General features: G+C 54.3%; 83 protein-coding genes (1 of these 83 running past the window's edge). 52 read left to right on the top strand and 31 right to left on the bottom strand.

Annotated elements, in window-relative coordinates:
* Window positions 1-362: 362 nt before the first annotated feature.
* Window positions 363-1,187, top strand: coding sequence for an SDR family oxidoreductase (locus GCD22_RS17855; protein ID WP_065974726.1), 825 nt, complete (start codon window positions 363-365; stop codon window positions 1,185-1,187).
* Between the two features lie 252 nt (window positions 1,188-1,439).
* Here the strand turns inward: GCD22_RS17855 and GCD22_RS17850 are convergent, their stop codons facing one another.
* Window positions 1,440-2,174 carry an Aq_1264-related membrane protein gene (locus GCD22_RS17850; protein ID WP_065974725.1) on the bottom strand — a complete coding sequence of 245 codons (735 nt, stop codon included), beginning with the start codon at window positions 2,172-2,174 and terminating at the stop codon, window positions 1,440-1,442.
* Between the two features lie 86 nt (window positions 2,175-2,260).
* On the opposite strand from GCD22_RS17850, the gene thiD reads away from it, so the two are divergent.
* The 5 genes from thiD to GCD22_RS18285 are packed head-to-tail and all read left to right on the top strand — an operon-like array spanning window position 2,261 to window position 5,728.
* The gene (gene thiD, locus GCD22_RS17845) at window positions 2,261-3,076 is read left to right on the top strand and encodes a bifunctional hydroxymethylpyrimidine kinase/phosphomethylpyrimidine kinase (RefSeq protein ID WP_139112165.1); all 816 of its coding nucleotides are present in this window, start codon (window positions 2,261-2,263) and stop codon (window positions 3,074-3,076) included.
* Between the two features lies 1 nt (window position 3,077).
* Window positions 3,078-3,746: a thiamine phosphate synthase gene (gene thiE, locus GCD22_RS17840; RefSeq protein WP_065974724.1), complete on the top strand. Its 669-nt coding sequence runs from the start codon at window positions 3,078-3,080 to the stop codon at window positions 3,744-3,746.
* A 2-nt stretch (window positions 3,747-3,748) separates the two neighbouring features.
* On the top strand, window positions 3,749-5,041 hold the full coding sequence (gene hemL / locus GCD22_RS17835) for a glutamate-1-semialdehyde 2,1-aminomutase (protein WP_065974723.1): 1,293 nt from the start codon (window positions 3,749-3,751) through the stop codon (window positions 5,039-5,041).
* The gene (locus tag GCD22_RS17830) at window positions 5,038-5,433 is read left to right on the top strand and encodes an HIT family protein (RefSeq protein ID WP_065974722.1); all 396 of its coding nucleotides are present in this window, start codon (window positions 5,038-5,040) and stop codon (window positions 5,431-5,433) included. Before hemL ends, GCD22_RS17830 begins: the two co-directional genes overlap by 4 nt.
* A 7-nt stretch (window positions 5,434-5,440) precedes the next feature.
* Window positions 5,441-5,728, top strand: coding sequence for a ComEA family DNA-binding protein (locus GCD22_RS18285; protein WP_077273628.1), 288 nt, complete (start codon window positions 5,441-5,443; stop codon window positions 5,726-5,728).
* A gap of 12 nt (window positions 5,729-5,740) precedes the next feature.
* Here GCD22_RS18285 and rng read toward each other — a convergent pair whose 3' ends face one another.
* From rng to nadD, 7 genes are read right to left on the bottom strand one after another with little or no spacing between them, the layout of a single operon-like run.
* Window positions 5,741-7,231 (bottom strand): ribonuclease G, encoded by a 1,491-nt coding sequence (rng, locus tag GCD22_RS17820; protein WP_010640463.1) that lies wholly within the window; start codon window positions 7,229-7,231, stop codon window positions 5,741-5,743.
* A complete protein-coding gene (locus GCD22_RS17815) occupies window positions 7,228-7,815 on the bottom strand; it encodes a Maf family protein (RefSeq protein WP_031572663.1) in 588 nt (195 codons plus the stop codon). The genes rng and GCD22_RS17815 overlap by 4 nt, the downstream gene beginning before the upstream one ends.
* The gene (locus GCD22_RS17810; protein WP_065974720.1) at window positions 7,812-8,717 is read right to left on the bottom strand and encodes a hypothetical protein; all 906 of its coding nucleotides are present in this window, start codon (window positions 8,715-8,717) and stop codon (window positions 7,812-7,814) included. The genes GCD22_RS17815 and GCD22_RS17810 overlap by 4 nt, the downstream gene beginning before the upstream one ends.
* On the bottom strand, window positions 8,717-9,145 hold the full coding sequence (locus tag GCD22_RS17805) for a hypothetical protein (protein WP_031572657.1): 429 nt from the start codon (window positions 9,143-9,145) through the stop codon (window positions 8,717-8,719). Before GCD22_RS17805 ends, GCD22_RS17810 begins: the two co-directional genes overlap by 1 nt.
* A 16-nt stretch (window positions 9,146-9,161) precedes the next feature.
* Window positions 9,162-9,635, bottom strand: coding sequence for a 23S rRNA (pseudouridine(1915)-N(3))-methyltransferase RlmH (rlmH, locus tag GCD22_RS17800; protein ID WP_010640471.1), 474 nt, complete (start codon window positions 9,633-9,635; stop codon window positions 9,162-9,164).
* Between the two features lie 6 nt (window positions 9,636-9,641).
* The gene (gene rsfS / locus GCD22_RS17795) at window positions 9,642-9,998 is read right to left on the bottom strand and encodes a ribosome silencing factor (RefSeq protein WP_010640473.1); all 357 of its coding nucleotides are present in this window, start codon (window positions 9,996-9,998) and stop codon (window positions 9,642-9,644) included.
* A gap of 23 nt (window positions 9,999-10,021) precedes the next feature.
* Complete coding sequence (gene nadD / locus GCD22_RS17790; protein WP_024894333.1) at window positions 10,022-10,678, bottom strand: nicotinate-nucleotide adenylyltransferase; 657 nt, start codon at window positions 10,676-10,678, stop codon at window positions 10,022-10,024.
* Window positions 10,679-10,777: 99 nt separating this feature from the next.
* On the opposite strand from nadD, the gene GCD22_RS17785 reads away from it, so the two are divergent.
* Together GCD22_RS17785 and GCD22_RS17780 are read left to right on the top strand one after the other, a co-directional pair.
* Window positions 10,778-11,701, top strand: coding sequence for a lysophospholipid acyltransferase family protein (locus GCD22_RS17785; RefSeq protein ID WP_241781507.1), 924 nt, complete (start codon window positions 10,778-10,780; stop codon window positions 11,699-11,701).
* A 108-nt stretch (window positions 11,702-11,809) separates the two neighbouring features.
* Window positions 11,810-12,262, top strand: coding sequence for an Hsp20/alpha crystallin family protein (locus tag GCD22_RS17780; RefSeq protein WP_024894331.1), 453 nt, complete (start codon window positions 11,810-11,812; stop codon window positions 12,260-12,262).
* Between the two features lie 73 nt (window positions 12,263-12,335).
* Here GCD22_RS17780 and mnmE read toward each other — a convergent pair whose 3' ends face one another.
* The 5 genes from mnmE to rpmH form a co-directional block, all read right to left on the bottom strand.
* Window positions 12,336-13,694: a tRNA uridine-5-carboxymethylaminomethyl(34) synthesis GTPase MnmE gene (mnmE, locus tag GCD22_RS17775; RefSeq protein WP_065974718.1), complete on the bottom strand. Its 1,359-nt coding sequence runs from the start codon at window positions 13,692-13,694 to the stop codon at window positions 12,336-12,338.
* A 65-nt stretch (window positions 13,695-13,759) separates the two neighbouring features.
* Window positions 13,760-15,367 (bottom strand): membrane protein insertase YidC, encoded by a 1,608-nt coding sequence (gene yidC, locus GCD22_RS17770; RefSeq protein ID WP_065974717.1) that lies wholly within the window; start codon window positions 15,365-15,367, stop codon window positions 13,760-13,762.
* A gap of 14 nt (window positions 15,368-15,381) precedes the next feature.
* Window positions 15,382-15,597, bottom strand: a complete 216-nt coding sequence (gene yidD, locus GCD22_RS17765; RefSeq protein ID WP_010640496.1) for a membrane protein insertion efficiency factor YidD — start codon at window positions 15,595-15,597, stop codon at window positions 15,382-15,384.
* A complete protein-coding gene (gene rnpA / locus GCD22_RS17760; protein WP_024894328.1) occupies window positions 15,594-15,944 on the bottom strand; it encodes a ribonuclease P protein component in 351 nt (116 codons plus the stop codon). Before rnpA ends, yidD begins: the two co-directional genes overlap by 4 nt.
* Window positions 15,945-15,948: 4 nt before the next feature.
* Complete coding sequence (gene rpmH, locus GCD22_RS17755) at window positions 15,949-16,083, bottom strand: 50S ribosomal protein L34 (protein ID WP_024894327.1); 135 nt, start codon at window positions 16,081-16,083, stop codon at window positions 15,949-15,951.
* A 217-nt stretch (window positions 16,084-16,300) separates the two neighbouring features.
* Between rpmH and GCD22_RS17750 the strand changes: the two genes are divergently transcribed.
* The 5 genes from GCD22_RS17750 to GCD22_RS17730 all read left to right on the top strand — a co-directional run bounded on the left by GCD22_RS17750 (window position 16,301) and on the right by GCD22_RS17730 (window position 23,992).
* On the top strand, window positions 16,301-19,081 hold the full coding sequence (locus GCD22_RS17750) for a type I restriction endonuclease subunit R (protein ID WP_065974716.1): 2,781 nt from the start codon (window positions 16,301-16,303) through the stop codon (window positions 19,079-19,081).
* Complete coding sequence (locus GCD22_RS17745; protein ID WP_077273627.1) at window positions 19,078-20,595, top strand: restriction endonuclease subunit S; 1,518 nt, start codon at window positions 19,078-19,080, stop codon at window positions 20,593-20,595. The genes GCD22_RS17750 and GCD22_RS17745 overlap by 4 nt, the downstream gene beginning before the upstream one ends.
* 64 nt (window positions 20,596-20,659) lie before the next feature.
* The gene (locus GCD22_RS17740) at window positions 20,660-21,847 is read left to right on the top strand and encodes an AAA family ATPase (protein WP_024894325.1); all 1,188 of its coding nucleotides are present in this window, start codon (window positions 20,660-20,662) and stop codon (window positions 21,845-21,847) included.
* Window positions 21,840-22,541, top strand: coding sequence for a hypothetical protein (locus GCD22_RS17735; RefSeq protein ID WP_065974715.1), 702 nt, complete (start codon window positions 21,840-21,842; stop codon window positions 22,539-22,541). Before GCD22_RS17740 ends, GCD22_RS17735 begins: the two co-directional genes overlap by 8 nt.
* Window positions 22,538-23,992, top strand: coding sequence for a class I SAM-dependent DNA methyltransferase (locus GCD22_RS17730; protein WP_065974714.1), 1,455 nt, complete (start codon window positions 22,538-22,540; stop codon window positions 23,990-23,992). The genes GCD22_RS17735 and GCD22_RS17730 overlap by 4 nt, the downstream gene beginning before the upstream one ends.
* 34 nt (window positions 23,993-24,026) lie before the next feature.
* On the opposite strand, the gene ettA is transcribed toward GCD22_RS17730, so the two are convergent.
* Entirely contained in the window at window positions 24,027-25,694 is a 1,668-nt protein-coding gene (gene ettA / locus GCD22_RS17725; protein WP_024894322.1) for an energy-dependent translational throttle protein EttA, read from the bottom strand.
* Window positions 25,695-25,942: 248 nt separating this feature from the next.
* Here ettA and GCD22_RS17720 point away from each other — a divergent pair, with 248 nt between their 5' ends.
* The 3 genes from GCD22_RS17720 to GCD22_RS17710 all read left to right on the top strand — a co-directional run bounded on the left by GCD22_RS17720 (window position 25,943) and on the right by GCD22_RS17710 (window position 29,823).
* The gene (locus tag GCD22_RS17720; RefSeq protein WP_024894321.1) at window positions 25,943-26,713 is read left to right on the top strand and encodes a PilZ domain-containing protein; all 771 of its coding nucleotides are present in this window, start codon (window positions 25,943-25,945) and stop codon (window positions 26,711-26,713) included.
* A gap of 214 nt (window positions 26,714-26,927) precedes the next feature.
* Window positions 26,928-27,158, top strand: a complete 231-nt coding sequence (locus GCD22_RS17715; protein ID WP_010640965.1) for a hypothetical protein — start codon at window positions 26,928-26,930, stop codon at window positions 27,156-27,158.
* Complete coding sequence (locus GCD22_RS17710) at window positions 27,151-29,823, top strand: EAL domain-containing protein (RefSeq protein WP_153940890.1); 2,673 nt, start codon at window positions 27,151-27,153, stop codon at window positions 29,821-29,823. The genes GCD22_RS17715 and GCD22_RS17710 overlap by 8 nt, the downstream gene beginning before the upstream one ends.
* Here the strand turns inward: GCD22_RS17710 and GCD22_RS17705 are convergent.
* Genes GCD22_RS17705 through glpD form a run of 6 tightly spaced genes read right to left on the bottom strand, consistent with a single transcriptional unit; the run spans window position 29,820 to window position 37,559 of the window.
* Window positions 29,820-32,159, bottom strand: a complete 2,340-nt coding sequence (locus GCD22_RS17705) for a phosphoenolpyruvate--protein phosphotransferase (protein ID WP_077273689.1) — start codon at window positions 32,157-32,159, stop codon at window positions 29,820-29,822. The genes GCD22_RS17710 and GCD22_RS17705 overlap by 4 nt on opposite strands.
* Window positions 32,160-32,165: 6 nt before the next feature.
* The gene (gene dhaL, locus GCD22_RS17700) at window positions 32,166-32,765 is read right to left on the bottom strand and encodes a dihydroxyacetone kinase subunit DhaL (protein WP_065975444.1); all 600 of its coding nucleotides are present in this window, start codon (window positions 32,763-32,765) and stop codon (window positions 32,166-32,168) included.
* Window positions 32,766-32,780: 15 nt separating this feature from the next.
* On the bottom strand, window positions 32,781-33,782 hold the full coding sequence (gene dhaK / locus GCD22_RS17695; protein WP_065975439.1) for a dihydroxyacetone kinase subunit DhaK: 1,002 nt from the start codon (window positions 33,780-33,782) through the stop codon (window positions 32,781-32,783).
* Between the two features lie 16 nt (window positions 33,783-33,798).
* Window positions 33,799-34,728 carry an MIP/aquaporin family protein gene (locus GCD22_RS17690; RefSeq protein WP_153940889.1) on the bottom strand — a complete coding sequence of 310 codons (930 nt, stop codon included), beginning with the start codon at window positions 34,726-34,728 and terminating at the stop codon, window positions 33,799-33,801.
* Complete coding sequence (gene glpK / locus GCD22_RS17685) at window positions 34,641-35,990, bottom strand: glycerol kinase GlpK (protein ID WP_244947545.1); 1,350 nt, start codon at window positions 35,988-35,990, stop codon at window positions 34,641-34,643. Before glpK ends, GCD22_RS17690 begins: the two co-directional genes overlap by 88 nt.
* A 39-nt stretch (window positions 35,991-36,029) precedes the next feature.
* On the bottom strand, window positions 36,030-37,559 hold the full coding sequence (gene glpD / locus GCD22_RS17680) for a glycerol-3-phosphate dehydrogenase (RefSeq protein ID WP_153940888.1): 1,530 nt from the start codon (window positions 37,557-37,559) through the stop codon (window positions 36,030-36,032).
* Between the two features lie 240 nt (window positions 37,560-37,799).
* On the opposite strand from glpD, the gene GCD22_RS17675 reads away from it, so the two are divergent.
* From GCD22_RS17675 to GCD22_RS17595, 18 genes are all read left to right on the top strand, one after another.
* Window positions 37,800-39,389 carry a MutS-related protein gene (locus tag GCD22_RS17675; protein ID WP_081577494.1) on the top strand — a complete coding sequence of 530 codons (1,590 nt, stop codon included), beginning with the start codon at window positions 37,800-37,802 and terminating at the stop codon, window positions 39,387-39,389.
* Window positions 39,382-40,197, top strand: a complete 816-nt coding sequence (locus tag GCD22_RS18090; RefSeq protein WP_170286762.1) for a hypothetical protein — start codon at window positions 39,382-39,384, stop codon at window positions 40,195-40,197. The genes GCD22_RS17675 and GCD22_RS18090 overlap by 8 nt, the downstream gene beginning before the upstream one ends.
* A gap of 2 nt (window positions 40,198-40,199) precedes the next feature.
* Window positions 40,200-40,883 carry a MutS-related protein gene (locus GCD22_RS17670; protein ID WP_211371675.1) on the top strand — a complete coding sequence of 228 codons (684 nt, stop codon included), beginning with the start codon at window positions 40,200-40,202 and terminating at the stop codon, window positions 40,881-40,883.
* A 284-nt stretch (window positions 40,884-41,167) separates the two neighbouring features.
* Entirely contained in the window at window positions 41,168-42,100 is a 933-nt protein-coding gene (locus tag GCD22_RS17665; protein ID WP_031572603.1) for a ribokinase, read from the top strand.
* A gap of 2 nt (window positions 42,101-42,102) precedes the next feature.
* On the top strand, window positions 42,103-43,020 hold the full coding sequence (locus GCD22_RS17660; RefSeq protein WP_010640986.1) for a substrate-binding domain-containing protein: 918 nt from the start codon (window positions 42,103-42,105) through the stop codon (window positions 43,018-43,020).
* On the top strand, window positions 43,017-43,802 hold the full coding sequence (locus GCD22_RS17655; protein WP_065975434.1) for an ATP-binding cassette domain-containing protein: 786 nt from the start codon (window positions 43,017-43,019) through the stop codon (window positions 43,800-43,802). Before GCD22_RS17660 ends, GCD22_RS17655 begins: the two co-directional genes overlap by 4 nt.
* Window positions 43,799-44,758, top strand: a complete 960-nt coding sequence (locus tag GCD22_RS17650; protein WP_065975433.1) for an ABC transporter permease — start codon at window positions 43,799-43,801, stop codon at window positions 44,756-44,758. The genes GCD22_RS17655 and GCD22_RS17650 overlap by 4 nt, the downstream gene beginning before the upstream one ends.
* Before the next feature lie 96 nt (window positions 44,759-44,854).
* Window positions 44,855-46,333 carry a hypothetical protein gene (locus GCD22_RS17645; RefSeq protein ID WP_226852404.1) on the top strand — a complete coding sequence of 493 codons (1,479 nt, stop codon included), beginning with the start codon at window positions 44,855-44,857 and terminating at the stop codon, window positions 46,331-46,333.
* A 10-nt stretch (window positions 46,334-46,343) separates the two neighbouring features.
* Complete coding sequence (locus GCD22_RS17640; RefSeq protein ID WP_051488049.1) at window positions 46,344-47,630, top strand: ABC transporter substrate-binding protein; 1,287 nt, start codon at window positions 46,344-46,346, stop codon at window positions 47,628-47,630.
* A 74-nt stretch (window positions 47,631-47,704) separates the two neighbouring features.
* Entirely contained in the window at window positions 47,705-48,592 is an 888-nt protein-coding gene (locus GCD22_RS17635) for a carbohydrate ABC transporter permease (protein WP_024893133.1), read from the top strand.
* Complete coding sequence (locus tag GCD22_RS17630) at window positions 48,592-49,458, top strand: carbohydrate ABC transporter permease (RefSeq protein WP_024893134.1); 867 nt, start codon at window positions 48,592-48,594, stop codon at window positions 49,456-49,458. The genes GCD22_RS17635 and GCD22_RS17630 overlap by 1 nt, the downstream gene beginning before the upstream one ends.
* Before the next feature lie 2 nt (window positions 49,459-49,460).
* Window positions 49,461-50,576: an ABC transporter ATP-binding protein gene (locus GCD22_RS17625; protein WP_031572593.1), complete on the top strand. Its 1,116-nt coding sequence runs from the start codon at window positions 49,461-49,463 to the stop codon at window positions 50,574-50,576.
* 28 nt (window positions 50,577-50,604) lie between these two features.
* The gene (locus GCD22_RS17620) at window positions 50,605-51,975 is read left to right on the top strand and encodes a sugar porter family MFS transporter (protein WP_065975431.1); all 1,371 of its coding nucleotides are present in this window, start codon (window positions 50,605-50,607) and stop codon (window positions 51,973-51,975) included.
* Window positions 51,976-52,195: 220 nt separating this feature from the next.
* Window positions 52,196-53,521, top strand: coding sequence for a putative porin (locus GCD22_RS17615; RefSeq protein ID WP_153940886.1), 1,326 nt, complete (start codon window positions 52,196-52,198; stop codon window positions 53,519-53,521).
* 22 nt (window positions 53,522-53,543) lie between these two features.
* On the top strand, window positions 53,544-54,062 hold the full coding sequence (locus GCD22_RS17610) for a DsrE family protein (RefSeq protein WP_010641007.1): 519 nt from the start codon (window positions 53,544-53,546) through the stop codon (window positions 54,060-54,062).
* 280 nt (window positions 54,063-54,342) lie between these two features.
* Window positions 54,343-55,836: a GspE/PulE/PilB domain-containing protein gene (locus GCD22_RS17605; RefSeq protein ID WP_241781538.1), complete on the top strand. Its 1,494-nt coding sequence runs from the start codon at window positions 54,343-54,345 to the stop codon at window positions 55,834-55,836.
* Entirely contained in the window at window positions 55,826-57,007 is a 1,182-nt protein-coding gene (locus GCD22_RS17600) for a GspE/PulE/PilB domain-containing protein (RefSeq protein WP_010641013.1), read from the top strand. The genes GCD22_RS17605 and GCD22_RS17600 overlap by 11 nt, the downstream gene beginning before the upstream one ends.
* A gap of 115 nt (window positions 57,008-57,122) precedes the next feature.
* Window positions 57,123-57,707, top strand: coding sequence for a Uma2 family endonuclease (locus GCD22_RS17595; RefSeq protein WP_065975423.1), 585 nt, complete (start codon window positions 57,123-57,125; stop codon window positions 57,705-57,707).
* A gap of 62 nt (window positions 57,708-57,769) precedes the next feature.
* Here the strand turns inward: GCD22_RS17595 and GCD22_RS17590 are convergent, their stop codons facing one another.
* A complete protein-coding gene (locus tag GCD22_RS17590; protein WP_024893139.1) occupies window positions 57,770-58,426 on the bottom strand; it encodes a MarC family protein in 657 nt (218 codons plus the stop codon).
* A 108-nt stretch (window positions 58,427-58,534) separates the two neighbouring features.
* On the opposite strand from GCD22_RS17590, the gene GCD22_RS17585 reads away from it, so the two are divergent.
* From GCD22_RS17585 to tolB, 14 genes are all read left to right on the top strand, one after another.
* Window positions 58,535-58,795 (top strand): FmdB family zinc ribbon protein, encoded by a 261-nt coding sequence (locus GCD22_RS17585; RefSeq protein ID WP_024893140.1) that lies wholly within the window; start codon window positions 58,535-58,537, stop codon window positions 58,793-58,795.
* 99 nt (window positions 58,796-58,894) lie between these two features.
* Window positions 58,895-60,685, top strand: coding sequence for an aspartate--tRNA ligase (aspS, locus tag GCD22_RS17580; RefSeq protein ID WP_010641029.1), 1,791 nt, complete (start codon window positions 58,895-58,897; stop codon window positions 60,683-60,685).
* Window positions 60,669-61,118 carry a dihydroneopterin triphosphate diphosphatase gene (gene nudB / locus GCD22_RS17575; RefSeq protein ID WP_010641030.1) on the top strand — a complete coding sequence of 150 codons (450 nt, stop codon included), beginning with the start codon at window positions 60,669-60,671 and terminating at the stop codon, window positions 61,116-61,118. Before aspS ends, nudB begins: the two co-directional genes overlap by 17 nt.
* 45 nt (window positions 61,119-61,163) lie before the next feature.
* Complete coding sequence (gene nadA / locus GCD22_RS17570; protein WP_065975421.1) at window positions 61,164-62,261, top strand: quinolinate synthase NadA; 1,098 nt, start codon at window positions 61,164-61,166, stop codon at window positions 62,259-62,261.
* Between the two features lie 8 nt (window positions 62,262-62,269).
* Window positions 62,270-62,884: a lysophospholipid acyltransferase family protein gene (locus GCD22_RS17565; RefSeq protein ID WP_010641033.1), complete on the top strand. Its 615-nt coding sequence runs from the start codon at window positions 62,270-62,272 to the stop codon at window positions 62,882-62,884.
* Window positions 62,885-62,960: 76 nt separating this feature from the next.
* Window positions 62,961-63,713, top strand: a complete 753-nt coding sequence (locus GCD22_RS17560; RefSeq protein ID WP_024893145.1) for a YebC/PmpR family DNA-binding transcriptional regulator — start codon at window positions 62,961-62,963, stop codon at window positions 63,711-63,713.
* A 26-nt stretch (window positions 63,714-63,739) separates the two neighbouring features.
* Window positions 63,740-64,240, top strand: coding sequence for a crossover junction endodeoxyribonuclease RuvC (ruvC, locus tag GCD22_RS17555; RefSeq protein WP_010641035.1), 501 nt, complete (start codon window positions 63,740-63,742; stop codon window positions 64,238-64,240).
* 21 nt (window positions 64,241-64,261) lie between these two features.
* Window positions 64,262-64,843 (top strand): Holliday junction branch migration protein RuvA, encoded by a 582-nt coding sequence (gene ruvA, locus GCD22_RS17550; RefSeq protein WP_010641038.1) that lies wholly within the window; start codon window positions 64,262-64,264, stop codon window positions 64,841-64,843.
* A 39-nt stretch (window positions 64,844-64,882) separates the two neighbouring features.
* Window positions 64,883-65,908 carry a Holliday junction branch migration DNA helicase RuvB gene (ruvB, locus tag GCD22_RS17545; RefSeq protein ID WP_024893146.1) on the top strand — a complete coding sequence of 342 codons (1,026 nt, stop codon included), beginning with the start codon at window positions 64,883-64,885 and terminating at the stop codon, window positions 65,906-65,908.
* Entirely contained in the window at window positions 65,898-66,320 is a 423-nt protein-coding gene (gene ybgC / locus GCD22_RS17540) for a tol-pal system-associated acyl-CoA thioesterase (protein ID WP_010641042.1), read from the top strand. Before ruvB ends, ybgC begins: the two co-directional genes overlap by 11 nt.
* Window positions 66,321-66,326: 6 nt before the next feature.
* Window positions 66,327-67,028 (top strand): protein TolQ, encoded by a 702-nt coding sequence (gene tolQ, locus GCD22_RS17535; protein ID WP_065975419.1) that lies wholly within the window; start codon window positions 66,327-66,329, stop codon window positions 67,026-67,028.
* On the top strand, window positions 67,025-67,435 hold the full coding sequence (gene tolR, locus GCD22_RS17530) for a protein TolR (RefSeq protein ID WP_024893147.1): 411 nt from the start codon (window positions 67,025-67,027) through the stop codon (window positions 67,433-67,435). Before tolQ ends, tolR begins: the two co-directional genes overlap by 4 nt.
* Window positions 67,432-68,481, top strand: a complete 1,050-nt coding sequence (gene tolA / locus GCD22_RS17525) for a cell envelope integrity protein TolA (RefSeq protein WP_065975417.1) — start codon at window positions 67,432-67,434, stop codon at window positions 68,479-68,481. Before tolR ends, tolA begins: the two co-directional genes overlap by 4 nt.
* Window positions 68,474-69,742: a Tol-Pal system beta propeller repeat protein TolB gene (gene tolB / locus GCD22_RS17520; RefSeq protein ID WP_065975416.1), complete on the top strand. Its 1,269-nt coding sequence runs from the start codon at window positions 68,474-68,476 to the stop codon at window positions 69,740-69,742. The genes tolA and tolB overlap by 8 nt, the downstream gene beginning before the upstream one ends.
* Before the next feature lie 306 nt (window positions 69,743-70,048).
* Here the strand turns inward: tolB and queC are convergent, their stop codons facing one another.
* Genes queC through pal form a run of 4 tightly spaced genes read right to left on the bottom strand, consistent with a single transcriptional unit; the run spans window position 70,049 to window position 72,819 of the window.
* A complete protein-coding gene (queC, locus tag GCD22_RS17515; RefSeq protein ID WP_065975415.1) occupies window positions 70,049-70,735 on the bottom strand; it encodes a 7-cyano-7-deazaguanine synthase QueC in 687 nt (228 codons plus the stop codon).
* 12 nt (window positions 70,736-70,747) lie between these two features.
* Window positions 70,748-71,392, bottom strand: coding sequence for a 7-carboxy-7-deazaguanine synthase QueE (queE, locus tag GCD22_RS17510; RefSeq protein ID WP_065975410.1), 645 nt, complete (start codon window positions 71,390-71,392; stop codon window positions 70,748-70,750).
* A 2-nt stretch (window positions 71,393-71,394) separates the two neighbouring features.
* Window positions 71,395-72,219, bottom strand: coding sequence for a tol-pal system protein YbgF (gene ybgF / locus GCD22_RS17505; protein ID WP_065975408.1), 825 nt, complete (start codon window positions 72,217-72,219; stop codon window positions 71,395-71,397).
* A 21-nt stretch (window positions 72,220-72,240) separates the two neighbouring features.
* Entirely contained in the window at window positions 72,241-72,819 is a 579-nt protein-coding gene (pal, locus tag GCD22_RS17500; RefSeq protein ID WP_024893153.1) for a peptidoglycan-associated lipoprotein Pal, read from the bottom strand.
* Between the two features lie 167 nt (window positions 72,820-72,986).
* Between pal and hemC the strand changes: the two genes are divergently transcribed.
* Genes hemC through GCD22_RS17480 form a run of 4 tightly spaced genes read left to right on the top strand, consistent with a single transcriptional unit; the run spans window position 72,987 to window position 76,378 of the window.
* Window positions 72,987-73,904, top strand: coding sequence for a hydroxymethylbilane synthase (gene hemC, locus GCD22_RS17495; protein WP_065975448.1), 918 nt, complete (start codon window positions 72,987-72,989; stop codon window positions 73,902-73,904).
* Window positions 73,901-74,698 carry a uroporphyrinogen-III synthase gene (locus GCD22_RS17490; protein ID WP_226852405.1) on the top strand — a complete coding sequence of 266 codons (798 nt, stop codon included), beginning with the start codon at window positions 73,901-73,903 and terminating at the stop codon, window positions 74,696-74,698. The genes hemC and GCD22_RS17490 overlap by 4 nt, the downstream gene beginning before the upstream one ends.
* The gene (hemB, locus tag GCD22_RS17485; RefSeq protein WP_065974769.1) at window positions 74,691-75,683 is read left to right on the top strand and encodes a porphobilinogen synthase; all 993 of its coding nucleotides are present in this window, start codon (window positions 74,691-74,693) and stop codon (window positions 75,681-75,683) included. Before GCD22_RS17490 ends, hemB begins: the two co-directional genes overlap by 8 nt.
* On the top strand, window positions 75,671-76,378 hold the full coding sequence (locus tag GCD22_RS17480) for an energy transducer TonB family protein (RefSeq protein WP_065974768.1): 708 nt from the start codon (window positions 75,671-75,673) through the stop codon (window positions 76,376-76,378). Before hemB ends, GCD22_RS17480 begins: the two co-directional genes overlap by 13 nt.
* Before the next feature lie 2 nt (window positions 76,379-76,380).
* On the opposite strand, the gene GCD22_RS17475 is transcribed toward GCD22_RS17480, so the two are convergent.
* The 6 genes in view from GCD22_RS17475 to GCD22_RS17450 are tightly spaced (at most 53 nt apart) and all read right to left on the bottom strand, a layout consistent with a single transcriptional unit that may run on beyond the window.
* Window positions 76,381-77,697 (bottom strand): MFS transporter, encoded by a 1,317-nt coding sequence (locus GCD22_RS17475; RefSeq protein ID WP_065974767.1) that lies wholly within the window; start codon window positions 77,695-77,697, stop codon window positions 76,381-76,383.
* Window positions 77,698-77,750: 53 nt separating this feature from the next.
* A complete protein-coding gene (gene fghA, locus GCD22_RS17470; RefSeq protein ID WP_065974766.1) occupies window positions 77,751-78,620 on the bottom strand; it encodes an S-formylglutathione hydrolase in 870 nt (289 codons plus the stop codon).
* An 8-nt stretch (window positions 78,621-78,628) separates the two neighbouring features.
* A complete protein-coding gene (locus GCD22_RS17465; RefSeq protein ID WP_010641071.1) occupies window positions 78,629-79,738 on the bottom strand; it encodes an S-(hydroxymethyl)glutathione dehydrogenase/class III alcohol dehydrogenase in 1,110 nt (369 codons plus the stop codon).
* Window positions 79,739-79,782: 44 nt separating this feature from the next.
* Window positions 79,783-80,628, bottom strand: a complete 846-nt coding sequence (gene fdhD, locus GCD22_RS17460; protein ID WP_065974765.1) for a formate dehydrogenase accessory sulfurtransferase FdhD — start codon at window positions 80,626-80,628, stop codon at window positions 79,783-79,785.
* Window positions 80,607-80,876 carry a hypothetical protein gene (locus GCD22_RS17455; protein WP_031573570.1) on the bottom strand — a complete coding sequence of 90 codons (270 nt, stop codon included), beginning with the start codon at window positions 80,874-80,876 and terminating at the stop codon, window positions 80,607-80,609. Before GCD22_RS17455 ends, fdhD begins: the two co-directional genes overlap by 22 nt.
* Window positions 80,866-81,882 carry the end of an FdhF/YdeP family oxidoreductase gene (locus tag GCD22_RS17450; protein ID WP_031573573.1) on the bottom strand. 1,251 nt of this gene lie beyond the right edge of the window, so the window shows 1,017 of its 2,268 coding nt (coding positions 1,252-2,268); the start codon falls outside the window, past its right edge; its stop codon occupies window positions 80,866-80,868. The genes GCD22_RS17455 and GCD22_RS17450 overlap by 11 nt, the downstream gene beginning before the upstream one ends.

Here is an 81,882-nt window from a genome sequence, read left to right as displayed (position 1 = left end):
CTGGTTGAGTGCTGGGCGGTAAAATCGTGATGTTTGGACACGACAATCAGTCGCTGCAGTATAGCCAAGTGACACGATCTGCGCCAGTATATAATCTGGCCAGCCTGGATTTGTTAACTGAACATTGCTAAAATTTTTTATCTATCCCTGTAAAGCTCAATATTAATAGTTTATCATTATGTTTTTTAAATGATTTATTTTTTTATTATGTTTCATATGATTTATAAAGATATAATTAATTAACAGCGATAAAAATAATTTTTTATGATATTTTTAATAATAATTCATGATTCGATTTACATATGAAACAGGATAAGTCATTAACTGTGGTATCTCGCTGATCTTACAAAGGAAGAATTTTTATGGCGAAGGGATCTGTCGTAATTACCGGAGCGGGCAGTGGGATCGGACAGGCCTTGGCACTGGCTTATGCGGAACCGGACCGGCCGCTGTTACTCCTGGGGCGCAGTCTGCAGAACCTCGAAGCTACGGCGACTCTGGCGCGGTCCCGAGGGGCTATTGTGCGGGTGCTGAAAGTTGATGTGGGTGATGTGACAACGCTGGATCTGGCCGCGCTAAATTTTTCGGATGAATTTGGTGAAATCAAGGTGTTGATTGCCAATGCAGGAATCAGTCATGGGACTCTGGCCAGAGAGCTGAATGATCGTCCGGTTTTTGCCGAAATCATCACCACCAATTTGCTCGGGATGGATAACACCTGTACGGCCTTTCTGCCTTATATGGCGCAGGGTGGGCGCATTGCCGGAATTGCCAGTGTCGCCGGGTTTCGCGGCCTGCCTGGAGCAGCTGCCTATTGTGCCTCCAAGGCGGGGGTGATTGCCTATCTGGAAAGTCTGCGACTGGAATTGAGGATTCAGGGTATCCGCGTCTGTTGTATCGCTCCAGGTTATATTGCCACCCCGATGACGGCAGCCAATCACTATCCCATGCCCTGGCTGATGGACCCTGACAAAGCGGCACAGCAAATGCGTAGAGCCATAGACCGTGGTCGAGCCTGGCTGGTGGTTCCCTGGCAGATGGGGGTAGTGGGAATGATTTTGCGGCACTTACCCATTGCGCTTTATGACCGGTTGTTTGCCCGGGTGGCAGGGAAGGCTCGGAAAAGTTCGGCCCAATACGATGCTGAAACCATTGCCAACGCACGAATATCTGGACGGGATGAATAAGTTTTCCACAAAGCGCTTATAAGGAACTTATGGCACCTTGTTCTGAACACACTTTCGGTATGTTATATAACACATTGTTTAAAATGAGTAAAACTTTTTACAAAATGAGTCCGGAGGGTGTTCAAGTTAAATTAACCTACGATAATCGGGGTTCCGCAGTTTATATCCACAAAGTTATCCACAGAAAATACAGCACAACCTGATGAAAAAGCCCCCATGCGGGGGCTGACCTTTCTGGGGGATGCAATTTGATCAGGCAGCTTGAAGTCGCGGCTTCACAAACCACATCTGGATCAGGCTCAGGAGCATTTCCAGCAAGGCAATTGGACAGGACAGTGCTCCACCAATCAGTACCAGCCAGACGAAAGCCGGATTCTGATGGGTCAGGAACCAGCCACTGAAATCCACGAGCATGGCAATAAAAGGAATTATAATTAATGGATATTTGATGCTGTTGGGGACGCGCGATTTGCTGAATATCCAGCCAGCCACCCAAAAAATTACGCCGAGCATGGTCAGGTGAATCATACCGTTCAGCAGCATGGTACTGAGGCTCATGCCCGTATCGACCTTGGCCACGGTTTTGACGTCACCGTAAGTAACCAAAGGCGGGTTATGGAGGACCTTGGTCATGGCAACACTGTGACACTTCAAACAGTTTCCGGCGATCAAGGGTTTGATGGCCTGATTGTAATCCGCCTCGGTTTCGCCCGAAGCAATCCAGTGATTGACGGCGGCAACCATTTTCGGTTTATCAGCTGCTGACATCCCTGCGTAACCCATCATGCGCGGCAGGACGGTTTGCAGCGTGCTGGAACTGCGATTGCCATAATAATGTTCGGCAACAGCATGTACTGTAAGGCCATTATTACCACCTACTGTAACGTACACATAGGCTTCTGCGACCAAAAGGCCCAACCCCACCAGGAAAATAAATCCCGTATGGACCAGTTTTTCTGCTAGACTCAACTCCGGCAATTGCCGCATGTGGTTTTCCTCCATGAATGATGTCGTTAGGATAGGATTTGCGTGGCAAGTGAAAGCAATTTTCCTGCCGGATTTGAGGTTTGTCCATGCACAATATGTTAATGCCCGAACGCGCTGAAATACCTCCCGTTGTGCTCAGTATTGCCGGTTCCGACCCCAGTGCTGGCGCAGGCATACAGGCTGATCTGTTAACTTGTGCCCGTCTTGGTGTCCACGCCTGCACCGCCATTACAGCACTGACCATTCAGGATTCAGTCAATGTTCAGCGCTTTAGTCTGGTGAACCCTGCGGAATGTCTGCAGCAGGCCCGGGTCATTCTGGATGATATTCCTGTACGGGTGATCAAGATCGGGATGTTGGGCTCCGCTGAGATGGTCAGAGCCTTGGCCGGACTCCTGGATGCTTACCCGCAGATTCCTGTGGTGCTGGACCCGATTCTGGCCGCTGGTGGAGGGACTTCCCTGGCGGGATCAGGATTGCTGGAGGCGATGCGCAGCGAACTTTTGCCAAAGGTCAGTATTATCACGCCCAACGGTCCTGAGGCGCTGGCTTTGACGGGTGCAGAAGACGTGCGGGCTGCCGCCGTCCTGCTCAATGCGCAGGGTGCCCAATGGGTTTTATTGTCCGGGGGGCATGGCGAAGGTCCGAAGCTGGAAAACCTGGTTTTTCAGGGGGGCATTCTGCGGCAGACTGTTATTCAGGAACGCCTCCCGCATCAATATCATGGTTCAGGCTGTACCCTGGCTTCAGCGGTTGCTGCGGGTCTGGCCAAGGGCCAGGCGGTGATGCAGGCAATAGAAGCGGCCCTGGCTTTCACCCATGACGCGCTGCTGCATGCCTATCCTCTGGGGAGTGGCCAGTTTTTCCCCAACCGTTTTTATCATCCTGAAAGCAGTTCATGAAATGCCTGTAAAAACACGCAAAGCCATTGCCGGTTTATACGCTATTACCGATTCGCACTGGATGCCGGAAGCGGTTTTCCTGGACAAAGCCGAAGCCGCTTTACGGGGTGGGGCAAGGATCCTGCAGTATCGGGATAAGGGCGACCCTTGGCAGGAACATGCGCGGCGACGGCGGCAGGCGGGTGCCTTGCGTGAACTTTGCACCCAGTATGGTGCGCTGTTTGTGGTGAATGATGACCCCGATCTGGTGAGAGCGGTTCAGGCTCCGGCTTTGCATGTCGGCGCGGAAGATGCGCCTTTGGCCGAGTTACGCCAGGCCTTTGGTCGTGATCTGTGCATTGGCGTATCCTGCTATGCTTCGCTGGATAAAGCCCGGGAAGCCGTGAAGGCAGGGGCGGATTATGTAGCTTTTGGTGCTTTTTTTGCCTCGCCGAGCAAGCCGCAGGCCCCTCGCGTAGATCTGCAGGTTTTGCGAAAGGCCCGAGCGGAACTGAATATTCCACTGGTCGCCATTGGCGGCATTACCGAGGATAATGGCGGAGCGCTGATTGCTGCAGGTGCGGATGCCCTGGCAGTGATTTCCGGGGTGTTTGCCTCGGAACAGGTAGAAGCGGCCGCCCGGCGCTTTGCGGTATTATTTGATCATCCCAGGAATATTCCCAAGGAGTAATGATGACCCAGACTTCTCACGATTTATTCAAGGCAGCCCGGCAGTGTATTCCCGGCGGTGTGAATTCTCCGGTACGGGCTTTTCGTGGTGTGGGCGGAGATCCCATCTTTATGGACCATTCCGAAGGCGCGTATTTTTGGGATGTGGAAGGCAAACGCTATATAGATTACGTAGGTTCGTGGGGGCCGATGATTCTCGGTCATAATCATCCTGAGGTCCGGGCCGCCGTTCATGCCCAGGTGGACAAGGGTTTGGGTTTTGGTGCTCCCACCGCTATTGAAGTGGACATGGCCGAAATGGTTTGCCGTCTGATTCCGGGTATTGAGTTGCTGCGCATGACCTCCAGTGGCACCGAAGCGGTGATGTCGGCTATTCGCCTCGCCCGGGGTTATACCGGCCGGGATAAAATCATCAAGTTTGAGGGGAATTACCACGGCCATAGTGACAGTTTGTTGGTCAAGGCCGGTTCCGGCGCCCTGACCTTGGGGCAGCCCTCCAGTGCCGGGATCCCCCGGGAAGTCAGTCAGGATACCCTGGTTCTGCCTTACAACGATTTGTCTGCTGTAGAGCAAATGATGCAGCAATATGGTTTTGATGTGGCCACCATCATCGTCGAGCCGGTAGCGGGCAACATGGGTTGTGTGCCACCAGAGCCAGGTTTTCTGGAAGGCTTACGAGCGCTTTGTGACCAGTATGAAACGATCCTGATATTTGATGAAGTCATGACCGGTTTCCGGGTGGCGTTGGGAGGTGCCCAGAGCCTTTATGGGGTGCGCCCGGATTTGACGACTTTCGGGAAAATCATCGGCGGCGGATTGCCGGTGGGAGCACTGGGCGGTCCCAGGGAAATCATGGAATATCTGGCCCCTAACGGCCCTGTTTATCAGGCGGGGACCCTGTCGGGGAATCCGGTGGCGATGGCGGCGGGCCTAAAGACTTTGCAGTTGCTGAGCGAGCCGGGATTTCATGACAAACTGGCCGTGCAAACCCGAAAATTGTGTGACGGACTGGCGGAGCGTGCCAAGGCTGCCTCTGTTCCGTTACAGATTAATCAGGTTCCGGCCATGTTTGGCTGGTTTTTCAGCGACGAACCTGTACGCGGGTTTGATGCGGTCATGCGTGCCGACAGCCAGCGCTATGCGCGTTTTTTTCATGGGCTTTTGGCGCAAGGCGTCTATCTGGCACCCAGTGCCTACGAAGCCGGGTTTGTTTCTGCGGCGCATGGTGATGCTGAAATAAAGGCCACCCTGGATGCTGCAGAATTGGTTTTGGCACAATTGAAGGAGGAAGCATGACCACTTTATTTACCCGTATTATCGCCGGCGAAATCCCTGCCCAGAAGCTGCTGGAAGACGAACATTATCTGGCTTTTCTGGATATCCGCCCAGTCCGTCCCGGACATACCCTGGTTATTCCCAAAAAGGAGCATGATTATATTTTCACCCTGGATGATCAGACCCTCGCCGGACTATTACCGTTTGCCAAACGCGTGGTTCCGGCGCTGGAAAAAGTCACCGGATGCAAGCGGGTCGGAATGATGGTTGCCGGACTGGAAGTTCCCCATACCCATGTCCATCTGATTCCCATGAACGCTATTCCGGACCTGAATTTTGCCCATGCTACGGATACGCCGGCAGCGGAGCTGGCTGCCATGGGAGATCAGATTCGGGCGGCCTTACAGGGCTGAGGCTAGCATGCCGTCGTTGTGGCGCTATGTTTTGGTGCTGCTCCTGACAACCTTGCTGGGTGTCAACATGGCCTGGGGTAAAGGTAAAAACTGTCCACCCCAAGTGAATATCAACCAGGCCGGTATCGAACAGTTGCGTTGTTTGAAAGGTGTAGGAGTAAAGCGTGCTGCGGCCATTATCGCTTTTCGCGAAGCACATGGTCCCTTTCCGGGACCGGCCGCCCTGGGTGCCGTATTAAGCCCGAAAATTGTTGCCCGCCTACGGCCACAGATTGTCACGCAAGGTCCAGATTGAATGGATCAGTATTCACATCAAAATGATGTCGTACTGCTCCTGGGTATAGGTGGCTTCTGCCTGTACCTTGATGGGGCGGCCGATGAATTCCTCAAGCGCCGCAAGGCTGGTGCTTTCTTCGTCGAGCAGTTTTTCCATAACCATGGGTGAAGCCAATACGACAAAGCGCTCGGCAGGATAAGCCCGGCTTTCCCGGACAATTTCCCGCAGGATTTCGTAGCAGATGGTTTCTGCCGTTTTCAGAAAACCACGACCATGACAATAAGAGCAGGGTTCGCACAGGGTCTGGCGGAGGCTTTCGCGGGTGCGCTTGCGGGTCATTTCCACCAGGCCCAAGGCTGAAATCTGGGTAATATTGCAGCGGGTGCGGTCATTCTGAATGGCTTTTTCCAGGGCGCGCTGCACCCGTCTTTTGTGTTCTTCATCATCCATGTCGATGAAATCAATGATGATCATGCCGCCAATATTGCGCAGACGCATTTGTCGGGCAATGGCAGCGGCAGCTTCCAGATTGGTTTTGAAAATGGTGTCTTCCTGATTGCGACGCCCGACAAATCCCCCGGTATTTACATCCACCGTTGTGAGTGCCTCGGTCTGGTCAATGATCAGGTAAGCGCCGGATTTGAGGGTGACCCGGCTTTGCAAGGCCCTTTCAATTTCATCTTCCACATTATAGAGATCAAAGAGGGGGCGCTCGCCGCTATAGTGCTCCATGCGGTCGGCGACCTCCGGAATGACGCGCTGGCAAAAACTCGCTGCCGCCTCATAAGTCTCGCGGGAATCAATGCGCACCCGTTCGATGTTGTCCGACATGACATCGCGCATCATGCGCATGGCGAGATTCAAATCACTGTGAATCTGGCAGGGGGCACTGCTGTTTTCCAACTGGCGGCGGATCGAACTCCACAGGCGGCGCAGAAAATCAATGTCTCCGACAAAGTCCTGATGTTCAACCCCTTCTGCCAGGGTACGGATGATGTAGCCACCGGCTTCATCAGCAGGAATGGCGGCTTTGAGTTCGTCCTTGAGCCGGGATCGTTCTTCCGGCGACTCAATGCGGGTGGAAACCCCGATACGGGGAACAAAGGGCATGTAGACAAGGTATCTTCCCGGCAAGGTAATCCGCGTTGTCAGCCGCGCGCCCTTACTGCCGACCGGATCCTTGATGACTTGGACCAGAACTTCCTGACCTTCGTGCAACAGGGTACAGACATTGCGGACTTCATGATGACCGGGGCGTGTTTCAATGTCGGTTTCGCCATTCAGTTCCTCGCTGTCATCCTGAATGTCGGCAGCATGCAAAAAGGCGGTGCGATCCAGTCCGACATCGACGAAGGCGGCCTGCATGCCGGGTAATACCCGGCGCACGACGCCTTTGTATATATTCCCGACCAGTCCGCGATGGCCGCTGCGTTCTACCTGCAGTTCCTGGAGTACGCCGTTATCTACCAGGGCGACGCGGATTTCCTGGGGAGTGACATTGATGAGAAGTTCTTCGCTCATGTGGATCCTGAAAATGCGGGTGGCGGAAAGCCGCACTGCGTTAAAAGCCGGGCCGTTTCAAAAAGGGGCAAGCCCATGACGCCACTGAACGAGCCCTGAAGATGTTCGACAAAAACCGCACCCAGGCCCTGTATGGCATAGGCCCCCGCCTTGTCTGCAGGTTCCCCGCTGGCCCAGTAATCCGCCATTTCCTGGGGGCTCATGTTGCGCAGGCGCACGGTGCTGCTGTGCAGGATTGCATCGACCTGTCCATCATGCAGCAGGGCAACTGCCGTATGTACCTGATGGTCTTTCCCGCCGAGTTTCGCGTACATGGCATAGGCGTCGGCAGCGTCGCGGGCCTTGCCAAATGCTTGTCCGGCCAGGGCAACCACCGTATCGGCGGCAAGGATCAGATTTTCTGGATGACTTCCGGCCAGGGCCGTGGCTTTGCTGCGCGCCAGGCGCTGCGCCAGATTTTCCGGGCGTTCACCGGCCTGTGCGGTTTCATCGACATCCGCAACCTGCACCTGCGGGTCATAGCCCAGTTGCCGGAGCAGGGCCAGTCGCCGGGGAGAAGCCGATGCCAGAATCAGCTTGCTCACGAAGTGGGGCTGGCATTCACCAGAAGCAGCTCGGCGGTTCCCGCTGCCAGGCCGGAACCCGTCGCCAGGGCCAGAGACTGGTCGGGGACGCCATTACGCCGCAGATTGCGCAAAATGGCTTCGGCGCGCTGGGTGGCCGCATTGGCTCCCAGCGGCTGGGGCGCTACCCGCACCAGAATTTCATGGGCATTACTTTGTTTGAGAATGCGGGAAATAGCCTGCAAACGTTGTTCACCATCACTACTGAGGCGGTTATCGCTGCCAAAAAGACTATCGGCAGGCATGGAGACATGCACCCCATCGCTGGCGGCCTGCACCCGGGCATATACGGTCAAAGCCTTGCCATAAGCAGGCAGGCTCATGGTGCTGGTAATGGCGGTACTGCTGGATAAGCCGTTTAGCGAATTTGGCGCTTGTTTTGCAAGGCTGGCGAGATGCTTTTCTTCAGCCTGTAGCATCTGTTTTTGTTGTTGAATTTCTTCCTGCAAATGTTGGGTTTGCGCGCCGGTCATGGTTTTGCTGGCCAATTGCTGGCGCAATTGCGCATATTCATTTTGCAGGGCCTGATGCTGCCTGGTCAGGGACTGCACCTGCTGGTGTAGCTTATTCAGGCTGGTCTGTTGATGAATAGATTGGCGCTGTTCCTGCAGGCCCGCCATCCGGGCGTCAAAAATGGCTTTGTCGACCTGAAAGATTGCCGGGTTGACCTGATCACGGGTCATCATTTGCAGGGATTCCTGCAAGCCCGATAAAGTGGCTGGCGGAATGGCCGGCCCGCTGCGCTGGGCATTCTGCAGGCGTTGCAGGGATTGTTGTAATACCCGGGTGGTTGCGACATCGGCACTGGCCAGCGCGGGAAATGACAACAACAGGGCGGCAGCAATCAGGGCGTGGACGCGCATTATTGAGACTCCTTGGCGATTTGTGCCTTGGTGGCATCTATTTGCTGGTGGGTTGCGGCGATCTGGCTTTGCAGATTGGCGATCTGGCTCTGCAGGGCCTGACGCTGGCTGCTGCCGGGAGAGCTCTTGAGACGAACCTGAATATTATCCAGCAATACTTTCGCCAGCAGGGTTTCGCGCTCTGCCAGGAGATAATCGCCCCGGGACTGCGCGGATTGAGCCGCTGTCAATGCGCTTTTAACCGGTGCCAGCTGGGCATCATTGACGGCGGGTGAAAGGGCCAGAATGTGCTCCCGCCCTACCTGCACGGCAATGGCATCCGAACTGCTCTGCTGGGGGCTGACTTCCACCATTTGCGCACAGGCGCTCAGTCCGAGACTCAGGGTCAGGGCAATACTTATCCGGATGACTCCCGGTTTTATCCACATTTGCTTCACGTCAGCGTCACTCCTCTGCGCCACGATGATAAGGTAATCCGGCCTGAATGCTCCAGGCCCGATATAATTGTTCCGCTAAAACTACCCGCACAACAGGATGTGCCATGGTTAATGCCGACAGTGACCATTGCCAGTCAGCCTGTAGTTCGGGGTCCAGTCCATCCGGCCCGCCGATCCAGAAGGTGACGTCGCGGCCACCCAGAAACCAGGCATCCATCCGCTGCGCCAAGGCTTCACTGCTCAGAACTTTGCCACCCACTTCTAGAGCGACTTTCTCGGACCCTGCAGGCGTGGCACTGCGTATTCGCTCGCCTTCTTCACGCCGCCACCGGATCGGGTCGCCACTGCGCCCCCTTTTGGCCATTGGCAGGGCGCGCCATTCTACCCGACACTGCGGCGGCATTCTGGCTGCATATTCAGCGACACCGCTTTCCACCCAGGCCGGCATTTTGTTGCCGATGGCAAGAATCCGGAGCCGCATCAATAATCAGCGGCGTTCGTTTTGCCCACGCATCTGGGGAAGTTCTCCCCAGAGCCGTTCGAGCTGATAAAAATCGCGCACCTCAGGGCGCATGACGTGAACTACCACATCGCCGAGATCCACCAGTGCCCAATCACCCACGCTGAGCCCTTCTTTTCCTAGTGGCCGGACGCCCTCTTCGCGCATGCGGGCCATGACATGATCAGCCAGGGCCTTGAGATGACGGTCGGAGGTGCCGGAGGCAATAATCAGATAATCCGTAATGTCGGTCTGTTTACGGACGTCGATGGCTTTGATATCGAGGGCTTTGTGTTCATCAAGAACAGTCACAATAATGTCGCGGAGATTTTCTGCTGTCGCCAAGTGCAATAATCCTTTGTGTCGAATTACGGGCTTTGGTAGAGCCCCTTGCTCTCAATATAATCCAATACTTCGTCGGGTAACAGGAAGCGCGGACTTTGGCCGTTGGCCAACAGGCTGCGAATACTGGTCGCGGAGATTTCCAGTGCGGTGATGGTCTGAAAAAAAATGAAGCCGGCGGGTTGTTGGTGGAGCTGGTGGATATCGTCGCAACGCCGTTGATAGAGGGTTTGCCGCAAGGCTTCGGGGAGCTCGGCAGCTGGCCAGCCCGGTCGTCCGGTGACGATAAGATGGGTTAATTCCAGAATCTGTTGCCAGTCGCGCCAGGTATCAAAACGCAAAAAGGCATCCATGCCAATGACCATGGCCAGCAAGGCATCCGGGCGTTCCAGACGCAGCGTGCGGAGGGTGTCCACGGTATAGGACGGCCCCTCACGTCCCACCTCTCGATCACTGACGACAAAACGGGGGTGGTGGGCGACGGCAATGCGGGCCATGGCCAGACGATGTTGGGCGGCAGCCCAGGGACTTTTACGATGCGGCGGGTGACCTGCAGGAATCAGCATCACCTCGGCAGTCTTGAGGGCCTGACGGACTTCCTCTACGGCGCGCAGATGCCCGTAGTGGATGGGATCGAAAGTCCCCCCCAGAATAACCAGATCATTGTTGGTGGAAATCTTCATACCCCGAATATAACGAAGGGTGGAGGTGGGGGGAAGACAGCGACAAAAGACCGGTCCCGCGTTTATGATGTGCGCTTTGCGGAGCAGATCAGGAATCAGGTGGCTAAATCATCAGTCGAATCCTCCAGGGCAAGCCCCGGACAGCGGTTGCAGGTGTGGTTGATTGTCGCCCTGCTGCGTGGTGCAGCCGTTTTGCCGGGTTCATGGCGGGCGGCGTTGGGTTCCGCGCTCGGCGATGTCGCCCGGCGGATTATGCGGCGACCCCGCCAGGTGGTGGACGCAAATCTGGCCATTGCTTTTCCCGATCTTTCTTTGGTGCAGCGCCACGATTTGCAACGCCAGCATTTTCGCGCATTGGGCCAGGCGGCTTTGGAACTGGGGCCCCTGTGGTTCTGGCCTTTGCCCCGGGCTTTGCGGTTGATTCGTGAGGTGCGCGGTGTGGAACAGGTGGATGATGCGCTGGCAGAAGGACGCGGTGTCATTTTGTTTACCGCCCACCTGGGGGCCTGGGAAGCGGCCGTACAATATATTGGTCATCGCTGGCCGGTGACGGTGCTGTATATGGACACCCGCAACCCGGCGTTAAATGCATTGATGGCTGCAGGTCGGGGACGCAGTGGCGCACGGTTGACGTCCAAGGAAGAGGGCATTCGTCCTCTTTTGCATACTTTGCAGCAGCATCAGGTGGTGGGTATTTTGCCGGACCAGAATGTGGATCCCCGGGAAGGAGACTATGCCCCTTTTTTTGGGCGACCCGCCTGTACCACTCCTTTGCTGGGGCGGCTGGCCCTGCGCCGGCAGAGCCCGGTATTCGGTCTGTTTGCCTACCGTCTGCCCCGTGGTCAGGGATTTCGACTGGAGTTTGTGCCCATGCCCGAAAATTTTCCTGCGGGTGCAGCGGTGGCAGACGCCACGGCCATGAATACCGTGCTGGAAGCAGCCATTCGCAAGGCCCCGGAACAATACTGGTGGGTGCATCGTCGTTTCAAGGATCAGCCGGAGGGCTGGGATTATCCATACTGAATTATTTCTTCAACAATATTTCTCTCAGGGCTTGAAAATGGTTTTTCGCAGCCCCATTAACTGGAGCATGGTGATCAGGTCACCGGGATGAATTAAGGAGATTATTCCATGGTTGATGAAAAGAATTCTTCAGTACAGTCGGTGCGTTCGGTGGATCCGGTAGAGCAGTTTTTTGATTCCCTTTTGCCCGGCGTTTTTCGTCCGGTAAATAACGGTAATCAGAATGGTTCAGTGCGCGCACATATTGCTCATATTGATGTCCTGGACCGGGATAACGAAATAGTCATTCGCGCCGAAGTACCCGGTATGGATAAGGAAAAGCTGGATGTCCAGGTTCATGGTAACCAGGTATATATCAGCGGCAGCAAGGAAGAAAACAAGACGGAAGAAGAAGGTAAGTACATTTATCGTGAACGCCGTTATGGTGATTTTTCACGGACGGTACAGTTACCTGTTGATGTAGATGCCAGCCAGAGTAAGGCAGCCTATAAAGATGGCGTTCTGGAGCTGGTCTTACCCAAGGCGGAATCTGCCAAAAGGCGGAAAATCAGCGTCGAATGAGGTTTAGCAATAGTTGAAAAAATAAAAGGGCTGGAGAGTTATCCAGCCCTTTTTATACTATGAAGATCTGCATTTATTTACCGATGCAGAAGCGCGAAAAAATCTCTCCGAGAATATCTTCCACATCAATTTTTCCGGTAATTTGCGCCAGGGCATTGGCCGCTTCCCGCAGCGACTGAGCCAGCAGTTCCGGGGGGGCTGCGCTATGGTGCATGTGCACGGCCTCTGCCACTTTTTCGGTCGTGTCGGCCAGTGCTTCCACATGGCGCTGCCGGGCACTGAACACACAGGCGCTGTTTTCCATACCCATCTGCTGCATGATTTCCGCTTTCAGGGCATCCAAACCATTTCCGACCAGCGCAGAAATGGCCAGACAGGCTTCGTGGGCCGGTGCTTTGGGGAGACTGGTTACCAGATCCTGCTTGTTCCAGATAATTAATCGGGCTATGGATGGCAGGGTATCGAGAATGGCCTGGTCTTCTGCTTGCCAGCCAGTGTGGGCGTCCGCAACCAGCAATATCAGCTGGGCACTTTGCAAAATCTGCCGCGCCCGGGAAATACCTTCTGCCTCAACCAGATCCTGAGATTCCCTGAGACCTGCCGTATCAATGAGTTCTACGGGCAGGCCGTCGAGCAGGATTTCCTCGCGCAGCAGGTCACGGGTAGTTCCGGGAACCGGTGTAACAATGGCCGCATCCCGTTGGGCCAGCGCATTCATCAGGCTGGATTTGCCAACATTGGGGCGACCGGCAAGAATGACGCGGCCACCCCGGGCGAGACGTGCACCTTGCCGGGCTTGCTGTTGCAAGTGAAGCAGCTGCTTCTGCAAGGTTTCGAGACCATGATGAACAGCGCTGTCGTGCGCAGTGCCGAGGTCTTCCTCGCTGAAATCCAGCCCGGCCTCCACCAGGGCAAGAAGTTGTAATAATTGCCCATAGATGGCGTCGACAGCCTTGGAAAAAGCGCCTTCGAGACTTGCCGAAGCGGCACGTACCTGCGCTTCGCTGCGCGCATGAATGAGGTCTGCCACGGCTTCCGCCTGGGCCAGATCCAGACGGCCATGGAGAAAAGCGCGTTCGGTAAACTCACCTGCCCGCGCTGCACGGGCGCCATAAGCGACCGATTCCTGCATTAAGGCGGCCAGTGCCAGAGGACTCCCATGTCCCTGTAATTCGACCACGTCTTCACCGGTATAGCTATGCGGTGCCGGGAAATAGAGGGTAATACCGTGATCTATGCCCTGGCCATCGCGGCCGTAAAAACGCCGGAAATGGGCATATCGGGCGGGCCAGTTCGGGCTTTCCGGGGCCAGTCCGCAGAGGGCCTTGGCAATGCGCAGGGCGGCTGGACCAGAGAGGCGCAAAATGCCGACGCCCCCCTCTCCGGGCGGCGTCGCAATGGCGACGATGGTATCTCCCTGCTGATAGCGCATCTATAAGAACCTCGCCACGATTCAGGAACCGATGAGACAACCCGGCTGCGAAAAGCCGTGCCGCCCTAGTCTTTGGCGGCCATGATGTGTCGGGTGATCAGATATTGCTGACCAATGGAAACGACGTTGTTGGTCAACCAGTAGAGTACCAGACCTGCCGGGAAAAAAGAGAAAAACACCGCAAAAATGACCGGCAGAGCCGACATGATTTTTTTCTGCATCGGATCGACGGGCGCAGGGTTGAGACGCTGCTGAAAAAACATGGAAATGCCCATGAGCAGCGGCAGGATGTAATAAGGATCGGGCACCGCCAGATCATGAATCCAGAGGATGAAGGGTGCCTGGCGGAGTGATACGCTTTCCACCAGAACCCAGTAAAGGGCAATGAAAAAAGGCATTTGCAGAAGGATCGGCAAACAACCCGCCATCGGATTGACCTTTTCCGTACGGTAGAGCTCCATCATGGCCGCGCCCAGTTTCTGCTTATCATCACCACATTCTTTTTTCAGTTTTTCCAGTTTGGGCTGAAGCTTGCGCATATTGGCCATAGACCGGTAACTGATGGCCGAGGGATAGAAAAATATCGCCTTGATGACAATAACCAAAAGGATAATGGCCAGACCCCAGTTGCCAACCAGACCATGAAACCATTTGAGTACCAGATGCATGGGTTCGGCAATAATGGCAAACCAGCCATAGTCCACCGTCTGCTCCAGACCCCGACCCAGTGCCGCCAGACGACTTTGCTGTTTGGGACCCAGAAAAATCTGCTGGGTAATGGTGGTACTCTGCCCCGGAGCCAGGGTGGGTAGAGGCGTATTTACCCCCGCCACATAATTACCGCCGGAGGGTCGGGCATAAACCTGCACATGCTGCGCCTGTTCGGCGGGCAGAACGGCTGCCAGAAAATAATGGTCCATCATTCCGGCCCAGCCAGGCCCTGCTTCCGTGTGGGGGTGGTCACGCATGTCACCAAAACTGACTTCACTGAAGTTTCCGCCATGCATCAGTACGGCGCCCGTAAAAATGGACATGAACATGTGACTTTCGGCGCGATCATTGCGCAGAATCTGATCAAAGTAGCTGCCGTTCCAGGGCTGGGTTCCGCTGTTGGTTACCTGGATGTGTTCTTCAGCAAGATAGCTATCGGGCTGGAAAACCCAGGTTTTGGTGATCGTCAAAGGTCCGGCCTTGCCCTTTAGTACGATCGGGCTGTCCGTATCCGAAGAGGGATTCTCTTCTGCAAACTGGGGAATGAGTAATTGTCCGTCGCTTCCCAAAAACCCACTTTGTTGGGTCGTCAGTTTGGCGGAGCTTGTGTCCAGAATAGGGTAAGGAGCGGGATTATTGGTGGCTACGGGATAGGCAAGCAGGCCAAGATTCTGGATATCTCCACCATGCAGGCCGATATGACCGGTAAACACCTTGGTGCTGAAAGGCACAGAGGGGCCGCGCGCTGGAGCCATGGCTTGACTGACGGCTGCAGGTACCGTCGTGTTAATGGGTGAAACCGTCGGGGCGGTGACGGGAGCGGCGCTGGGGGTGACTGCCTTGCTGGCGGTGCTGGTTGCGGGCGTCACGGTTTTCGGCGCATTTTGCGCCTGCCAGGCCTGAAACAACAGAAAAAAGACCACGGCCAGTGCAATGACAAGAAAAGTTTTCTGATTTTCCATGGAGCCCCAGAGTATTAAGGAACGGGATCAACACCGCCCGCGTGCCAGGGATGGCAGCGGCCGATACGTTTGATACCCAGCCACGAACCCTTGGCGATGCCATAGCGTTCAATGGCCTGACAGGTATATTCGGAGCAGGTCGGATAAAAGCGGCAATGATGGCCCAGCAAGGGACTGATGGCATATTGATAGGTACGAACCGCCAGCACGGCTGCGCGGCGCGCGCTCATGCTTTCCCCAGCAGTTGCCGGAAATAACCACCCATAACGCGCATACTGAGTTGTCTGGCCCCATTCCGGGCAACCACCATGACATCCTGTCCTGCCGAGCGCGTTTGCTGCAGGCGAAAGGCCTCGCGCAGACGACGTTTGACCCGGTTACGAATGACGGCGTTACCTACCTTGCGGCTCACGGCCAAACCCAGCCGGGGATGAGAAACAGTATTGGGGAGGGTATACATGACCAACTCGGGAAAAACTTTTTTGCGCCCTTGTTTAATGGTGCGCTGAATCAACGCTTTCTGACGGAGGCGATCCTCGCGGGTAAAGCGATGAGGATGCGCCTGCGCCGGATGCATAAACTTACGGACAGAGACGCTGACGGCCCTTGGCGCGCCGACGTTTCAGAACAAGACGCCCGGACTTGGTCGCCATGCGGGCACGAAAGCCGTGAGTCCGCTTGCGATGGGTAATGCTGGGTTGAAAAGTACGCTTCATTGGAACACTTCCTGCGGGTAAATCCTAAGGGCTGAGAAGATAAGGAGATGCTGTCCGAAAGTCAAGGTGTCGAACTCAACCAAATCCATTTAAGATGCTGCCGAACTCCAAGCACTTTAATGCTGGCTAACGTGGCGTCACATTGATATGTTTTACAACGATCCGCATTCAACCAGAAGTTGGGCACTAGACCTTAAAAGGCAAACAGCTAAATTCAATGACTCCAGAAACTAAGGCACGTCAACAAATCGACCAGAAGCTGGAGCAGGCCGGTTGGGTGATCCAAGACGTGAAGCAGATCAACCTCGGCGCAGCGGTGGGTGTCGCCGTGCGCGAATACCCTACCGATACCGGCCCTGCGGATTACGTGCTGTTCGTCAACCGTAATGCCGTGGGCGTCATCGAGGCCAAGAAAGACAGCGCGGGTGAAAATATCACTGTCACCGAAAAGCAAACCGAGCGCTATGCCACCGCAGCCCTCAAATGGCGCAAGGACAACACCCCGCTGCGTTTTTTGATTGAGGCTACCGGCCAGATCATCCGCTTCACCGACAACGCCGACCCCGCGCCACGTTCTCGGGAAATTTTCCATTTTTTCAAGCCAGAAACGTTCGCCGCATGGTTGGGTCAGCCCGACACCCTGCGCCGCCGCCTGGCCGAGCGCATGCCCGTCTTGCCCGAACGCAACCTGCGCGATTGCCAGATCAGCGCCGTCACCGGGCTGGAGCAATCGCTGGCGCAGAACAAGCCCCGCGCCTTGGTGCACATGGCCACTGGCGCGGGCAAAACCTTCACCGCCATCACCGCCGTGTATCGCCTGCTCAAGTTTGGCGGCGCCAGGCGCATCCTGTTTCTGGTGGATACGCGCAACCTCGGCAAACAGGCGCATCAGGAATTCATGGCCTACACGCCGCCGGATGACGGCCGCAAGTTCACCGAGCTGTACAACGTGCAGCGTCTCAGCAGCCCCAGCATCGACCCGCACGCGCAGGTGTGCATCAGCACCATCCAGCGCATGTATTCCATCCTCAGCGGCGAGCCGATCGACGAATCCGCCGAGGACCTGTCGCTCAACGAGGTGCAGCAGACGGCGGCGCAGCAAAAGCTGGTGCGCTACAACCCCGCCGTGCCGGTGGAAACCTTCGGCTTCATCGTCATCGACGAATGCCACCGCAGCATCTACAACCTGTGGAAGCAGGTGCTCGACTATTTCGACGCCAGCCTCATCGGGCTCACCGCCACGCCGGACAAGCGCACCTTCGGCTTTTTCAACGAGAACATCGTCGCCGAATACACCTACGAGCAATCCGTGGCCGATGGCGTCAACGTCGGCTATGACGTGTACGAGATCGAAACCGACATCACCCAAAGGGGCGCCGAGCTGAAGGCCAAAGAATGGGTGGACCACCGCGACCGCGCCACGCGCAAAAAGCGCTGGAGCGAAACCGATGAAGACACCGCCTATACCGGCAAGGAACTCGACCGCTCCGTGGTCAACTTGAGCCAGATTCGTCAGGTCATCCAGGCGATGAAAACCGCCGTGGAAACGCAGATTTTTCCCAGCCGCCGCGAGACGCCCAAAACCCTCATCTTCGCCAAAACCGACAGCCACGCCGACGACATCATCAACATCCTGCGCGAGGTCTACGGCCAGGGCAACGCCTTCTGCAAAAAGGTCACATACCGCGCCGAGGAAGACGCCGACAGCATCCTCAGCAGCTTTCGCAACGACTACAACCCGCGCATCGCTGTCACCGTGGACATGATCGCCACCGGCACCGACGTGAAGCCCTTGGAAGTGCTGCTGTTCATGCGCGACGTGCGCAGCAAGGGCTACTACGAACAGATGAAAGGCCGTGGTGTGCGCAGCCTCGACGGCGACAGTCTCAAGCGCGTCAGCAACAGTGCGGACGGCGCCAAAGCCCGCTTTGTGCTGATCGACGCCGTGGGCGTGGAGAAATCGCTGAAAACCGAAAGCCGCCCGCTGGAGAAAAAGTCCGGCGTGGCGCTCAAAGACCTGCTGCAGGGCGTGGCGATGGGCAGCCTCGACGACGACACCGTACTCAGCCTCGCCAACCGTCTCGTGCGCCTGGCCAAGCAGCTCGACGACAAGGCGCAGGCGCGCATCGAACAAGCCAGCGGCGGCGTTTCCGTGGCCGCCCTCGGCAAAGGGCTGATCGTCGCGCTCGACCCCGACGCCATCGTGCAAACCGCGTTGGCCAATGCCCAGGCCCAAGGCAAAACCGCCAGCGAAGACGCCCTGCTGCCCGCAGAAATCGACGCCGCCCGCGCCCAGCGCGTGGCCGCCGCCTGCGCGCCCTTCGACCGCCCCGAACTGCGCGACGCCATCGACAACGCCCGCCGCGAGCGCGAGCAGCTCATCGACCACATCAACCTCGATCAAGTCACCTTCAGCGGTTTTTCCGAGCAGGCCGAAGGCGAAGCCCGCGAGGTCATTCAACGCTTTGCCGACTACATCCAGCAGCACAAGGACGAAATCGCCGCCCTCGATTTTTTCTACCAGCAGCCCTACCAGCGCCGCGCCCTCACCTTCGCCATGATCGAAGACCTGCACGAGCGCCTGAGCAAACCCCCGCTCATGCTCACCACCGAACGCCTGTGGAGCGCCTACGCCCGCGCGCAAGCCGGGCAGGTGAAAGGCAGCGAGTCCCGCCGCCAGCTCACCGACCTCATCAGCCTGGTGCGCTTTGCGCTGGGGCTGGACGGTGAACTCAAACCCTTCGCCGACGAGGTGGACAAGCGCTTCCAGACCTGGATCTTCCGCCACAACGCCCAGCGCGCCACCGCCTTCACGCCCGAACAAACCGACTGGCTGCGCCTGATGAAAGACCACATCGCCAGCAGTTGCAGCATCGCCCGCGACGATTTTGATTACGCCGAACTGGCCGACAAAGGCGGGCTGCAGCGCGTGTGGCAGGTGTTCGGCAGCGAACTGGATGGACTGATGGATGAGATGAATCGGGAGTTGGTGGCGTGAGTGAGTTGCCGGTTGGATGGGTAACTGCAGCCCTAGAAGATGTCGCCAAGTGGTCTTCCGGCGGTACTCCATCGAGGTCCAATCCCAGCTACTACGCAGGCACGATTCCCTGGCTGAAAACCGGCGAGCTTGGGCCGCCAATCGTGGTTCAAACTGAAGAGAGCATTTCTGAAGAGGCAGTTGCAAACTCAAGCGCTAAGGTTTTTCCGAAGGGATCCGTCGCGGTTGCGATGTATGGCGCAACTATCGGAAAAGCTTCAATGCTTGGGATCGATGCAGCGACGAACCAAGCGTGTGCGGTAGGCATCCCCGATGCAGTCAAGACCAAGTTTCTCTACTACTTTCTAGTCTCCCAAAGTAAGGCGTTTGTTGATGCTGGGAAGGGCGGGGCACAACCCAACATATCGCAGGGCATCGTCAAGTCATGGGAAATTTCACTGCCTCCGTTCCAAGAGCAAACCCGCATCGTCGAAAAACTCGAAGAACTGCTCTCCGACCTCGATGCCGGGGTGGCCGAGCTCAAGGCCGCGCAGAAGAAGCTGGCGCAATACCGCCAGTCGCTGCTCAAGGCCGCCGTGGAAGGCACGCTCACCGCCGAGTGGCGGCAACAGCACCTGCCCACCGAGACGGGCGTGCAACTGCTGCAACGCATCCTCACCGAACGCCGCGCCCGCTGGGAAGCCAAGCAACTCGCCAAGTTCAAGGAACAAGACAAAACCCCGCCCAAAGACTGGCAAAAAAAATACCCCGAACCGGTGCAACCCGACACCAGCGGTTTGCCGGAACTGCCGCAGGGGTGGGTGTGGGCGAGTGTGGATCAGTTGTCACCGGATGACTTGGCTAACGGGCGATCAGTCCCGACGGCAGAGAATGGCGCGAAGGTGCTGAGACTGACTGCGATCAAGGCAGGTGCGGTTGACCTGCATGAACACAAGCTGGGCGCTTGGTCTTCGGAGGAAGCTGCTCCGTTCGCTGTGAGTGAAGGGGATTTGCTGATCGTGCGTGGCAATGGCTCGCTCACTTTGGTTGGCCGCGCAGGGCTCGTGGGGTCTGTCGATGAGCAAGTGGCCTATCCGGACACCATGATTCGGTTGCGAGTTGTGGAGGCGGTGGTCAGCCCCGCTTGGATTGGTCTGGTTTGGGATTCACATGTAGTGCGAAGCCACTTAGAGCGCCGTGCCAGAACTTCGGCGGGCATCTACAAGATCGCCCAGCCAGACATCGTCAGCGCCACAGTTCCCGTGCCGGGACTCGCTGAACAGGTGCTAATCCGACAAGCACTTGCACAGCAGTTTGAGCAACTCGCGGCAATGGAGTCAGCGATGGAGACAGGTCTCAAACAATCCGCCGCCCAACGCCAGAACATCCTCCGCGCCGCCTTCTCCGGCCACCTCGTGCCGCAAGACCCGGCCGACGAACCCGCCAGCGTGCTGCTGGCTCGCATCCGCGCTGAGCGGGCGGAGCGTGATACATTGAAAATGCCTCGCAGAAGCAAGGCGAAGGAGCCAGCGTGAACACAAATTTTGATGGGTATATTTTTTACACAACAAAGACTCAGCTGCCATTCGGGGGAATTCTATGATCCGCAGCGTTCAGATTGATGGTTTCAAATCCATCGTGTCGCAAACCATAGAACTGGGGCGGGTGAACTGTTTTATCGGTGCCAATGGGGTGGGGAAAAGTAATATCCTGGAGGCAATTGGTGTGCTCGGCGCAGCCGCTAGCGGCAAAGTGGACGATGAATCCCTGCTGCGTCGCGGTGTTCGCCCAGGTGTACCCCGGCTCTACAAGACTTCATTTGAATCGGCGAGCGTCCCGGTGCATATCGGTTTGAGTGCGGAAAGTGGTAGCAACGCCAATACGGCCAGCTATCGGGTGTCGCTGCTGAACCCGCTGGATAATCCGGAGCCCGCTTGGTCGTTCAAAACTGAGCGACTGACCAGCGGGAATGATGAAATTGTCTCCGATGGCGTGCGTAACAGGCGCAACCTGACGCCCACAGCAGGATTAGCTGCGTTGAAACTGGTGGAGGTGCCGACCGACAGTCCAGCTGCCGAATTGATGCAGCGGCTGCAGAACTTCTCAATTTACTCGCCTAATACGCCGACCTTGCGGGCGATGGTGAGCGATCCGCAATCGCGCAATCCAGTGGGACTGGCGGGCGGACGCTTGGCCGAGGGATTTGCCGAGTTTCGTAAGTCGGTGCTCGACAGTGACGATGAGTTATTGGATAGCGTCTTCGAGCTGGTGGATTGGGTCGCCGATATTCAAACCACTTCATCTGCCGGATCACTCTTGTCGCCCTCTGTGGCACGCACCAAGGAGGTGCTGAAGTTCACCGACCGATTCATGCGCAAAAGTCGCAATACTTTGACGGCTTATGATGCGAGTGAGGGGGCGCTATATGTGTTGTTCTGCGCCATTCTGTGCCTGTCGCCCCATGCCCCCAAATTGTTTGCTATCGATAATCTGGATCAGGCATTGAACCCCCGGCTGGTTGGGCGTTTGACGGCCAAGCTTTCCGGTTGGTTGGCGCGAGGCGATGCGCAGAGGCAATTGTTGTTCACCGCGCACAATCCAGCCGTGCTCGACGGTTTGGATTTGACTGACTCCGAAATCAGATTGTTTGCAGTGGAGCGCAACAGTGAGGGGTACACGGTCGTGCGCCGAATTGAAATCAGTGCCGAATTGCGGGCGATGAATGAGCAATATCCTTTATCACGATTGTGGCTGATGGGTAATTTGGGGGCCATGCCGAATGTCTGATCCCCGAATTGCGCTGGTGGCGGAAGGATCAACCGACTTCATCGTGATTGAGGCGGCGCTAAAAGCCATTTTGCAACGCCCCTTTGTGCTCAATCAGTTACAGCCGGAACCAACAAGGCCAGAAATGGGCGGTGGCTGGTGCGGCGTTTTCAAATGGTGTCAAGAGTTTCGCCAGCGCGGTGCGGCACACATCGAATCTGACCCAACCCTGAGCAATTTTGATCTCGTGATGGTGCATTTGGATGCAGATGTGGCCGACAAAAGCTATGCGGATTGTGGAGATGCCGTTGTGCAGGCGGCACTCGCGCTTCAACCATTGCCCTGCGCTCAGCCTTGTCCACCACCCTCAGATACTGTGCTTGCACTGGAGGCTGTGTTGCGGAGTTGGCTGGGCATTTCAGCGACTGGGTCGAAGAGCTTGTTTTGCATTCCCTCGAAAGCTACTGAAGCTTGGCTTGCTGCAGCTACACTTCCGGCGAATCACGCGTTGCTGACTGGACTGGATTGCAATCTGCATCTTGAAACTCAGCTTGCCCAGTTACCCAGTGGGCAGAGAATTCGCAAGAGTGTTCGCCAATACAGAAAGCTGGCTGGAGTAGTAACAGCGCAGTGGACACAAGTTATATCCCATTGCTCGCAAGCTGCGTTGTTTGATCAACGAGTCCAGTCTATTGCACAGGCCTTTCTACCATGAACACCTCCACACTTGTCCAGAAAGTCTGGAACTTCTGCCACACCCTGCGCGATGACGGGGTGGGCTATGGCGATTACCTCGAACAGCTCACCTACCTGCTGTTCCTGAAGCTGGCGCACGAGTACGCGCAAGAGCCTTATAACCGCGACACGCAGATTCCGCCGGGGTTCGACTGGGCCAGCCTGCGCGGCAAGACGGGTGAGCCGCTGGAGGCGCATTACCTCGCCACCCTGCACAAGCTGGGGCTGGAGCCGGGTATGTTGGGTGCGATCTTTTTCAAGGCGCAAAACAAGATTCAGGACCCGGCCAAGCTGTCACGCCTGGTGCAGATGATCGACGCGGAAAACTGGATCAGCCTGGACACCGACACCAAGGGCGACCTGTACGAAGGGCTGCTGCAAAAGAATGCGGAAGACACCAAAAGCGGCGCGGGGCAGTATTTCACGCCGCGCGCGCTGATCGAGGCGATGGTGACCTGCGTGCGCCCCGAGCCGATGAAGACCATTGCCGACCCGGCCTGTGGCACCGGCGGTTTTTTTCTGGGTGCCTACAACTGGCTGACGCGCCCGGGCGCGCAACTGAACAAGGCGCAAAAAGAGTTTCTGCGCGACCAGACCTTTCACGGCAACGAGATCGTGCCCAATACGCGCCGCATGTGCCTGATGAATCTGTTCTTGCACAGCATTGGCGAGCTGGATGGCGAGCCGCTGGTGGAGCGTTCGGATGCGCTGATTTCCGAGCCCAGGCGCACGGTGGACTATGTGCTGGCCAATCCGCCCTTCGGCAAGAAGAGCAGCATGACCATCACCAACGAGGATGGCGAGGAGGACCGCGACGCGCTGACCTACGAGCGCCAGGACTTCTGGGAAACCACCTCGAACAAGCAGCTCAATTTTTTGCAGCACATCGTCAGCATGTTGAAGCTGGACGGCAAGGCCGCCGTGGTGCTGCCTGACAATGTGTTGTTCGAGGGCGGCGCGGGCGAAAAAATCCGCAAGAAGCTGCTGGAAACCTGCGATGTACACACCATCCTGCGCCTGCCGACGGGCATTTTCTACGCGCAGGGCGTGAAGGCCAACGTGGTGTTTTTCGACGCCAAACCCAAGGACGGCAAGGTGCATACCCAGGGCGTGTGGTTCTACGACCTGCGCACCAACAAGCATTTCACCCTGAAAACCCGCACCTTGAAGCTGGAAGATTTGCAGGATTTCATCACTTGCTACCATCCAGAAAACCGCCATGAGCGAGTTGCCACAGAGCGGTTCAGATTTTTCAGCTACGACGAGTTGATGGCCCGCGACAAGGCTAGCCTGGACATCTTCTGGTTGAAGGACGACAGCCTGGACGACCTGGCCGAACTGCCACCGCCGGATGTATTGCAGCAGGAGATCATCGACCATCTGGAAGCCGCATTGGCTTCGTTCCGGGATGTGGCCCTCAAACTTCGCTGAGAAGCTTGTATGCGCTTTGGGTCTAGCCTGCCATTCAGCGAACAATCGGCTTGAAGCGCAAGCGATGGGGTTTGGCCCCCTCTTCACCCAGGCGACGCTTTTTGTCGGCTTCGTATTCATGGTAGTTGCCGGCAAAAAATTCGACATGACCATCGCCCTCAAAGGCGATGATATGGGTGGCGATTCGATCCAGAAACCAGCGATCATGAGAAATGACCAGGACGCTACCGGCAAATTCCAGCAGGGCATCTTCCAGGGCCCGCAAGGTTTCCACATCCAGATCATTAGACGGTTCGTCCAGCAGCAGCACGTTACCACCGGCAATCAGCGTTTTCGCAAGATGCAGGCGACCGCGCTCCCCACCCGACAACTGGCCCACCAGTTTCTGCTGGTCGTTCCCCTTGAAATTGAAGCGACCACAATAGGCGCGGGACTGGATCTCGAATTTACCAACGGTGAGAATATCCAGGCCTCCCGAAATTTCTTCCCAGACATTGTTTTTGGCTGCCAGGGCATCGCGGGACTGATCCACGTAGGCCAGTTTGACGGTAGCGCCGATGCTTACTTCACCGCTGTCAGCCTGCTCCTGACCGATGATCATCCGGAAAAAAGTGGACTTGCCGGCGCCGTTCGGACCAATCACGCCGACGATGGCCCCCGGAGGAATCTTGAAGCTGAGATTCTCAAACAGGAGCTTGTCGCCGAAGCCTTTGCTGACCTCCTTGAATTCAATGACTTCATTACCCAGTCGCTCGGCAACGGGAATGAAAATTTCCGAAGTTTCATTGCGCGTCTGGTATTCGTAGGAGCTGAGTTCTTCAAAGCGGGCCAGACGCGCCTTGCTCTTGCTTTGCCGGCCCTTGGCATTCTGACGGACCCATTCCAGTTCCTGTTGCATGGCTTTGAGGCGCGAAGCTTCGCTGCGTGCTTCCTGTTCCAGACGTTTTTCTTTCTGCTCCAGCCAGGCTGAGTAATTACCTTTATAGGGAAAGCCACGGCCGCGATCCAGCTCCAGAATCCATTCGGCAGCGTTGTCCAGGAAATAGCGGTCATGGGTGACCGCCACCACTGTCCCGCTGAAGCGCTGCAGATACTGTTCCAGCCAATCGACTGACTCGGCATCCAGATGGTTGGTGGGCTCGTCGAGGAGAAGCATGTCGGGACGGCTGATCAGCAGGCGGCACAGGGCAATACGGCGCTTTTCCCCACCGGAAAGCGGGCCCACCAACGCATCCCAGGGGGCCAGGCGCAAAGCATCAGCGGCTACTTCCATCTGCAGTTCTGCCTGGTGCCCGTCACTGGCGGCGACAATGGCTTCCAGTCGTCCCTGCTCGGCGGCCAGGGCATCAAAATCGGCGTCCGGTTCGGCATAAGCGGCATAGACAGCTTCGAGCTGTTGCTGCGCATCGATGATTTCGCCGAGTCCTTCCTCCACCACCTGACGCACGGTCTTGTTGGGATCGACATCGGGCTCCTGAGGCAGATAGCCAATTTTCAGGTCCGGCATGGGCAGGGCTTCGCCCTCAAACTCCCGATCCACGCCGGCCATGATTTTCATCAAGGTGGATTTCCCCGAGCCATTCAGCCCCAAAACCCCGATTTTCGCTCCGGGGAAAAAAGACAGAGAGATGTCTTTGAGCAGCGCACGCTTGGGCGGTACGGTTTTACTCAGGTGATTCATGGTAAATACATATTGGGCCATGGCGGGTTCCATCCGGGAGCGTGGTGGGTTGATTGCGGGGCAGTGTAGCGCAGACCAGGGAACTTGTGGACACCCCCAGACAGGTTGCTTTAGCCGGGGTGTTTGTTCCTTTATGACATTAGGTGTAACATTTTTGATAAGAAAGTGTCTAGAATTTTTAAGCGTAAATTTTCATTGGATTTTTCTGGATTGCCCTGGTGTTTGCTCATCCGGATCATGGGGCCTATCCATTTGTTTCTGGAGGGTATATGGGACTGACTTCTGACGATACGGAGTTGGGTATGATGCTGCCGCTGAGAAGCGGGCTCAGTATTGCAGAATATCAGCAAACTCTAGTGGAGGAGTTTGGTGAAGCTGTCTTTGAAAATATTCCGGCGATGCTCTGTTCTGAGCGGTCTGCGGAGGGGCTGGGAGACGCCGTAATTTTTTCGGCTGACAGTAATGATTCTGGCGCACACTTTTATTTTGATGGCTGTGAATCGGAGAGTCTGCTTTTCCGCTTGAAGGGTGTCCTGGCTCGGGAAGACTATAAGAAAGCCCTGATTTTTGTTGAATTGGGTGACTTTATTTTTATGTTTTTTTCGGATCTGAAATACTTGTTTGAAGGTCGCTATTATTTTGATGTGCCGCGTATGATCTACCGCAGAGCCTCGCGCAGAGCCAAACGGGTACGACTGGAAGGCGCTATTACCTTACGCAAGGCGGGTGGTGCTGAGATGGTGGGACAACTGCACGATTTCAGTCCCAGCGGTGCCAGCTTTTATGCGCCCAGAGATTCATACAAGCCCGGTGATAATGTGCTTGCTGAGTTTACCATTGCGGACTGCGGAACCTGTGAAACGGTGGTTACAGTTGTTCGCGTTCAAGAAGAAGGGGCTCCAGCAGGTCAATGTTTGGTCGGAATCCGGATGTCTCTCACCCGCGATCAAAAAAAACGTGCCGAGCACTTGTATTTATGTAAAAAGGCCGAGGAAATTCAGAAGCGACCGGAATATTCCAGAAACACACGCATTTTTTAATAAAAAATTTTGAGGGCTTAATATTTTCTGAGAATTCTTTAAATATCTTATTAAGAAAATAATGATATTATGTGTCGCTGTTACTTATCGTTACATTTTTGATACATAAGAAAAACCTTGGTTCTCTATTTGCTCTTCCCTCCCAGAAGTTGTATCATTTTCGTTACAAGTCCAGGCTGGTTTTCTGGAGAAAATATAATAGTCATCAGAATAAATGAGTGAGGTTGAAGTAAAATTTATGTCTACTATAAAACCTGATAATGATCAGATCGGGCAAAAAGCGGCGGTAATAAAACAAGTGGCACTCTCAGAGTGGGCATGGGTAATGCTCAAGGAGCTGAGTGTTTTCTATGGGGTAAGCCCGACGGAAACACTGGAAAGCCTGGTGCTGGATGCGGTTCTGTCTAAACAGGGGAGTTGTACGGCTTTTTGCAGCGATGAATAGCTCCCTTAAAAGGCCAGATAGTCTGGTCAGTTTTTTGGGACTGGATAGTGAAGATTTCACTTTACTAGACCAGTATTGGGGTTTATTTGCCCAAAGTGCAGAACAGCTGGCCCGGGATTTTTATAACTATCTGTTTTCACATCCGGCTACCGCCGCAGCTTTCAGAAACTTTTCAGAAGCACAAATTGAAGCCCTGGTTCAGCGTCAGGCAGAGCATGGATATGGTCTTCTGAACAACCAACTGAACCCATCCTGGCAGATTGCCATGCAGCAACTGGGTGCCAAGCATCACCATTTAGGCATTGATCCTGCCTGGCTGGCCGGTGGCTACACCATCTACTGGCGGCATTGGCAGCCGATTTTGGAAAAGCACGTCCCAACCGAACACCATTCGCGTCTGGGACAAATTCTCATCAGCCTGCTGATGGGTGACTTGATGAGTCAGTTAAGCGGCTACGCCCGGGCAGCGCGGGAAACGGATGGTAAGCGAAGCGCCGTTTTTGATGTATTGCTCGATACCCTGGCAAGCACCCGTATTGAAAAAGATACGGATAACACCAGTCTTTTACAGGTGTTATGTGAGCGCTTGCCGCGTAAAAGTCGTTATATCACCCTGGCTGGCTATTTTCTGTGCTCCAGTAGAGTCAATGATCTATTGACTCTGGAAGCTTCGGCCGGTTTGCGCTTGTCCATGCCCTATCTCCCTTATTCTGCAGAAGATCCCTGTTGGCAGGCCTTGCAACAAAACCAGGTCCTGGTTTACTCAAGTGATGATCCTGCAGCACCGGAGTGGATCCGGAAATTGCGACCCCGCGTTCAGGAGATGGTGTTTCTGCCCTTTTCGTCGGGTGACTTGCAAGGTTTAGGTTTTATTGGCGCTCGGGCAAAAGGATATTTCAACAGAATCGGGTCAGATTATTTTGAGGCGTTTGCCCATCTCGGCGAGATCGTTTTGCAATTACGTAATCGCATGCTCCGGGATCCCTTGACTCAGATACCCAACCGCCTTTTATTTATGGATCGCCTGGAAATCGCCCGCCGGCAGGCCAGTCGAGAGGAGACTTTACTGGGGGTGGTGCTGCTGGATCTGGATGGTTTCAAGCCGGTTAATGACCGTTTTGGACATGGTGCCGGTGATCGTTTGCTGCTTTCTGTCACCCAGCGGATTCGGCAATGTTTGCGTTCTGGCGATACCTTGGGAAGGTTGGGAGGGGACGAATTCGGGCTGCTTTTTCCGTCGCTGAGTTCCATAGACGACCTGGACTTCATTTGTGGCCGGATTTTGGAAACCGTGCGTACGCCCGTGGAAATCGATGGCGAGTGGATTCATGTGAGTGCCAGTCTGGGCGTGACGTTATATCCTCTGGATGAAGTATCCGTAGAAACCCTTCTGGCGCATGCAGATATGGCATTATATGCGGCAAAAAAACAGGGAGGGGATCAGCTCAGCCTGTATAGTCTGACTCTGGATGAGGCCGCACAAAATGCGGCCAATATGCGACTGCTGCTCGAAAGGGGACTTAAAAATCATCAGTTGCTGTTGTATTACCAGCCAATCGTCAACAGTTTTGGTGGCGTATCGGGGGTTGAGTCTTTACTTCGGATTCTTGATCCTGAACGGGGTTTGCTGGGTCCCGCAGCTTTCTGGGCCGGTCTGGATCATCATCGCTATGCCCGGGATGTGGGTATTTTTGTGATGGATGCTGCCTTTCGGCAAGGGCAAATCTGGCAGCAACAAGGACTTGCCTTGCGCGTTTCCGTTAATATCAGTGCCCATCATTTACTGGATGCACGTTTCCTGGACGATCTGGAAAAAGCTCTACGAAAATATCCCGATTTACCTGCTGAGCAGATCGAAATCGAAATTACCGAATCGGCACCACTGAACGATCTGCTGCATGCTCAGGAGCGTCTGGCTGCCTGCAATGATCTGGGAGTACGGGTGGCGCTGGATGACTTTGGAACGGGGAACGCTTCATTGACCTATCTTCAGCAGCTCCCCGCCCAGTCCGTCAAGCTGGATCAAAGCTTTGTCCGCGACATGATCAACGACCCCAAGGACCTGGCTATTGTAGCAGCCGTTATTACTGCCAGTCGTATGTTGGGTCTGGATGTGATAGCGGAAGGGGTGGAAACAGAAGCCCATGCTAAATTATTGGCGAAAATGGGTTGCGGTCACTTGCAGGGATATTTGTTTGCCAAGCCCATGCCCGGAGAAGATATTCCCCTCTGGTTGCGGCAGTTCAAGAATCTGAATTTGAGTGTGCTCAGCCATGCTTCCATTGATATTTTGCCGACTTTGCTGGAAGGTCATGGACAACGGACCGAGAATTTTCTGCTGGCCATGCGCGAGCAAAAATCCATCCCGCAACATGTATTGGAACAGGATGCCGAAGAAAAATGCCATCTGGGTCGCTGGCTTAAGGGGGACGGATCTCTGCGTTTTGGCGAACAGTCCGAGTTTTTACAGATTTTGCAGCGCCATGAAAAAATACATCATCTGGCACGCCAGGCAAAACTGGCGCTGGATAACGGAGATGTAGCCAATGCTCTTTATCTGGGCTCCGTTCTTGAATGTGAAAACAACAAAATGATTAAGGAGTTGCGTAATCTGGTCTATGACGAAGAGAGTGCGTTGAGTTGTAGCCATGGTACTCAGCATTAAGTGCCAGAGACGCGCTTGTACACGTTACTGAGTCGCAGCGGCGCCATCGACAAGCGGCGGATGCCGCAATCCACCAGCAAAGGGGCAATTTGTGGATCCCCGGCGGCTTCTCCGCAAATCGAAACCGGGGCATGACTGTCCTGGACCATTTTCCGGCATAACTCAAGGACCGCCGGGTGTGCGGCATTACCCAAGGTCTGAAGTAATGCATTACTGCGATCGCTGGCCAGTGTGTATTGAGTAAGATCATTACTGCCAATGGACACAAAATCCGACAGACCATTGAACTGCTTCATGCACAGCGCGACCGCCGGAACTTCTGCCATGATCCCGAGCGGCACGGGCCAGCGATGCGCCAGACCTGCAGCCTCCAGTTGCTGATGCGCCTGCTCCAGAATCATTCGGGCACTGCGTAATTCTTCAGGGTTGGTGACCATAGGCAGCATGATACGGAGATCGTGATCCCGGCCGGCACGCAGCATGGCCCGCAGTTGCAGGGCAAAAATGTCGGGATACGCGAGCAGAGCGCGCAATCCTCGTCTGCCGAGGGCGGGATTGGCTTCGGCACCCAAGGCCATAAAGGTCAATGGCTTATCCGCTCCGGCATCGAGCGCTCGCACCACAATAGGCAGACCCTGCATGGGGGCCATGACCTGTCGCAGGAACTGACACTGGCTTTCTTCATCTGGAAGTGTTTGCTGATCGAGAAAAAAGAACTCGGTACGCAGCAAACCAATACCCGTAGCACCAAGGCGCCTGGCCGCAGCTGCTTCCGCAGTGCTGGCCACGTTTGCCCAAAGCTCCAGCGTGCTGCCATCGCTCAGGGTGATTTGGCCGTAAGAACCCGCTGAATTCTGGTCCTGATGCATTTGTTCCCGATCATGCAAGGTTTCGAGAATCCGGGCGTCGGGGTCGGGCCATAATTCGCCAGTTTTTCCATCCATGGCTACATATTGAGTGTTCGCAAAAATAACGGGGTCCGCGTTGATGACGTAGGGAATACCAGAGCCACGCAAGAGAATGGCGGCATGCGAGTTTGCGCTGCCATGTCGATCTATCACGCCAAGAACCTGTTCGGGGTCGAAGCGTAAGGCTACGGAAGGAAGTAGTTCATTGACCAATAAAATAGCGGGTGGCCCCTGCCAGGGCTGCAAATCTGCGGTCACTCCCAAGGCCTGGAGAACCCGATTACCCAAATCCCGTAAATCTGCAGACCGGGCGCGGAGTATGGGGTCGCTGAGGGCGTCGATTTGGGAAGCGGCCTGCGAAATACTTTGTGCCCAGGCAGAGGCGGCATCCAGATGCTCGTTCTGGATCAGGGTGGTGGTTTTTTTCAGCAGAGCAGGATCACTCAAGAGCACATTTTGAGCCTCCAAAATAGGGTGATCGCTGAGTTGTCGCCGCACTTCAGCGACGGCCTCAAGAAATGTGTGAAGGGCTTCTGCACAGTCATCGCAATAGGACCGGGGAACTGTCGTCAGGAGCTCATCATGGATGATGAGGGGTCCTTGGGCGAAGCCGGGAGCCGCCCCCTGAGAGTGCTTTGTGGCTTCATTTTCAACAGGGACTGGCATTTTTGCAGGAGGATGCTGATCTTCCTGCAGGCAGGCTGCTGCCCTGTCCAGGAATGCATCGGCATCCGGCCCTGAAGTCTGGAGATGAATTTCATCTCCCTGGCGCAGGTCCAGTCCCAGAATGGCGGTCAGACTGGAAGCGGAAACCCGATTATCCGGGTGTTTTGCTGCTGCTATGAAGCTCGGCGTGCTGCGGGCGAGGGCGAGTTTTGCCAATGCGGCTGCCGGGCGCAGATGCAAGCCAGCGGGATCTGCCAAGTACAAACTGAGCTGATGTTCCGGCGAGTCAGCTGGTATTTGCGGATTTTCTTTGGCCGTTGCGTTATCGGGAGCCAATTGTTGTTGTTTCATGCGCAGCCCGTTTTCGGCTTCCTGACGCACCTCGGACAGAGCGGCGCCGCCGCTGGCGGCCATGGCAGCGGCCATGGCGCCCTCCACAAAGGGGCCGCTACTCATCAGGACCCGCGCCCTGACCGGTTCTGACAGGAGTCCCAAGGCGGTTTCTGTACTCAACAGCGCACTACCCATGTCCATGAGTACCAGGGTTCCCATGGGATCATCCAGCGATTCAATGGCGGCCAGAATCTGCAAAGCATCTGTGCCCAGATCTGCTCCCTCATCACCCGCCCCTGCTGCAATGGCCATCCGTACGTTGGAACCGGTGACCTGACGAATGAGGGTTTCTGTGGCCATGGCCAGGGCACGACTGTGCGAAACCAGAACAAGGCCGACGGTATTCATTCTGGATTCGGCAGTGCTCATGGCGGCTTAGAGCTTTGCCAGACAGTCAAAAAGCAGGCTCGCAGACGTGGCTCCCGGGTCGGCATGGCCGATGGCGCGTTCGCCCAGATAGCTGGCCCGGCCTTTGTGGGCGATCATGGGAATCGTTGCATCCCGACCTTCCCGGGCTTTTTGTGCAGCCATTTCCAATCCGGCCTGGTGGTTCAGGGCGCTGACGGCGGGACTGAGGGCATCGACCATGGTTTTGTCTCCCGGTTCGGCCTTGCCGAGTCTCTGGATGCCAGCCAGTCCGGCCTGCAGACAAAGAGCCAGCCCGGCATCGTCCAGTTGAAGCTGGTCTCCGGCGACTTTGGCGGCTTCGAGGAAAAAGGTTCCATACAGCGGCCCCGACGCACCCCCCACGGAACTGATCAGGGTCATGCCTACCAGTTTCAACAAAGCTGCGGGGGTTGCTGGCTTCTCTGCCTGCAACTTTTCGACGACCTTGGCAAAGCCACGGGCAAGATTGCTGCCGTGATCACCGTCACCAATGGCTGCGTCCAGCGCATTGAGCTCGGCAAGTTGCGTCTTGAATTGATGCTCTGCGCAGACAATCCACTGATTCAGTGCATTGAGGCTATATTCCATATTGAGGCTCCTGCTTTATAAACCCCAGCGCAGCGCCGGGCTGCGAACCGGGGCGTCCCAGTACTGACGCATGGTTTCGTCAAGACGCAACAAGGTGATGGAAATGCCAGCCATATCCAGGCTGGTCATGTAGGCACCGACTAGGCGCCTGGACACTTTGAGGCCGTGTTTTTTTGCAACTGTTTCAGCGGCGCGATAAACAATATACTGTTCCAACAAAGGAGTAGCGCCGAGACCGTTGACAAATAACAGGATCTCATCGCCTTTTTTGAAAGGTAAGTCCTCGAGAATGGGTATCATCAGCATTTCCGTCAAAGTATCTGCAGATTGCAGTGGAATACGCTGCCGCCCGGGCTCCCCATGAATACCAATACCAAATTCAATTTCGTTTTCACCCAAGGTAAAGCTGGCTTGACCCGTTTCCGGGTTGGTACAGGGGCCTAAAGCCAGACCCATGGAACGGGCAGAAGCATTGACTGAACTGCACAATGCGGCGACTTCATCCAGGCTGGCGCCGGCCTCGGCAGCGCCCCCACAGATTTTTTCGGCAAGCACCGTGGCCCCGACTCCGCGCCTTCCGGCTGTATATAAAGAGTCTTTAACAGCCACATCATCGTCCATAATGACGGTGCGCACCTCTATCCCATCGCTCTGCAGCAGTTCCGCAGCCATCTGAAAGTTCAGAACATCACCAGTGTAATTTTTGACGATGTGCAAAATGCCTTTGCCAGCATGTACAGCAGCAGAGGCTTCCTGAATCTGGTCAGGGGTTGGGCTGGTGAATACCGCGCCAGGACAGGCGGCATCGAGCATACCCAGACCCACAAAACCGCCATGCATGGGCTCATGTCCTGATCCACCCCCGGAAACCAGGGCGACCTTACCATTTTTGGGCGCATCGGCGCGTACAATGTAATGCGGGTTTTCATGGACACGGATCAGGTCAGGATAAGCCAGGGCCATGCCCTGCAAAGCTTCCGTGACAACCTGATCCGGAGCATTGACCAATTGTTTCATGACACACCTCCCGGGTTTATTTGTCGGCACCATCAATTTGAGTTTTGACTTCATCCAGAGCCTGTTGAAGCTTTTCCAGCTTGAAACCTAGGCCCTTCTGTTCAACACGGGGCTGACGTTCTTTCAGCAGCCTGGCACGCACGCAGAGGGTTCTGCTGATGCACCAATCGTAGAAATAGACAGCAATGGCGGCACCGATAAGAGGCCCCACAATGGGCACCCACCAATAACCATGGGGTCCAGGAAAAGCGTTGGGTCCCCAGCCCTGCAGCCAGCAAAACAGACGGGGTCCGAAATCACGGGCGGGATTGATGGCATAGCCTGTACCTACACCAAATGACAGGCCGATAGCTGCGACGGCAAAGCCAATCATCAATGGCGCCAGGTTGGACCCTGGTCCCACGTTCATGTTGTCGATGATGGCAAAAACAAAAAGCACCAGGAAAAAAGTCGCGATGATCTGATCAAGCAGCATCAGACCGAGATGGCTTCCGTAATACGCGGCAGGAAACGTCGCAAATATGCTGAATGTGGTCAGGCCCCCAGGATCCGCTCGGGAGACGACATGGTTGGCCAAATTCCAGGCATTGATAGCCCGGAAATAATCGTAGTAGACAATAGCAGCCCCAGCAAAACAGCCCGCTACCTGAGCTATCCAGTAGGGTATGACTTTTCGCCAGGGGAAATTACCCTTGAGGGCAAATGCCAGGGTGACTGCCGGATTGATGTGCGCTCCGGAGACCCCGCCTGCCACATAAACGGCCATGGCCACGGCAAAAGCCCATCCCCAGACGATGACCATCCAGCCCCCTGCCCCCTGAAAAATAACCATGGTCCGGTGGGATTCCGTAAGACCGACTACGGCAACCGCCACACAGCCCGCTCCAAATGCCAGCAATACAAAACATCCCACAAATTCTGCCAGCATTTCTGACCAGACAGACACTGCATGAGTAACTCATTCACTACCATGCCGCCATCCGTGCGCAGGCTGCTGAGAGGAATGCCGCTGTCAATTTCCATGGCTTCAACCACGTCGCGCACCTGATAGGCCGTCGATTCCAGCGCTGCGCGGGCAATATGGGCTTTATTGGCAAAGCGGGTCAGGCCGGCAATGACTCCTCGCGCATCATCTTTCCAGTAGGGGGCATACAGGCCCGAAAAAGCCGGAACCACATAAACATCGCCATTATCCGGTACGCTCCGCGCCAGTGGCTCAATCTGTCCGGCGACATCAAAAAAGTGAAGATTATCCCGTAACCACTGCACCAATGCTCCGGTAATGGCGATGGCGCCTTCCAGTGCGTAGCGGGGTTTTTCATCACCAAACTGGTAAGCCAGTGTGGTCAGAAGCCCGGCATTGGACTGTACGGGTTCGGTGCCGGTGTTCATGAGCAGAAAAGAGCCGGTTCCGTAGGTATTTTTAGCTTCTCCCGGAGCGAAGCAGGTTTGTCCTACCAGAGCAGCCTGTTGATCGCCGAGCATTCCGGCAAGGGGCGTACCGCGCAGTGGTGCGGTCTTGATTTCTCCATAAGGCGCGGAAGATGGCACGATTTTGGGAAGGCAGGCTTCGGGAATATGGAATTGATCCAGCATGTCCTTGTCCCAGGCACATGTTTGCAAATCCATCAGCATGGTACGGCTGGCGTTACTTACATCCGTAACATGCACGCCGCCGTCAGGGCCACCCGTGAGATTCCAGGCCATCCAGGTGTTGATGTTGCCGAAAAGCGCGTCGCCCTTTTCGGCCTGGCGTCGGGCTCCTTCCACATTTTCCAGAATCCACAGCAGTTTCAGGCCGGAAAAATAGGTGGCCAGTGGCAGTCCGGTCTTGCTGCGAAATCTTCCCTGTCCACCATCCCGGGCAAAGCGTTGTACCAGTTGGTCAGTGCGGGTATCCATCCACACCAGAGCGTTACAAAGGGGTTTGCCGGTATGACGATCCCAGAGTACGGTGGTTTCCCGCTGATTGGTGATGCCTACCGCCGCCAGATCGCTGGCGCTGAGGTTTGCCCTGGCGAGGGCGGCCCCGATGACCTCGTTGCTGTTCGTCAGAATCTCCAGCGGATTATGCTCTACCCAGCCGGGTTTGGGATAAATTTGTTCATGTTCTTTTTGCGCTATGGAAACAATGTTGGCTTGTTTATCAAAAACAATAAAACGGGTACTGGTTGTCCCCTGATCAATGGCCCCTACATATTTTGACATTTTGATATCCTCCTCAAAAAAGATTGTCACAGTATGGTCTTAGGCTCCTCCTTGTCCGATTTTTGCGATGATTTCTGGTGATTGCAGGTATGCTTTGAGTTTCTCGTTGGTGTCAGCAGGCACATGCAGGGCCATTTTGGAGCGCCGCCACAAAATGTCCTCTGATTCCCGCGCCCACTCCTGGGTGACCAGATAATCTACTTCTGCCTGGGTCAGCTCTCCGCCAAAGTCTTCACCCAGATCCGTCATCTGACGGGCATCACCTAATATTTTCAAAGCTCTTGTGCCGTAGGCGCGTGCCAGACGGTAAGCCAGATGCGCCGACAAAAACTGGTACTGTTCAGAAAGCATACGGACGAATCCGGCAAAATCTCCGTTGCTGATATCGCCCCCGGGAAGAGGCGCTGTTGCTGTCCAACTGTGATTCTTGGGGTGCCCGAGAACGGGCTGAAGCAGGGACAGGGCGTGTTCGGCGAGGCGTCGATAAGTCGTAATTTTACCCCCGAAAACAGAAAGCAAAGGCGGAATATCATTGCCGCCTTCCATATCCAGCACATAGTCCCGGGTGACTGCGGAAGCATTGGCCGCATGGTCATCATAGAGAGGGCGTACCCCGGAATAACTGCGGACAACGTCGTCTGGATGGAGCGGGGTCCGGAAATAACGGGAAACACTTTCACAGAGGTAAGTCGTTTCCTCCGGGGAGATGCTGACCTGGGCTGGATCGCCATCGTAGGGAATATCCGTGGTGCCAATCAAGGTGTATTCATACTCATAGGGAATGGCAAATACGATTCTCTTGTCGGGATTTTGCAGGATAAAGGCGTAATCACCCAGGTAAATGCGAGGCACAATGATGTGACTTCCCTTGACCTTGCGGACGGTTTTATGGGTCTGAATGCCGAGCTCCTTGACCAGCACATCACCGACCCAAGGTCCGGCAGCATTGACCAAAGCCTTGGCGAAAACAGTGGTTTCCTTTCCGGTTCCTTGATCTTTCAGTTGCGCTTTCCACAGCTGCTTTTCCGGATGCGCAGCAAGCAGCCGCGTATGAGTCAGGATTTTTGCACCCCGTTCAGATGCATCCAAAGCATTGAGGGCAACCAGTCGGCTATCTTCCACCCAGCAATCTGCATAGGTGAACCCCTTGGCGAATTCGGACTTCAGAATTGCCGCTGCTGGATGTGGTCCGAAATGCACGGCTTTTGAACCGGGCAAACGAGAGCGTGGGGCGAGATGGTCGTAGAGCATAAGCCCCGCACGAATCCGCCAGGAAGAACGACCATCTGGGCTTTGGGGCAGAAAAAACTCCAAAGGCCAGATAATATGGGGGGCAATGCCGAGAAGCCGTTCGCGTTCCATGAGGGCCTCACGGACGAGGCGAAATTCGTAGTATTCCAGATAACGCAAGCCACCATGTATTAGTTTGGTGCTGGCAGAGGATGTATGTGCGGCAAGATCATCTTGCTCAACTAGGAGCACGGAGAGTTTTCTACCGCTGGCATCGCGGGCAATTCCAACGCCATTGATTCCACCGCCTATAATCAGTAAGTCATAGGAATTAGACATCAAGCTCCTCCTGATAGTGATTATAACGCATAGAGTTTGAGAATTTGGGAAAATCGAAATAAGCAGATACAACCAATTTCTTTATAGATAGTTCATATGATGGGATAAATCAAGGTAAGTGCAGGACATAATGATGCCAAAAGTATTTTATGCTGAATGGCTTTATCGGGTAGATAGAAGCATACCATAAATGACACAAATATGAACAGAATATTACTTTAATAAATAAGAGGTTATTAATTGAAAAGGCTGAGTTTGCTTTTTGTTGATGCTGATCAGGAGCAGTTCGTAAAAATTGCTAAACCTGTTTATTTTCATGATCTTAATCTGGATAAGGTTATCAGTCATATTGTTGACGGCAGGGAAGAATATAAATTAAATCAATATTTTTATAATTTAAATAAAAATCTGGAACAAATCCAGTATCGTCAGGAAATTATGAAAGACTTCGAGGAGAAAAAGGTTTATAAAACTATATTATCATATTCTAAATATTTGGCAGATATTCGCAACACGTTAGATCGCATAGAGAATTTGTATTACCCACTGCAACAGCAACGTTGTTATCTGGAACTGGCGTTGCGGTATCAGAAAAATCTTGAAGACTTTCTGGAAGGCTTGAAATCAGTACAAGTAAAATCAGTAGGATTGAAAGAGCTAATCAATCAATTCATAGAAATTTTATGTACAGGTACATTTGTTGAGTTTAAAAATAAAACTGCGAATCTTTGCGAAAGTCTAAAAAAAATTAGATATTGTGTCGTCATTGTAGAAAATAAAGTATCTGTCCGCCGCTGTGAAGAAGATGACTATGCTGGAGAGGTGGCCAAAAATTTATATTTATCGGATATTCCGCTTGATGATGATAATATAGTAGGCAATCAGACAGTTGATTTAAACCATGTTGAAGCACAAATATTGGAAGGGGTGGCTCAATTGTATCCAGAACCTTTTGCTCGACTGGATAGTTATTGTAAGCAGTATATGCGGCCACTTGTGGCGAGTGAGGTTGAATATCCATCTGACTCGCTGAGAGCCTCCCGGTATCCTTTTATGGATCATAATATCCTGATCTGGGAGCGAGAATTACAATTCTATCTGGCTTATCTGGAATATATCGCTCCCTTAAAACATCTGGGATTAGCGTTTTGCATTCCAAATATAGACATAAGCAATAAACAAGTGCGGGCCGAACAGACATTTGATCTGGCGCTGGCAACCAGACTTATGGAAGAAACCGGGCAGAAGGTTGTGGTTAATGATTTATCTCTTATCAATGACGAGCAAATTTTCGTGATCACTGGACCCAATCAAGGAGGAAAAACCACTTTTGCCAGAATGTTTGGTCAACTGCACCATTTGGCCGGGTTGGGATGTCCAGTGCCTGGTCTGAATACACAGCTTGGTTTTTGCGATGCAATTTATACGCATTTTTCATATCGCGAGGATATTCGTGCTGGACATGGAAAGCAGGAAGAGGATTTAATCCGGATACACGATAGCCTGAAAGAGGCTACTGCCTCCAGTATTTTTATAATGAATGAATTATTCGATTCGACAACCTATGATGATGCACTGTATTTAAGCGAACAAATAATCCGTAAATTGCTAGCAAAAAAAATAGTTACGGTGTGGGTAACATTTATTGATGCGCTGACTCTCATCAGTCCGCAGATTGTCAGTTTGATGAGCATGGTAGAGACTGAAGACCTCACTCGTAGAACATTCAGAATATGTCGAAAGCCCGCAGATGGCTTGGCCTATGCTTTGTCTCTTGCTGAAAAGTACGGTTTGACGTACAACAGATTGATGGAGGGAATTGATGAATAAAATCAGCTTGCTATATCCTGATAACAGGATATATGATTTTAATACTATTCCTGATCATTCAGAACAGTTGATTGCTGATTTGGAATTGTCCGTATTATTTTCTGTAATGGCCAATCAGGATGAAAAAATTCTTGAGGCTGTACGCAAAATACTGCTTGGCCAACGTAGCAATGAAAAGTCTGTTATCCTTTTCCGACAACAGATACTCAAGGATTTCATGCGTCATCCGCTGTTGGTATCCGAGATTTATCAGCTCAGCCTTGACACCTTGGAAGCCTATCGGGATTCTTTGAGGTTCTGGTTATCTGCGAAATCGGCCAGCAGGCGCTTGCGCACTAACGTGGAACTGATGGATATGCTGCTTGCGCAATTGATCAAAATCCGCAATCTGAGTACTCAATATGCAGATGCCGAATCTACCGGTTTGCAGTCATTTTTTAAGTTTTTGCAAACAGATTTCAGTGACGAAGTATTGAATAAGCTTCGTTTACAGAATTCCGTATTACGTTTTAATCATGGTTTTTCTGTCAATGCAAGGTTAGATCATAATAATCGCAGTAGCGAATTTTTACTGAATAGAGAGCAGCCATCAACCAGTTGGCTACATAAGATTTTCTCATCAAATAGTTCTACAGAGGAGTATTCCTTTACCATTTCCCAGCGTGATGAAAGCGGTTTAACGGCATTGAGCGAATTTCGCGACGCGGCTTTGGAGTCGGTAGCGTTAATTATGGATGTTGCTGTTCAGCAGTTTCTCAATTTTTTAGTCGATTGCGTGATGAGTCGGCTTTTTACCAAGCAGCTTTGAACTTGTGCGCGGCGCTGAAAAACAGGGGTTATGTTTTCTGCCTTCCAACACCGTTGAGCGGACAGAATCCCGTTTGTGTGGCCAGCAAACTTTATGATCCCTGCCTTGCCCTGTTACAGCAGGAGAAGCTGATTTTGAATGATCTCCAGGCTGAAAATAAGTCATTTATCCTCATAACAGGTGCCAATAGTGGCGGGAAAAGCACCTTTTTGCGAGCTTTGGGCGTCAATCAGTTACTGCTTCAGAGTGGATTTCCAGTAGCCGCTGAACAATTCTCAGCGAGTCTTTGTGATGAGGTTTATACCCACTTCAAGCTGGAAGAGGATACGAATATGCGTAGTGGGAAATTTGATGAAGAGCTTCTCCGCATGGCTGCTCTGGTCCCTAAACTCAAAGCGACAGCTATGGTTTTGTTTAACGAGTCGTTTGCCGCAACCAATGAACGTGAGGGCTCCGAAATTGCCTGGCAGATTTGTAATGCTCTGCTGGAAAAGGGCATAAAGGTTGTTTTCGTTACGCATTTATACGCTTTTGCACGCAAGCTTTATGCGAAGAAAAGCCCTGAAGTACTTCCTTTACGAGTCGCCTCCAATGAGGAATCAAACAAAAAATTCACGGTCTCCGAAGCCGAGCCGTTAAGCACGAGTTTCGCAAAAGAAATTTATCAAAAGGTTTTTGCTGATTAAAATATATAATGGTTTGGGTAATAATCTCTGAAAAATCCATTAAAACTATCCACTATTAGATAAAATTAAAATATGTTAATTGTCTTGATGCCTTTCTAACTTGCACTTCGTGAATTCTCAGACTATACCCACTGTCACAAAGCGTTAGATTCTGAAAAAATAGCCTGGGTTTTCATTTCGGGCTCGGGGGTGTAGGTGAAAATAATTTTTATAAAGAACAAACTTTTTCATTCTCTTATTGCGCAGTCGTTTAAACCTCGTGGCAATATTCAAGAGGTTGTGCAATGATTGTTGTCGGGAGCAGCAATATGGACATTGTCCTGCGCGTAGCCCGTGCCCCCGATGTTGGTGAAACAGTGCTTGGTACCGATTATGTGATGTATCCCGGTGGTAAAGGGGCTAATCAGGCGGTTGCGGCGCAAAGATCGGGTGCTTCGGTGTGCTTTGTGGCCTGTTTGGGTTGTGATGCCTATGGTGAATTCCTCCACGACAATCTAGTGCAAGAGAACCTTGAACTTACCGCGCTCGTCCGTTCAGATACACCTACCGGTCTGGCTTTTATTTTACTGGAAGAAAGCGGGCAAAATCGGATTACCATCATATCCGGTGCAAATGCTGCTCTGACTCCAGAACAGGTACTGCCTGCCATTCAGCAACGCGATATTCTTTTGATGCAACTGGAAGTTCCTTTGGAAGTTGTTAAGGCTAGCGCTCAGCAAATGCACAAGATGGGTGGTTTAGTCATCCTCAATGCTTCACCAGTGCAACAAAAAATGGAAGAAATTCTTTCTCTTGCGGACATTCTTCTGGTTAATGAATTGGAGGCGATGCAATTACTCGCCTTATCTGAGCCAGTTAACGCGCAAAACGCTATTGCCATGGTTGAGAAACTGGCATCAGGACGGCAGTCGGCAGTTATTACACTCGGTAAAGCTGGCGCTGCGTGGGCGATAAGGCAGGGGAAATCCGGTCTTGTTCCCGGGTTTAGCGTCGATGTCGTCGACACCACAGGCTGTGGAGATGCTTTTGCCGGTGCCTTCAGTGCTGCTATTGCCAGCGATCATTCTATGGAATCTGCCGTCATTTTTGCCAACGCCGCAGGTGCGTTGGCTGCAACCCGTGAAGGTGCACAAGCTTCGTTGCCGCTGCGCGCGACGATAGAAAGTTTTATTGCGCAGAATATTTCGACAAATTCCAATAATTACTCGAGGGCTTGACCATGAAAAACAAAACGACTTCGGTATTGATGGCTGCAATGGCTTTATCTTTGGGGTTTTCTGGCATGGCGAGTGCGCAGGATGCCGCCCCCCAGCACTATACTTTCGGTCTGATGTTGTCCGCCATGACCCCTTATTTTGCCACCATTAAAAGTGGTGCAGAAGCGGAAGCTAAGAAGCTTGGCGTACAATTACTGGTTGAAGATGGTAATAATAATTCAATTACACAAAGTAATCAGATAGATACATTAATCGCCCGCAAGGTGAATTTATTGCTGATTAATCCCACCGACGCCAAAGCTTTGGTCCCTGCCGTTGAAAAAGCCAATGCCGCACATATTCCCGTCATTTATATTGATCGTAAGGCTGATGGTGGTCATGCCATTGCCTATTTTGCTTCGGATAACAAACAAGCGGGAGCACAAGCCTGTCAATATATTGCCAATAAACTCCATGGACAGGGTAACTTGTTCATGCTTCTGGGAATATCCGGAGCCTCTGCAACCAATGAGAGAACCGCCGGTTGTGAGTCGGTTCTGAAAAGTTACCCGCATATCAAGGTGGTGGCCAGACAATCAGGCGGGTTTAGTCGCGAAGGTGGGCTCACGGTTATGCGCGACGTCCTCATTGCCAACCCGAAACTCAACGCCGTGTATTCGGAAAATGGTGAAATGGCCATTGGCGCCATGCGTGCTGCAGCGGCGGCTGGTCGTTTAAAAGGACTCACCATCGCCATGATCGGCAGCGGCAGTGTCGGCGAAACGCAATTGGTAAAACAAGGCAAAATTGCCCTGAGTGTGGCGCAGCAGCCAGCAGTCATGGGAGCCCTGGGCGTCCAGGCTGGTTACAGTTATCTGTCTACGGGTACAGTTTTTGTTCCGGTACCTTTGCATATGGATCTTGCGCCGAGCCATTCATGAAATCTGCAGACAGAGTCAGCGAAAGAGCTGGCCAGGCACCTCTGCTGAGCTTGCGCAGCATTGGTAAACGCTTTGGAGCAGTCCAGGCTTTGCGGGACATTGATCTGGACATCTGGCCGGGAGAAGTCCTGGCCTTGCTGGGAGATAATGGTGCTGGCAAATCTACCCTGGTAAAAATCATTGCCGGTGCCCAGGCGCCGAGCGCGGGGAGGATGCATTTTAATGATCAGACCGTGCGTCAGTTTGATCCCCGTTATGCCCGGGATCTGGGTATTGAAACCTTGTATCAGGACTTGGCAGTTGCTGAAAATCTGGACGTTGCCGCTAATATTTTTCTGGGCAGGGAGCGCAAAAGACGTCTGCTTGGTATTTTCCCCATCCTGGCGCGGCGCGAAATGCGTAAACAATCGGCGCTGGCTCTCCAGAAGCTTGCTATTGAACTGCCTCTGCGGCAACCGGTTGGAGAGCTTTCGGGGGGACAAAGACAGGCCGTAGCCATTGCCCGGGCCGCTTACTGGCAGGCGAAGCTGGTGATTATGGATGAACCCACTGCCGCCATCGGGGTCGGCGAGCACGCTGCCATCCTCCATTTGATTCAGACGTTGGCGGCTTCGGGTGTAGCGGTGATTCTGATCACCCACACCATGCCCGACGTCTGGCAGGTGGCTTCGCGCATCACGGTACTTACACGCGGTGAAAAGGCGCTGGATGGGAAACCAGAAAGTCTGGATGAGAACACGGTCGTCAAAGCCATGCTGGTGGGTAAGGGGGTGGCTGCATGAACGCCCCGGAACTGAAGGCGCACGCCCTGCGCCAGTTTCTGATGGATCAGGGTGTTTTGTTGGCTTTTATTGCCCTGCTGATTTTCTTAGCGTTTGTCGCCCCCCATTTTGTTTCCACCAATAATTTTTTCAGCATCTTGACTGATGCGGCGCCATTGGTGCTGCTGGCATTAAGTGAGTTGATGGTGATGTTGGTCGCCGGAATTGATCTTTCTGTTGGCGCCGTGGCCGGGCTCACGGGTGCCCTCGCCGCAACCATGATGTTGCTGGGTTTTCCTTGGCCCCTGGCGCTGTTCCTGGCGCTTTTGGCGGCCACATCGGCAGGGCTTTTACAGGGCGTCGTCATCAATTATCTCCATATTACGGACTTTATAGCCACACTGGCCGGACTTTCCATTTTTTCGAGCCTGACCCTGATTGTCACCAATGGGGAGCCCCTGAATATCAATGACAATGGTTTTAACGCCATTGGCGAAAGCCACATTCTGGGTATCCCTGATCAGGTCTGGATTGCGGGTTTGATGGTCATTGTGGTCGCGCTGTTTCTGGGTCTGAGCGCTTCTGGCGCTTATTTATACGCCATCGGTGGGAATCGTGTCGCCGCCTATCGCGCGGGAATTCGGGTACGCCGCCTGCGCAGTCTGGCCTATGCTTTTTCCGGATTTTCCGCAGGGCTTGCCGGTGTGATTTTCGCGGCCCAATTGGCCACTGCTGACCCCAATGCCGGTCGCGGCGACGAACTGCCAGCTATTGCGGCGGCAGTTATTGGCGGCGTCTATCTGTTTGGCGGCCGAGGCACCGTCTGGGGTGTACTGCTTGGCGCGCTGTTACTGAGCACTATTCTGGATGGTCTGGTTTTATTGAATATTTCACCCTTCTATACCGAGCTGGTGGAAGGTGTTGTTATTTTGCTGGCGGTCATGCTCGGTTATTTGAAGAAACGCAGTAAGGTTTGATGAACCCCCGAAAGATCGGAAAAGAGAAAAAGGAGTGGTTATCGCAAATACACCCTGCATAAGGGCGCTATAAATACTGAAAATAAGGAGAGTGCCATGATTAAAAAATATAATTATAGTAATTATCCATCATTGTCTGGAAGGATTCCATCCAGACGCTTTCTGGCCTGCAGCCTGGCCGTTTCCTGTGCCATTGCCCTGGGCGCACCGGCATTGTCCCAGGCGGCCACCCCGACCAATTCGCTGATTCCTGCCAATTCCATTCTGGATAAGGCTATTGCCAACACGAAAATATCGGCCATGGTTGGCCTGCTTAACTTTAGCTACCTCAATCATGCCCATACTGGTCAGGATACGCATTCCCTGGCGCTGGGCGGGCATTTGTATGTACACAGTCCCCAACTGGCAGGGTTCAGTCTGGGAGTCGGTGGAGACTTTGCCACCTGGACCGGTTTTTACCAACATGAAGACCCGGAGCTTACCGGTCCCTATCCCAGCCATGGCATAGCCATTGTTCGCCAGGCATATTTGCAGTATCACTACGGACCTTTTGTCATTCGTGGCGGCCGGCAATTTATAAATACTCCATATGCCAATTGGGATTATTACACCTACAACCCCCGGGCTTTTACGGGCGTCAGCGCGGTGGTGGACATTATTGGCCATCCCAAGGTTGGACAATGGTCCGGTAATAGTCCAATGGCTCTGGGTGGGTCGCCAGCAACCCTGAGCTTCATGGCTGCGCGCATGTACAGTTATGCCAGTCGTTACAGTGCCACTTTTACCACGGGGAATCGCTACACCAGCGCCCATACCAATGGTTTTTATGTGCTCGGTGCCCGCTATCAAACCCCGTTTTTGGGTAGTCATGTTGATTTGCAGGCCTGGTATTACGACTTTTATGGGTTTGCAAACATGTTTTACGGACAGGCCGGTATCAGTCATCCGCTTACCAAAAATGTTTCCCTGTTCGGAAATTTCCAGGTGGTTTCTGAAGGAAACTCTGGAGCCGGTACGAGTTATCTGAATGCCCTAAATGCCGATTCGGTAGATGCCCAGGTTTATGGGGGGCGTATTGGTATAAAATTTGGCAGCAATCACGATGATAATGTTGCCTTGGTGGCAAGCTATAGTCCTGTAAATTATAACTCCTTTCGTCATGGTGGCATGATTCACCCCTACAACGATCTCAGCGGTACCAGTTACACCACCACCATGCAAACGGGCATTTCCGATTTTGGACCGGGATATGCTTACGGAATTGCCTCCAACTTTGGTTTTTTAGCCAACAAACTCAAATTGAATGCCAGTTTCATTCGTTATCTTGTCCGTTATGGGTTTGGTGGCAGTGTTTATACTTATAACGGCGATTACGGTTTTCCAACGGGAACAGCCATTCCCGATCAGCATCTCTGGTCCATGGATGTCGGTTTATCCTATGACCTGTCCAGCATCCTTAAAGGCCTTTATGTGGCCGATTATACGGATATTTCCATGGCGCAAAATGAGGCGGGTTATCCACATTATCAAAACCCGTATTTCAGCAACCGCTTTTACTTCAAATATCGTTTTTGAGGAGAATAAAATGAAATCCATGCATAAAAAAATGCTTGCCGTATGTGTAGGGCTGGCTCTGGGTAGTGGTTTGTCGGGAACGGCGATGGCGGCTTCGGCCCCCAGCCTGAGTGTCATCAACTGGTGGACAGCAGGATCGGAAGCCAAGGCCATGCATGTTCTGGTGGAAATGATGAAGGCCAAAGGGGTGAATATTCAGAATGACGCCATCGCTGGTGGCGGCGGTGCCCAGGCGCGCACCATTTTAAAAACGCGTCTTATGGAAGGGCAGATTCCGGGTGCCGCGCAAATCAAAGGGGTGGAAATCCAGCAATGGGGACATACGGGTCTCTTGGCCAATATTGACGCTGCCGCTCAAGCTGAAGACTGGAATAAAAATGTCCCAGCAGTCATCAATGATTACATGAAGTACAAGGGCAATTATGTGGCGGCTCCCATGGATCTGCATCGTCTGAACTGGCTTTGGTACAATCGGGCCATTCTCAAAAAATCCGGAATTGCCACCGCTCCGCAAACCTGGCCAGAACTCATGGCGGATCTTGCCAAGGTCAAGGCTGCAGGTTTCACGCCTATGGCTGGTGGCGGTAATGGCTGGATGATTGCCACTGAATTTGACCCGATTGCTTTGGAAACGGGTGGACCGACCTGGTACAAGGATGTTTTTGTCAAGCTGGATCCCAAGGCTATTGACAGTCCAACCATGGTTAAGGCGTTGGAACGCTTGCGCGCCATTGAAGCCTATACCCCCAAATCTCTGGCGGGCCGCACCTGGAATTTTGATACGGCTTTAGTCGCCCACGGAAAAGCCGCATTTCAGATCATGGGCGATTGGGCCAATGGCCAGTTTGAATTCCTCCATGTGACTCCGGGTGGTCCACAAGTGGGTTGCGTGGCTTTTCCCGGTACGGCCAAGGAATTCATCTACAACGTCGATAGCTTTATTTTCTTCCGGCAGAATACTCCCGAGAAGCGGGCGGCGGAAATCAAGCTGGCAGAAACCATGGTCAGCCCGAAATTCCAGTTGCTGTTCAATAAGTACAAGGGCTCCATCCCGGATTTGATGAATGTTTCCCTGAATGGTTACAATGCCTGCCAGAAAAAATCCCGGGCACAGTTTCTGGTTGCCCGTAAGGATAATGGTTTGGTGCCCAGCTTTTCCCAGAATATGTCCACCTATGGTCCGCCCACCGGTGCATTTATTGACTCCCTGGATAAATTCTACACTTCCAACGAAAGCCCGCAGGCTGCGGCCGCAGCCATGGCCAAACGGGTAGAAGTGGCCAAGAGTCAGGATTAATACTTAGGTATTGCCCGGCCATGCCTGTACAGGCCGGGCTTGTTCCATTGATGTGTGCTGCAGAGGATCCTCACATGCCATTCACCAAGGCAGAGTTCAGTGGACGCGATCGGTTGATGGCAAAAATAGTGCTTTCGCCGACTATTTTGGCTGCTACCTTTTTTATCTATGGTTTTATTTTATGGACGATTTGGTTGTCCTTGACGCGCTCAACCATTTTGCCTAGTAATCATTTTGTCGGACTGGCCAATTATTATGATCTTTTCGGGAGCTCACGCTGGTGGCGCTCATTAAGCAACCTCGGAATTTTTGGCGGTCTGTATGTTCTGATTTCCCTGTCTCTCGGTCTTGGTCTGGCCATTCTTCTGGACCAGCGTATCAAGGGCGAAAGGCTTTATCAGGTGGTTTTTCTTTATCCCATGGCGCTTTCCGCTGTGGTTACCGGCGTAGCCTGGCGCTGGCTGCTGGACCCCGGCTTTGGCTTACAGGCCATTGTCCGTTCAATGGGGTTCCCGCATTTTGCCTTTGCCTGGATAGATGATCCAGACATGGCCATATATACGGTAGTCATTGCGGCAGTGTGGCAGACGACTGGCTTTATGATGGCGATTTTTCTGGCGGGATTGCGTGGCGTCAGTTCGGATATCGTCAAAGCGGCACAGATTGATGGTGCCAGTCATGCGCGTATTTATCTGCGCGTAATTCTGCCCAGTCTTGCGCCCACTTTTTTTGTGGCGTTGGTGTTATCTGTCGGATTAGCGATCAAAAGCTTCGGTTTAATTATTGCCCTGACGGGTGGTGGGCCCGGATACAGCACCAATGTCCCCTCCATTTTTATGTACGTTTTCTCATTTCAACGCGGTGAAATGGGTGTGGGCGCAGCCAGTGCCCTCATGATGCTGGTCATCATGATGATTTTTGCCTTGCCCTTCCTTTATCTCGACTCAAGGAGGCAGGCCTGATGCGTACTTCATCCGTTTTAAGCCCGAGAAGATGGGTTATTTATAGCCTTTTATCTCTGGCCGCGCTGTTTTTCCTATTGCCCTTTTACGTCATGCTGGTGACTGCCTTCAAGACCATGCCGGAAATTTACTCAACCGGTATTCTTGCGCTACCCAGCAGCCTCAACTGGTATGCCTGGGTGCATGCCTGGAGTGCCGCCACTATTGGTGCGGCCAGTTCAGGAATTCATGGTTACTTTCTGAACTCTTTTATTTTGGTGATTCCCGCTGTAGTCATTTCTACGGCGATTGGTGCCTTTAATGGTTATGTACTGACGCATTGGCGTTTTCGTGGTTCCAATGTGTTTTTTTACATGTTGTTACTCGGCACCATTATTCCCTTCCAGATAGTGCTGTTACCCATGGCCTGGGTAGAAGGTCGTCTGGGCATCGCCGGCACCTTGGTTCCGGGTCTGATGTTGGTGCATGTGATTTATGGTCTGGCATTTACGACTTTGTTTTTTCGGAATTATTACGTCGGCATTCCGCATGATCTGGTGAAGGCGGCACGCGTGGATGGTGCCGGATTTTTCAGTATTTTCTTTCGGATCATGTTGCCGGTCAGTACGCCGATCATCATGGTAACGGCGATCTGGCAGTTCACCATGATCTGGAACAATTTCCTTTTTGGGGTGGTATTTACTCAGGGAGGACAACAGCCGGTCACTGTGGCTATCAATGACCTGGTCGATACGGTCACCAGCGTTCATATGTGGAATGTCGATATGGCGGCTGCCATTTTTGCGGCATTACCCACCCTGTTGGTGTATTTGATTGCCGGTAAATATTTTGTACGTGGATTAACGGCTGGCGCCGTAAAGGGATAAGAATGGGACGCCTGATACTCAAGGATATTCATAAAAAATTCGGTAAGGATGAAGTACTTCACGGCATTAATATAGAAACCGAGGAAAATCAGTTTCTGATTCTGGTTGGACCTTCGGGCTGTGGAAAAACGACCTTGCTGAACATTATCGCTGGCCTTGAGCAGGAAAGTGCTGGCGATATTCTCATTAACGATCGGCGGGTGAACGATCTCAGCCCTAAAAATCGGGATATTGCCATGGTCTTTCAGTCCTACGCCTTATATCCATCCATGTCAGTCCGCGACAATATTCTTTTCGGACTGGTTAACCGCCATGTTCCCAAGAGTGAACGCGAGCAGATTTTGCAGGATGTGGCGCACATGCTGCAGTTGGACCACCTTCTGGATCGTCGCCCACGGCAGCTTTCAGGAGGGCAGCAGCAGCGCGTGGCCATTGGCCGGGCCATCGCCCGGCGCCCTGCACTATTTTTGTTTGATGAACCACTGTCCAATCTGGATGCCAAGCTGCGCGTAGAGATGCGTACAGAAATCAAACGGCTGCATCAGCAACTAAAAACCACTATGGTTTACGTGACCCATGATCAAATTGAGGCCATGACCATGGGCGATCTCATTGCCGTGATGAATGATGGAATTATACAGCAGCTGGGCACCCCCGATGCCATTTACAATGATCCTGCCAATCGTTTTGTTGCCGGGTTCATGGGTTCTCCTTCCATGAACTTTATTCCAGTTACCGTCTGTCAGGGTGACGGCACCGTCTGGCTGGAACTGCGGGGAGAAGGACAGAGCGTCTCGCGTTTGCCGCTTCCACCAGTTCTGCAGTCAGGTCTGAAAAGTGCTGTAGATCGCCAAGTGATTCTGGGTATTCGCCCGGAGCAAATCACCGATCCGGGAAGTGCGCGCGAAGGGAGTGCCTTACACACCATGGAGCTTATGGTGGAAATGACAGAACCTACGGGTGCTGATACCCTGGTATTTACCCGGCTTAACAAAACCCCGATAGTAGCCCGTGCACACCCCTCCACGAAGCTGGTGCAGGGTACCAATACGCTCCTTTCCTTCCATATGGAGCGTGCCGTATTCTTTGATCCGGATGACGGGCGACGCTTGGCGTAAATAAAATTCATAAAAATTGGGGGATGGCATGCTGCAGCCCGAACAGTCTGTAAAATCTCGGGATTGGCGATTTGTGCTGATTGCCGTGATAGCTGGTCTGGGTGGTCTCCTGTTTGGTTATGGAACCGGGGTGGTGGCGGGGGTTTTGCTCTTTCTGGCGCATGACTTCCAGCTCAATGGCAGCATGCAGGGATTGTTCGTGGCGGTGGCCTTGGCTGGTGCCGCGTTGGGTGCCGCTATTTCCGGGTTGCTGGCAGACCGATGGGGACGGCGCCGGATTTTGCTGGCAACCGCCGCACTGTTCGTTTTCGGGAGTCTTTTGGCAGCCTTGGCCAACAGTGTGGCACTCCTTTTTCTGGGGCGCGTCTTTCTGGGGCTGGCTATTGGGATTGCTTCAACCGTGACTCCGCTTTACCTGGCCGAAATTACCACGCCAGAGCGGCGCGGGGCCATTGTCACCATTAATCAGCTTTACATCAGCATCGGGATTTTCATTTCCTATGGGGTGGATCTTCTGTTTAGCGACTTTGGCAGTGGCTGGCGCTGGATGCTGGGCTTAGGAGCCCTGCCCGCGCTTATGCTTTTTGTGGGAATGTGGATATTGCCGGAGAGTCCGCGCTGGCTCATCAGGCAAGGGCTCATCGATCGGGCTAAATCCGCTTTGCAGTATTTGCGCAGTACGGCGCTGGTGGCAGAAGAGCTGGAATCCTTACAGCAGGGCAATGCGAACACCGAGCCTATGGCTTTGCGTAGCCTGTTCAATAACTGGAAACTGCGGCGCCTGATGGTCATCGCTGTGGGCCTGGCCGTTTTTCAGCAGATCACCGGTATCAATATCGTTTTGTATTATGCGCCGAAGATTTTGCAGGAGACTGGCTTGTCTTCTCCTTTCATGGCCATTCTGGCGACGGGCGGCATCGGCTTGGTGAATGTCCTGGCAACCATTATTTCCATGCGCTTTTTGGATAGTCTGGGACGTCGTAAATTGTTGTTATGGGGATTGTGGGGGATGCTGATCAGCTTGCTGGCCCTCTCGCTGGAGTTTTTAACCAATTTGCAGGGAGCCTTGGGGGCTGCGCTCATCGTTGTGACGTCGGCAGTGTTTGTCGCTTTTTTCGCGATGAGTTTAGGGCCGATATTCTGGTTGTTGATTTCTGAAATTTTCCCGCTGGCTATTCGTGGTCGCGCCATGAGTCTGGCCACGGTGATCAACTGGCTGTCTAACATGCTGGTGGCCGGAGTTTTTCTGGATCTCGTTGGCGCTATTGGCCGTGGTGCGACATTTCTGATTTACGCCCTCATGACTTTTTTGGCCATACTATTCACGCTGAAGCTGGTGCCAGAAACCAAAGGCTTGAGTCTCGAAGAAATAGAGCGACAATTTATTAGTATTCCTTAATAAATGAATATGGATTATTTGTTGTGTTCTTTTAAGCACAATTCCTTGTGCTATTTTGTCCGCATCAGCTGATCCTCTTCACCAATAAGCTTGGATTTCATGGTGGCACGAACCTTGCTGCCATTTTTTGTAAGGCGAAGGTCAGCGGTATTCCCGAGTTGTTGGTCGTCGCTTATTTCATAATATAAAAATTCAGCCAAAACATTACGAGGTGATGAACATGTATCACGGCCATAAAATTTCCAGAAACACGCTTATTGTCGCAGCAGCCATGCTTGGTTTATCCCCGTTAGCCCATGCCGCCAACTGGTTTGAATTGCAGGGGATATCTCCTGCCAAAGCCCCGATATTTGGTGTTTCTGGGTTTATTGAGCCCAGTCTTTATGCGCAACCCGGTAATGAAGACAGCCTTGAAAATAACCAGATCCCACACATTGATCTTATAGCGCCCGGATTTTCGCAAAGCACTACCGCTAATATTCTGCGAGCACGAATCATGTTGCGCGGAAACCTGAACAAGCATATTTCCTATTTTTTTGGTGGGGAGTTTGGTGATAATGGTTTCACGCATGTGCGTGGCGGTTATCAACCTGGTCTTATTGATGGGCATTTTACCTTCAGTTATATTCCAGGGGCCAGAATTGAAGCGGGCCTTATTCGTGCGCCTAGTGCCGAAGGAGCCATGCAAGGATTCATGAGTTATAACTTTGTGTTGTCATCGACGATGATTGGGCAATTGATGCAGCAACCAATGTATAACTCCAGCAATCCTTACAAAATCAATACTAAACTGAATGCCTACTTGATTAATGGTCAACAGACTCTGGGTGTTAATGCCTTCCGCTATCCAGGCATCATGGCCTTTGACTGGTTCCGTAACGGTCACTGGGAATTTACCTACGGCGCCATGATTGGAATGTTTGGCACGGTGGCCGCCGGCAATCAATCCAGCAGTCCTTTGTATGCAGCGCGCTTGCAGGAAGCTTATATATTCGGGGGGAAAGGGCCCTTCCGTAGCGATGTGCAGGCGGGTATCTGGTATCAACATGCCAGCCCTGAATTGAATGACACCAGTTACAGTATGAATCGCTACGGCGTGGATGTGCAGTATTTGCAGGGTTATATGCACCAATGGGGCAGGCAATTCCGCTTCCAGTACATGCGTGGTACCGGCTGGATATCGGCAGCTTCGGCATTCAGCAGCGCCCCTGGTCTGGCTGCACCACTGACCAACACCCAACTTTATCCCGGCAGTGAGAACACGGCTAATGGTTACATGCTGGAAGGCGGCTTGTTTTTGACCAAGCATATTGAAGCGAATTTACGTTATGACTATTACGACCGCTTGCCCAATGATCCAGCACAGCAACGCATTTTCAAGACCTGGGCTATCGGTCTGCAGTATCACTTCACGCCACTGACCAAAATCATGGCCGGTTACTACTTCCGGACGCTGGATGTACCGCATCAGCCTAATCCTGTTGCGAATAGTATTTCTGATGCCGTGGATAATGAATTTGCCATGCAGGCGATGATTGCCTTTTGATGAAGATAATGAGGAGATGGTAATGTTATTGAAGAACTTTTTGAAGGCGGCCGTATTAGCCAGCGCTTTGCCGGTGATGGGCATGTTGGGCATGACCACTGCCTCGGCCAATGTCGATTCGGCCAATGTTTCGATGCTCCATGATTTTCATTTTAATCACCCCACTTTTATTCATGATTTGCCTTTTGCCGAGCATCATGTGGTGATCCAGGTCAGTCAGGCTAACCCGGCCCGCTGGAATCTTACCCTGAATAATGCGCAGAACCTGCTCAATTATTTTGGTCAGCAGAAGGTTCAGATTGTTGTCGTGGCATTTGGGCCGGGCATCAAAATGTATCTTCCCAACAGCCCGGTGGCGAGTCGCATTGCCGCGATTAATGCTGAGGGCGTGGAGTTCGATGTGTGCCATAACAGCATGGAAGAGTTCAAGAAGAAAACCGGCCATCTTCCCAAACTGGATCCTTCGGTGGTCATTGTTCCGGCAGGCATCGTCCGCATCATGCAACTGGAGCATGCTGGCTTCAGCTATATCAAACCCTGATATCCTTTACGATCGTTCTTCCGTCCTTAGGATGCATAAGACAGCTTGCTGTCCATGCATCCTTTTTTAATGGATCAATTCATAATATCTATTATTATCTATCCAGAAATTTTATTGCCCGCGACTACGGCTGGTCACTGCTGCCACGATTTGTTTATAATAGGCGGTTTGCATCTGCGTATCTGCGCAGATATTTGTCTGCGCAGTACTGTGCTGCCGATGGTTATTTATTTGGGGTATTACGATAGAAGCATTACCAAAAGAGAAACTGATTGATGACTTGAAGGACCGCTATGCTTGTCCCGTGGTCGAATACGACGAGGGGCTGGTTGCATCTCAGGCAATCCTCCGCCGACTCGACGTGGACACTCTGAGAAACGAGTTATGGTTGCCTGTGGCCTGGACGGCGGAAAGTGCTGAAGTCATAGTCTGTACACCGGATGATCCGGCTTTGCTGGCGCATGTCCGGCAAACCCTTGGTGTCGAAAACCTCACTTTCAGGGTCGCCACGCGCCCCGATCTCATTCGTCTGATTGAAAACAGTGCTGATCTGAATGACGATTTTCCCGTATATGGCGGGCGTACACCACTGGCTAAGGTCCGTACCTATCTGGCCGGAGAACGCACCCGCTACTCCGCGCAACGGACCCGTTTTGCGCGCAGCCGCACCGGGCTGGCTCTGGCACGCACGGGGGTCGCGTTGACCAGTATTGGTGTCGCCTTTTTGCGCCTGTTCGGTGGTGGGGCCTGGTTGTTTTTTGAAATCCCACTCCTGGTTTTCGGGATTCTGGCCATGATTGACGGCCTGCTCTGGTATCTGCCGGCGCGACAGGAGTCGCGCGCCATCAAAACCTATCTCCCCTACGCGGTTCCCGAAAACTATTCAGCCCTGAATGTCATTGATCCGGGCGGGCAGATGGCATTTCGACGCAGTCCGGTGGTTGCGGTGGCTGCCGGACTGCGTGAGGCCTGGGATGCACTTTCTCCGGTCGAGAGGCGGCGTTTCCTGGCGAATGACCGGACCAATCTCGCCGAAGAACGCACCATTCTGGCCTATCTGCGGACGATGATGGCCAAAGCGCGGACGGGGCTCGCCTTTGCCCGGACCGGTGTGGCCTTTGCGGCTATCGGTATTGGCTTCATCCGCAAATTTCCTACCGGTCCCTGGTCGATTTTTGACTGGAGTCTGATTGCGATTGGCCTTTTCATGCTGGTGGAGGGTTTTCTCTGGTACCATCCCGGGCGGGATGCCGCCAATAGGGCGCTGGAAGCGGTGAGTAATGCCCACGTCAAACGCGGGCCTTGGGACCGCATTTTTCCCTCTTTATGCCTTTATACCCACAATATAGATCCGCTAGTTGAGGCCAATGCCGAGCAGGCGCGCCCAGGAGTTTTTGCAACTACCGGCCTGGCGCTGGAACGCACAACCCTTGCGGACAAACGCAACGTCATGTCGCGGCTGCGGACGGTCATGGCCCGGGCGCGCACCGGCATGGCTTTCATCCGCACCGGCTTCAGCATCATGACGGTCGGCGCCGGACTCTATATTTACTTCGAATTTACGGGCCATGTAGACATCCTCTGGACAATTTTTGATGCCGCGTTGGTGATCATTGGCCTGTATCTCATTGTCGATGGCCTGCGCTGGTATCTGCCGGCAGAACGGGTCAAGCGCAGTTCACCACTTGTCGACGGTAGTTTTGAAATCGCCGATGCCGATTATAGTCAGCCGAAAAGCGCCTGGAAGCGCACCAACTATCCGCATGAACACTGAAATATCTCCCTATTATCCCCTGGTTGAGCAGGGCATTCTGAGTGAAGCCCTGCTCCAGTCGGCACTACATAGTGCCGCCAAGCGCGGTATCGACGCCGAACGCATCTTATTGAAAGAATTGGCCGTGACGCGCTGCACCTTGCTGGATGCGCTGGCCCGGCATTATGACTGCGCTATCGCGCAATATGATGAGCGCCTGCCCGTGCCGCAGTTGTTTTCGGGCCTGGATGGCAAGGTGCTGCTTACCGGAGAGTGGTTTCCCATCCGGCAGATGGGCGATACGGTCATCATCGCTGCGGCTGACCCGAACAACCTGAGCATGCGTGCCCAGGTTCAGGAACTGATCCCTGCCCATCATTACGAATTTCGTGTCGCGCTCAAGGAAGACATCCGCTGGTACATACAGGACTACAAGCATGCCGAGGCACCCTTGCTCATTGGCATTGAGCGCACGGGCTTGGCCTATTGGCGTAACACCATGGCGCACTGGCGCACCAAGCTGGCTGCCCATCGTACCGCTCATGCCCGCGCCCGGACGGCCATGAAGTTGCTACGCTGGGGGCTTGCCATGGTGGCACTGGCCAATGTGCTGACTAAAGTCTCCCACAACGACCTCTCACCTTACCACCTGCCGATTTTGTTGGTCGGCATTGTTCTGGCCCTGATCGGCTTGTTCGATTATCTGAAAGTGCGTGGCAGCCGCATGGATCTACCCTGCCAAAGCGCCTTGATTGATATTACGACCGAGAACGTGCGCTTTACCGATCGTTATCACCTTCCTGAAGCCCCGGTTGAGGCGGAGGATGACAGTGCCCTGGCCAGACTGGCGGCGGCCATTCCCCATTACTGTTCGATTTTGCGCCCGGTTCCGGCCAGCAAGGAGCGCACCCATCTGGCCCGCGAGCGTAATATGCTCGCCGCTCAGCGCACCATTGCCGCCAGTCACCGCGCCTCTTACGCGCGCGCCCGAACCGGGTTGTCGCTGATCCGCACCGGGGTGGCATTTATCGGCCTGGGTCTGGCCATCCACAAAATACTGGGCGCGACACCCTACAGTTTCACCGATTATATTCTGATTGCTGCGGGCTGCCTGATGCTGCTGGATGGTTTGTTCTGGTATCTGCCTGCCCGCCGCCTAAAATATGGCTTGGGGCGCGACATCAAGCCCTAAAGGGAAGAATCATCCCGGCGCTACCCGCTATTTCTTGCCATCTTGCGGCGATGACACAGAAGCTTCCACGTTTTATGATGAGGACTGTTGATACGCTGAGTCAGGAGGAAAGGTCATGCAGATAGCCATGTTACGGCCTTTGTCTGGCAAAGAGTATCTGGAAGGTGAGGAGCGCGCAGATATACGCCATGAGTATGTGGCCGGGCAGGTTTATGCCATGGCCAGGGCCAAGCTGCGGCATAACCAGATTGCCGGTAACCTGTATGGACTGCTCTGGCAAAAAGCCCGTGGCAGTCACTGTCAGGTTCTGAACAGCGATATGAAAGTGCGGGTGGAAGCTGTAGATGCCTTTTATTACCCCGATGTGGTGTTGCGTTGTGGCGCGCCGTTGTCTGGAGATACCCTCTATCTGGAAGATCCTTGCCTTATCGTCGAAGTATCGTCGGCGAGCACGGCGAATGTGGACCGTCGTGAAAAGCTACAAGCTTATCAGACGCTCCCTAGCCTGCAGGAATATGTTTTGGTGGATAGCGAAAAAATCGTTGTCGAGGCATTCCGCCGGCATCCTGAAGGTTGGTGGTACGAGTTGTTGAATGACCCTGAAAGCGATCGTTTGCGCTGCCAATGTGTCGACCTGGCACTTTCAGTAGAGGACATCTATGCGGGCGTCGATCTGCCTTCAGCTTTGCCGACGGATTGAATGCCGCCCTGATGCTACAATGGGCCGTGTGCTTGACTGGGTTATCCAGGATGATGCGCTGATCAGCTGGTGCTGACATGCACCAGGCCGGGGAAAAGTGCTGCCAGACCATTGGCAATGAAGGTGACGGCAATGGCAGCCAGGACCAGCCCGAAAATTCGGGTGGATATGTTGATGCCGGTTACGCCCAGACGCCGTGACAATGGCCGGGCCAGGCGCAGCGCCGCGTAGGCGACTCCGGCAATGATCAGGATGTCCAGAATCAATAGCCCGCTGGCAAACCAGGAAGCATTTTTATGATGGGCAATAATCACCGTAATCATGGTACCCGGACCCGCCATGAGGGGAATGGCCAGTGGTACCACGGCTACTGCTTCCTTGCTCATGCCCTCGGCCGTTTCTTCCGGAGTGTGGCGGTAACGGCTGGATTTTGCCTGTAACATGTTGAAGGCCAGCAACATCAGAACCATGCCCCCCGCTACCTGAAAGGCGGCGATACTGATGCCAAAAAACTGAAGAATGTACTCACCCAGAAAAGCGGCGATGAGCAACACGATAGCAACGGTTCTGGAGGCCAGTTTGATGGTAGCCAGTTGCTGGACCGGATCTTCGTCAGCTGTCAAGGCAATGAAAATAGGAATGGCCCCGATGGGATTCAGAATGGCGAGCAGGGCAATCAGGGTTTGCAGGGCGTTATGCAGTTCAGGCGTGATAGACATGTAAAATTACCGTGACAGACTGTGCAGTACACAGAACGCTTGAAAAATGGTGCCTGAAGACGTATTTAATAGGCATATTCAGTTACAACCTAATACGGAGTGAATACGATGCCAACTTATGAGTATGTATGCAAGGACTGTGGACATCATTTGAGCGCGGAGCAGCGCATGAGTGATGCCCGCCTGACCGATTGTCCGGTCTGCGGCAAACCGGGCCTGGAGCGGCAGCTCAGTGCTGGCGCTTTTGCGCTGAAGGGGTCCGGCTGGTACGAGACAGATTTCAAGGGCAGTAAGGGGGGGGCGACAAAAAGTGAAGCCGCCAGCAGTGCCGCGCCCGCTTGCCCGGGCGGCAGTTGCGCCTGTCATTGACGTCGCGCCTGCAGCGGGGCTAGATTGTGCGCGGGCCGCCGGTCGGGCGGCCTTTTGTTATTTGATGATGTAATTTGACACAACTATACGGGACGCAGCATGCGGACACATTATTGTAATGGCATAAACGAGAACCTGATCGGACAGACCGTGCGTCTCTGCGGATGGGCTCAACGCCGTCGTGATCACGGCGGTGTGGTTTTCATTGATCTCAGGGACCGGGAAGGGCTGGTTCAGGTGGTTGCTGATCCTGATCAGGCGGAAGCCTTCGCGGCGGCTAATGAATGCCGGAGCGAGTTTGTTTTGAGTGTCGAAGGGGTGTTGCGGGCCCGCCCTGCAGGTACGGAAAATCTGCAGATGCCCAGTGGCAAGGTCGAACTCATGGCGACGCACATCGAGATTCTGAACCGCTCCGAGCCGGTTCCGTTTCCCTTGGACGAAGAGGACATTGCTGAAAACCTGCGTCTCAAATACCGTTATCTGGATTTGCGCCGCCCGGAAATGCTGGGACGCCTGCGTTTGCGCCATCAGGTCACCAGCTATGTGCGCCGTTATCTGGACAGTGGCGGTTTCATGGATGTTGAGACGCCGGTTCTGACCCGCTCGACACCGGAGGGTGCCCGCGATTATCTGGTCCCGTCCCGAACCCAGCCGGGTCATTTTTTCGCTTTGCCGCAAAGTCCCCAGCTGTTCAAACAACTGCTGATGGTCGCGGGTATTGATCGTTATTATCAGATTACCAAATGTTTTCGGGATGAAGACTTACGCGCCGACCGGCAGCCGGAATTCACCCAGATTGATATAGAAGCCTCTTTTGTGGATGAAGAAGCCGTCATGGGTATTGCCGAACCGATGATTCGGGGCCTGTTTGCGGAAGTGCTCGGTATTGATCTGCCCAATCCTTTCCCACGCATGACCTACGCGGATGCCATGCACCGTTTTGGCGTGGATCGCCCCGATTTGCGCAATCCCCTGGAGCTGACCGAGCTGAGCGACCTGATGCGCAGCGTGGAGTTCAAGGTATTTCGGGAGGCCGCTGAGCGCCCACGGGGTCGTGTCGCCTGTCTGCGGGTTCCCGGTGGTGCCCAGCTCAGTCGTGCACAAATTGATCAATACACCCAGTTTGCGGCCATTTATGGGGCCAAGGGTCTGGCCTGGATCAAAATCAACGCGCTGGATCAGGGTGCCGAAGGGCTCCAGTCGCCCATCGTCAAATTTCTTGCTCCCGAGGTGCTGCAGGAAATTCTCCAGCGTAGTGGCGCGGCTGTCGGCGACATTCTCTTTTTCGGCGCCGACAGTGCCAAGGTGGTCAACGAGGCGCTGGGAAATCTGCGCAACCGCGTCGCGGCCGACCTGAATTTGCTGGAAGGTGAATGGCGACCCGTATGGGTAACGGATTTTCCCATGTTTGATTACGACGAGAAGGATAATAGCTGGACTTCCACCCATCATCCATTTACGGCACCGCAAAGCGCACATCTGGAGAGTCTGGCGGAAAATCCGGGGGCAGCATTGGCCCGCGCCTATGATCTGGTGCTGAACGGCAATGAAATTGGCGGCGGCAGTATTCGTATTCATCAGGAAAAAGTTCAGGAAAAAGTGTTTGCGGCCCTGGGTATTGGCGCCGAAGAAGCGCGGGATAAATTCGGCTTCCTGCTGGACGCTCTCCATTATGGTGCGCCACCCCATGGTGGCCTGGCTTTCGGGTTGGATCGTCTGGTCATGCTCATGTCTGGCGCGGATACCATTCGCGATGTCATTGCTTTTCCCAAAACCCAGAAAGCCGGTTGTCTGTTGACCGAGGCCCCCGGCGTGGTGGCCGACAAGCAATTACAGGAGCTGGGTATCCGCCTGCGTCCCGGAGTAGGAGCCGATGTTCAAAATTCCTGAGTCGATTCTGGTCATGATCTACGCCGGTCAGCAGGTTCTGTTGCTGGAGCGTGCCCAACCGGAAGGATTCTGGCAGTCGGTAACCGGGAGTCTGGAACCGGGAGAATCCTGGCGGGACGCGGCCGTGAGGGAGCTCCGTGAAGAGACGGGATTTGCGGCGGAAGGACTGGTGGATACCGGGGTACGGAATCGCTTTCCCATTGTGCCACCCTGGCGGGAGCGTTACGCGCCGGAGGTGGCGTTCAACGAGGAGCGCATATTCACCCTGGCTTTGCCCGAGCCTCAGGTTCCACAACTGCGTCATCAGGAGCATGTGAACTTTGCCTGGTTGCCGGCGGTCGAAGCGGCCCGCCGTACCGGATCGTGGACCAACCGGGATGCGATTTATCGCCATTTTGGGGCGCGCCTTGACGCACAGCAGGCGGCTTCGTAACGTAAGGAACATTGTGCACGCGCAACAGCGCCTGAGAGGGTGGTTATGGGTGTAGAGACAGTGATGGTGCAGGGGTTGCGGCGCAGTGAAGCAGCCGACCTGGATACCCGCATTCGCCGGGCAAAAGCCGCTTTGGGAAAACGTGCGGTTATTCTCGGGCATCATTACCAGCGCGAAGAAGTCTATCGTCATGCCGATTTCCATGGGGATTCCTTGCAGTTATCCCGGGCGGCAGCCGAGCAGGAAGCGGAATTCATTGTTTTTTGCGGTGTACACTTCATGGCCGAAGTGGCGGATATTCTCAGTCGTCCCGATCAGGCCAGCATTCTGCCCGATCTGAACGCCGGTTGTTCCATGGCCGACATGGCTGATATCCCGCAGGTCCAACGCGCCTGGGACGAACTCGCGATGGTGCTGGATGTGGAGACGGAAATCACCCCGGTCACCTATGTGAACTCATCGGCTGCCATCAAGGCCTTTTGCGGGGCGCATGGTGGTACGGTCTGCACTTCTTCCAATGCCCGCAAGGTGCTCGAATGGTCCTTTCAGCAGCGGCCCAAGGCGTTATTTTTTCCGGATCAGCATCTGGGCCGCTGGACCGGGCACCAGCTGAATATCCCCTTGCGGGATATGCCGGTTTGGGACCCGGCGCTGCCCCTGGGCGGACTGACGCCCGAGGAGATTCGCCGTGCCCGGATTCTGCTCTGGAAGGGGCATTGCTCCGTGCACCAGATGTTCCAGCCCGCGCATATTGAGCGCTGGCGCCGGGAACACCCTCAGGGGCAGGTCATCGCCCATCCCGAGTCGGCCTTTGAAGTCTGTCAGATGTCCGATGCAGTCGGATCTACGGACTTTATTTTGCGTACGGTCAAAGCCTCTCCCGCAGGCAGTGAATGGCTGGTAGGCACCGAAATCAATCTGGTGACCCGTCTGGCTGACGAAGTACGGGCGGAAGGAAAAACCGTGGAATTCATGTCACCCATGGTGTGCATGTGTTCCACCATGTTCCGCATCGATCCCGAGCAACTGGCGGTGACCTTGGAAAATCTTCTGGAAGGGCAAGTACGCAACCGGATTCAGGTCGAGCCGGAAACGGCGGCCCAGGCGCGTCTGGCCCTGGAACGCATGCTTATGGTGTCCTGACGGCCGCCATGTCCTCTGTCGCTGTGCAGCCGGCTGATGTGATTGGCGAATGGTCGCTGACCCAGCGCAATCTGCATCGTCTGCTGACTGCCTATCTGCGCTTTTATCAGGGCGCGCATTGGGAGCACAGTACCGTACCGGCTGAGGGCGCGGCGATTCTGGTGTGTAATCATGTGTCGGTGCTGGATCCCCTGCTGCTGGTCGCCAGCAATCAACGCGTGGTGTCCTTTCTGGTGGCCCGGGAATACTACGACAATCCATTGATGCGCCAGTTGCTGGAGCAAACCTACAGCATTCCGGTACGTCGGGATCGTCGTGATGTGCGGGCGCTGTTGCAGGCCCGCCATGTTCTTGAAGAAGGTCGGGTACTCGGCATTTTTCCCGAGGGCGGCATCAATCGCTCGGAGACCCGGAAAGGTGTCGCCTGGCTGGTGCGCGAAAGTGCCGCGCCGGTGGTCCCGGCTCATGTCGGCGGCGCCCGGCAGGCCGCTTCTGACTTGCAGACCTGGCTGCGGCGCCAGCATCCCCTGTTACGCTATGGGGTGCCCCTGCATTTTCATCGTGATGCTGACGCCGCCGAAGTCATGGGGGCGACCATGAGTGCTATTGCCACACTTGCATGACGGCATCCTTGCCTTTGCGTTATCATGGCCGATATTTCAACCAGAATAAGTCAGTTATAGAAGCAAGGAGTGGGTTATGTCCGGGCATAGTAAATGGTCCACCATCAAATTCAAGAAAGCACTGAAAGACGCCAAACGCGGCAAAATATTTACCCGTCTGATTCGCGAAATTACCGTTGCAGCGCGCGCCGGGGGCGGAGATCCGGGCAGTAATTCACGACTGCGCCTGGCTCTGGACAAGGCATATGGTGCCAACATGACCAAAGACACCATTGAACGCGCCGTCAAACGCGGTACGGGTGAGCTGGAAGGCGTGGATTACGAGGAAGTGACTTATGAGGGCTACGGCCCTGCGGGTGTGGCTATCCTGATTGAAACCATGACCGACAACAAGGTTCGTACCGTCGCAGAAATCCGCCATATATTTTCCAAACGCGGCGGTAATATGGGAACCGCCGGTTCTGTTGCCTATCAGTTCAAAAAGCTGGGCTTAATTGTTTTTCCCGGCGATGCTGATGAAGACAAAATTCTCGAGGCGGCGCTGGAAGCAGGGGCCGAAGACGTGGTCAATGAAGGTGAGCGGATTGCTGTCTATACGGCGGCCACGGACTTGCACAGTGTGGTCCAGGCACTGGAAGCCGCCGGTTTGCAGCCGGAAGAAAGCGAATTGACCATGATTCCGGAAAACACGATTGAGGTAAGTGGAGAGGAGGCAGAAAAACTGCTGCGTCTCATCGACTTCCTGGAAGAAAACGATGACGTGCAAAATGTGTACGCCAACTATGAAATCAGCGATGAGGAAATGGCCCGCCTGGAAGCAGCATCCTGAATTTTTCAGTCCATCAGGAAACGGCCTTGCGCATCATCGGTATTGATCCGGGCTCTCTGCGCACCGGCTATGGCATCATCGAGTCGGATGCGCGTGGCGAGTTGCGGCATGTGGCTCATGGCTGCCTGAATGTGGCTGGCCGGCCCTTTCTGGAGCGTATCGGCGCCATCTACCGGGATCTGGCGCAGGTGTTGGCCGAGCATCGACCCGATACAGCAGCCATTGAGCAGGTTTTCATGGCCCGCAATGCGGATTCTGCCCTGAAACTGGGTCAGGCCCGGGGTGCGGCGCTGGTGGCACTGCTGGAAGCGGGGCTGCCGGTAGAAGAATACACCGCCCTGCAAATCAAAAAAGCGTCGGTGGGAGCTGGACATGCAGACAAGGCGCAAGTTCAGAGCATGGTGCGCTGGCTGCTTCATCTGGATAAAAACCCTCAGGCCGATGCGGCTGATGCCCTGGCCTGTGCCATTTGTCATGCCCATCATGCCCGGACTCAACAGCGCTGGCAGGCGGCCGGCCATGTCTGATTTTTTGGAAAAAGGACGCCCATGATTACCTCGTTGCGCGGGATCATTCTGCAGAAGCGTCCACCCTGGCTCTGGCTGGAGGTCCAGGGGGTGGGTTATGAGCTGGAAATGCCCCTGTCCAGCTTCTACCAGATGGCAGACGCGGGCGAAACCCTGTTGGTGCATACCCATCTGACCATTCGCGAAGATGCCCATCTGCTCTATGGATTTATGAGCGTGGCTGAGCGCGATACTTTTCGTCTGTTGATTCGTGTCAATGGTATTGGTGGCAAAGTGGCACTGGCCTGCCTCTCGGGTCTGCCGGCAGAAAAGCTCGGTCAAGCGGTGGCGGAAGGCAATGTGGCACAGCTGACGGCCATTCCCGGTATCGGTCCGAAAACCGCAGAAAGACTGGTGGTCGAGCTACGCGATAAAATGGGTGGAATCAGCACGTTGCCTACCAGTAAAGCCGTGTCGGGTGATCCGCGCCAGGAAGCTATTGCAGCACTCCTGACATTAGGGTATAAGCCTGCACAGGCCAGTCAGACGATTGGCAACCTGGGCGATGGATTGAGTCTTGAAGACCTGATCCGTCAGGCTTTGCAACAACTTTCACGCCATTGATTTTATGGAACCCGCCAGCATCGCGATGGTCACAACCCCATGATGGACAGAGGCCCTCTCAATCCCCAGGAAATCCACAGCGACGCAGTGGATCGTGCCCTGCGCCCGCGTTTGCTGGCGGATTATATTGGCCAGGCGCGACTCCGCGAATCCCTCAGTCTTTATATTGATGCGGCCAAAGGCCGTGCTGAAGCCCTGGACCATGTCCTGCTCTTCGGCCCCCCCGGCCTTGGAAAAACCACCCTCGCGCACATTATTGCCCAGGAAATGGGTGCGGGTCTGAAAGTCACCTCGGGACCGGTTCTGGATAAGCCGGGAGATCTGGCCGCCATTCTGACCAATCTGCAACCTCATGATGTGTTATTTGTCGATGAAATTCATCGCCTCAGCCCCGTGGTCGAAGAAATTCTCTATCCGGCGCTGGAAGATTACGAGCTGGATATTTTGATTGGTGAGGGCCCTGCCGCCCGTTCCATTAAAATCAGCCTGCCGCCCTTCACCCTGATCGGGGCTACCACCCGGGCGGGTTTGCTCACCTCCCCGTTGCGTGATCGGTTCGGCATCAGTTTTCATCTGGAATTTTACAGTGACGCAGAATTGACCCAGATTGTGACCCGTTCGGCCAATATTCTGGGGACTACCCAGGATTTACGAGGTGCCCAGGAAATCGCCCGGCGTGCCCGGGGAACTCCGCGCATTGCCAATCGCCTGCTGCGGCGGGTGCGGGATTTTGCCCAGGTGCGCGGCAACGGGGAAATTGATCAAGGCACCGCAGAGGCCGCGCTGACCTTGATGGAAGTCGACCAGCATGGTTTTGACGGTCAGGATCGTAAGCTACTGCAAGCCGTCATCGAGCGTTTTGCCGGCGGTCCAGTGGGGGTGGAAAGTCTCGCCGCAGCCATTGGTGAAGAGCGCGGAACCATCGAAGATGTGCTGGAGCCCTTCCTGATTCAGCGTGGTTACCTGATCCGTACGCCGCGTGGACGCTGCGCCACGGAAATGAGTTATCTGGCGTTGGGTTTACCGATACCTAAGGCTGGCGGGGGACTTTTCGATGCACTCTGAGGCCGCTGACAGTGTCTTTCAGGTCCGCGTTTATTATGAAGATACGGATCATGGCGGGGTGGTGTATCATGCCAACTACTTACGCTTCATGGAGCGCGCCCGTACGGAAATGCTGCGCGAAAAAGGTTATGAACTGGATGTGCTGGAACGCGATCCCGGTATTCTTTTTGTGGTGCGTCGGGCGCATCTGGATTTCCGCGCCCCGGCTCGTTTTAATGACCTGCTTCAGATAAAATCGGCCATCATTCACAAGACCCCGGTTCGTATGCATTTTCAACAAGATATTGCGGTGAAGGAAAAGCACTTGTGCAGTGGCGAGGTGGAAGTGGTCTGCCTGGAAGCCGAGACTTTTCGTCCCCACGTCATTCCTGCAGAACTTCTGCAGGCCTTTCCCCTCAGTGTTCACCCGTGAGATTTTATGGATCCTCAAACTGTCACCCATCCCGCAGCTTCTCTTTCCGTAGCCCATCTGGTTCTGAATGCCAGCCCTGTTGTCCAGATCATACTGGTACTTTTGGTCATCGCCTCCATTGCTTCCTGGACCATCATTTTTGAAAAATGGGCGGTATTTGCTGGTGCTTTCAAGGCCCTGACCCGTTTCGAGAAACGCTTCTGGAGCGGCGGTGAAATGAGCCAGATTTATCAGCACGTTTCCGGCAACACCAATCTGGAAACCGGAGCCGGCAGTATTTTCTGTGCGGGTTATGAAGAATTTCAGCGGCAGCGCGGCAAAGTTCGTCCCAGTGATGCCCTCGATGCCGCCCGCCGCGCCATGCGTGTGGCCCAAATGCGCGAGGTTGGCCGTCTGGAAAATCGTCTGGCTTTTCTGGCCTCGGTGTCTTCGGTCAGCCCCTTCGTCGGCTTGCTGGGCACCGTCTGGGGCATCATGACCGCTTTCATGCATATTGGTGTCGCAGGGCAGGCCACCCTGGCGACCGTCGCCCCCCCGGTTGCCGAAGCCCTTATTGCCACGGCGGCTGGCCTTTTTGCGGCCATTCCGGCAACGGCTGCCTACAACCGCTACATTCACAAACTGGACAAGCTGGATGCCCAGTATGAGGTGTTCATGGATGAGTTCACCAACATCCTGCATCGTCAGGTACCCGAGACCAAGCCATGAAAAGAAGGCGTTTGATGGCGGAAATGAACGTTGTTCCCTATATCGACGTGACCTTGGTGCTGTTGGTGATTTTTATGCTCTCGGCGCCGCTCCTGACCCAGGGCGTGAATGTGAATCTGCCTAAGGGTGTTACTAAACCGGTCTCGGACAAAACCCCGCCGGTGCTGATTTCCGTGACTCGGCAAGGGACCATTTCCGTACAGTTCAAAGACAGTCACAGTTCGGTAGCATTGGATGATCTGGCTACAGATGTACGCCATATTGCCGCTTCCAGTCATGGTCAGGTGCAGGTATTGGTAGGTGGTGATGCCCATGTGGATTATGGCAAGGTCATGGCCGTGATGGCACGGCTGCAGGAAGCCGGTATTTCCCATGTCGGCCTGCTGACCCGCCCGGAGGGTCATTGAAAGAGCGTCAGCCTTTTTGGCCTTTGCTGCTGGCCATTATTCTCAATGCGGCCATACTGTTTGCCCTGTTCTGGACTTTTCATGTGCAGGTGCCACCGAGTAGTGGCAACAAACCCATGCAGGCACAACTGAGCAGCAGTATGCCTATGGCCGCCATGCCTGCCCCGGTTCCGGTTCCGCAACCGGTTCCTGCCCCTCAGCCTGCACCCAAACCGGTGCCTAAACCCGTTCCTGTTCCTAAGCCAACTCCCAAGCCTGTTCCCGTTCCCAAGCCGGAGCCCAAACCGGTGACGCCACCACCACCTACTGCGGCGCAAATTGCCGCTGAACAGGCATCAAAAGCTGAAAAAGCGGCCAGACAGAAGGCGGCACAAATTGCGGCAGCACGCGCGGCGCAGGAAAAGCATGCCGAAGAGCTGGCCGCACGACAAAAAGCCGCTCAAGAGGCCAAGGCTGCCGCCGAAAAAGCCGCTCAGGAAAAAGCAGCGGCCAGAAAGGCAGCCCAGGAAAAAGCTGCTCAAGAGAAGGCTGCTCAGGAGAAGGCCGCGCAACAGGCTGCCGCTAAGGCCGCCGAGGAAAAAGCAGCGGCGGCCCGCGCTGCAGAACTCAAAAAACAACTGGCAGCCCAGGCGGCCCAAGTGGCGGCTGCCGCACGCGCCAAAGCCTTGCAGCAGCGCATGGCCGAAGCAAAGGCCAAGTTGCAGGCTGAAGCCAACATGGCCGCTGCCCGCGCCCAGCAGGCCTCGGAAAATCAGCGGATGATCGGTATGCTGATAAACACCATAAAAACCCAGGTGTCGGAGCGTTGGGTTCCGGTGTCTTCTTCGGCCCTTGCTTGTGAAATACAGATACGCCTTGGACCCCAGGGACAACTGATAGGAACGCCCGTTGTTATTCGATCCAGTGGTGATGCCCACTTCGATCATTTGGTGATTGCTGCCGTGGAAGCCGCCGCACCTTTTGTTCCGCCTATCGGTTTGCCCTATTCAGCCTTCAACACACCTATTAACCTCAAAATGAACGCGGAGGATCTCAATCATGGCTAAACGCTTCTGGGCTTTGGCCCTGTTTCTGCTGGCTTCAGTATTTGTGTTGCCCGCCCAGGCCGCACTCACCGTAGAAATCACTAAAAGTGTGGCTTCGGCTCTGCCCATTGCCATACCTTCTTTTGGTCCGGGCGTGCCGGGACAGCCTTCAGTAGCCGATGTGGTGCGCAATGATTTGCGCCACAGTGGTTTGTTTCGGGTGATTGAGCCAGCGGGTTATCCCAGTGATCCCCGCGCCCCGGGAGCCGTCAAGGCTTCCGAATGGACTGCCGTGGGAGCTACCGGTCTTGCAGTGGGTTCGGTGCAGCCCCTGAATGGCGGGTATGCGGTCAGTGTCTATGTCTACAATGTCAGCACGGGGCAGGAGTTGACGGCGCGGCGTTTCACCTGTTCGGCCGCTGAATTGCATATGACCGCGCATCACGTCGCAGATGTCATTTATCAGGCTTTCACCGGAAAACCCGGTCCCTTTGCCAGCCGTATTGCCTATGTGCGGCAGACCGGTAATACCTATGAATTGCTGGTGGCTGAATCAGATGGCTGGAATCCGCATCCCATTGTTCGGGGCATCATGCCGGTATTTTCGCCGGTCTGGTCACCCAACAATCACCGTCTGGCTTATGTCACCTATGCCAATGCCCGCGCCATCATTTACGTGCAGGATCTGGCGACGGGAAAACGCCAATCTATCGCGCCGGGTGGTGAAATTGTCAGTGCTCCGGCTTTTTCACCCAATGGCCAGGAAATTGCCTACGCACGCTCCTCGGGCGGACATACCGAGCTGTATGTGGCCAATCTGCAGACCGGGCAGCGGCGGCAATTGACCAATGATGATGCCATCAATACTTCGCCTACCTGGTCGCCTAATGGCAGCCAGATTGTGTTTGTCTCGGATCGCGCGGGTGGGCCGCAGATTTATGCCATGAATGCCAATGACGGCAACATCCATCGCCTGACTTACAGCGGCGGCTATAATGCCGGACCTGAGTACTCACCCACGGGAAATGCCATCGCCTTTATTCATCGCACGGATGGTGTTTATGCCTTGGCCGTGATGGATCCCAACGGCAGCGGCCTGCGGGTGCTGGATGCCCAGGGCAACTGCGATCATCCGAGTTTCGCGGGTAATGGTCAGATGATTTTGTATGGCACCCATCGGGGTGGCCGCAAGGTTCTGGCAGAAGTCAGTCTGGATGGTAAAACCATGGCCATATTGCACAGTGACGTCGGTCAGGACAGCCAGCCCGCCTGGTCACGGTAGACGAAACCGGCACTTCTGCATCAAGGCCGTGGCTCGGCTAAGGAGCCGTCCAATGGACGTAATGGGCGTATTTATTTCGAGACTACGCCAGCCACAGCACACTCCGCCTTATCCTAAAAACGGCAGTTGCCGTGGGTGCTTTTTGCTCCGTTGTTCCTCGCCTGTTGTTCTAGGGCTCATCCTGCTGTCAGGAGAGAACTCGCCCTGCGGGCTCAGACAGCTCTCCTGACGGACGCAGGATTTCGCCAAGAACAACAACGGCTCAAAACAAAAGTCGCTGCAAAGCACCCACGACAACTGCCGTTTTTAGGCTTCTTGATAAGGCGTAGGATCAGCAATTCCGGCGCTCAGGAATCCGGCGTGGCGCAGGCGGCAACTGTCGCAGCGGCCGCAGGATCGGCCCTGGTCATCGAGCTGGTAACAGGAGCGGGTCAAACCGTAATCGACGCCTAACCGGGTTCCCAACTGGATGATTTCGCTTTTGTCGAGATACTGGAGAGGCGCGTGAATACGCGGTCCTCTGGATTCGTCGCCGAGGCGGGTAGCTACCTGGGCCAGTTTCTCAAAGGCGCTGATGAATTCTGGACGGCAGTCAGGATAACCGCTGTAATCCTGGCTGTTGACTCCGATGAAAATATCCTGTGCCCCCGTTACTTCAGCCAGGGCCAGGGCAAAAGATAAAAATATGGTGTTCCGCGCCGGGACATAGGTAATGGGAATGCCGGGAGCGATACCACTTTCGGGTACCGCAAGCTGGGCATCCGTCAGGGCCGAACCGCCAAACGCGGCCAGATCAATATGCACGGTGCGATGACTGGCCACTCCCATAGCCTGTGCCACCAGTCCGGCGTAATGCAGTTCCTGCTTGTGGCGTTGGCCATAATCAAAGGACATGGCATGAATGGCATAACCATCGCGACGCATCAGGGCCATGACCGTGGCGGAGTCGAGGCCGCCGGAAAGCAGCACAATGGCAGGTTTTGTTTCAATCATGTCTGGCACCATTCAGCGTCCCGGGACATCGCCCCAAATGAGTTTGTGCAGTTGAATCTGGAGGCGCACCGGAAGTTGGTCGGTGAGTATCCAGTCGGCCAGGTCACGGAGCGGCATTTCCCCCTGGGAGGGGGAAAACAAGACCTCGCAGATCTGGCTCAGGTCTTCCCGCGCCAGAACTTCCTTGGCCCAGTCATAATCCCGGCGGCTGCAAATGACGAATTTGATTTGATCCTGGGCATTTAGCCGGGTCAGGTTTTCCCAAAGGTTACGGTCTGACTCGCCAGAATCCGGCGTTTTGAGGTCAAGCACCTTGATAACACGGGGGTCTACCGCTTCGACGGATAGGGCGCCGCTGGTTTCCAGAAAAACTTCGTAGCCGGAGTCGCATAGCCGGGTCATGAGCGGCAGCACGTCCTGCTGGGCGAGTGGTTCGCCGCCAGTTACGACGACCAGACGATTACCACCTTCCCGCACCGCATCCATGATGACATCCAGAGTCTGCCATTCACCACCATGAAACGCATAAGCCGTATCACAGTAGTGACAACGCAGAGGACAGCCGGTCAGCCTCACAAAAGTTGCAGGACGGCCTACGCTGCGGGTCTCCCCTTGCAGGCTATGAAAAATTTCGGTGATGCGAAGCCGTTCGTCCATCCTTACTGAGACGGCAAGGCCTGTAACTGTGCTTCCGCTTTTTGTGCTGACGGGGTGCTGGGATATTGTTTGAGGACCTTATTAAGGACCACGGTTGCCTGCTTCTTTTTGCCGATGGCCTGATAAATCTCGGCCATGCGTAACATGGCTTCGGGAGCCTTGCTGCTCTGGCTGAAACGGGTAGGCACCACATAAAGGCTTTTCAGTGCCGCATCATTTTGTCCCAGTACGTACTGGGCTTGCCCTAACCAGTAATAGGCATCCGGCACCAGACTGCTTTGTGGATATTTCTGGATGAAACCCTGCAGGCCGGTGACGGCATCACCATATTTACCCTGACGCAGAAAATTGAAGGCATGCTGGTAATCCGCTTGTCCCAGTCCTTGAATGGATGGTGCGGATGCATTGCTGGCCGCGCTGGCCACCGCTGCAGCAGGCGTGCTGACTGGAGAAGTGCTGGTTAGCACGCTGCTGGTGCTGGCGGTTATGCCGGTTGCTGGAGTGGCTACGGCAAGTTGTGCGGCCAGAGCCTGCACCTTGCTGGCCGTAGCTTGCTGTTCTGTCTGCAGGTCATGGGTTTTGGTATCTACTTCCCCACGCAGATTGCGAACTTCCTGCTCCAGTCGTTGAGTACGTTGAAGCAGGCTGGCCAGAGCGCTTTGTGAGCCCTTGTCCGCTTGCTGAACCGCAACAAGACTGCTCAACTCGCCCTGCATGACTGCCATTTGCTGTTGAAGCTGGAGGACCCGGTCACTCGTGGATTCTGCCTGGGCAAAAGGACTCAGACATAATAACGGTAGAACAGGCAGTAATTGCCAGCGTTTCATCAACATATACTCCTTGGCTGTTTAGCCGTTGTAGCCACCACTATACACAAAATCAACGCGGCGGTTTTTTGCCCAGCACTCGGCATCATTGGTAGTGCAGAGGGGGTTATCCTTGCCGAAGCTCACGGTGCTGATGCGCGCGGCATTGACTCCCTGAGCTTCCAGGAACTGCTTCACGGTTTCCGCGCGGCGTTCGCCGAGGGCCAGATTGTATTCCTGAGTACCCCGGTCATCGGTATTGCCTTCCAGGCGGACCTTGACATGGGGATGATTGACCATGAACTGGGCATTCTGGGTGGCAATCTGCTGGGCATGGGCATCCATGTTTTCACTGTTGAAGCCGAAATGCACACGCAATTGCTGCGGCAGGGCAGCCAGTTCAGCCGCCGTCAGGCCGCTGTTGCCGCCGCCGATGGGGCCATTGGCATTCAGATCCTGGCCATTGACGCCTTCGCCATTGTAACCTGCGGTGGCAGCGGAATTGACAGGGGCCACAGCACCCACAGTGCTGGGTTTACCACTACCTACATTATGGGCGCAGCCCGTCAGTGCCAGGGCACCAGTCATTGCAACGGCTATCCAGATTTGATGGTGACGCATGTTTTCGAGCTCCTGTTAAATTTGCAGCGATTGTATCTTGTAGTTAAAGAGTATTTCAATGTTATTTGCTGCTTTGCTCAAACATCATTATCCTTGACGGGAAAAGTTGCCCTGCCAAGGGGTCTAGCTCCTGCTTTTTTGTGTTATTCCAGGATGATTATCCCGCCATGATGCCGCTTATTCGAATTGGTACCCGCGCCAGTCCTCTCGCTGTCTGGCAGGCTGAGCATGTCCGGGATGCCCTGCATGCCGCCTATCCGGATGTTCAGGTGGAAATCATCCGCATGAGTACCAGTGGGGACGTGCTGTTGGACGCGCCCTTGCATTCTCTGGGCGGCAAAGGGCTGTTCGTCAAGGAAATAGAAGAAGCGTTACTGGCGCGCCAGGTGGATATTGCCGTGCATTCCATGAAGGATGTGCCGGCCCTGCAGCCGGAGGGCCTGGAAATTGCGGCCATCATGGCGCGGGAGGATGTCCGTGATGCCTTCGTCAGTAACACGGTCCACCATCCGGAGGAACTTGCGCCGGACGCCAGAGTGGGGAGTTCCAGCTTGCGGCGCCGCGCACAATTATTGCAAAAATATCCGCAAGTACAGGTGGATGATTTACGGGGTAATGTAGCTACCCGGCTGCGCAAGCTGGACGAAGGTCAATATTCGGCGATTATCCTGGCTGTGGCGGGGCTGAAGCGTCTGCAGCTTCATGAACGGATTACCTACGCTATTCCCGTTGAGCAGTCCTTGCCTGCAGTGGGGCAGGGCGCGGTAGGCATTGAAATCCGCACAGACGATATAGCAACGAGGGAGTTATTACAGCCCTTGATGGATCAGCCTACCTGGCAGTGTGTGTTGGCGGAGCGCAGCATGAACCGGATTCTGGGTGGAGATTGTCGCTTGCCGGTTGCCGCGCTGGCACAATGGCAGGAACAAAAGCTGCTCCTGCGTGGGTTAGTAGCTAGTCCAGATGGTTCCCGCCTGCTGCGGGCAGAAGCCAATGGTACGGATCCGGTGGCGCTGGGCCGGGAGGTGGCTGACCAGTTACTGGCCCAGGGTGCTGCCGCAATTATCAAGGAAATTCAGACATGATGAGTAGTGGATTACTACAGAACAAAGGGGTGGTGGTTACCCGTCCCCGCGAGCAGGCAGGAGATCTGGTGGAAGCGCTGAAAGCGGTTGCTGCGCGGCCGATTCTGTTTCCGGCAGTACAAATTGAAGCACCGGAAAACTGGCAGTCTCTGGATGATGCCCTGCACCAGCTTGATACATTCGACTGGGTGATTTTTACCAGCCGCAATGCGGTAGCTTTTGCCCTGAGTCGTCTGCAAAGCCGGAATTTAATCTGGCCCCAGGGGCCGCGCGTTGCGGCGGTGGGGAGAGAAACTGCCAAGGCCCTTCGGGAATTTGGCCTGCAAGTGGATCTGGTGCCCAAAAAATTCAGCTCTGAGGGGTTGCTCAACAGTGCTGAACTGGCGGAAATGCAAGACCGCCACGTCGCCCTCTTTGTCGGCGATCAGGGTCGTGAATTGCTGGAAAAGGTGTTGCGCGAACGCGGCGCGCAAGTGGACAAGGTCCTGTGTTATCGCCGCACCCTGCCGGGTGCCAATCCAACCCCTCTCCTGCACGCCTGGGCCCGTGGTGAACTGGATGCTGTTACCCTGACCAGTCCTGAAATTTTCAATAACTTTTATCAAATGATTGGCGGGCTCGGCCAGCGCTGGTTGAAAAATACCCCCCTGATTGCCATCAGCCCGCTTACCGCAGAAGCCATTACTGCGGTGGGTTTACCGGACCCCTGGGTAGCTGAACAAGCCAGTACCGAAGGGATTATGGCGGCTCTGGAAGTCTGGGCAAAAAGCCGGGAGCAAGTTGCCGATGTCTAGAAATAGTCTTTCCTTACGACATTCGCCCCGACGTTTGCGCCGCCATCCGGCCATGCGCGCCATGCTGCGGGAAAATCAGCTGACACCAGCGGATTTCATCCTGCCCATTTTCCTGGTGGAAGGTGAAGGGATCCGCAGCGATATTGTTTCCATGCCCGGGGTATTCCGCCATAGTATTGATTCAGCCCTGAAGCTTTGCAGAGAAGCGGTCTCCCGGGGTATTTCGGCGGTTTTGTTGTTTGGTGTTATTGCTGAAGGCTGCAAGGATGCCTGTGGCTCTGCCTCCTGGGATAGTGAGGGGTTGGTGCAAAAGGCCACCCGCGCAATCCGTGCTGCCTACCCCGATCTGCTGGTCATAGCAGACGCCTGTTTTTGTGAATACACCGATCATGGCCATTGCGGTATTCTCAATGCCGAAGGGGATCGGGACGATAATACGACCCTGGAAAACCTGCAGCGTCAGGCACTTTCCTATGCCGAGGCGGGTGTGCATGTGGTGGCGCCATCGGGCATGGTGGATGGCATGGTGACGGCCATCCGTGAGGCGCTGGATGCTGCCGGTCACTCCGAGGTCAGCATTTTGTCCTACGCGGTCAAGTATGCCAGCGCCTATTACGGGCCGTTCCGGGATGCAGCCGATAGTGCCCCCCAGTTTGGCGATCGTCGCGCCTATCAGATGGATCCAGGCAATCGCCGCGAAGCTTTCCGCGAACTGGATCTGGATATTGCTGAAGGTTGCGACATGGTCATGGTCAAGCCTGCCATGCCGTATCTGGATCTGGTACGGGATTTGCGCGAGCGCTGTGATTTGCCGGTGCTGACTTATCAGGTGTCAGGAGAATACAGCATGTTGCAGGCAGCCGCGCGGGCGGGATGGCTGGATTTACAGCGCAGCGTGCTGGAATCTTTATTGGGCATGAAACGCGCCGGGGCAGACGCCATTATTACTTATTACGCCCTGGATGCGGCGGAATGGCTGGAGTAAAAGCGTCCTCAGCGCGTCCTGGCCGGAATGTGCGCCAGAAAAAATCTGAGAGCCTACTTGAAGATGTGTTATTTCGGCTGCGTTGGTATGGTGCGGTAGGTATTATCGCCATTGGCCGGATTTTCCGGTTGCGCGCCAGTGACATGGACCAGTTGTTTCCCTGGCTCTTGTTTTCGTTGTTTGTCAATTTGCTGGTCTGGATGTATCTGTTATTGGGCCTGGCCGCACCCCTGGCCAAAAAAAATCCGGTTACCTCGTTAGTGGAAATTTCCCTGACTCCCACTTTTCATCAGCCCCGGATCAGTGCCCCGATAGATCCGCGCGTGTCGCGTCCCCAGGCGGATGTGGACGCCGTGACGCATAAAGCGATGCCAGCTGTTTCTTCAGCAGAGCGCCAGGCTGCCTATAACTTCTATCTGAAAAACTGGGAAGGACGCATCATGGCGCTCGCCCAGAAAAAGCTGTTTGCGCCGGGGCATGGGCCGCTGCCGCAAGGACGGGTGGTCGTGGCAGTAACCATTGCTCCAAATGGACATTTATTGGAAATTTCCATGTTGCAGGGCTCACGCAATGTTGCCCTGGTGGAAGCGGTGGAAACCCTTATTCGTGCTGCGTCACCTTTTGCAGCCTTACCGGCTCTGTGGCAATCCCCGCCGACGCCTTTGCGTATCGTCCGCACCTGGAGTTTTGAGTAGCTTCAGTTTTTAGCGGCCAGGTTTTCCAGTTCTTCCAGGCTTTTCATACGCGATTCCACGCCATAAATCAGGGTGGCCAGCAAGCCGAGCAGGGCAACAACTGACATAAATACCAGCACCAGAGGAATCCCCCAGCTTTTTTCAAAAATCGGAAACAGTACGGCGGAAAAGAAGGCCCCCAGCCGCGACAGGGCCGTTGCCAGACCAGCGGCGCTGGCCCGCAATTCAGTGGGGAAGATTTCCACTGCCAGAGCAAATACGGTGACGCCGGGACCAATGCCCACCCCGAAAGAATATACGGCAGCGGCCAGATATACGCCCATAATCCAATGGTTCCAGGAGCAGAGCGCGAATACGGCCAGTCCCAGGGACATCAGAGCAAAACCCGCACTTTGCAGGGGAATGCGCCCCCAGCGATCCAGACGGGAGACAATGAAAACGATCCCGAGGGCCGAAATAATCAGAAAAGCCGCATTGATGGCTGCAGCAGCGGCATTACTGCTGGCCAGACCATTATCACGCAGTACCATGGGGAAATAGAGACCAATCCCGAGGCCGACCACGTCCAGACAAAACCAGGGGAAAACGCTGAGAAAAAGGCGTCGTAACCAGGCTTTACGGAGCAGAATACGCCACGATTGACGCTGAATCTGAAAACTTTCGAGTTCCGCCTGCCGCTGCGCTGGCGAATAAGCTGGCTGTAGCTGCGCCAGGGCTTCCTCCGCCTGCTGATGCTGCCCTTTGCGCACCAGCCAGCGCGGTGATTCCGGCAGGCCACGACGCAGCCAGAGCAAGGCCAGGGCGGGGACGATGGCGCTGCCCAGCATCCAGCGCCAGGAGTCGGGTCCGGTGGATAGCAGTGCCCAGCCGACCAGGGTGGAGAGCAATGCGCCTACATACCAGGCCAGATTGACCCGGGCAAAGCGATTTCCGCGCTGCGCCGACTGGCTGTATTCGGCAACGATGGTGGCCACCAGTGGGTAGTCGAGGCCAATGGCGAGACCGGTAATAAATCGGCCCGCGAAAAGCGCTGCGGTATCCGGACTGAAAGCACTGATCAAGGCTCCCAGTACATACAGAAAAATGTTGGGGAAAAGCAGTCGGCGGCGACCAAAACGATCCGTGAAAAATCCACCGAATAATCCGCCGATCAGGGAGCCGAGCAGGGCCATGGCCATAAGAATGCCGGTTTCCGTAGCCTGCAGATGCCAGGCGCTGCTCAGCGGCAGCAGAACCACCGCCATGATGCTGAGGTCATAGCCGTCCAACAGCATCCCCAACATGGCTGCACCCAACGCATGCCCCCGGCTGTCAGCCATCGGCTAAAGGCTCTGCTTGGTAGAGACTAGGCCCGTTGTGCGGGTCCCGGAAATCAGTCATGAGCAGGTGATCTGGGTACAGCGCCCAGATGGCGGGCATGGAAATTCAGATGTTCTCCGATGAAGCTGCTGATGAAAAAATAGCTGTGATCATAGGTTTCATGCCAGCGCAGGATGATTTGCGGGTCATTCAGAGTCTCCAGATATTCGGTTTTCAGCTCTGCCTCCAGAAAGGGATCGGCACGTCCCTGATCTATCAGGATGGGTGGGTGCTGTTGGCCCGAACTTTTGAGGAGTTCCAGACTGTCATAAGCCAGCCATTGCCGGGTATCGTCACCGAGGTAGCGACTGAAGGCTTTTTGTCCCCAGGGCGTCTGACTGGGGGCGGATACCGGGGCGAAGGCCGACAGGGACTGATACTGCCCGGGTCGTCGTAATCCGCAGACCAGAGCCCCGTGACCACCCATGGAGTGCCCGCAAATGCCCTGGACGCCTGCGCTCATGGGAAAATTCCGGGCAATGAGGGCGGGAAGTTCTTCGGTTACATAGGAAAACATCTGGTAGTGAGCCTGCCAGGGGGCTTGCGTCGCGTCCAGATAAAATCCGGCACCGCTGCCGAAGTCCCAGTCATCATTTTCTCCTGCAATTCCGGTATTACGGGGGCTGGTATCGGGGGCTACCAGGATAAGGCCCAGTTCTGCCGCATAGCGCTGAGCTCCCGCCTTGATCATGAAAGTTTCTTCGCTGCAGGTCAGTCCGGCAAGAAAAGTCAGCACCGGAAGCTTTTCCCCTGGTTGATGCGGGGGGATAAAAATCGCAAAACGCATGGGTCCCTGACAGTGCCGGGATGGATGTTCATAGCGCGCCATGCGCCCGCCAAAGCAGGCATGCGATTCGAGGATCTCCAGTTCTTGAGCGGGCATGAAATACCTCAGAAAGTCAGCACGGTGCGGATGGATTTACCTTCGTGCATCAAATCAAAGGCGGTATTGATGGATTCCAGTGGCAGGGTATGAGTGATCATCTCATCAATCCGGATTTTACCTTCCATATACCAGTCGACAATTTTGGGCACGTCCGTACGACCTTTGGCGCCGCCAAAAGCAGAGCCGCGCCAGTTACGTCCAGTCACCAGCTGGAAGGGGCGCGTGCTGATTTCCTGGCCAGCCCCGGCGACGCCAATGATAATGCTGGTTCCCCAGCCCTTGTGGCAACATTCCAGAGCCTGACGCATCAATGTGGTGTTACCAATGCATTCAAAGCTGTAGTCTGCTCCGCCTTTGGTGAGGCTGACCAGATAAGGGACCAGATCCTCTTCTACCTCTTTGGGATTGACGAAATGCGTCATCCCGAATTCTTCGGCCAAAGCTTTTTTGGAGGGATTGATATCCACGCCGATGATCATGTCGGCTCCCGCCAGGCGGGCACCCTGCACGACATTGAGGCCAATACCACCCAAACCAAAAACCACCACCTTGTCGCCAGGGCGCACCTTGGCCGTATAAATCACCGCGCCAATACCCGTAGTTACGCCGCAGCCGATATAGCAAACCTTGTCAAAGGGTGCATCCTCGCGAATTTTGGCCAGGGCAATTTCCGGGAGCACGGTGTATTGCGCGAAAGTGCTGGTTCCCATGTAATGGTATAGAGGCTTGCCCTGACTGGAAAAACGGCTGCTGCCATCAGGCATCAAGCCTTTACCCTGAGTTTCACGAATGGCCTGACATAAATTGGTTTTACCACTCAGGCAATATTCGCATTCCCGGCACTCCGGGGTATAAAGGGGAATAACATGATCTCCGGGTTTCAGAGAGCGCACGCCCGCGCCCACTTCAACCACCACGCCTGCACCTTCATGACCAAGAATGGTAGGAAACAGTCCTTCCGGATCCATGCCGGAAAGTGTGTAGGCATCGGTATGGCAAACCCCGGTCGCCTTGATTTCCACCAGCACTTCCCCGGCGCGTGGACCATCCAGCTGCACAGTCTCGACGACGAGGGGTTGATTGGCGCCATAGGCGACAGCGGCACGTACATCCATAAGGTGATCTCCTGAAAGTTGGCGAACAAAAAACAGCTTAACCGCTAATCACAAAGCGGGGAAAGTGCGGGCATCCAATCCTTCTGGATACGTTCGGAATGAGCATACAAAGTCATGCGATCGTCGCGGGCGTAACCAATCAGGGTTACTCCGTGGCTTTCAGCCAGCTCGATGGCGAGACTGCTGACTCCGGAAATGGCTGCAATCACCGGAATGCCAAAGCCAATGGCCTTGAGCACAATTTCAAAACTCAGACGCGAGGAAATCCCCAGCACATTGACTTCGCCGGGCATCAGTCCTTGCTGAATGGCCGCACCAATACCCTTGTCCACGGCATTATGGCGACCAATATCTTCGCGCACCAGATAATCCCGGCGATAGCCGAGAATGGCGGCATGGGCCGTGCCGGTACTGTGATTCAGCGCCTGTTGCTCCTGCATCTGTAGCATGAGAGTACGGATGGAGACCGGGTTGCAGCAAAAGCTGCTCTCCAGTGGCGCAAAAGGAATGAGCCCGGCCAGGAGCGGCGTCCCGCACAAGCCGCAGGCACTTCCGCCAAGGACTTGGCGACGCTTGTGTTGCGCGCGTTCTGCTGCTGCTGCCGTGAGCTGGAGGTAAACGGCCCAGGCACCATTTTCGGTCACCCACTCCCAGGTGATAATTTCCTCAGGGTCGTGAATAATGGCTTCGCTCCACAAAAAACCCATAAAGAAATCATCCAGGTGTTCCGGCGTCACCATCATCACTGCGTAAGCCTGACCATTGAGGACAATGGAGACTGCGCGTTCTTCAAGGACCGCTTCCTGGTGGGCAACCGGTAATCCCTTTCCCGTCAGCAGGGTTGCTGCCGACCAGCCGATGCCCGCACCTAATTCGCCATTGATGCGCATAAATCCTTTCCTTTTTGAGTAAGAAGGATCACGGTGCGACCACGTTGTTCGCTTTGGGTCAGATATCCCATACCACCCCAGCTTTCATTTTCACCAAGCAGTAACAACAGACGTTCCAGTTGGCTCCGCCGCAAATTCATCTGTTTGCCTATTTTCGCCAGAGAAATGACCGGTTCATGACACAGTGCCTGCAGCAGGGCGATGACCAGATCTTCCGTGGCCGATTCTGGAGCAGACTCAGACGTCACGCTTGCTCACCGCGTGAAAGGTCACCCGAATGGATTTGGAAGTCGGGGTGTTGGCCCGGTCTGCATGACTGGACAGAGGCACCAGTACATTCAGCTCGGGATAGTAGCCAGCCACACAGGAGCGGGGAATATCATAGGGTAGCAGGCGAAAACTCCGGGCAACGCGCTCGCCGTCAGTCCAGTGCGAAATAATATCCACCAGCGTATTTTCGATAAAACCCAATTCAGCCATGTCTTCAGGATGCATGAAGCAAATATTGCGGGCACCCGATACTCCCCGGTAGCGATCTTCGTAACCATAAATGGTGGTGTTGTATTGATCATGGCTACGAATCGTCATGAGATTGAAAACCCGCTCAGAACTTTTGGGAATAAAGCGGTCTTCGGTGATGTGATGCAATGGCTGGGCAATAAACTGAGCCTTGCCCGATGGGGTCGTCCAGCGCCGGGAGCGTGGCGGCAGATCGAGATGAAACCCTCTGGGTTGATGGACCCGGGCATTGAAGTCCTCAAAACCTGCAACTACCCGTGAGATGCGATCGCGAATCCGGTCGTAATCCTCTATCAGTGCGCGCCATGGGGTTTTGCTGTCGGGCAAGGTGGCTTCAGCCAGTTCGGCGATAATGGCACATTCGGATTTCAGTTGGGACGATGCCGGTGCCCGCATTCCCTGGGAAATGTGCACCATGCTCATGGAATCCTCAACGGTAATGCCCTGGGGCTGACCATTTTGAATGTCTATTTCTGTTCGACCCAGACAAGGAAGAATCAGGGCGTTTTTTCCGTGGACCACATGAGAGCGATTGAGTTTGGTGGTTACATGCACGGTCAGTTCACAATGGCGCAAGGCTTCATGCACGCGCCGGGTATCCGGGGTGGCGTTGGCAAAATTGCCCCCCATCCCGAAAAACACCTTGGCCTCACCTTTTTCCAGAGCGGCAATGCTGGCAATGACGTCATGGCCGGGTTCTCGGGGCGGCTCAAAACCAAACTCCTTGCCCAGACG

It is taken from the genome of Acidithiobacillus thiooxidans ATCC 19377 (genome assembly GCF_009662475.1).
Lineage (GTDB): Bacteria > Pseudomonadota > Gammaproteobacteria > Acidithiobacillales > Acidithiobacillaceae > Acidithiobacillus > Acidithiobacillus thiooxidans.
Note: the sequence above shows the minus strand (reverse complement) of the source record. Positions and strands in the feature narration are given on the sequence as shown.

Coding starts and splice junctions, on each gene's coding strand:
- GCD22_RS17855 (WP_065974726.1), top strand. CDS start 363: ATGGCGAAGGGATCTGTCGTAATTACCGGAGCGGGCAGTGGGATCGGA.
- GCD22_RS17850 (WP_065974725.1), bottom strand. CDS start 2,174: ATGCGGCAATTGCCGGAGTTGAGTCTAGCAGAAAAACTGGTCCATACG.
- thiD (WP_139112165.1), top strand. CDS start 2,261: ATGCACAATATGTTAATGCCCGAACGCGCTGAAATACCTCCCGTTGTG.
- thiE (WP_065974724.1), top strand. CDS start 3,078: ATGCCTGTAAAAACACGCAAAGCCATTGCCGGTTTATACGCTATTACC.
- hemL (WP_065974723.1), top strand. CDS start 3,749: ATGACCCAGACTTCTCACGATTTATTCAAGGCAGCCCGGCAGTGTATT.
- GCD22_RS17830 (WP_065974722.1), top strand. CDS start 5,038: ATGACCACTTTATTTACCCGTATTATCGCCGGCGAAATCCCTGCCCAG.
- GCD22_RS18285 (WP_077273628.1), top strand. CDS start 5,441: ATGCCGTCGTTGTGGCGCTATGTTTTGGTGCTGCTCCTGACAACCTTG.
- rng (WP_010640463.1), bottom strand. CDS start 7,231: ATGAGCGAAGAACTTCTCATCAATGTCACTCCCCAGGAAATCCGCGTC.
- GCD22_RS17810 (WP_065974720.1), bottom strand. CDS start 8,717: ATGCGCGTCCACGCCCTGATTGCTGCCGCCCTGTTGTTGTCATTTCCC.
- GCD22_RS17805 (WP_031572657.1), bottom strand. CDS start 9,145: ATGTGGATAAAACCGGGAGTCATCCGGATAAGTATTGCCCTGACCCTG.
- rlmH (WP_010640471.1), bottom strand. CDS start 9,635: ATGCGGCTCCGGATTCTTGCCATCGGCAACAAAATGCCGGCCTGGGTG.
- nadD (WP_024894333.1), bottom strand. CDS start 10,678: ATGAAGATTTCCACCAACAATGATCTGGTTATTCTGGGGGGGACTTTC.
- GCD22_RS17780 (WP_024894331.1), top strand. CDS start 11,810: ATGGTTGATGAAAAGAATTCTTCAGTACAGTCGGTGCGTTCGGTGGAT.
- mnmE (WP_065974718.1), bottom strand. CDS start 13,694: ATGCGCTATCAGCAGGGAGATACCATCGTCGCCATTGCGACGCCGCCC.
- yidC (WP_065974717.1), bottom strand. CDS start 15,367: ATGGAAAATCAGAAAACTTTTCTTGTCATTGCACTGGCCGTGGTCTTT.
- yidD (WP_010640496.1), bottom strand. CDS start 15,597: ATGAGCGCGCGCCGCGCAGCCGTGCTGGCGGTTCGTACCTATCAATAT.
- rnpA (WP_024894328.1), bottom strand. CDS start 15,944: ATGCATCCGGCGCAGGCGCATCCTCATCGCTTTACCCGCGAGGATCGC.
- rpmH (WP_024894327.1), bottom strand. CDS start 16,083: ATGAAGCGTACTTTTCAACCCAGCATTACCCATCGCAAGCGGACTCAC.
- GCD22_RS17750 (WP_065974716.1), top strand. CDS start 16,301: ATGACTCCAGAAACTAAGGCACGTCAACAAATCGACCAGAAGCTGGAG.
- GCD22_RS17740 (WP_024894325.1), top strand. CDS start 20,660: ATGATCCGCAGCGTTCAGATTGATGGTTTCAAATCCATCGTGTCGCAA.
- GCD22_RS17735 (WP_065974715.1), top strand. CDS start 21,840: ATGTCTGATCCCCGAATTGCGCTGGTGGCGGAAGGATCAACCGACTTC.
- GCD22_RS17730 (WP_065974714.1), top strand. CDS start 22,538: ATGAACACCTCCACACTTGTCCAGAAAGTCTGGAACTTCTGCCACACC.
- ettA (WP_024894322.1), bottom strand. CDS start 25,694: ATGGCCCAATATGTATTTACCATGAATCACCTGAGTAAAACCGTACCG.
- GCD22_RS17720 (WP_024894321.1), top strand. CDS start 25,943: ATGGGACTGACTTCTGACGATACGGAGTTGGGTATGATGCTGCCGCTG.
- GCD22_RS17715 (WP_010640965.1), top strand. CDS start 26,928: ATGAGTGAGGTTGAAGTAAAATTTATGTCTACTATAAAACCTGATAAT.
- GCD22_RS17710 (WP_153940890.1), top strand. CDS start 27,151: ATGAATAGCTCCCTTAAAAGGCCAGATAGTCTGGTCAGTTTTTTGGGA.
- GCD22_RS17705 (WP_077273689.1), bottom strand. CDS start 32,159: ATGAGCACTGCCGAATCCAGAATGAATACCGTCGGCCTTGTTCTGGTT.
- dhaL (WP_065975444.1), bottom strand. CDS start 32,765: ATGGAATATAGCCTCAATGCACTGAATCAGTGGATTGTCTGCGCAGAG.
- dhaK (WP_065975439.1), bottom strand. CDS start 33,782: ATGAAACAATTGGTCAATGCTCCGGATCAGGTTGTCACGGAAGCTTTG.
- glpK (WP_244947545.1), bottom strand. CDS start 35,990: ATGTCAAAATATGTAGGGGCCATTGATCAGGGGACAACCAGTACCCGT.
- glpD (WP_153940888.1), bottom strand. CDS start 37,559: ATGTCTAATTCCTATGACTTACTGATTATAGGCGGTGGAATCAATGGC.
- GCD22_RS18090 (WP_170286762.1), top strand. CDS start 39,382: ATGAATAAAATCAGCTTGCTATATCCTGATAACAGGATATATGATTTT.
- GCD22_RS17665 (WP_031572603.1), top strand. CDS start 41,168: ATGATTGTTGTCGGGAGCAGCAATATGGACATTGTCCTGCGCGTAGCC.
- GCD22_RS17660 (WP_010640986.1), top strand. CDS start 42,103: ATGAAAAACAAAACGACTTCGGTATTGATGGCTGCAATGGCTTTATCT.
- GCD22_RS17655 (WP_065975434.1), top strand. CDS start 43,017: ATGAAATCTGCAGACAGAGTCAGCGAAAGAGCTGGCCAGGCACCTCTG.
- GCD22_RS17650 (WP_065975433.1), top strand. CDS start 43,799: ATGAACGCCCCGGAACTGAAGGCGCACGCCCTGCGCCAGTTTCTGATG.
- GCD22_RS17645 (WP_226852404.1), top strand. CDS start 44,855: ATGATTAAAAAATATAATTATAGTAATTATCCATCATTGTCTGGAAGG.
- GCD22_RS17640 (WP_051488049.1), top strand. CDS start 46,344: ATGAAATCCATGCATAAAAAAATGCTTGCCGTATGTGTAGGGCTGGCT.
- GCD22_RS17635 (WP_024893133.1), top strand. CDS start 47,705: ATGCCATTCACCAAGGCAGAGTTCAGTGGACGCGATCGGTTGATGGCA.
- GCD22_RS17630 (WP_024893134.1), top strand. CDS start 48,592: ATGCGTACTTCATCCGTTTTAAGCCCGAGAAGATGGGTTATTTATAGC.
- GCD22_RS17625 (WP_031572593.1), top strand. CDS start 49,461: ATGGGACGCCTGATACTCAAGGATATTCATAAAAAATTCGGTAAGGAT.
- GCD22_RS17620 (WP_065975431.1), top strand. CDS start 50,605: ATGCTGCAGCCCGAACAGTCTGTAAAATCTCGGGATTGGCGATTTGTG.
- GCD22_RS17615 (WP_153940886.1), top strand. CDS start 52,196: ATGTATCACGGCCATAAAATTTCCAGAAACACGCTTATTGTCGCAGCA.
- GCD22_RS17610 (WP_010641007.1), top strand. CDS start 53,544: ATGTTATTGAAGAACTTTTTGAAGGCGGCCGTATTAGCCAGCGCTTTG.
- GCD22_RS17600 (WP_010641013.1), top strand. CDS start 55,826: ATGAACACTGAAATATCTCCCTATTATCCCCTGGTTGAGCAGGGCATT.
- GCD22_RS17595 (WP_065975423.1), top strand. CDS start 57,123: ATGCAGATAGCCATGTTACGGCCTTTGTCTGGCAAAGAGTATCTGGAA.
- GCD22_RS17590 (WP_024893139.1), bottom strand. CDS start 58,426: ATGTCTATCACGCCTGAACTGCATAACGCCCTGCAAACCCTGATTGCC.
- GCD22_RS17585 (WP_024893140.1), top strand. CDS start 58,535: ATGCCAACTTATGAGTATGTATGCAAGGACTGTGGACATCATTTGAGC.
- aspS (WP_010641029.1), top strand. CDS start 58,895: ATGCGGACACATTATTGTAATGGCATAAACGAGAACCTGATCGGACAG.
- nudB (WP_010641030.1), top strand. CDS start 60,669: ATGTTCAAAATTCCTGAGTCGATTCTGGTCATGATCTACGCCGGTCAG.
- nadA (WP_065975421.1), top strand. CDS start 61,164: ATGGGTGTAGAGACAGTGATGGTGCAGGGGTTGCGGCGCAGTGAAGCA.
- GCD22_RS17565 (WP_010641033.1), top strand. CDS start 62,270: ATGTCCTCTGTCGCTGTGCAGCCGGCTGATGTGATTGGCGAATGGTCG.
- GCD22_RS17560 (WP_024893145.1), top strand. CDS start 62,961: ATGTCCGGGCATAGTAAATGGTCCACCATCAAATTCAAGAAAGCACTG.
- ruvA (WP_010641038.1), top strand. CDS start 64,262: ATGATTACCTCGTTGCGCGGGATCATTCTGCAGAAGCGTCCACCCTGG.
- ruvB (WP_024893146.1), top strand. CDS start 64,883: ATGATGGACAGAGGCCCTCTCAATCCCCAGGAAATCCACAGCGACGCA.
- ybgC (WP_010641042.1), top strand. CDS start 65,898: ATGCACTCTGAGGCCGCTGACAGTGTCTTTCAGGTCCGCGTTTATTAT.
- tolQ (WP_065975419.1), top strand. CDS start 66,327: ATGGATCCTCAAACTGTCACCCATCCCGCAGCTTCTCTTTCCGTAGCC.
- tolR (WP_024893147.1), top strand. CDS start 67,025: ATGAAAAGAAGGCGTTTGATGGCGGAAATGAACGTTGTTCCCTATATC.
- tolB (WP_065975416.1), top strand. CDS start 68,474: ATGGCTAAACGCTTCTGGGCTTTGGCCCTGTTTCTGCTGGCTTCAGTA.
- queC (WP_065975415.1), bottom strand. CDS start 70,735: ATGATTGAAACAAAACCTGCCATTGTGCTGCTTTCCGGCGGCCTCGAC.
- queE (WP_065975410.1), bottom strand. CDS start 71,392: ATGGACGAACGGCTTCGCATCACCGAAATTTTTCATAGCCTGCAAGGG.
- ybgF (WP_065975408.1), bottom strand. CDS start 72,219: ATGAAACGCTGGCAATTACTGCCTGTTCTACCGTTATTATGTCTGAGT.
- pal (WP_024893153.1), bottom strand. CDS start 72,819: ATGCGTCACCATCAAATCTGGATAGCCGTTGCAATGACTGGTGCCCTG.
- hemC (WP_065975448.1), top strand. CDS start 72,987: ATGATGCCGCTTATTCGAATTGGTACCCGCGCCAGTCCTCTCGCTGTC.
- GCD22_RS17490 (WP_226852405.1), top strand. CDS start 73,901: ATGATGAGTAGTGGATTACTACAGAACAAAGGGGTGGTGGTTACCCGT.
- hemB (WP_065974769.1), top strand. CDS start 74,691: ATGTCTAGAAATAGTCTTTCCTTACGACATTCGCCCCGACGTTTGCGC.
- GCD22_RS17480 (WP_065974768.1), top strand. CDS start 75,671: ATGGCTGGAGTAAAAGCGTCCTCAGCGCGTCCTGGCCGGAATGTGCGC.
- GCD22_RS17475 (WP_065974767.1), bottom strand. CDS start 77,697: ATGGCTGACAGCCGGGGGCATGCGTTGGGTGCAGCCATGTTGGGGATG.
- fghA (WP_065974766.1), bottom strand. CDS start 78,620: ATGCCCGCTCAAGAACTGGAGATCCTCGAATCGCATGCCTGCTTTGGC.
- GCD22_RS17465 (WP_010641071.1), bottom strand. CDS start 79,738: ATGGATGTACGTGCCGCTGTCGCCTATGGCGCCAATCAACCCCTCGTC.
- fdhD (WP_065974765.1), bottom strand. CDS start 80,628: ATGCGCATCAATGGCGAATTAGGTGCGGGCATCGGCTGGTCGGCAGCA.